This window comes from Streptococcus sp. NPS 308, from assembly GCF_002355895.1.
Classification (GTDB): Bacteria; Bacillota; Bacilli; order Lactobacillales; family Streptococcaceae; genus Streptococcus.
The window spans coordinates 1,440,448-1,555,790 of the sequence record NZ_AP017652.1; the positions used below are offsets into that span (position 1 = coordinate 1,440,448).

The following is a 115,343-nucleotide window of genomic DNA, read 5'->3' on the forward strand; positions in this document are numbered from 1 at the left end:
CTTCATAAGCATATGGATGATAGAGTTTGGCATATTCTGAACTTTCTTCGTTAGAAAGCACCACAGCCGCAATGCGACGGTCCAATTCCAATCGTTTCTCTAGTAAGTCTGTGATTTCCTCATCTGAAAAATCATAGGCTTTGAGTAGATTCGTAGTACTTTCCTTCCAAAGCGTCAAGAGTTCCTCACGTTGAGGATGGTCTTCAGCATAGTAGGTTGTATCTGGCAAAATCGTCCCTGGTGCACTGGCCCAGAGAACATTAGTTCTGGCATCCATAAAGTCTGGCGATACACCAAAAGGAAGGAAGTTTGGTTTACCAGCTAGTTCGAACTCTGCTTGTTTACTGGTGAAATCTGCAAAGCTCTCCAAATCTTGGTATTCCTTGAGCAGAGGAAGGACAGGCTTGAACCCTTCTGCTTCTCTCTTGTCAAAATCACGTACCATACGATGGTACTTAACAAAGTTTGCGAGGATTGCATCCTCTGGAACATCTTCGCCTTCCAACCACTTGTCCGTAGTCGCCAACATCAACTCTTCAATTTCCTCATCAAGGTCAATAAAGCCACCTGTTCGAGATTTATCAGCTGGAATGACAGCTGTCTTTTCCCATTCGCCATTGATTGCATCATAAAAATCGTCTTGATAACGTGTCATCTTGTTCTCGCTTTCATTTTTCACTTATTCTTAGCTTAGCAAAAAACACTTGGGAATGCAATTAAAAATGGTCACTCTTTTTTCTTCATTTTTCAGTTATTATTTTAAATTTTTCAAAAATTAACTTGACTTAATTTTTTTTTTAATGTATATTAAAAGTGTATATTAAAAGATAGGAGGAAAACAACTGTATGATACGTATCGAAAACCTCAGTGTCTCCTACAAAGAAACGTTGGCACTAAAGGATATTTCACTAGTGCTCCAAGGACCAACTATTACCGGAATTATTGGTCCAAACGGTGCTGGAAAATCAACTTTATTAAAAAGTATGTTGGGAATTATCCCACACGAAGGTCAGGCCTTTCTCGATGACAAAGAAGTCAAGAAATCTTTACATCGAGTTGCCTATGTCGAGCAAAAAATCCATATCGACTACAATTTCCCTATCAAGGTCAAGGAATGTGTCTCACTGGGACTCTATCCATCTATCCCGCTCTTCCACACTTTAAAGGCCCGCCACTGGAAAAAAGTGGCGGATGCACTTGAAATCGTTGGACTCTCAGACTATGCTGATCGCCAAATCAGTCAGCTCTCAGGAGGACAATTCCAACGTGTTTTGATTGCCCGCTGCTTAGTTCAGGAAGCTGACTACATCTTTTTAGATGAGCCTTTCGCTGGAATTGACTCGATCAGTGAAGAGATTATCATGAATACGCTGAGAGACCTTAAAAAAGCTGGTAAAACAGTTCTCATCGTCCATCATGACCTCAGCAAAGTCCCCCATTATTTCGACCAAGTTTTGCTTCTCAATCGAGAATTAATAGACCTTGGTCCAACTGAAGAAACCTTTACCGAAGCCAATCTTAAGAAGGCCTACGGTAGCAAACTCTTTTTCAATGGAGGTGACCTATGATAGCAGAATTTATCGATGGATTGCAACATTTCCATTTCCTACAAAACGCCTTGATAACAGCTATCGTCATCGGGGTGGTTGCTGGAGCTGTGGGATGTTTTATCATCCTACGTGGGATGTCTCTCATGGGGGATGCCATCTCTCACGCAGTTTTGCCCGGCGTAGCCCTTTCCTTTATCCTGGGAATTGATTTCTTTATTGGAGCGATCATCTTTGGTTTGATGGCTTCCATCATCATTACCTACATCAAGGGAAACTCCATCATCAAGAGTGACACTGCCATTGGTATTACCTTTTCATCTTTCTTAGCCTTAGGTGTCATCTTGATTAGTGTTGCCAAGAGTTCGACAGACCTCTTCCATATCCTTTTTGGGAATATCCTCGCTGTCCAAGATACGGACATGTGGATCACCATTGGTGTGGGTGCATTGATTCTCTTGATTATCGGGATTTTCTTTAAACAACTATTGATTACATCCTTTGACGAACTCCTGGCTAAAGCCATGGGAATGCCCGTCAATTTCTACCACTATCTGCTCATGGTGCTCTTGACCCTTGTGTCAGTCACTGCCATGCAAAGTGTTGGAACTATTCTTATCGTGGCCATGTTGATCACCCCAGCTGCGACGGCTTACCTTTATGCGAATAGCCTAAAGAGCATGATTTTTCTTTCATCAACCCTAGGGGCAACCGCTTCTGTTTTGGGACTCTTTATCGGCTATAGCTTCAACCTCGCAGCAGGATCCAGCATCGTGCTCACATCCGCCAGCTTCTTCTTAATCAGTTTCTTTATCTCTCCAAAGCAACGATACTTGAAACTAAAAAATAAAAAAATCAATAAATAAGGGGAAACCCTTCTGGAGGAATCTAATGAAAAAATTAGGTACATTGCTTGTTCTTTTTCTTGCTATCATTGGATTAGCTGCCTGTGCTAGCGGAAAAAAAGATACAGCATCTACAAATCAAAAACTAAAGGTTGTAGCAACTAACTCTATCATTGCTGATATTACTAAAAATATCGCTGGTGACAAGATTGATCTTCACAGTATCGTTCCTGTTGGTCAAGACCCACACGAATACGAACCACTTCCTGAAGACGTAAAGAAAACTTCTGAGGCTGACCTCATTTTCTATAACGGTATCAACCTTGAAACAGGTGGCAATGCTTGGTTTACCAAATTGGTTGAAAATGCCAAGAAAACTGAAAACAAAGACTACTATGCAGTTAGTGACGGCGTAGATATCATCTACCTTGAAGGTCAAAACGAGAAAGGCAAAGAAGACCCACACGCTTGGCTCAACCTTGAAAATGGGATAATTTATGCTAAGAATATCGCTAAACAATTGATTGCAAAAGACCCTAGCAACAAGGAATTCTACGAAAAAAATCTCAAAGACTATACTGAAAAGCTAGACAAACTGGACAAGGAAGCCAAAGAGAAATTTAACAATATCCCTGCTGAAAAGAAACTCATCGTAACCAGCGAAGGATGCTTCAAATACTTCTCTAAAGCTTACGGAGTTCCAAGTGCCTATATCTGGGAAATCAACACAGAAGAAGAAGGGACACCTGAACAAATCAAGACCTTGGTTGAAAAACTTCGCCAAACAAAAGTTCCATCACTCTTTGTTGAATCAAGTGTCGATGACCGTCCAATGAAGACTGTTTCACAAGACACAAATATCCCAATTTACGCACAAATCTTTACTGACTCAATTGCTGAAGAAGGCAAAGAAGGCGACAGCTACTACAGCATGATGAAATACAACCTTGACAAGATTGCTGAAGGTTTGTCTAAGTAATCCATTAAAAACGTCGTTCTCACATGAACAGGCGTTTTTTATCGCTTAATTTCCAGTCAAATCATTGGAAAAATCTGACAATTCTCGGTAAAATAAAAGAAAAAAGAATGGAGTAGTTTCATGACCACTTTTCTCGGAAATCCTGTAACCTTTACAGGTAAACAACTGCAAGTCGGAGACAAGGCACTTGACTTTTCTCTTACGACAACCGATCTCTCTAAAAAAACGCTAGCTGACTTTGATGGAAAGAAAAAAGTCTTGAGTGTTGTCCCTTCTATCGATACTGGTATCTGCTCAACGCAAACACGTCGATTCAACCAAGAACTAGCTAACCTCGACAATACCGTCGTTCTTACTGTTTCTATGGACCTACCATTTGCTCAAGGACGCTGGTGTGGGGCTGAAGGTCTTGACAATGCTATCATGCTTTCAGACTACTTTGACCATTCTTTCGGGCGCGATTATGCCCTCTTGATTAACGAATGGCATCTCCTTGCACGTGCTGTCTTTGTTCTCGATACTGACAATGTCATCCGTTACGTGGAATACGTTGACAACATCAACACAGAACCAGACTTTGAAGCTGCTATTGCTGCAGTGAAAGAACTGGACTAAAATCAAAGCCATTAGGGCAGAAGGCTAGAGAAATCTAGCTTTTTTTGATATACTAGATGGAGAGAAAAGACAAGAGGAAACGAATGACTCCAAATAAAGAAGACTACCTAAAATGTATTTATGAAATCGGTACGGAAATGCAAAAAATCACCAATAAGGAAATTGCTGCCCGTATGCAAGTCTCTCCACCTGCCGTAACAGAGATGATCAAACGCATGAAAAGTGAAAATCTCATCCTCAAGGATAAGGAGAATGGCTATCTATTGACAGATATTGGGCTCAAACTAGTCTCCGAGCTCTATCGCAAACACCGGTTGATTGAGGTCTTTCTAGTTCACCATCTCGACTATACCAGCGATCAAATCCACGAGGAAGCTGAAGTCCTAGAGCACACTGTATCCGACCTCTTCGTAGAGAGACTGGATAAACTGCTGGGCTTCCCTCAAACCTGCCCCCACGGAGGAACCATCCCAGCCAAGGGAGAGCTCTTGGTTGAAATCAACAACTTACCACTGGCAGACGTCCAAGAAGCTGGAACCTATCTCCTGACTCGCGTTCATGATAGTTTTGAACTACTCAAATATCTAGAAAAGCATGAAATCCATATCGGTGACCAAGTCAAAGTCAAGCAGTTTGATAATTTTTCCAATACTTTTACACTGGTCAACAAAGGTGAAGACCTCCAAGTTAGCATCGATATCGCCAAACAACTCTATGTCGAAAAAATCAACTAACCCCTTATTCCTGAAAGAAATTCCTTTCAGGGATTTTTTATTATTTTGCTTGTAAGTCCCATTCGTTTGGTGTAGAATGAAGCTAGATAAAAGAGGGAGGTCTTCCTATGAAAAAGCTCTTTAGAATCCATTTTGCAGCCATTGTACTCTGCGATTTGCTACTGTTGGTAACTTTCAGACCTCGATACGAACTTTCTTTGGAGAGAGGTCTGATTTTTTGCTTCATTTTCATCCTTGCTCAGGGACTACTGCTGTCTCGCTTAGTCTTCCGACTCAAAAAACAGTTCTCTGAGATTTATCCTCAGATGAACAAAAAAATTCGCCTCTACTATTTAGGAGTGCTCATCAGCGATTTTCTATTATTTGTCTTTTTATCCATCACTGGCCCTCAATATTTCTACTCTCTTACTCCAGTCTTTACTTCCTGTCATTCTACTTTATATTATATGACGGCTAGCCACCTAAGAGAAAACTATCCCGACTTTTACAACAAACACATCGCCTTCTGGGAGTATCTCTAAACAAAAACCAAGCCAACTGGGCTTGGTTTTCTTATCTATTTTTTGTATCAAGGATAATGGTGACCGGTCCGTCATTGACCAGCTCCACCTGCATATCCGCTCCAAAGATGCCTGTCTGAACAGGTACTTCCTGAGCCAGCTTTTGGTTGAAAGCCTCATAGAAGGCAGCTGCCATATCCGGCTTGGCTGCTCCTGTAAAGGCGGGACGATTGCCTTTCTTGGTATCCGCAAAGAGAGTAAACTGAGAAATAGAAAGGATTTCCCCCTCAATATCCTTGATAGACAGATTCATCTTGCCTTCTGCGTCTGAAAAAATCCGCATGTTAACGAGCTTTCTCACAGCATAGTCCAAATCTTCCTCTTGGTCCTCTGGACCAACACCAACCAGTAATAAGAGTCCCTGATTAATCCTTCCATGAACTTGACCTTCGATACTGACTTGGGCTTTTTTAACACGTTGGATAATAATTTTCATAATAGCCTTTCTAGTAACTGAAGGGAGAATTAGCCGTTGGTCCGTTTGACGGAGTAAACCTCTGGCACACTCTTGATCTTGTCCACGACTGTGGTCAGTGTAGAGAGGTTGGAAATACCAAAGGAGACATGGATATTGGCAAATTTCATATCCTTAGTTGGTTGAGCATTAACGGTTGAGATATTCTTTGTCGTGTTTGAGAGAACTTGCAGAACATCGTTCAAAAGCCCTGTACGGTTGAGACCATAGATATCGATGTGGGCAGTGTATTCCTTGCTTGAGAATTGATCTTCCCATTCCACATCAAGGAGACGTTGCTCATAGTTTTCTTGGGCACGGAGATTCATACAGTCCACACGGTGAATAGCCACTCCACGGCCCTTGGTGATATAGCCAACAATATCATCACCCGGCACTGGATTGCAACACTTGGCAATCCGAACGAGGAGTCCTGAGGCACCTTCAATCACCACACCACCCTCATGCTTGACCTTGAGGGTTTCTTTATTTTCAACCTTAACTTCGCCACCTTTGACAAGCTCTTCTGCTTCCGCCTTGGCCTTGGCGCGTTCTTCCTCACGACGTTCCTTTTCGGTCAAGCGGTTAAAGACCGTAATAGCGCCAATTTCTCCAAAACCAATGGCTGCGTAGAGAGCCTCTTCTGTCTTGTAGCTGGTCTTTTGAAGGACCTCGTCCATGTGACGCTTGTCCATGAACTTATTGGCTACATAGCCGTTTTCTTGGAACTGGGCCATCAACATTTCACGGCCCTTGTTAACGGATAATTCCTTGTCTTGATTTTTAAAGAACTGACGAATCTTGTTGCGCGCCTTGCTGGTCTTGACCATGTTGAGCCAGTCACGACTCGGACCAAAGGAGTTGGGGTTGGTGATAATTTCAACCTGATCCCCTGTCTTGAGCTTGGTTGTCAGTGGAACCATACGGCCATTGACCTTGGCACCTGTCGCTTTTTCACCGACTTTGGTATGGATTTCATAGGCAAAGTCAATCGGTCCTGAATCTTTTGGAAGGGAGCGAACCGCACCGTCTGGAGTAAAGACGTAAATCTCCTCCGCCAGATAGTTTTCTTTAACAGAGTCCACAAATTCCTTGGCATCATCAGCCTGGTCTTGGAGCTCCATCATCTCCTTTATCCAGTTCATTCCAATAGCTGATTCCTTGCTGTTGACCTGCCCTTTAATGCCTTTCTTATAAGCCCAGTGAGCCGCAACCCCGTACTCAGCCACCTCATGCATTTCCTTAGTCCGAATCTGGAATTCAATCGGCCCTTTTGGTCCATAGACAGTCGTATGGATAGACTGGTAACCGTTGGCCTTGCGATTGGCGATATAGTCTTTGAAGCGACCTGGCATAGGTTTCCAAAGTTCATGCACATAACCCAGCATAGCGTAAACATCACTCTGGGTATCTAAGATACAGCGAATGGCAATCAGGTCATAAATTTCCTCAAAGCGTTTCTTCTTATCCTGCATCTTGCGGTAGATCGAATAGATATGCTTAGGACGACCATAGATTTTCCCTTTGAGATTGCGTTCGGTAGCATAGTCCTCCAACTTGGTTACGACTTCGTCGACCAGAGCCTCACGTTCTCTGCGTTTTTCCTTCATCATGTGGGTGATCTTGTAAAACTCAGTTGGATTGAGATAACGGAAAGATAAATCTTCCAACTCCCACTTGACACTGGAAATCCCTAGACGATGAGCAAGTGGTGCGTAAATTTCCATGGTTTCTCTGGAGATACGTTCTTGCTTGTCCTTTCGCAGGTGTTTGAGAGTCCGCATATTGTGCAAACGGTCCGATAATTTAACCAAGATAACACGGATATCCTCTGACATGGCCATAAGCATCTTGCGGTGATTTTCAGCCAATTGTTCCTCGAGTGATTTGTACTCAACCTTACCAAGCTTGGTCACCCCATCAACGATAATCCGAACATCATGACCGAACTCTCTCTCCAGATCATCCAGTGTCGCATCTGTGTCTTCAACAACGTCATGCAAAAAACCACAGGCAACTGTTACAGCATCCAGCTTGAGCTTAGCTAGAATTCCTGCTACCTGAATGGGATGGATAATATAGGGCTCACCTGATTTCCGAAACTGCCCACTATGACAATCAACTGCGTAAATCAATGCTTTTTGTACAAAAGCAACGTCTTCCTTTGTTAAATATTCTTTCGTTAAAGCGACTACCTGATCGCCCGTCAAATTCACTTCTTTCGGCATCTATACTCTCCAATTCTTCCTACCATTTTATCACTTTTTTAAAGATATGAAAACTAGAAAAGCTCTGTTTTTATGCCAATACCAATCATTAAAAAAACACTGCCAGATTTCTCTAGCAGTGTTTTGACATTTCATTTGCTTAGTAGACTGTTTTTTCAGTTTCTACATCGAAGAAGTGTGCTTTGTTCAAGTCGAATCCAAGTTCAACTGTTGCACCTGTTTGCAAGTAGTCACGAGCATCCACTTTTGCAACAAATTCGTCTTTACCGACTTGGCAGTAAAGGTGAGATTCTGAACCAAGCAATTCTGATACAGAGATAGTTGCTTTAACAACTGATTCTGGGAATGTTTCAAGGAAAGCAGGTTCTGCATTCACATCTTCTGGACGGATACCGAAAATCAATTCTTTTCCTTCGTAGCCTTTGTCACGAAGAACTTTCAAAGCACCTTCTGGAACTTTCAAGCGGAAACCGTCAGAAACAATTTCGCTACCAACCAATTTTACATTGATGAAGTTCATAGCTGGGCTTCCGATAAATCCTGCTACAAATTTGTTAACTGGGTTTTTGTAAACTTCTTGAGGGGTACCGATTTGTTCAACACGTCCGATAGTACCTGTACCAGCAGGGTTCTTAGTTGCTGACATGATAACGATACGGTCTGCAAGTGTCATCGCTTCTGTTTGGTCGTGGGTTACGTAGATAGTTGTAGCTCCGATACGACGGTGGATTTTCGCAATTTCAGCACGCATGGATACACGAAGTTTGGCATCCAAGTTAGACAAAGGTTCATCCATCAAGAACACTTTTGCATCACGGACGATAGCACGACCCATAGCAACACGTTGACGTTGACCACCAGAAAGGTCAGCAGGTTTACGATCCAAGAACTCTTTCAAACCAAGGATTGCTGCCGCTTCTTGCACACGTTTGTCGATGTCTTCTTTGCTGTATTTGCGCAATTTCAAACCGAAAGCCATGTTGTCATATACAGTCATGTGTGGGTAAAGAGCGTAGTTTTGGAATACCATGGCGATGTCACGGTCTTTTGGAGCTACGTCGTTGACAACCACGCCATCGATAGATGCAGTACCTTCTGTGATATCTTCAAGACCAGCAATCATACGAAGAGTTGTTGATTTACCACATCCTGAAGGACCTACGAAAACGATAAATTCCTTATCTTTAATGTCCAAGTTGAAATCTTCAACTGAGTAGTGTTCGCTGTTTGGATATTTTTTGTAAATGTTTTTAAGATTTAATTCTACCATGGAAGGTGAACTCCTTTTATTTTTTTGATAGTTTTATTATAAATGAAAACGCTTTACTTTTCTATGGCAAGGTGACCAAAAAAATAAAAAAGTTCTGTGCAACTTGCACAAAACTTTAGAGAATATCTGGTAAAATCAACTGATAACAAAGGGTGAGATCCGTCAACTCCTTCAACTGAAGTCCTGTCAATTCTTCCCATTTATCAATCTTGTATTGGAGAGAATTGCGGTGCAGATAGAGTTGCTGGGCCGTTTTAGTTAAGACAGCACTGTTTTCCCAGAGAGAAAGAATGATCTCCTGAATCTGATCTTGGTCCAGAATCAACTGACGAAGGTAGTCTTTGATAAATCTATGGTCAACCAGCCCTTCCCCAAGACTCCAGAGATAGAGCTGTGAAAAAGTATGAACCCCTTGATGACCTTGACGCCACCATGCCTTAAACAAGTCCCGCTCTGCTTGGATTAAATCTGACAGAGCCTGATACCCAGTCTGTGACCAGACCTGCCCCAACATAATAGACAGACGAAGACCAAAGTCATACTCCACTGCCTCAATCGTATCGGATAAGATTGAGCGAACAGAGCTGTATTTATCTTGCTGGAGAATAAAAACATAGTCCTGAACTCCGACCTGCAACACTGTCTGGCAGTTGGGAAAGAGAGTCTGCATCATATCCAGCCAAGAGGCTAGATTTTCCTGTTGGTAATAGGATAGATGGCAATAAACCAGTTGTATCTTTTTAAAAGTTTGAGGCGCCTGCCCCTTTCCCTCGATCAGATAGGAATACCAAGGATTGAGCGAACTAGCCTGCTCCTGCTGGGTTAAAAGGGCAATTAACTGCTTTTCACGTTCAGTGAGATTGGTCTCCTCCAGTAAAATCCACTGTTGAGAAGTCAGAGGAAGTGTAAGATATCCTAGCTTCTCTATCGGCTGATCTGAAATCTGAGCCTCAGGAAACCAGTCTAGTAATTCTTTTGCAAGCATTTCTACGCCTCCACTTTTTGGATACACCACGAAATCAAGGTCTCTAGACGCTCCATATTATCAGTCAGATGAAGATAACCCATGACCGCTTCAAAGCCAGTCGACATCCGATAAGTTACGACATCTGCATTTTTAGCCTTTGTGTGGCTATTGGTATTGCGCCCACGTTTATAGATTTCTTCTTCTTTTTCCGTTAAAACTTGCTCCTCCAGCATCAGGGAAATCAGGCGAGCCTGAGCCTTGGCCGAGACATACTTGGTCGCCTCTTGGTGAAGTTTATTGGGCTTGGTCATGCCTTTTAGGATGAGGTGACGGCGAATATACATAGAATACACCGCATCTCCTTCAAAAGCTAGCGCAATCCCGTTAATGAGATTGACATCAATCACGTGTCCACCTCACTCCATCCTTGGTATCCAGTAGCTTAATTCCTTGAGCAGCTAATTGGTCACGGATTTGGTCTGCTGTTGCAAAGTCACGATTGGCACGCGCTTCTTGGCGTTTTTGAATCAAGGCTTCGATCTCTGCATTCAAAACTTCCTCGACAAAGACAATACCAAAGACCTCTAACATAGCCGCAAGAGCTTCCTTGACACTTGCATCATAGTTGCCTGAATTGATCCATTTGGCCATTTCAAAAACAACTGTGATACCATTGGCAGCGTTAAAGTCCTCATCCATAGCCGCTACAAACTTATCTTTAAAGTCTTGTAACTCTAGAGCATCTACATTTCCAGTAAATGGTTGCTCGTAAGTGTTCTTTAGATACTTGAGATTTGTCTCGGCATCACGCACTGCTTTTTCCGTAAAGTTGATTGGTTTACGGTAATGCTGAGTGGCAAAGAAGAAACGAAGCACTTGTCCATCAATGGTTTTGAGGGCATCATGGACAGTGATAAAGTTGCCCAAGGACTTGGACATCTTGACATTGTCGATATTGACAAAGCCATTGTGCATCCAGTAGTTGGCAAAAGTCTTACCTGTTTTAGCTTCTGACTGGGCAATTTCATTGGTATGATGCGGAAACTCCAGATCGGCTCCACCACCGTGGATATCAATGGTATCGCCCAAAATCTCTGTCGACATAACCGAACACTCGATATGCCAGCCTGGACGACCAGGTCCCCAAGGACTGTCCCAAGAAATCTCGCCTGATTTGGCAGATTTCCAGAGGGCAAAGTCTACAGGATTTTCCTTACGAGCTGTTTCTTCATCGGTACGACCTGAAGCACCTAGCTCCAAGTCTTCTAAGCTTTTATTAGCCAATTTAGCATAGTTGTGGGATTTTTCCACACGGAAGTAAACATCCCCTTGACTCTCGTAAGCATAACCTTTTTCAATCAAGTCAGCGACAAAACGAATGATGTCCTCCATAAACTCCACCACACGCGGATGGCGAGTCGCAGGTTTCACGCCCAAGGCCGTCACATCCTCACGAAAGGCCGCGATGTACTTGTCCGCAACCTCCTGAGGTGTGATGCCTTCTTCCTTGGCGCGATTGATAATCTTATCATCTACATCTGTAAAATTGGAAATATAATTGACCTCAAATCCCCGATACTCAAAATAGCGGCGAACAGTGTCAAAAGCTACTGTTGAGCGGGCATTGCCGACGTGGATATAGTTGTAGACCGTAGGCCCACAGACATACATCTTAACCTTACCGTCCTCGATTGGGACAAATTCTCGCAAATCACGAGACATGGTGTCGTAAATTTTAATCATGCGGTCCACTCCCTTCTTTATTTCTGACTTTTTCGGCTGAAAACCAGCTCTGCAAAAGGGCCAAATTGTCTGAGGCTATCCAGTTGGTAAAAGCTTTGCCCTTCCTCTTGGGTAAAGAGGGGAACCCCCTTTCCTAGGATAAGGGGCGCTATCTGAATAATGAGGTGGTCGAAAAGATCCGCATCCAAGAGCGGTCCTACCAAGGAATTACCACCAATCACAAAGACATTTTTACCTTTGTCAATCTGGTGAACAAAGTCCACCACATCCCCAGCTACTGGCTGGTAATTGCTGACAGGCAGGTGCCTATCATGCGTAAAGACATAGTTTTCCGTAGCTTGATAAAAACTTTCTACATCTTGCAAATCTTGGATTTCCTCAAAGGTACGCTTGCCCATGATGGTGATATCCATTTGCCTGTAAAAGTCATCATAGCCTGTATCCTCTACAGAACCAAGCTGATGCAGCCAGTCTATCCTGTGCTGGCTGTCTGCCAAGTAGCCATCCATGGTGATACAGCCGTAAAAATATACTGCCATGCTTGTAGTTTCCTTTCTAGTTCCTTTGCTATTGTCAAAGCGATAGTGAAAAAAGTCATGGCATCAGCTGTCCGCTCTTCATGGCGGGCATCCCAGGTTCGGTTATGATGATCCACATAGTCAGCTGTGTAGAAGAACTGATAGACTTTACTCTTGCGAAATTGACTCCAAGCCATGATAGCAGAAGCTTCCATATCCACCACTTTGGCTCCAGCAGCCAAGCGACGCTTGACCTTATCAGGCGTTTCCCGATAAAAGGCATCAGTCGTCCAAGACTTGGTGCGGATATGCTCGATATTGTGCTTATCAAAAATGGCTTCAAGCTTAATCAACAGGGATTCGTCATAGGCGACTTCATCAGCTGGTGGGGCATAGTGATAGCTAGTCCCTTCGTCTCGCAAAGCGGCCGCAGGCAGGATGATTTTATCAGCCTGAATATACTGATCTAGAACTCCACAAGAACCCAAAACAATAAAGTTCTTAAATCCTCTGGCCTTGAGTTCTTCTAAGAAACCTACAACCATTGGGGCTCCAATAGTAGCCATAGAAACTGCTACCTTACTACCATCTTTTTCATAGATATACCATGGAAATCTACCATTTAGATTAGTTAGATAGCCAGCTTCATAAACACCTTCAAACTGCATTACTTGTTCAACGATTTCTCCATTAAAAGATAAAATAATCGTGTCACAGACTTCTCCACCATCACGAATACTTCGATCAGTTGGTTCGATAACCGCAGGTACATTTTCGAATTCTTCTAATAGCATTTTTCTACTCTTTCTCATTCAGATAAACCACCTGTGTCTGTTTGACAAAGCCGATTTTTTCATACAAGCGCTTGGCACCTACGTTGCCATCTTCCACGGCAATCTGAAATTCCTTATCATTTTGCTCAATTAGTTGGTTGATGAGGGATTTTGCTAAGTAGCTTCCATAGCCTTTTCCACGTTCAGGTTCCGATATTACCAAACCATAGATGTAATTCGTATCGCTCGATAAATCAACCGTGCAAGTTCCAATAACCTGACCGTCTTTTAATAAAATATATAGGCGGCTTTCTGGATCTTTCAGAGCTTCAGCGACATATCTATCCACAACTTCTCTCGATTCATGTTCCTCTGAAAATGCCTGAAATTTTAACTGACTAATTTGATCTTGATACGAACTATCTGCTAACAAAACTTCAAGATTGGAAACATTTGCTAACGGATAAGGTCTTCTATCCTTACCTAACCAGGTTTCTGTATCCTCGTCCTCGACCAATCCCCAGTTGCTGACAAAATCAGGATAACGGTCTAGAAAAATACGTTCTGTCTGAAAAGTGACTGAACGAATAGGGAAAGAAGCCGTTTCTTTCTCAAAACTAGTAAACAATGCACGCGCAATCCCCTGACGGCGATGATCTGGATGAACCAGTATCGTCACTTCCACATCTTGGTCATCTGCATAGACAGTTAATAAACCAACAAGTTCGCCTTTTTCATAATAAAGGAAAAAGGCGGGCATGTTTGGGTCAAAATTAAGCATGTTAGAAAGATAGGGATCACGATAGGTACCGTCATAGTCTTGGCAACAGTTAATGAGTTTTTTCGCCTCAGATAACTCCTCTTGGCTTAACTTGTTTCTTGCTTGAATCATATAGGTATCCTCTACAACCCCGACGATCTGTGACTGGCTTCTCTAGCCTGCTCTAGTTTATTGACATAGTATTCTCGTTTTTCTTCGACTTCGTGGATCGTTGGTTCATCCTTCTGTCCATGAACACGGACGATCTTGGCCGGAATACCGACAACTGTCACATCACTAGGTACGTCTGCCACGACTACTGCAGCAGCACCGACCTTGGCATTTTCACCGATCTCTACCGGTCCGATGACTTGGGCATGGGCCGATATGAGAGCTCCTTTACGCACAGTCGGATGGCGTTTGCCAACATCCTTCCCTGTCCCACCAAGAGTAACCCCATGATAGAGAAGAACGCCTTTTTCAACAATCGCTGTCTCTCCAATCACCAGGCCTGAACCATGGTCGATAAAAACACCTGAGTCAATCTGAGCACCTGGATGGATCTCAATCTGAGTCCAGAAGCGCCAAAACTGACTGTGCATCCGAGCCAAGAGTTTAAAGCCATGCTTCCAGAGAAAATGTGAGAGACGGTGGGCAGCCAAGGCCTTGACACCTGGATAGGTCAGTAAAACCTCCAAAGTGGTGCGCGCCGCTGGATCATTTTCTTTTACGATATTAATGGTTTCGCGCCACCATCCCATACATTTCTCCTTTCTTATTCTGAATCTTTTGGTTTATGTGTAAATTCTTTCTTCGGTTTGTGGTCCTTGTGATGACGTGGACGGTGAGGACGTTCAGACTTTTCACCTTTTTCATCACGCTCTGGTTTTGGTGGACGAGGAAGAAGAGCCTTCATAGAAGCATCAACACGTCCTTTTTCATCAATCTTGATAACTTTGACATCGACTTCGTCTCCAATAGCCACCAAGTCTTCGACATTATTGGTACGCGTCCAAGCCATTTCCGAAATGTGAACGAGGGCGTCTGTCTTGTCAAAGAGGTTAACAAAGGCACCAAATTTCTCGATACGAACAACCTTAGCATGGTATACTTCATCGACTTTAGCTTCACGAACCAAGCCAGCAATGATTTCTTTGGCACGGTTAATGGCATCTTGGTCGCTAGAGTAGATAGAAACATTACCTTCTTCGTCGATATCAATCTTAACGCCTGTTTCAGCGATAATCTTGTCAATCGTTTCTCCACCTTTACCGATGACAATCTTAATCTTGTCCACATCAATCTTGATGGTATCAATTTTTGGAGCAGTTGGCGCCAATTCTGGACGAACTTCTGGAATGGTTGCTTCAATCACATCAAGGATTTCAAAACGGGCTTTCTTAGCTTGAGCAAGGGCTTCTGTCAAGATTTCTGCAGTAATCCCTTGGATTTTGATATCCATTTGAAGGGCTGTAATCCCGTCACGAGTACCTGCAACCTTAAAGTCCATATCTCCAAAGTGATCTTCCAAACCTTGGATATCGGTTAAGACTGTGTAGTTATTTCCATCTGAGATGAGCCCCATGGCAATCCCTGCTACTGGCGCCTTGATTGGCACACCACCAGCCATAAGGGCAAGAGTTCCCGCACAGATAGAGGCTTGAGAAGAAGAACCATTTGATTCCAAGACTTCTGCTACCAGACGGATAGCGTATGGGAATTCTTCCAAGCTTGGCAAGACTTGAGCAAGAGCACGCTCACCGAGAGCACCGTGACCGATTTCACGACGACCTGGCGCACCGTAACGACCTGTTTCCCCTACAGAGTATTGTGGGAAGTTATAGTGGTGCATAAAGCGTTTCTTGTACTCTGGATCCAAACCATCGATGATTTGAGTTTCTCCCATCGGAGCCAAAGTCAAGACTGAAAGGGCTTGAGTTTGTCCACGAGTGAAGAGACCGGAACCGTGCACACGAGGAAGGAAGTCAACAACCGCATCCAAAGGACGGATTTCATCGACCTTACGACCATCAGGACGAACCTTGTCTTCTGTGATCAAACGGCGCACTTCAGCATGTTCCATTTGTTCCAAGATTTCAGCCACATCACGCATGATACGGTCACATTCTTCATGGTCCGCATATTTTTCTTGGTAAACAGCAGTGACTTGGTCTTTGACTGCTTGAGTAGCAGCTTCACGAGCCAATTTTTCTTCTACTTGGACAGCTTTTTGGAGGTCGCTGTTGTAGGCTGCGATAATTTCAGCTTGCAAATCAGCATCTACATGAAGCAATTCTACTTCTGCTTTTTCCTTACCAACTGCAGCAACGATTTCTTCTTGGAAGGCAATCAATTCTTTAACGGCTTCATGTCCTTTAAGAAGGGCTTCCAACATGATTTCTTCTGACAATTCTTTGGCACCAGACTCAACCATATTAATAGCGTGTTTGGTACCAGCTACTGTCAATTCAAGAAGAGATTGCTCTGCTTGTTCTTGACTTGGGTTGATGATGATTTGGCCATCTACATAGCCCACTTGTACCCCAGCGATTGGTCCGTCAAATGGAATATCTGAGATAGAAAGCGCTAAAGATGAACCAAACATAGCCGCCATTGGTGCAGATGCATTTTCATCGTAAGAAAGGACAGTATTGATGACTTGCACTTCATTACGGAAACCTTCCGCAAACATTGGACGGATTGGACGGTCGATCAAACGCGCTGTCAAAGTCGCGTCTGTTGAAGGACGTCCTTCACGTTTCATAAAGCCACCAGGAAACTTCCCAGCTGCATACATTTTTTCTTCGTAGTTGACTTGAAGTGGGAAGAAATCCCCAGTTGCCATCTTCTTAGACATAACAGCAGCCGTCAAGACAGTTGACTCACCGTAACGCACCACAACAGAGCCATTTGCTTGCTTAGCAACCTGACCAGTCTCTACGATCAACTCACGACCCGCAAAAGTCGTTTGAAACACATGTTTTGTCATTTTAATCCCCTTTGGATTGATAAAATTATACGCCTTGCCTACAAAAATCAAGATATTTTGGACGGTTCGGCTTGCCGAACATTTCTGTAGAAAAATAGGAAGGTGACGTCGCACTCGATGAGTGCAAGGAAGCTTATCTTTTTTCCTAAGAAATGAGGCCAAAATTCAATTAAGAATTTTTTTGATATTTCACTGACACAGTGCGGACAGGAGCAACTTCCTTCGGAATTTCATCCCTAATTTTTAAGCCTGAAGTCTCAAAAATTCCGTCCTAGAAAATAACAGAGTTATTCTCTAGGATACCACTATAGCGTGAAATATCTTTTAAATACTCACTCCGTTCGTATTTTTTGAGACACCTATTATCATATTTTATTTAAAAAATAATCCACTTTAAACAAACTTCTACAACCTAAATACCCTCATCTTTGTATCAAGTACGTACAGAGTCTATTTTATCATATTTTTCTTAAAAAGTACGGTCTTTTCTATAAAAAAGGAACCATTCTGCTATGAAAAGAAGAATGGTTTGCTTTTGATTATTTTAAGGTTGGTGATTGAACAAGGCATGGGTTGCTTGGTGAATATATTGAGCAGTGTCTGCGTTGTTCATGGTGTAGAGATGCACGCCTGCTACATCTTGCGTTACCAAGTCCACGATTTGGTCTACTGCATAGGCAAGTCCTGCTGCTCTGAGTGACTCAGGGTCATTCTCATACTTGTCTAAGATGGCTTTAAACTTACGTGGGAGATGGATATTCTCACAAGTCTTCAAGAGACGAAGAGCTTGGTTACGATTGAGGATTGGCATGATACCTGCATGAATAGGAACATCAATCCCTGCCAAGGTACACTTGTCTTGGAAATCGTAGAAACGCTCATTGTCAAAGAATAGCTGAGTAACAAGACTTGAACAGCCTGCATCCACTTTTTTCTTGAGATTTTGGATATCTGAGATTTGGTTTGGCGAATCCGGGTGCCCTTCTGGGTAACAAGCTCCAACAATATCAAAATGCGGTGCCTGTTCAGTGATAAACTCAATCAAGTCAGTCGCGTAACGGAAATCCTTCTGTGGCTCAACACCTGGAATGATATCCCCACGAAGAGCCAAGATTTTCTGAACACCAACTTTATCCAAATCCGCAATGGTCTCAGCCACCTTATCCTTAGTCAAATAGATAGCTGGCAAGTGAGCAATGGTTGGGATCTCCAAATCATTTTGGATATAGTCTGCCAAACGAACCGTCGTCTCTTTGATATTAAATTTATTATTACTAGCAGTCACACTGATGAAGTGTGGTGCCAAGCCCTGCATGTCTTTCAGGGCTGCAATAATTTTGTCATTGCCTACTTCTGGGTTTGGAGGGAAAACTTCAAATGAGAGGGACGGTGTTTGACGTGACATATGTATGAACCTTTTCTAGTTGATTTCTTACTGATCAACCGTGTAGAGAGAACTGTCTTTTCTTACAATTTCTCACGCGCAGCTTTCGCAGCGTCTACAAGGCGGATCAAGCTTTCTTTAGTTTCTGGAATACCACGTGTTTTCAAACCACAGTCAGGGTTGATCCATACTTTCTTGCTTGGTACTTTAGCAAGGATGGCTTCGATGGTGTGGTCGATTTCGCCTTCGTTAGGCACACGAGGAGAGTGGATATCGTAAACTCCAGGACCCACTTCTGTCTGGAAGTTTTGATCTTTGAGTTCGTCCAAGATTTCAAGATTTGAACGGCTAGCTTCAAATGAGATAACGTCCGCATCCATGTTGTCGATAGCTGGGATGATATCTGTAAATTCTGAGTAACACATGTGAGTGTGGATTTGTGTGTCTGGTGCTACTGTTGAGTGTACCAAACGGAAGGCTGGAATAGCCCAGTCAAGGTAGTCTTCATACCAGTCGCTACGACGGAGTGGCAATTTCTCACGAAGAGCAGCCTCGTCGATTTGGATGATTTTCACGCCTGCAGCTTCAAGGTCAAGAACTTCATCCTTGATAGCAAGAGCGATTTGGAGAGTAGAATCCTTGATAGAGATGTCTTCACGTGGGAATGACCAGTTAAGAATTGTAACAGGTCCAGTCAACATACCTTTAACAGGTTTGTCTGTACGGCTTTGTGCGTAGCTAGACCATTTCACAGTGATTGGGTTGAGGCGAGTTACATCACCCCAGATGATTGGTGGTTTAACCCCACGCATACCGTATGATTGTACCCAACCGTTCTTAGAGAAGAGGTAACCTGACAAGTTTTGACCGAAGTACTCAACCATGTCATTACGCTCGAATTCACCGTGTACAAGCACGTCAAATCCAACTTCTTCTTGCCATTTGATCCATTCGTCGATGGTTTCAGCAAGGAAGGCATCGTATTCTTCTTGTGACAATTCACCTTTACGGTAAGCCAAACGTTTCGCACGAACTTCCTTAGTTTGAGGGAATGAACCGATTGTTGTTGTTGGAAGAGCTGGAAGTTTGAATGCTTCTTCTTGGATCGCTTCACGTTCTGCAAAGGCTGGCAAACGAGTGTAGTCTGCGTCTGTCAATCCAGCGATACGTGCACGAAGTTCAGCATTTTCACCAACACGTTCAGTCGCAAAGAGTTCTTTGTTTGCTGCAAGAGCTTCTGCACCTTGACCGTTGCGGATAGCATCCAAGTCACGGATCTCATCCAATTTTTCAACTGCAAATGCAAAGTGGTTCAAGATAGCTGGTTCAAATTCTTCGTTAGCTGTTGTAAATGGCACATGAAGAAGTGAACATGAGCTTGTCAAAACGATATTTTCAGCTGGGATTTCCTCAAGAATAGCCAAGCTCTTTTCGTAGTTGTTGCGCCAGATGTTCTTACCATTGACAATACCTGCATAGAGAGTCTTGTCAGCTGGGAATCCGCCTTTAACGAGTTCAAGAGTTTTCTTACCTTCAACGAAGTCAAGACCGATCGCATCTACTGGCAATTTCACAAGGTCAGCATAAACGTCACGGACGTCACCGAAGTAAGTTTGAAGCAAGACTTCAAGACCTTTTTTATCAGCCAACAATTTGTTGTAGATGTTCAAGAATAGGGCTTTTTCTTCTTCTGTCAAGTCTTTGACAAGAGCAGCTTCGTCGAGTTGGATACGAGTTGCACCAAGTTCAGCCAATTTCGCAAAAACATCTTGGTAAGCAGCTACTAAGCTATCCACGAAATCTTCTGCTTTCACACCTTCTTCAAAGTCTGACAATTGAAGGAACGTGAATGGACCTACAAGTACTGGACGAGTGTTAAGACCCAATTCTTTAGCTTCTTGGAACTCATCAAAGATTTTGTGACCAGCCAATTTTACTTGAGTGTCTTTTTCAAATTTAGGAACGATGTAGTGGTAGTTAGTGTTGAACCATTTCTTCATCGGAAGGGCACGAACATCCCCTTTTTCTCCTTGATAACCACGTCCCAAAGCAAAGTAGCGTTCAAGATCTGACAATTCCAAGTTTTGAACAGATGCAGGAACTACGTTGAAAAGGAAAGCAGCATCAAGGAAGTTGTCATAGTGAGAAAAGTCATTTGATGGGATTTCAGTGATGCCTTTTTCTTTGACGATGTTCCAGTGTTTTGCGCGCAAGTCTTTTGCTGCGGCAAGGAGTTCTTCTTCTGAGATTTCTTTTCTAAAGTATTTTTCAGTTGTAAATTTTAATTCGCGGAATTCGCCTAAACGAGGGAAACCGATAATTGTAGTTGACATGATGTGTCCTCCAAAATTTGTTGTTGAAACTATCTTAACAGAAAAGAAAGCGCCTGTATAATTGTAAAAAATTAGGCTTTGATATAGTTTGAAACTATATCACTCTTTTGGCCAAAAGAAAAAGACTTGAGACCAGTGCCTCAAATCCTTTGTATAGCTTGCTTTATGTTGTCTTTTAGTTAAAATTCTCAAACGAGCTATTGACTATTCTTATAAGTTCCTATGGCTTGTTATTAGAAAAGACTATAGATTGGTTTTCCTTTGGTATTTTTGATATTTCCCTTGAAAAGAAGACCTTAGAATCATTCTAAAGGTCTCATATTTATTATTCGAAAAAATTACGAGAAGAGTTATAAATTGGAGATAAACCTGACTCTTACTCCAGCTCAATGCCTTTCTCTCGGAGATTAGCCAGACACTCCTCATAGTATTCTGCATCATGCTCACTATAGATTGGGCTTTTCAGCTTCTCCTCTGCTAAATCTTGATAAGGAGGGCAGGTCTTGCCACGGTAGTTCTTGTCCAACCATTCTGGACTGACATTATAGCCACGTCCAGCCATCTCCTCCATGATCAAGCGATGATAGGCATAGAGACGATAGGGCGAGTGGGTAAAGACATAGTCCACCGTCGCATGCTTTCTACCCCAGCCATTGCCACGCAGGGCGCAGCACTCTCGATGTTGTCCCAAAAGTTGAGGACGGGGAAGCTGTGAAATCAAAGCCTCATGCCAAAGTCTCATGGGTGTCTCCTTTCAGTAAAGTCGAATGTTGCAAGTAGGTATTTGGATAGCGATCAAGCAAGTCTCGAGTCTTAGCGATTAAGTCTTCCTTAGAAGCCTGACCAAAGCGGTAGCGATCCAGCAAGAGCATGTAGTCCTTGCGTTCAGCATCTGTCGCTTTCTTTTTGAAATAGCCCCAAATATGCTGAAAAGCATTGCAAACTTGACCCCTGTGTTCTGGGATTTGACAAGCACGGTCGATCAGTTCTTGAACATGACTCACCTCCACTTCTTCATTCTTGAGATATTGGCGAATCTCATTGTAAATATTGCTCGAATGGCTCAAAACGAGATATTTATTTCTAGCCCAGAGTTGTTGGCATTGGGATTTTTGGTTAGTTTGTTCCATATTTCTCCTTACTTTCTATCAGTTTCCAGGAAATATGGAAACAAAGTTGTAAATTAATTTTTTAAGATAATGAGCATGCGCTAACTATTTCTTGAATTATAAAATTAACAATACCATGGCATACAATGAGGGATTCCCCCATTCTTATAGGGAGTAACTTTCTCTTTACAATAATGGTAAAATTCTGGGATTCTATTTTCATTTAAGTAGGATAATAATGTTTCTAAATCATCAAAAATTTCGCCATTAAAATAAAACATAGGTAGTAATAAAGCATCTTCGTTTTCATTACGTGTGAACAATTCCAATGCCGAAAAGCCATCAGAATACCCCAGATCATAGTAAGCTCGTAAATACTCATTTTCACTCATTCTTTTGTTATATAAATATAAATAACTATGAACAACGTCATGAGTATAATTTGGCATTAATACTCTTCCTGATTTTTCATCAGCTATACATCTTTGAAAAGCATGTATCATACCATCTTGGTATGCAACTGTCAATAATAGTTCGGGATACTCTTGCAAAATTTCATGAAACTTTGCATCATCCATCCAACTTACGTGTGCATTTATTAAAATTTCATTTGCTTCTTCTGCAAAACGATATACCGTACTGTCAATCAGAGTTCCTTGATGAATAAGTTCATTTTTCAAAGACTCAACAAAAAACGTTCCATCAGTAATAATCGGGATTATATTTTTAGGGTGCTTCTCCAACCACTTTTCATCAATTGTCACTAAATAAAATTGATTTGCAAACTGTCCCAAATCATCTGAGAGAATTTCAATAATTTTATTCAAATCTTCGTCACCGAAAGAAAAACCTACAAATACTACTGTTTTTGTTGATAAGATAGTTTTTAACCTATCCCCAATAGGTTTTGTTGACAATTTTTTATAGCAATTTTCATAGTCCTCCTCAGTTGCAATAATTGAACCTATATTTTTTATAGAACCATGAATTTTAAAAACCCTTTTATCAAATGCATCCCACAAAGCAACATCTTCATTATAAATAATTGGAAACATATCACAATTGTCCTCAAACAAAGTATCCCAATTAGTTGTTATTACAGTTCCAATCTGTGGAATTTTAGCAACTTCTTTGTGAAATTCTGAAGCAATACCATATAGTTCCGGAAAATTATCGATCATTTGAAATCTTCTATTTATCCTTTTAAATAGTTCTTTTCTACCATTTACGACATTTTCACAAAACAAACTCATCAACTTAGAAAAGGATAGATTATCATCTACTTCAATATGATTTTTATATTCCAACTCATCTTTTATATCCGTATAAAATGAAGTAGGCATAACTTTTTTTGACTCCGTACTTATACCTGCACCACAGAATAATACTAAATCTCCCTTAATTGCTGCCTGAATGACATCATCAGGTAACGTAAAACCATTATCATTGTTACATTCTCTACACCCTTCTACAGATTTTCCTTTAATTTTTACCATCATTTCTACTCCACAATTTTGTCAAAATAACATCATCACTATTCGGTCTAATTATTTTTTCTTTCTCAACCTTTACAAATACTGGAACTTGAATAGCATTACCAGTGATTATAACCTCTCCTTTACCTAAACTAGGAATTTTATTAAAAGAAGTTTTATCCAGCGTAGGCATAGTATTAACCAACATTCGTAAATCATTATCATTAACCAATCTATGAATGAAATAATTATGAACTTGTGAAAGAATAGTCGGTGAAATATCTGCTGGTCGTTGACTAGATAAAGTTAAGTAGAAACCAAATTTCCGTCCTTCCTTAATAATTTCCTCAAAAATATTCAATCTGTAGTCCTGCCAAGTATCTCCTACAGAATGATTTTGAGCATTTAAAATATTATGTGCTTCATCAATAATTAAATGACTAGTACATGTAACATCGTTTCCTGCTATTTTCGTTTTCTGTTGGTCATAGACCATCTTAGAGATAAGCATAGGAATTAATCTAGTAATCTCCTGATTAGCATGGACGAGATTAATAATATTTAAACTAGAAAAATCTCCTTCAATACTCTCTTTAACTTCAACAACCTTTTTCAAACTATTTAAAGCTGTATCAATTCTATGAAATAAAGGATTAATATGCTCAATGTTTGTTGATTTCCAAGTACTATAGTGAACTTTCTGAAAATCTAAAAAGAACTTTAATTTATCTATCAAGTCTAAAGTATCAAAACTTTTTGCAAGGTTTTGCCTTATTTCATCAATTTGTAACTTTTTTTCTTCTTGTTCAGTCAAATCAGACTTATCGTTAAAATAACCACGTTCTTCTCCCTGAATAGAATAAGACTTATATGTTGAATTGTACGTTAACGAAGAAACTTGATTAAATATTATCCATTTTTCTTTTGATATATATGACTTTGCAACTTTAATCCAATTATCTCTTGAATCAGATAATGCTGCATCCCCCGTTGTAAGAATTTTTTTCAACGTTCCAACCACAAATTTTGCAATAACTTCTCCCGTATGTTCTTTTTCATTCCACTCATTCATTGCTTTCCTAAGAAATGGAACTTGAGTTGCTGAAGAAGCTCCAAATAAAATTGAAAGGATATCTGGGTCAAAAAGGTATTCCTCAGTAATAGGGATTTTTTTTGATGTATTACTCCTAGTTTTGACATTAAATACTTTCTTATGGGCATTAGTTACACCAAAACTATCATCTTTTGTATATTCACCATTAAAATCAATAACATAGAATTTTGAATACTCTAAAATTTTTTCTCGATACTCTGACCGAAATAATTCTAGAAATAACTTATGCAATGTATTAGACTTACCACTACCGGTATTCCCAAAAACACCAATATGAGAAGCAAAAATTTGATTAATCGATAAAGGAACAACTTGACCTTCTAAGATTGATTTACCTATACAAATTGTCGGTTCAGTTTTATTAATCCCATATATTAATTCTAAGTCTTGCTTTGAAGTAATACAAACCTCATTACCAATCATAGGTACATATTGACTTGTTATCTGGAATTCACCATTTTCAATTACGCCTTTAGTTTTTAAATGAACGATTCGATTTATCGAATTTTTTGAAAAACGATTATCAAATTCTGTACTCCGAATTGTATTTTGCTGATCAGCAACTTTCTCAGTAACAACAGAAGCGATAATTTTTACATTATTCTGCAAAATTGTCAGATATGCTCCTATTTTTGCACCTTGTAACACATCACCATACCATAGATATTCAGCATCATTAGATAAATGATACATTCCAACTTGAGAAATATCGCCATCAACACCTACGATTACACCTAATTTTTTCACAACTCGATTCATTATACTTCTTCATCCTCAATGATAAATAACTTTGTAAGACTACTTATATCAAAATTCCCACTTGTACTCAAAGTGTTCTTATTTTCGACTTCCAAACCAGATGGTAACACTATCTGAAGATTCCTAGGAATATTATCAAGAGATAAATTCTTCTTAATAACATCAAAATCCCTATCAGCATAACAAAATATATAAATCATTAACTCTGGATTCTTTAAGGCTCTCCTTATCATCTTGGCAATATGATCATCTTGAAAAGAGAATCCTATAACAATTAATACTGATTGAGGTTTATCTAGCTCTAGTTGGAATACTCTCAACATATCATGAAAATGATTGTTAAGATATGTTTCCTGTCCTTCAAGTCCAGTGGGTCTAACAACAACTGGGTAATTGACCGTACACGGTCTTATTAAAATCTGATTATTTTCACCTTTTTCCCAATTCATAGACCCATGAGGTTTAATTAAAGAAATTGAAGGAAGTTCATTTAAATAATTTTCATTTAACCCTCTATATGCTACACTTTTGTTATAATTAGAACTATCTAACACTTTATAGAAATAACCATTAGACCCATCATTGAATATGAAGTTATTGTTTTTCATTAATAAATCCAAGGATCTCTCAATAAATAAATCATAATTTGTGGTAAAAATATTAACACTCTTTGAAACCGTTCTAGAATTTGAAATGTAAAGCAATGTAATTACTTTTTCTAAGAACCTTACATATCGTTCTAATACAAATTCAATACCAATCTCTAAAGCAGCAAAATTCTTTAGTTTAGTAAAATATTGCGCAGAATACAAAGTCTGTTTATCCATGTTTCCAACAAAGTACTTGATTCTATCATTATGATTAAAAGGTAAAAAAGAACTAACTTCCAATATATGTTTTTCTAAATTTTTATTCGCTATATCTTTAGAGATACTTATGCCATTTTTATCCTTAGCAAAGTGACTCATTAAAGGTATTGCTGGATAAGATACACCCGAGCCAATTAAAATATTCAGTTTCTTAGTAAGTATATTCTTTTTGAATTGTTCCACATTAAAAATTATATTTTCCATAATACTTCCTTTTATTAACCAACGCAAGAAATACAACTATCTATTTTCAACACAAAATGTAGACTAACATTATTTTTACACTTAGATTATATCATAAAACAGCAAAAAAACGCCTTTAGATAATAATATATCTAAAGACGTTTATTTTTATCCAGCTACTTGTGTAGTTTCTTCTGATTTCGCTTTCTTATCCTTCTTACCTGAACCAGTCAATCGTCGTTTACTATCTCGGATTGTATTCAGGTCTTTAAGGAGTTTGGTCAGGTGTTCTTTTTCAGGATAGGCTTCTGCGCTGGCTGCGGTATAGCGCATAAAGAGGTCGTAGATGCTGGTTAGTTCGGTACGGACTTGTCTGGTCTTGCCGACTTCCTTAGCAGACTTATGCGCACGCGCCTGACTTTCCACCTTATCATAGTCTTCCTGCGCACTAGTGACTGCAAGGAGCATAGGGGTCAGACCTAGACTGGTAACTGCTGTCTGGTAGGGTTCTTCGCTGAGGGTTTTGAGCAAGCTTTTGATTTCTGCCGTTTCCACATCATTGCTATGCTTGGTGATATCCTTGTACTTGGCAAAGACTGGTTTCAAAGTCTCATGGGCTTCTTTGAGTTTGCTTTCCTTGATCTTAGCAAATCCTCGATGAAGGGTAAAGAGACCAACTACGGCGCTATCACGATTGCGATCGACTTCGGTCAGGTTCGTCGCCTCTTTCTTTTATACGATAGCGAGTTGGGCTTGGAAGTCTGCTAGCTTGCTCCTGAAGGAATCGAGGTGCTTGCTATACATAGGCTCGTCCTTATGTGCCTTGGCAAAAACTTCTAGTAGTTGACCCGTATCTACCATGAGACTTTCAAACTCACGGTTGGTAAAGTTGGTGTAGCTTAGAGGACGGATAGTGAATGTTTTTGTCATGATGATAACCTTTCTATTTAACGAATCATTTAGTTTTTTCTTTATCAAATAAAGACTGGATTAGTTCTGGAAGATAGACCTGTTTTTGAACTGTTTTTACAATGCTTCCTTGTCTAGGAGGTTGAATCAAAGGCCTATCCTTTCTTACATAGACTTGAAGCAATACACAGACCAAAAATAGGAGGCCCCATAGAGGAAGGTCCGATAGGATACTCTCATCATTTTCTTTATCTTTCTTCATCAGATTTCTCCTTTAAGTTGATAAGACAATTCTAACAAATAGCAAAGAACTTAGGACACTCATCCGCTCAACTGTCTACTTTATCATCCCAACAGCAATTTTTTTGCCTATTTTTTACTTTTATAGAATAAATCCGTCATTTTAAAATAATACTCAATGAAAATCAAAGAGCAAACTAGGAAGCTAGCCGCAGGTTGTACTTGAGTACAGCAAGGCGACGCTGACGTGGTTTGAATTGGATTTTCGAAGAGTATTAAAAATCCCTATCTGACTGGAAATACACTCCGTCTGTCAGATAGAGACTCTTACTATTTTTAGATTTTAACTTTACTAACTTTAGAATACATCTAAACTTTAGGAAAGACGACTATTCGAAAGCTAGAAGACCCCAAAACTTTCTCAGATAGACTATTCGAAGCTTAGAATACTCATAAATTTATGTAGTCCTTATTATTCTAAGCTTAGAATACATGTAAACTTTAGGAAATTTATATCTTCGAAACTTCGAATAGCTACCTACCCTACTCGAATCGACTTTTAACCTTCTTCTTAGTCAAGGTACGGTCATTTTTATTGGAGAGAGCTTTGATACGAGCTTCGAAAAGGATTTGCCGTCCGGCCTCTGTTCGTGTGTAGACGAGGTGATAACGTCCGATAGTTGGTGTCAGAAAGTCGAGGAATTTCTGTGCTTCTTCCTTGCGCTTGTCAAAAAGACTTGGCACGACATAGTAAGGTGACTGACCTTGTTGGGCTTTCTCTGCCTTCAAGAGATAGCGCTGGTTATCCACTGGAGCAAAGAACTCTCCCACAGTCTGCGCAAACAGCTCCTTGTCCCTCATGCTTCCTCCCTTGAGATAGGCGAAAACCATATAATTTTCCTTGTCCTCCTCTACATGAACACGGGATTGATCGTCCGTTAGATGCCCCGAATCTAGCAGAGCCTTTCGTATCTGCTCACCCAGAGATTGCAAACGTTTATAGGGACTTTTATAACGGAGGTAGCGCCAAGATGCAAAGATCAAAAAGAGGAGACAGGCTGCTGTAAGCCACCAAACACCAATCAGTCTCAGTCTAAATAGCAAGACTAACAAATCCACTGCCAACAAGAGCAATGACATGCGAACCCATTTTAATGCATCAAGCAAGAGCATGACTGGGATCTTCTGTTTTTGAGTCGCGACTTCTGTAACTATCTCGAGCTGATCCGCTACGACAAGAGCATCTTTCCATTTTTTTCTCAAGCCTGCTCGATCCTTGGAGAGGCTCTTAACTCGCTCATTATACTCACTAATTTGCTTTTTCTTAAAAGGGGGCTTTGGAAAATCCAAACGATCCAAACCGGTCTCAATACTCTCCTGATTATAAGCCAATCCAAGAAAATGCTCCATCCGTCGCGACAAGGTCTGCAGATCTTGATTGCTCTCTGGTCTAGGCTCCTCACCAGGAAAAGTGATAAGTGCTTGCGCTTGAACGGCTACCAGATGCCAGATGTTGCTGGTCTTTTCTGGATGTCCCGGCCAGATACGAATGGCACGCCCGCGCATCTGGTTACTCAACATAAAGCTCCCCACAAAGCTTCCGAGGATTAGGGAATTAACACAAGGAGCATCCCAACCCTCTCCGAGGAGAGATTTGGTTCCGACTAGGACTTGAATCCGCCCTCGTTGAAAAAGCTCCGTCACTGCCGCCACGATTCCCTTAGCTGAGCTCGGAAAACCAACCTGCACATAATCTTTTGGATCCAAGTGACCAATAGATGAGAAACTAAGAGGAACCTGAGGCAAGAATTCCTTCAACTCTGCTGCCACATCGGTAGGCAAAATAACGACACTACCTGACAAGACAGCCAATGACACAGGTATTTCTTGCTCCTGAGCTTTTCGACGAATGCTTTCAAAATAAGGGAGAACCCCCAACTGAGAAATGGTTGCCTGATTATCTCCCAGATAGGTGGCAAAATCCTTGCGAATATAGTCAGCTAGTACTAACTGTCTCAGTTCCTGACCTAGACTCTCATACTCCGTCAAAAAGATATCGGCAATGGCAGACAACTTCCCTAGAGATTGGGTTAAAAGCTGGTCAGAAGCCTTAGACTTAACCAGATAAACCTGACGTTTTTCCACCAACCCACGCGCCTTCAAGTCAGCCTCTAACTTTTTCCTATATCCATCTGGATCCTCATACCAATCTGGTGTCTGATAGAGTATGCTCTGCAACAGCGTCTCCAACCAGTAGGAGGTCAATGTTGGAAGCCTCTGGGTTCCCAGTAAATTTTGCAAAGAGGGAGGAATCGTTAACCCCTGAGAATGCATATAAATCAACATAGCAGACAAGTACTTGGGATCTTCTAAAAGCAAATCAGATGAAATATCCCCTTTGAGGACCTTAGACCCTGCTACAAATGTTTGAAAATCAGGATCGACTATAAGGTGATGAATATAGTCCCACTTAGTCTCCTCAAACTGTTTGAGACGTTCCGCCTCTTCAGCTGTTGGTGAACACATATAGACAAAATCCTGATGAGGGCAAAGAGTGTCTTCCTTGACTAGTTCAGGTACCATGATTTCCTGATCGATCTCCCCACACATACGGATATAGCGTTCCCAAAGTTCAGGCTCACTGTCATAAGGTGGTGTCGCTGTCAGGGAGATGAGTTTCAGCGGTCCATACTGCTTGCGAAAGGCTTCCAGACTTTTCCACCATTCATTGCGCAGGTGGTGGCATTCGTCCAAACAAAGAGTCGCAACTTTCTGAGCTCTTAGGCTTGCAAACAAATCAAACCCCACAAAATCCTCTGCTTCTCCATCTTCTTGTGATTGAAGTTGGTTCATGGCACTATGAAAAGCCTGATAGGTCACAATCGTTAATGCCTTCATCTCCTTTAAGTTTTGGGAAACGAGGTCTGAAAGCCTCTGACCATCCTCTAGAAAAGTAGCTTGAATCCTATCTACCCATTGTTCACGAATGGTGACAGTCGGAACTAAGATGAGGGCTGGGTTGTCAAAACGAGCGATTAACTCGATACCTATGGTTGTCTTTCCAGACCCTGGAGCAGCCACTAGATGAACATGACCGTCTGCTTGATAGTCCTGAAAACGATCCAAGACCTGTTTTTGATATTGGCGCCAGCTTCCTTTAAAGTTTAAACCTAACATGATACCCCTCATTCTATACCGTCATTTTCTTATTCTCATTTTACCACACTTATTTCTCCAGTCAGATAATCCAGATAGTTTTTCTCCACAAAATATGGTATAGTAGAATTATACTATCTATGAGGAGTTTACATGTCACAGGATAAGCAAATGAAAGCTGTTTCTCCCCTTCTACAGCAAGTCATCAATATCTCATCTATCGTCGGGGGTGTCGGCACCTTGATTTTCTGTATTTGGGCCTATCAGGCGGGTGTTTTACAGTCCAAGGAAACCCTATCGGCCTTTATCCAGCAAGCTGGAGTTTGGGGGCCACCACTCTTTATTTTTTTACAGATCCTACAAACCGTTGTTCCGATCATTCCGGGAGCTTTGACCTCAGTGGCTGGGGTCTTTATTTACGGCCACATCATCGGAACCATCTATAACTATATCGGCATCGTAATTGGATGTGCCATTATCTTTTACCTCGTGCGCCTCTACGGAGCTGCCTTTGTCCAGTCCGTCGTCAGCAAGCGCACCTATGACAAATACATCGGCTGGCTAGATAAGGGCAATCGTTTCGAGCGCTTCTTTATCTTTATGATGATCTGGCCTGTCAGTCCAGCTGACTTTCTCTGTATGCTGGCTGCCCTCACCAAGATGACCTTCAAGCGCTACATGATTATCATCATTTTGACCAAGCCCTTTACCCTAGTGGTTTATACCTATGGTTTGACCTATATTATTGATTTCTTCTGGCAGATGTTTTGAAAATAAAAAAATCCGTTTGGTTGCCCAAGCGGATTTTTTGAACATAGACAGACTATCGCTTGATCCTAAATATGCTTTAGTAAGGAAATCATGACTATTTTCGCGAGTGAAGCGAGAACTTGCCTAGACTTTCCGCCGTGATAGAAACACCTGAAATCTAATGGTTTCAGGTGTGCGGAAACTTTGAGACTTTAGGCTCAAAGTTTAGGTATGGAATTTCGAAGAAAGTCGCTACCGTCCGTCATCACTTAAGGAAAGGCTCAAAAAAATTGTCTTCAAGCAAAACATCCGTTTGGTTGCCCAAGCGGATGTTTTCTTTGTTTTATTTTGCGACACTCTTAGCAAGGACAAAGTTTCCAAGTGTGGCAGAACCATTGCCTGCAACTGCTGGCGTCACAATATAGTCACGTACGTCTGGTACTGGTAGGTAGCCGTTGAGGAGAGCTGTAAATTTCTCACGTACACGGTCCAGCATGTGTTGCTGTGCCATGACGCCACCACCAAAGACGATCACATCTGGACGGAAAGTCACTGTTGCGTTGACCGCAGCTTGAGCGATATAGTAGGCTTGAACATCCCAAACAGAGCTATTAAGTTCGATGTTTTCACCACGAATACCTGTACGAGCTTCAAGGCTTGGTCCAGCCGCAAAGCCTTCCAAACAGCCCTTGTGGAAAGGACAAACACCGTTGAATTCTTTCTCCACATCCATTGGGTGTTTGGCTACATAGTAGTGCCCCATCTCAGGGTGACCTGCACCACCGATAAACTCGCCACGTTGGATGACACCTGCACCGATCCCTGTACCGATTGTGTAGTAAACCAAGTTTTCGATACGGCCGCCAGCATTGTTACGGGCAACTACTTCACCATAGGCAGAGCTGTTTACGTCTGTCGTGAAATACATGGGTACATTGAGGGCGCGACGGAGAGCCCCAAGCAAGTCCACATTTGCCCAGTTTGGTTTTGGAGTCGTTGTGATAAAGCCATAGGTTTTGGAGTTTTTGTCGATATCGATGGGACCAAATGAACCGACAGCAAGACCAGCAAGATTATCGAATTTTGAGAAGAACTCGATGGTTTTATCGATAGTCTCGATAGGAGTTGTTGTTGGAAATTGTGTTTTTTCCACAACATTAAAGTTTTCATCACCGACAGCACAGACAAACTTTGTACCGCCCGCTTCCAAGCTTCCATATAATTTTGTCATGATAAACCTCTTGTTTTTATTTTCTTTATTATAGCATATTTTGAAAGTCTAGATTTCTCTATATTTTAGATTTTCCTCTGTAAATCTTACCATTCAAGCAAAAACGAACAAACATGTCATTTGTTCGTTTTGTTTTTAGATTTGATTTTTAAAGAGGATTAGGCTTTCACTTCGATGATCGCGTCGCCCTTGACAACTGAACCACTTGCGACTGGTGTCACAGAAGCGTAGTCTGCTGTGTTGGTTACGATAACCATTGTTGTGTCGTCAAGACCTGCAGCAGCGATTTTGTTTGAGTCAAAGGTTCCGAGAATGTCACCTGCTTTGACCTTGTCGCCTTGAGCAACCTTTGCTTCAAAACCTTCACCATTCATAGATACAGTGTCAATACCAACGTGGATCAAAACTTCAGCACCATCAGTTGTTTTCAAACCAAAAGCGTGTCCTGTTGGAAAGGCAATTGAAATTTCAGCATCAGCTGGTGCATATACCACACCTTGGCTAGGTTTTACAGCGATTCCTTGTCCCATTGCCCCACTTGAAAAGACTGGGTCATTAACATTCTCAAGAGCAACCACGTCACCAACGATAGGAGTTTGGATTGTTTCGTTTTTGCTAGTTACAGTTTCTTCGGCATTTGCCTCTTCAACTTTAACTTCAGTGACTTCTGTAGTTGCTACTGCTGCAGCTTCATCAGCAAAGACACCTGCTGCTTTTGTTTTACCATAGAAATAAGTCAAGGTAAAGGCTGCAGCAAAGGAAATAAGTTCTGCAATCACATACATTGGAATTGATCCTGCTTTAATAGAAAGGAATCCGATAAAGCCAGCCGCTCCCAAAGAAACAGCAATGACATGAGTTAATCCTGCCACAAAGGCACCAACTGCTGAACCAGCAAGAGCACAGAAGAATGGGAATTTGTATTTCAAGTTTACCCCAAAGAGAGCAGGTTCAGTGATACCAAGGAAGGCTGAAACAGCTGCTGAGCTTGACAAACCTTTAGTCTTAGCATTTTTAGTCAAGAAGTAAATAGCAAGAGTGGCTGCACCTTGCGCAACGTTTGCCATTGAAGCAACAACAAAGATGTAGTCACCAAATCCAGTACCGTTATTATTGTATGCCGATAATAACTGAGTTTCAATAGCAGGGAATGATTGGTGAAGACCAGTCATAACAATCAGTGAGTAAGTGCCACCAAAGAGTCCCATACCAAATGCACCTGTAGTATTGTATAGCCATACAATAGCATTGGTAATCGCATCAGAAACCACTAACATCACAGGACCGATAACTGTAAAAGTTAGGAACCCTGTAATCATAACAGACAAGAGCGGTGTGAAAGTAAAGTCAACTGCAGATGGCAATTTCTTGTGGAAGAATTTTTCCAGAGTCGCCAATAACCAGACAGCCACAAGAACTGGGATAACTTGGTAAGCATAGTTTGTTTGTGTAACATGGTAACCTAAAATATCCCAAAAAGCTTCTTTACCACCCAAATCTGGAGTGGTCATAATCATACCGATAGCTGCACCAAGAAATTGGTTTGCCCCAAAGCGTTTAGCTGCTGAAATACCTACCAAAACAGGCAAGAACATAAATGGAGCTGCAGACATCAATTGAATCATCGCTGAAATACCTTTGATAGCAGGGTACATGTCTTCAATTGATTGAGGCCCAAATAAGTCTGGTGATGTCAAGAAGTTACGCAATGCCATCAAAAGACCACCTGCAACCAATGCAGGAATAATTGGAACGAAGATATCTGACAAAAGCTTAATCAAATCCATCAATGGATTAAATTTTTTGTTTTTATTCGCAATCTCTTTTAAATCATCTGTGGAAGCTTCTTTCAAACCTGTTTTTTTGATGATTTCTGCATATACAAAGTTAACGTCTCCGGGACCAATAATAATTTGGTATTGTCCGTTTGTGCTAAATGTACCTTTAACATCAGCATTGTTATCTAAAGCTGCTTGGTTTACTTTTGTTTCATCTTTTAATACCAGACGAAGGCGGGTCGCACAATGTGCTGCAGCTACAAGATTCTCTTTGCCGACAGCCTCAATGACCTCGGCAGCAACTTTACTATAATCCATAGCAAAAATCTCCTTATAAAATTTTGTTCTTGTTTGAAAGCGATTTTATTCGCCCTACGACTATTATTTTATCACGTTTCTAAAATATGTCAAGCGTTTTGCAGATATTTTTATTTTTCTCCTGCTCTTTATATTCATTTGTGATAGTTTTTGACTGAATTCTTCTATTTACTCATAAAAATATCCTTAAATTAGAGGGTTCAAAGCTTTTATTTTTCAATCTCTTTCATATTTTCGTGAAAATTAACCGAATCCTCTTCTTGTATTTTGTGGCAATCGTTTGACATATTTTTCTATTTTTTAACATAAAAGACTTGCTTTTTTGGTCGAAAACGTTTACTATTAAGATAGTAGAACTTTCGGAGGAATGATATAATGGAATGGACAACAGAGCGTCGCTACAGACGCTACGAGGATTGGACAGATGATGAAGTCAAGGAAATCAAGGAAAAGATGGCACAATCTCCATGGCACACTCATTACCATGTTGAGCCAAAAACAGGACTTCTCAACGACCCAAATGGCTTTTCTTATTTTGATGGCAAATGGATTCTCTTTTACCAGAACTTTCCTTTTGGAGCAGCTCATGGCTTGAAGTCTTGGGTGCAGCTTGAAAGTGATGATTTGGTGCACTTTTCAGAAACTAATGTCAAAGTCTTGCCTGATACAAAACTCGATAGTCACGGTGCCTACTCTGGCTCTGCCATGCAGTTTGGCGATAACTTGTTCCTATTCTATACTGGAAATGTCCGTGATGAAAACTGGATCCGTCACCCTTACCAAATTGGCGCTCTTTTGGACAAAGGTGGCAATATTTCTAAGATTGACAAGGTCTTGATTGACCAACCAGCAGACTCTACTGACCACTTCCGTGACCCACAAATTTTCAACTTTAAGGGTCAATATTATGCTATCGTCGGCGGACAGGACTTAGAGAAAAAAGGCTTCGTCCGTCTCTACAAGGCTGTAGACAATGATTATACAAACTGGCAAGCAGTTGGCGACCTTGACTTTGCTAACGATCGCACTGCCTACATGATGGAATGCCCAAATCTGGTCTTTGTAGGGGAGCAACCTGTCCTTCTCTACTGTCCACAAGGATTGGATAAAAAAGTTCTAGACTACGATAATATCTTTCCAAATATGTACAAAATCGGGGTTTCCTTTGATCCTGAAAATGCTAAAATGGTAGATGTGTCACCCCTTCACAACCTAGACTATGGTTTCGAAGCCTATGCGACTCAAGCCTTTAACGCTCCAGACGGACGTGCATTGTCTGTCAGCTGGCTTGGTTTACCAGATGTTTCCTACCCATCTGACCGTTTTGACTACCAAGGAACCTTCTCTTTGGTCAAAGAACTCACTATAAAAGATGGGAAACTCTACCAATACCCTGTCGCAACTATCAAAGAACTTCGTGCCTCTGAGGAACCCTTTTCAAATCGTGCTCAAACCAATAACACCTATGAACTGGAGCTCAACTTGGAGGCCAATAGCCAGAGCGAGATTGTCTTACTTGCTGATAAAGAAGGCAAGGGACTTTCAATCAACTTTGACCTTGTAAATGGTCAAGTTACAGTAGACCGTAGCCAGGCTGGAGAACAGTATGCCCAAGAATTTGGAAGCACTCGTTCATGCCCAATCGACAATCAAACTACTACTGCTAACATCTTCATCGACAATTCTGTCTTTGAAATTTTCATCAATAAAGGAGAAAAAGTATTTTCTGGTCGCGTCTTTCCGCATGTGGATCAAAACGGTATCCTGATCAAGTCTGGAAAGCCAACCGGAACCTACTATGAATTAGATTATGGTCGCAAAACTAACTGATGTCGCCAAACTTGCTGGCGTCAGTCCCACTACCGTCTCACGGGTTATCAATAAAAAAGGCTATCTGTCTGAAAAAACCATTCTCAAGGTCAATGAAGCCATGAGAGAATTGGGCTATAAGCCCAACAATTTAGCTCGTAGCCTCCAAGGAAAATCAGCTAAGTTAATCGGCTTGATTTTTCCTAACATTTCCAACATTTTCTACGCAGAATTGATTGATAAGTTGGAACACCAGCTCTTCAAGAATGGATACAAGACCATCATCTGTAACAGCGAGCACGACTCTGAGAAGGAACGAGAGTACATCGAAATGCTAGAGGCCAATCAGGTCGATGGTATCATTTCTGGAAGTCACAACTTGGGAATCGAAGACTACAATCGTGTGACAGCCCCAATCATTTCCTTTGACCGAAACTTGTCTCCAGACATTCCTGTTGTCTCCTCTGACAACTACGGTGGCGGGGTTCTCGCTGCCCAAACCTTGGTCAAGACAGGTGCCCAGTCTATCATCATGATTACAGGGAATGACAATTCCAACTCGCCTACTGGACTGCGTCATGCTGGCTTTGCTTCTGTTCTCCCAAAAGCTCCTATTATCAATGTTTCGAGTGACTTTTCTCCCGTTAGAAAGGAAATGGAAATCAAGAATATCTTGACTCATCAGAAACCAGATGCTATCTTTGCTTCAGATGATCTGACAGCAATTTTGATTATCAAAATTGCTCAGGAACTGGGAATCTCTGTTCCTGAAGAGCTCAAAGTCATCGGCTATGACGGGACTTACTTTATTGAGAACTACTACCCTCAACTCGCGACCATCAAGCAACCCTTGGAAGAGATTGCCCACCTCACTGTTGATCTTCTCTTGCAGAAGATCGAAGGCAAGGAAGTCGCGACAACTGGTTACTTCTTACCAGTCACATTATTACCAGGAAAAAGTATTTAAGTACAAAAAACTCAGACGAATGCGTCTGAGTTTTTTTATGATCGTAAATTTTCCAGATAGCGCTGGGCTGTCTCTAAGTTAAAGGTTTTATCTGCGATGAGGCGCTCAACGAGGGGAGCAACCTCGGACTCACTAGCACCAGCTAGGAGAGCTAGGGATTTGGCCTGTAGTTTCATGTGACCTTGCTGGATGCCCGTACTTACTAAGGCTTTGAGGGCCGCAAAGTTTTGGGCAAGACCGATGGACACGATAATCTGAGCTAATTCTTTAGCAGAAGGATTTCCTAGTAGTTCATGACTAAGGGCTACACGTGGGTTGAGACCGATAGAGCCACCCTTGGTCGCTACCGGCATGGGTAGGGTCATCTCACCGACCAATTCTTCTCTTTCCATGTCCAGCGTCCATTGACTAAGACCTTGATAGCGTCCGTCTCGACTGGCAAAGGCATGAGCCCCAGCTTCGATGGCACGCCAGTCATTACCCGTGGCAATCAAAATAGCATCAATACCATTAAAAATCCCTTTATTATGGGTAGTCGCTCGGTAGGGATCAGCCTGCGCAAACTGGCTGGCCAAGGCTATTTTCTCCGCAATTTCTCGTCCTTGGTCCCTTTGGGGACTCAAGTAGCGAAAGGCGATACGACAGCTTGCTGTCACCAGAGAATCGGTCGCGTAGTTGGACAAAATTCCCATAAGACTTTGTCCTTGACTGAGTTCTTCTAAGACTGGCTTCAAGGCTTCCAGCATGGTGTTGAGCATATTGGCTCCCATGGCTTCCTGGGTATCGATATGGAGATAGACGACGAGAAAGTCTGTTTCTCCCTTAATCTGTTCCACATGCAAATCACGCGCCCCTCCACCACGTTTAACGATAGAAGGATAGGCTTGATTGGCAAGTTCCAAGAGTTCGGCTTTCTTACTGGCAATCTTCGCTTGCGCTTGTTCAGGATCAGCAACTTGATAAAGGGCTACCTGACCAATCATCTGGCGCTGATGAACCTGAGCAGTAAAACCGCCTGCTCGCTTGATGATTTTGCTGGCATAGCTAGCTGCAGCAACCACTGACGGCTCTTCTGTCACATAAGGAACTGTATAATCCTGACCATTCACCAAAAGTTCTGTAATGATCGAATAAGGCAGAGAAAAAGTTCCTACCACGTTTTCACTCAGCTGGTCTGCAATAGCCAAGCTGACTTGTTCATCCTGCTCTAGACTGGTTTGCTTTTCAGGACTAAGGAGCGCCTGAGCTCGCAACAACTCAAGGCGCTCATGGTATGATTTTTTAGAAAATCCATTCCAACTTATCTTCATTATTTTTCAACCTTGCTATAACGGCGTTGGTGGTCGACAATCTCCACCAAGGCATAGTCTTGATGTTCATAAGCTGCAAATTGGGCTGAACCAGATTCATCCAACTGAACCTCTTCGAAGAAGACTTTTTCATAGTCTGCAACGGATAGGACTGTACGTTGTTGGAGTTTGCTCAAGCGCTCTTTGTCGAGATAAGCTTCATAGCCTTCGACCAATTCACCACTAAAGAACTCTGAAACAGCTCCACTTCCGTAACTGTAGAGGGCAATTTTATCGCCAGCCTTCAAAGTCTCTGCATTTTCTAAAAGGGAGAGGAGACCGAGGAAGAGGGAACCTGTATAGATATTCCCAATCATCTGACTGTAGAGAATGGACTTATCAAAGTTTTCTTGCAGACTATCCTGCTTCTCCTGAGAAAGAGTCTTGTCCATCATCTTGCGCAAGCCTTTTAGGGCCAGCTTAGGGTAAGGCAAGTGGAAACAAATGGCTGAAAAGTCACCCATGGTCCAATCATAGCGCTTCTTGTATTCATCCCAAGTCGTCCTGAGACTGTCCAGATATTGCTGGGTTGAATAAACGCCATTGACATAAGGAGTTGTTGAATAGTTTGGACGCCAGAAATCCATGATGTCGCGTGTTTGAGCCACATTGTCATTATTAAAGGCCATAATGCGTGGATTTTGCGTGATTAGCATGGCCACACTTCCAGCACCCTGGGTTGGTTCACCCGGAGTCGCCACACCATACTTGGCAATATCACTGGCAATGACCAATACCTTGGATTCTGGAGAAGTTTCCACATGTAACTTGGCATAATGAAGGGCAGCTGTTGCTCCATAGCAGGCTTCTTTGATTTCAAAGCTACGGGCGAAAGGCTGGATGCTTAACAGACCATGAACAAAGACTGCTGCCGCCTTACTCTGGTCAATTCCTGACTCGGTCGCCACGATGACCATGTCGATTTCTTCTTTATCTGTATCTGTGAGGATAGAGTTGCTGGCACTAGCAGCCAAGGTAACAATGTCCTCAGTCAGTGGTGCAATGCTAATTTCATTTAACAAGAGTCCCTTGCTAAATTTTTCGGGGTCAACTCCCCTTGCTTCTGCTAGGTCTTGTAATTTCAAGACATATTGACTGGTTGCAAAACCAATCTTATCAATACCGATTGTCATATTTACCTCTGTTTTTTCATTCATTGTAAAAAATCGTTTCATTCTATTTTATCACAAATAGGGGCAAAAGAGAGAAAAAAGACTTGATTCACCAAATCAAGCCTTTTCTTTGACTGCATTAGGAAGAGATTCCTCGTTGTTTTCGGATGTAGTAATAAAGCTTTAGAATTACCGTTCCACTTGCCATTCCAATAGAAATAACAAGGGCTAACATAACTACCAAAGTCGCGCTGGCAAGGGCATGACTGTAATCGCCTGTCACAAAGAAAGCTGTCGTCCGATAGGATAAATAACCTGGCACCAAGGGGGCAAGAATGGCCAAAACAAAAACCACTGCAGGTGTCTTATAGACAATACTTAAAATCTGACTGATACAAGAGCCAATTACTGCTGCGATAAAGGTTGCGACAATAACATTGGTTGGTTCTTTTAGAACAAGATAGAGGAGCCAAACGCCCATTCCCAAAATACCACCAGGTAGGAGCATGGAGCGTTGGACATTCAGTACGATTAAAAAGGTGATAATGGCGAGTAAACTCGCCACCGCTTGGAGTAAAATACTTGTTAGAGTCATCTTATGTCATCAAAACCAGGGCGACCGAAGTGCCGGCCCCTAAAGCGAGGGTAATGAGCAGAGATTCAAACATCTTGCTCATACCAGAGTTGATATGGTTAGTCATGATATCCCGAACCGCATTTGTCAGAGCAATCCCTGGAACAAAGGGCATGACTGCTCCTGCTATGATTAGGTCTGCTGTCGAAGGAAATCCAGTGTAGCGGGCCCAGAACTGGGCAATCAAGCCAAAAACAAAGGCTCCCGCAAAGGCTGTTACAAAAGGAATTCGGATAAACTTCTCGACGTAGAGAGAGAAGGCAAATCCAAATAAAGTCGCAATAGCTGCACCAAATGCGTCATAGACATTTCCCCCAAACATAATCGAGAAGAAGGGGGCACTAAGGGTCGCTGCGATGGTCACTTGGAACTTGCTATAAGGAAGGGGTTGATTGCCGATTTCTTTAAGCTTTGTAAAGGCTGTAGAGAGATCAATCTGGCCACCCACAAGTTCTCGAGATACTTGGTTGACATCACAAACTTTTTCGATGTTATAGGAGGATGACGTCACCCGCTTCATTCGAGAAATATTAGTATTTTCAATAGAAAAGAAAATAGCTGCGGGCATGGCAAGTACATTGCAATCCATAATCCCTTGTGAATGGGCAATACGAATCATGGTATCCTCTACCCGATGAATCTCCGAACCACTTTTCAAGAGAATGGTTCCAGCTAACATAATGACATCAATGACGGCATTCAACTCTCTCGATTCGTCCATTTTCTCCTCCTTTTTTCTACTCCCTATATTTTATCACAAAATCTTGTTAAAAAAAATCTTTGTCATGATTTCATGACAAAGATTCGTTTAATCTCGAGAACTTTCGCGGTTTCCTTCATTGTTTGGTTGATTCGTTGGAGGATTATTACCTTGTTGATTTCCTTGCTGGTTCCCTTGATTTGGTGTTGTTGTAGAACCTTGGTTCCCACGTTGGGCAGGATTAGAGGATGAAGTTGATGGTGGTGTTTTTGGTTTGTAGATGGAAAGTTTGATACGCGTGCTAGCAAGGTCAACCTTTTCACCAGCTTTTGGTGTTTGACTTACAACAGTTCCTTCTGCTGTTCCTTCAGGAGCAGTCGATACTTCAATAACCTCAATATTAGCCTCTTTTACTCCGACAATCTGAGTCAAGTTATTCTTTGTAAACTCGAGACTTGAACCGATGTAGTTCGGCATGCTGACACTAGTCACCTTCTTAGCCACTGTTAAGGTAATCGTAGTGGCTTTTGAGAGATCATAAGTCGAACCCGAAGCAGGGGTTTGTCTGAGGATGGTTCCGGGTTCGCTTTCGCTGGATTCTTCTTCTTCCATCTGGATTAGATTTTCTGGCACCTTTTTCTCCTTGAGTTCAGCCACGACTTCCGTATACTTGCGTCCGACGTAATTGCTCAATTGGAAAGATTGCTTCCCAGAAGAGACAACCAAATTGACCTTGGTTCCTTCTTTTCGGCCACTACCAGCTTCTGGATCGGTTCGAATAACGCGTCCTTCTGCTACTGTATCACTAGCCTCCGATTTCTCTTCGCCAGCTTCAAACTTGGATTTTTTGAGTGCTTCTTTGGCTTCTGCAACAGTTTGTCCAGCCACGTCAGGAATAGCAATCGTTGCAGGTGTTCTTGACAAAATCCAGATTAAAGAGGCTACAACCAATAGAAGGCTAGCTAAAAGAATCATATAGCGAGCTTTAAACTTCCGTTTTTTAGCTGGCTTTGGTGCAGGTGCTGGCTCAGCGACTGGTTGAGTAGCTTTCTTTGGCTGAGGACGCTCTTCCTGCGCAGGCGCTTTAGGAATAGACGTCAGTGTACTTTGTGGAACTTTAGGCAAGGTCTTGGTATCTGCCTTGCTGGCATCATCAAAGACCAATTTTGGTTCATTTCGGCGATTGTAGGACAAACTACTCGACAAATCTACATACATTTCCGAAACAGACTGATAGCGATCCGTCAATTTCTTGGCAGTTGCCTTGATGACAACATTTTCTAAAGCCTGAGGGACAGATGGGTTTTCAGCAATGACTGATGGAAGAGGCTTCTGGAAATGCTGGAGAGCAATCGTAACTGCACTATCCCCATCGTAAGGAATGTGACCAGTTAGCATCTCATAGAAGATAATCCCCATTGCATAGATATCGCTCTGGAAAGTCGCTTTAGAACCACGCGCTTGCTCAGGTGACAAGTAATGAACGGAGCCTAGCATCGAGTTTGTCTGAGTCAGACTGGTCTCCGCAAAGGCTACTGCAATTCCAAAGTCCGTGACCTTGGCTGTGCCATCAGGGGTCAGTAGGATATTTTGAGGTTTCAAATCCCGGTGAACGATTCCTCGAGTATGGGCTAAGCGCATTGCTAAGAGGATTTGTCCCATAATCCGAACTGCTTCTTCGTTTGAAAGAGGATAGTGTTCTTTGATATAACGCTTGAGGTCAAGACCTGCTACGTATTCCATAGCTAGGTACTGTTGACCATCTTCCTCACCAATATCTGTTATCCGAACGATATGAGGATGGTCCAGATCCGCCATGGCTCTCGCTTCACGTTGGAAACGTGCCACAGCAATAGGGTCTGTCTGGTAGTTGGTCCTCAGGACCTTCACTGCCACTTCTTCCCCGTCTAGGATCAAATCCTTGGCCAAGTAAACATCTGCCATGCCTCCTCGACCAATCTGCTTGACAATCCGATACCGCCCGGCAAAAATCTTGCCGATTTGGATCATTCTGCTGCCTCCTCGTTCATGTAAACAAGGGCAACCGTAATGTTGTCTAAACCTCCTGCATTGTTAGCGAAACGAATGAGGGTTGCCGCCTTGTCTGCTAGGGAAATATCGCTGGTTACGATATCATAAATCTCGCTGGCCGAAATCATATTGGTTAGGCCGTCACTGTTGAGCAGGAGATAATCCCCTGACTCCAGTGTAATCATTCCAAAATCTGGTTGAATCTCATCTTTTTGTCCGATGGACTGAGTGATGATATTTTTTTGGGGATGCGCTTCAGCTTCTTCTGGAGTCAACTGGCCAGCCTTGAGCAATTCATTGACCAAGGAATGGTCACTGGTCAACTGGTGGTACTCTTCTCCACGAATCAAACCGATACGAGAATCTCCAATATGAGCATAGATAGCTTGGTTGTCAATAATAGCCATAGCTTCTAGCGTAGTTCCCATACCTTTGTAGTCTTCGTCCTGACCTAGTTGATGAATTTTTTGATTTTCAATCTCTAGGTAGTGGGCAAACCACTCACGAACTTCATTGACTGAGTCGATTTGGGTATCCACCCAAGCCACGCCTAGGTCTGTTACCGCCATTTCACTAGCGATATTTCCTGCACGGTGCCCTCCCATCCCGTCAGCCAAGAGGATCATAGTGCGTCCTGCTCGGTTGACAAAGTGATTGACATAGTCTTGGTTATTTGTTCGTTTCTGACCAACATCTGTTAATAATGCTATTTCCATTGTGTCAGTTCCTTCCTAATCTGATATCTTACGAAATTGGCTAATGAAGAATCCATCACTTCCATACAATTCTGGAGTAATCAGGATACAGCCATCTTTCAGGATATCTTTACATTCGTGTTCTAGTTTAACCTGCTCGAACTCGGGATGACTTTCTAAAAACGCCTCAACGACTTGAAAGTTCTCCTCAGAGACAATAGTACAGGTACTATACGTTATTATACCACCTTTTCGTAGTGTTTGACAAACACTACCTAATATTTCCAGCTGAATTTCCTGTAGGGACGTGAAATCTGCCGTTTCTTTATTGTATTTGATATCTGGTTTGCGACGTAAGAGCCCAATACCAGAACAGGGAGCATCTACCAAAATCTTATCAAAAGAGTCCCGACCGAAAAACTCATGCACTTTTCTGGCATCCAATTTTTGCGTTTGCACTCGATCTGCCACACCCAGACGTTGGGCGTTTTCTTGGATCAAGTCCAACTTGTGATCATAAAGATCCAAAGCCGTCACCTTACCAGATGTGAGGAAAGAAGCCATATGGGCTGTTTTCCCACCCGGAGCTGCACAGGCATCTAGGACCTGCTCATGACCTTGCAGATCAAGAGTGGGAGCAACCAATTGACTGGACTCGTCTTGGATGGTAATAGCACCCTCTGAAAACAAATCATGTCCCGCAAAGTGTCCCTGCTCCTTGACCAAACCAGAAGCAGCCAAAGGTGAATCACTCGCCTCTAACACGGCTTTGATTTCCTCCTTTCGACTCAAGTCGGTCACTCGGATGCTGGCTTTGTTGCGCACCAAGAGGCTTTCAAAGATGGCTTGGGCTCGCTCTTCGCCGTATTCTTCCTTAAGTTTAGACACGAGCCAAACTGGGATAGAATAGGCAATGGAATCACGCTTATTTTTGCGTTTGATGCTGTCAATATCTGGCCAGCCTTCTCGCAAAATACGACGAAGGACGGCGTTGACCAATTTTTCACTGCCTTTTTTACGGGCTTTGGCTAGCTCTACCGCTTCATTGACTACAGCGTGATTAGGAATCTTATCCAGATACCGAAGTTGGTAGGCACTCATGAGAAGAAGAACATAGAGCCAGTTATCTAGCTTGTCTCGATCTTGGATAAAGTGGGACAGGTACCATTCTAAGGTGAGTTTGCGGGCTACCGTTCCGTAGACAATCTCAGTCACCAAACCCTTGTCTGCTGCTGAAAGTTGACTGCCCTTGAGGTGTTTATTTAAGGCAATATTTGAATATGCTTGGTTGACAAAAACATCCTCTAACACTGCTAGAGCTAGATTTCTAGCCGTTTCTACTTTAGTCACCAAATCGTTCTCCTACAGTCAATGTCCGTCCAACTCCGTTGAGGAAGGAAGCAATGTCCATCTTAGGCTTACCTGCTGGCTGGACTTGCTTGAGAGACAGAGCTCCTTCAGCCGTTGCGACGATCAAGTCCTTCTTGCCAATTGAGAGGATCTCACCTGGATTTCCCTGACCTTCTACTGGTAGGGCTTCATAAATCTTAAAGCGGTCACCCTTGAGAAAAGTGTGGGCAACAGGCCATGGGTTCATCCCTCTAATTTGGTTGAAGAGTTGGCGATTGGTTTTAGTCCAATCAAGTTTCTCTTCTTCTGGCTTAATATTTGGCGAGAAAGTGACTTGACTAGAATCTTGTGGTTCAGGTTGTATTTCTCCTGCTAGGTAGCCAGGTAGTGTATCCAAGAGTAAATCACGGCCAACGATTGCCAATTTCTCAAACAAGGTGCCGACATTGTCCTCATCTGTGATGGGAATACTGCGACGGGAAATCATATCACCTGCGTCCATCTCCTTGACCATTTCCATGATAGTCACACCAGCTTCCTCATCCCCTTGAATCAAGGCATAATGAATGGGGGCGCCACCACGGTGTTTGGGAAGAAGGGAGGCGTGAACATTGACCGCAAAGTCCATGCTATCAAGGAGTTTGCTTGGGAGAAACTGCCCAAAAGCAGCGGTCACAATCCCATCCGCTCCTAAATTCATAATAGCTTCCAGCTCTAAGCTTCCAGATAATTTTTCAGGTTGGTAGATAGGAAGATTTGCTTCTTTGGCAGCCTGCTTGACTGGGGTTTCTTGGATTACTTTTTTACGGCCGACAGCACGGTCTGGCTGGGTTACAACAGCTAGAATCTCGTAACGATCATCTGATAACAACCCCTTCAAAACTGTCGCTGAAAAATCGGGAGTTCCCATAAAGATTAGTTTTGTCATTTCTTCTCCTTCTTATAAAAATTGCTGCGGTTCGTGGTCAATGCTGAGACGAAGCTTGCTATTTTCCCGTTCTTGAGTCAAGGCCAAGACCTGGTTGAGGGTTGGTCCCAGCTCATCTTCTAAACGGTATTTAATCAAAATCTGGTAATGGTAAAGGTTGTGGGTGCGAGCAATGGGTTTTGGTGTCGGTCCAAGGATTTTACTAGTTTCCGATAAACCTGAGCGCAAAATTCCCATGACTTCATAGGCACGTTTGACAACCTCTTCTTCTTTCTTGTGAGAGAGGGTAATCCCAATAGTGAAATAATAAGGCGGATAGCCGAGTTGGCGCCTGATACTCATTTCATAGGCGTAAAAGCCTTCGTAGTCTTGGTCTTTGGCAAATCGAATGGCATAGTGATCAGGATTGTAAGACTGGATCAAGACCTGCCCAGCTTTTTCCGCACGACCTGCCCGACCAGCCACCTGAGTTAAGAGTTGGAAGGTTCTCTCGGAAGAACGAAAATCAGGCAGATTCAAGGCCGTATCCGCATTGAGCACTCCTACTAGGGTTACATTTGGAAAATCCAAGCCCTTGGCAATCATCTGCGTTCCCAGCAAGATGTCTGCTTCCCCTCGGCCAAACTGGTCAAGAAGAGCTTGGTGACTCCCCTTCCTGCGGGTCGTATCCACATCCATCCGCAGAATGCGAGCCTGAGGAAAGAGCTCTGCTAGCTCATCATAGGCTTTCTGAGTCCCCGTCCCATAGTAACGAATACTGCGGCTCTGACAGTTGGGACAGACATGAGGAATTCCCTTCGAAAAGCCACAGTAATGGCAGTTCATGGTCTTGGTATCCATGTGGAGAGTCAGAGAAATATCACAGTTGGGACAGCTATCTACCGTTCCACACTCCCGACACATAACAAAGCTAGAATAACCCCGACGGTTGAGCATGAGGACTACCTGTTCTTTTTTATCCAAACGGTCTTGGATGGCCTCTAGCAAAGGAGGCGTAAAGTTTGATGTCTCATTCTGCCCGATATAGTCACGAAAGTCAATCAATTGAACCTCAGGAATAGTGGCTAAAGGATTGGCCCGTTGGGTTAGACGTAAGTGTTGATAGACACCTTTTCCAGCACGCGCACGGCTCTCTAAGCTCGGTGTCGCTGAACCAAGGACCAGGGCTGCTTTATTGTACTGGGCCCGTAAGATGGCGACCTCTCTGGCATGATAACGGGGATTGCTGTCTTGTTTGTAACTAGCTTCATGCTCTTCATCGATAATGATGACACCCAGATTTTTTATAGGTGCAAAGATGGCCGATCTGGCTCCAACCACAACTTGAGCATCTCCACGCTCGACCTTGCGCCATTCATCGTACTTTTCACCATTGGAAAGGCCTGAGTGGAGGATAGCTACTTTCTCGCCAAAACGAGCAATGAAACGTTCCGTCATCTGTGGCGTCAGGGAAATCTCAGGCACCAGCAAAATGGCTGTCTTGCCCTTGTCCAAGGCTCCTTGGATGATTTGCAAGTAAACCTCTGTCTTCCCACTTCCTGTAATCCCTTGAAGGAGGAAAGGAGGTTGCTGACTGCCAATAGCTCTGATAACCGCATCGCGAGCTTGTCTTTGCTCTGGGTTCAGCTCCAAAGGTCTACTTGCTTCAATACCTTCGAAATAAGCAGCTGAACGTTGCACTTCCTTGTGGACTAGGGTTAGAGCACCTTGCTCCACAAAAAAGTTGACTTGCTCCCTCGAATAAGACTCTAACAAGCTAGCCAGAGGGGCACTTTCAGGATGAGCTAGCAAATAGTCTCTCAGCTCTGCCTTTTTCTTAGCACGCGCAGAAATCTCAATCTGCTCTAGTCGAGTAGCATCAACCTCATACCAAGACTGGGTCTTGACCTTCTTCTGATCGACTGCCTGATACTCTAAGCGGAGCAGACCTTTTCTCGTCAAACGCATCATTTCTGCCTGCTTGGCCAAATCTAGAGATGAAAAGGCTAGCGAATCTTCTGAACCAAACAAACGCTCTTTGTCTGCCTGGCTTAGGCCTTCTAAAGGATAGAGAATCTTATCATAACTGGAGTTTAAAAATCCCGGAAGCATGGCTTTTAGGATGGAGATTTTGTAAGAAAAGACAGACTTGCGTAACTCCTCAGCCAGCCAGAGTTGCTCCTGAGTCAAGACTGGAGAAAAGTCTAGGACTTCTGCAATCTCTTTCAAGTCCTGATCTGCAACTTCTTCATCCGACTGGGACTCCAAGGCCAACACAATCCCTTGGATTAAACGATTGCCCTTGCCGAAGGGTACATGGACCCGCATACCGACTTCCAGCATGTCTACAAATTCCTCAGGGACCTTGTAGCTATAGGGCTGGTCCGTCTGCATCAGGGGAACATCCACGATAATCTTTGCGATAGCCATCTTCTCACCTCCTTCTTGTCAGTACATTCTTGCAATAGAAAAAATAAGATTGAGTCCCCCCAACCTTAAATTTTTTCACCATCTTCTTTTTCTTTAGCAATTTGCTCTTTGATTTTCTTTTCTTCTTCTTCTTTGCGGCGTTTTTCTTCTTCGATACGGAGACGAACCGCTTCACGTTTTCCTTCTGGATCTGGGTGAATGGTTACATTTCCAGACTCGATTTCTTCCAAAGCACGAAGAGTTGATTTTTCAGATTTGAATTCTTGAGTTGCAGGTGCTCCAGCTTCTAATTCGTGGGCACGTTTTGCTAACAAGATTACGAGTGAATATTTTGATGGTACCTTGTCCAGCAAGGTATCGATAGAGGGTTTAAGCATCATTTGTTTGTACCTGTTTCCTATAGTTTATCGAGTAGTTGGAGATTTTGGCAACATTTCCTGATAGTGACCAATGACACGGTCCACACGGAAGTGTTCTGCTTCGATCACACGCTTGACACGTTCAGCAGCGAGGGGCACCTGATCGTTGACGATGGCATAATCATACTCACGCATGAGAGCAATTTCTTCCTTAGCTTTTTCGATTCGTTGGGCAATCACTTCAGCGCTATCTGTTCCACGACCTACCAAACGATCTTGTAATTCATCCAAATCTGGTGGTGTTAGAAAGATAAAGACAGCGTCTGGAACCTTTTTCTTAACCTGAAGGGCTCCTTGCACTTCAATCTCAAGAAAGACATCGATTCCCTTGTCCAAAGTTTCATTGACATAAGTCAGAGGAGTTCCATAATAGTTACCAACATATTCTGCATATTCCAACATCTGACCTTGACGGATCAACTCTTCAAATTCTTCACGAGTACGGAAGAAATAGTCCACTCCATCCACTTCACCAGGACGTTGCGCACGCGTCGTCATCGATACAGAGTATTGAAATTGATTCTCAGAACTCTCAAAAATCTCTCTTCTAACCGTTCCTTTCCCAACTCCTGAAGGACCAGAAAAAACGATTAGCAAGCCTCGGTCTGCCATTATGTCTCCTTTAGTTAGTCTGTGAAATAAAGTGAAATTTCTCTCGGATACTGATGATTGCGTCAGTTATCCTTCTACAGTCTTTCTATCTAGTGTAACAAAAAAGCAGTAATATTTCAACTGCTCTTTCTTATTTATTTAGCATAATCTACTGCACGAAGTTCGCGGATCACGGTTACCTTGATATTTCCTGGGTAATCGAGATTGTTTTCAATTTTCTCACGAACTTTGTGAGCCAAGATTGTGACTTTGTCGTCTTTGATTTGTCCTGGATTAACCATGATACGGATTTCACGTCCTGCTTGAAGGGCAAAGCTATTTTGCACCCCTTCAAAGCCATTAGCGATTTCTTCCAAATCATGGAGACGCTTGATATAGCTCTCAAGAGATTCACTACGAGCACCTGGACGCGCTGCACTCAAGGCATCTGCTGCAGCAACGATCACTGCAATGACACTTTCAGCTTCCACATCTCCGTGGTGGCTAGCAATGGTATTGACCACAACTGGGTGTTCCTTGTACTTACGAGCCAACTCCGTACCAATCTCAACGTGACTGCCTTCAACCTCGCGGTCAATAGCTTTCCCGATGTCATGAAGGAATCCAGCACGACGGGCAAGAGCCGCATTTTCACCAAGTTCACTCGCGATGATACCAGATAACTTAGCAACCTCAATCGAATGACGCAAGACATTTTGTCCATAAGAAGTACGGAACTGCAAGCGTCCCATGATCTTCATCAAGTCTGGATGGAGGTTTGGCGCACCAATCTCATAGGCAGCAGCCTCCCCATATTCACGGATTTTATTGTCAATCTCCTGACGGTTTTTCTCCACCAACTCCTCGATACGAGCTGGATGGATACGGCCATCCTTGAGCAACATTTCCATGGTCATACGAGCAATTTCACGACGAATCGGATCAAATCCTGACAAGGTCACCACTTCCGGTGTATCGTCGATAATCACATCGACCCCTGTCAAACTTTCAAAGGTACGAATATTGCGTCCTTCACGACCGATAATGCGGCCCTTCATGGTATCGTCTGGTAGGTGAACTGTCGAGTTTGTTGACTCTGCTACATACTCACCAGCGATACGTTGCATAGCCTGAACCAAGATATCTTTCGCAATCTTGTCTGAACGTTCCTTGACCTCTTGCTCTGCCTCACGAATGCGGCTAGCAATTTCCTTGGTCAAATTTTCCTCTGTCTGAGCCAAGATAATATCTCGAGCCTCAGTTTGGGAAAGGGAACCGATACGTTCAAGTTCAGCTTCTTTTTGTCTTTCGACTTCCTCTAATTGCTCTTCACGTGCATCAAGGTTTTTTGCTCTATCAGAAATACTTTGTTCTTTTTGTTCAAGTGTTTTTTCTTTGTTCGTCAAATTGTCGTCTTTGCGGTCAAGACTCGTTGCTCTCTCCGTCAAACGACTTTCGATTTGCTTGAGCTCCTGACGTTCTGACTTAAATTCAGCGTCCACTTCTTCACGGTATTTTCTGGCTTCCTCTTTGGCCTCCAATAGTGCTTCTTTTTTAAGAGACTTGCTTTCGCTCTTGGCTTCATTTAGCAATAAATCCGCTTCGCGCTCAGCTTGTCCTCGTAAATTAGTTGCTTCTTGTTCAGCATTTAGAAGCATCAACTCTGCAGCCTCTTGAGATGATTTCATCTTAGCTGAGATGCTGACATATCCAATGACTAAACCAATGATGACGGCAAAAACAGCAATCGCAAGTGTCATGATTTCCATGTTTTTACCTCATTAAATTTGTTTATCGAATGACATACATTCCTTAATATTCTATCACAAAAAACCGATTTTCACAAACCCAAATTGAAGAGTTTTGTGTGAATTTTAGGAGAAAGTTCTGAAATCACCAAACAAACTTTCTATCTCTTAAAAATGAGATTTTCATTAAAACATACAATAAAAAAGCCTACCTTTCAGTAGACTTAGTTTGTTTCTATTCTAATCGGGACTCTGCCGAAATTCTGCTCTACGATGCTTGGCTGTCCTAGTTGGTAAATCTGGTCTGCCTTTTGGGTCATGGCATCCCAAGGTTCTTTGCCAATTCGGCTGACTAGATGGACCTGCTCTTTCAGAGACTTGAGATGTTTTCTGCCTTTCTCGGTAAAGCCAAGGACATGGATGACTTCTGGCAAGTCGCTTTCTCTGGCCTGCACCAAGATATAGGTCAAGAGGCGTCTGACACGCGCCTTGGTATAACGCTTGGTCGCAACCGCCTCGACCAATTCGTCAACAGTCTGAGCTGTCTTTATGGCATCCTTGATGCGCACAGCCATTTCTTGATTGACCTGATAAATGGTGGTTAGGTCGGGATTTGACAAGATTTGATAGCGAAGCAAGGGAAAATGGTCATCCCAGCTCACCTTACAGGCGTGCTCAAAGAGGGTAACAGAGGGCATAAAGCGTTCTAAGAAATCTTGGTCTGATTGATGCTGGCGGAGGGCTGTCGCCGAGGCAAAGTCCACCTCCCTGTCCACAGAATGATAACCCGCTCCTTGACGCTGAATAGGATGCAGTTTGATGTTTCGCCCTGCTATCGCCTTGGCATAGGCAAGAGCAAGGACATGATTGGGCGTATTGCCTGAAAAATCTAGATCTGCAAATTCCTTCCACATGGCTTGGGTTTTCTGGGGATAAGATAGGGAATCAGGCAGATTTTCTATAAATTTCTCCATCTCACTACCTCGCTCTGTGTATAAGTCAGCAATTTTCTGGTAATCCAGAACTTCCTCTGTCCCAAAAGCTAGAGTATCAATCCCCAGCCGTGCCAAGATATCCACAGCTCCTTGACCGAAGAAATCAGCTGCCTGAACACTGACTAGAAAGGGCAATTCCACTACCAGATCCGCTCCATTTTCCAGTGCCATCTGAGCCCGTGTCCACTTGTCCACGATAGCAGGCTCCCCTCTCTGCATGAAGTTCCCTGACATGACAACGATTTTCAGTCCCTCCGCCTGCTCAAGCAGGTATTTGTGCCCATTATGAAAAGGATTGAACTCCGCGATAATACCTGTGATGGTCATGATGTTCTCCTACTTCTGCGCGACAAAAAACCAACGGGTAGTGGTTTCTGTAGGCTCTTTGTCCTCAAAGTCCGCATAGAGTTTGAAGGACTTAAATCCAGCCTGTTCCAGCAAAACATCATAGGTCAGGACCTCATAGGTCCGTTCCTCATGCACTTCATCATGGCGACTAAAAGAGCCGTCTGCTTCCTTGACGAAAAAGGTCAACTCATGCACGATAGAGTGAGGTGCTGCGTCCTCGTAGGTATCCCAGAGCATGGCAAAATCTTCTGCATTTTCATGGTAAGAATAGCCTGGAAAAATTTCATCTGTCTGGTAGGTCGAATGCACATCAAATATAAATACACCATCTTCGTTGAGGGCATTATATACTTCCTTAAAGACATCCCCTACTTCCACCTCATCCTGCATGTAGCAGATAGAGTCCGAATAACACGTGACAAAATCATATTTCCCTGCCTTGGACAAATCCAGCATGTTGCCTTCAATAAAATCAATCTTTTGCTTGGCTGAAGTCGCTCTCTTCTCCGCAATCTTCAACATATCAGCACTCAAATCAAGTCCAGTTACATCAAAACCAGCCTGAGAAAAGCGCACTGACTGGATACCTGTCCCACAAGCCAATTCCAAAAGCTTCTTTCTCTCCTTGGTCTTAGGCAAATGACGGAGGGAAAAATCCGTCCATTTATCGTATAAACTATCATCCATCACAGCATCGTAAACAGCCGCAAAAGTTTCATATGTCGCCATATTCATGATACCAAGTCCGCCCGTAATAGGAATGAAAATTAGGATCTTGGACTTAGGATCCTGATCCAAGCCAAAGCTATCTATTTTCCGACGATTACAGGACGGGTTCAAATCCTTTCTATCACTTTCCTTTTAAAATAAGCAAAGAAACCCAGTTGACTGCAACTGAGTTCATATCCTATGCTAAGGCTTCTGAAATATCTACAGAAGCCGCCTCATGCCAGAGTTTTTCAAGGTTATAGTGGGCACGCATTTCTTCTGAGAAGATATGCACGACGACACCACCGAGGTCTAGCAAGACCCAGCCTCCAGCTGCATCGCCTTCGACATGGCTGCCTTTAACACCAGCTTCGGCTACTTTTTCACGAATGTTATCAGCGATTGCGTCCAACTGACGGCTATTCATCGAGCTAGTGATAACAAAGTAGTCGGTCACACTGGTCAAATCTTGTACATCAAGTGCAAGGATATCCTCCGCACGTTTCTCATCAGCCGCTTTCACGACTAGTTCTAGTAATTCTTTTTCGTTCATTTAGTCTTCTTTCAAATAGTGCACATAGGCGTTATAGGTTTCAATGGTTTGGGGATAGATGGGGAATCCCTGATGAGCTAGATGCTCCACGGTACGAGCTGTTTCGTAGGCCACTGCCTTATTGAGTGACAAACTTGCAATCTCACGCGCCTGGTCCACTCCAGGGAAGGCACGATTGTGCTCGATGTAGTCTGCTACATAGATGACCTTGTCTAAGTCCGTCATCTGACCAGCCCCGACTGTATGGATTTCAATAGCTCGCAGGATTTCAGAGTTTTGCAAGTTCAAATCTTCCTTGATTTTGTAGATGCCGACCATGCCATGCCAGACATTATTGCCCCAGTTTTTGAGGTCAGGGTCTAGCTGGTAACGGTCAATCAAATCCAGAAATTCCTGATCTGACAACTTTTTAGCATAATCATGAAGAAGGCCTGCTAGACCAGCTTTCTCGGTATCGACTCCAAATCTCTCCGCTAGCTCTATAGCTGCACGCTCTACACCCAGACAATGGGTCAAACGTTTTTCAGGTAGAAGCTCTGCCATTCTTTCCAACAAAGCCTCTCGGGAGCAGTTGATATAGTCTTGATAGGCCATCAGTAGAGCCCCTCCTTCTCGATGTAGTCTAGCACTGGCTGAGGTAGGAGAAAGTTGGGTTTCCGACCTTGGGCAATGAAGTCACGTACCATGCTGGAGGAAATATCCATGAGAGGCACATCCACCCAGATGACTGGATAAGAAGTCCCTGCCTTGTAGCGTGGGCGCTGAACCCCCACAAACTGAACCATATCAACCAGTTCATCAATCCGATACCACTTGGGCAGGTAGTCCACCATATCAGCTCCGATAATAAAGTAATAATCCGTATCTGGATGTTGCTCTGTCAAAATCTTCATAGTGTCGTAGGTGTAGGAAATCCCCTTGCGCTCTAGCTCAATGGTTTCAATAGCTAGGCCTTCGATCCCCTCAATCGCCAATTCAAGCATCTTGAGACGGTGGTGTTCAGGGATGGTTTCTTTTTTGTCTACATGAGGTGGCTGATATTCAGGCATGAGTAGGACCTGGTCCAGTCCTAACTGTTGTCGTACTTGGTCCGCCACAACAAGATGGGCATGGTGAACAGGGTTAAAATTCCCCCCTAGAATCCCGACTTGTTTGCGCTTTTTCTCCTTGATTTCTGGCTCCAACTCTACCTTGGTAAAGGGAGTCAATAATTCGATTGCCATAGGCTCGTCTTCCTTTAATTCTCTGTAAAAACAGTTGTTTGGAGTAAGTGTTTAGATTTCTTTAACTTTCTTAGAAATCTTGCGATTTTCTTTCTTGCTGGATTGTTTAAACAAGATCAAGATGCGTCCGATTTTTTGGACAGTATCCACACCAATTTCTTCTTCCAAGATTTCAGCTACTTCATGGATGTTTTCATCTGTGTTTTGCAAGAGAGTAACCTTGATCAATTCACGTGCGTCAAGAGCTTGACGGACGCTGGTCTTGATTTGGTCGTTGAGACCATTTTTTCCAATTTGAATGATGGGTTTTAGGGTGTGTGCCTGGCTGTTGAGGTAGGCACGTTGTTTTGATGTTAATGACATAATTTCTTTAAAAGAGTTTCTTTTTATACTTTTCTAAAGTGGTGACGGACGTCAGCAAAGTCCTTCGGACTTTCATGACTAAAATTTGAGTCTAAGGTCTCAAATTTTCCGCAGTTGGTACAATCACTTGTACCAACTGACACCACAGCGAAAAGTATTCTCCATGGGGCTCGCAATGCTCGCCTTAATAAAGACAACCCTTTCCTTTCTGTGTTTAAATAATGGCTTTTCGTGTGACGACTGCGACGCCTTCTGGTGCCCAGACGGCGACTTTGGCGCTGCCTGTTACACGGATCCAGCCGAGTCCTGAGATAACTAGGTCAGTCTTGTCCTTGATGGTAAAGACATGCTGGACTAGTTTTGGAAAATCTTCTTTTTCCTTGCTATTTGGTGGTGTCAGAAGGGTTCCGAGGTGCTTGTCGTAGAAAGCACTAGCGCCTTCAAGCTTGGTACGGTGGAGTTTGAGTTCATTGTCAAAGAAGGCAGTAAAACCTTGCTTTTCTCCTGCAATAAAGTCAAAGCGTCCGAGGCCACCTAGAAACAGGGTTTGTTCAGGATTAAGCTGGTAGGTTTTAGGTTTGATTTCCTTTTTAGGACTGACATACTTGAGATTTTTAGCCGTCAAATAGTGGGCCATCTGGTGACGGTGGATAATTCCCGGTGTATCGTAAATATAAGATCCGTCATCAAGTGGGATTTCAATCTTGTCCAAGGTTGTCCCTGGAAAGCGTGAAGTCGTGATGACATTCTGATCACCCGTTATTTCTTGAATAATAGCGTTGATAAGGGTTGACTTTCCAACATTAGTCACACCAACCACATAGACATCGCGCCCCTTACGATACTGCTCGATTTTATCAATGACTTCCTTAATGGCATGCTTGTTTTGGGCTGAAGTCAGGACGACATCCACAGGGCGAAGACCTTCTTCGTGGGCACGTTCCATGAGCCATTGGCTAATCTTACCTGGTTTAACAGACTTAGGCAGGATATCTTTTTTATTTCCGACCAAGAGGACATCATTACCCGATACAAAGCGTGGCAAGCCTGGGATGACAGAACCATTAAAGTCAAAAATATCAATGACATTGACCACCAAGGCATCACTGTCTCCTACCTCGTGCAAGAGTTTGAGGAAATCATCGTCCGTCAACTGGACATCTGTAATTTCATTGTAATGACGGAGACGGAAACAGCGTTGGCAATAGACTTCGCCTGTCTCCAAGCCTTTTTCGAGTGCCGACTGGGGAGTAAATCCAAGACCAGCCTTGTCTGTCGTCTGAATGGTTGCTCCACAACCAATACAGAGAATTTCTTCCATAGTTAGATTCCTTTTTTATATGTAATCGGTCCGTACTTTTCCGTAATTCGCTTCATGACACGGCGCTCACGAGCTCGGTTAATCTGCGTCTTGATAGAGTCATGTTGGACCAAGGGTTTGACCAAGATCGAGCGAATACCTGCACGGTGCGCTGCCCGAATATCCGTCATGAGTTGGTCGCCGACCATGACCACTTCATTTTTCTCATAGTGAAATTCCTTCATGGCACGGTCTATTCCAAATGTGAAAGGCTTTAAAGCCCAATAAACGTAATCAATTCCAAATTTCTCAACTGCGCGTTGGACCCGTTTTTTGGTATTATTTGATACCACGATGATGCGAATACCTGCATCCCGAAGGTCATGTAGCCACTGTTTCATCTCTGGCGTTCCATCAGGGTTGTTCCAAGCAATGAGGGTATTGTCCAAATCGACCAAAACAGCCTTGATCCCCTGCGCCTGCAGGCTTGGGACTGTCAGATCATAGACTGCTTCCACAGCAAAATCTGGCATATAGTTTTCAATTGCCATCCTGGCTCCTTTTCTTAACTTTTTTTCGCAATTTTTCTCAAAATCAATGACAAGACCAACCATAAAACCGCACTAGCCAAGCTGATGTAGACCCAAGCATAGGGCTCGTCTGTAAAGGGGAGGGGAACATTCATCCCGAAAAATCCCGTCACTACTGCCAAGACTGCTAGTAAAACTGAAATAATGGTCAAGGTTGTCAAGTTATCATTCAAGTTATTATTCAAAATATTGTTGTAAGAGGCTGATAGTTGTTGCAGAACTTGAGAAATCAAATCGGTCATCGAAACCAGCTGGTGAGCCTCAATCATGGCATCATCAAACTGTTCTCTCTCAACTTCGTTAAATCTGCGATAAAGGGCATGTCCTTGGATATGTTCTAGCAACATGCGATTTTGCTTGGCAGCCGCTGTCAGATAAACCATACCAGTCTCCAAGTCGGAAAGAGCAAAGAGGTTTTTCTTAGTCGTTCGCTGACGCAAGAGGCCGTTGACCTCATCCTTACTCTTATCCATCTGTTCGATGACAGAATAGTAGGCATTGCTGATGATTTCCAGACTAGCAAAGAGAAATTTGTAAATAGAAAGCATATCATGACTCTCTAAATAACGTGTCATCTGTTCAATCACATAGGCATTTTTCTTATTACTAATCGTAATCAAGCGATGATGTTCCACGATAAAGGTCATGGGAAAGGCTTCATAGTATTCCTTGTCCTTTTTCAAATCCAATACATTGTAGATAAAGGTGACGGTTCCACTTTCGCGGTGGTAGTCCATGTGGGCACGCTCGTTTCTATCCAGTGCGTATTCAATGGTTTCCTTGTCCAATCCATAGATTTCAGAGAGATCTTCTAGTTTTTTCAATTTTCCCAAATCTAGGTTAATCCAAGTGCATCCATTGCCCAACTGCTTTTCTACAAACATATTTTCTCCTTTACCAAACTCTTTCTATTGTACCACAAATCTGCCAAAATAGCAGACCTACTCTGTGCGGGAAAAGTTGCTAACAACAGTGATATTTCGGTTAGGAACAAAGTGAAGGGCTTGATCGTCACCTCGCAGTTGCGTTGTACGGATCCCTACGCTAACGACCTTGCCAGAAACGGTAATCGGTCCATTTGTGAGAACCACTTCATCACCCACATCAAGCTGGCGTTCAAAGAGGATGAAAAAGCCATTGATGACATCGGATAGAAAACCTTGCGCCCCCATCCCAATGGCAACCCCAGCAATTCCTGCCCCAGCAAGGAGGCTGGAAACTGGCAAACCTAAAATGGACAGGATACAGTAGATTAAAAAGAAATAAAGGGTATAGTTAAAGATATTTTCAAGCAAACGAGAAATGGTCTTCTGTCTGCCAGCATCTCGATTTGAGAATTTAAGCGAGGGCTTGACAATCTTTCGGACAGTCGCATGGAGGATCTTTTTGGCTATATAAAATAGAAGGATAAGAATCAAAAGAGAGATCAACTTGGTCAAAAGATTCTCTAACATGGTTGTTAAATCAAGTTTATCAAAATAACGTTGAAAAAATTCTTGCATACAAAACTCCTTTTTCCTATTATACCATAACTTATCTGAAGACTATTCCCTATAAATATTCAAATTTCATTTGATTATTTAGTCAAATCTTGATTTTATGGCATATTTATACTATAATCAACAAAAGCGTGGGATTTGCTCCTTTCCGCTCTCTATTATCAACTTTTTAGGAAATTCTCATGTCTATCACCCAACGTACGACAAAACTGATCTTGGCAACCTGCCTTGCTTGTTTTCTTGCTTATTTTTTAGATTTATCATCAGCGGTTTCAGCTGGCATTATCGCCCTCTTAAGCCTTTCTGACACGCGCAGAAGTACGCTAAAATTGGCCCGTAACCGCCTCTTTTCCATGCTCCTAGCGCTCGCTATCGGCGTTCTAGCCTTTCAGCTGGCCGGCTTTCACATCTGGAGTCTAGGCCTCTATCTAGCTCTCTACGTGCCTCTTGCTTACAAAATGGGCTGGGAAATCGGCATCACACCTAGCAGTGTCTTGGTCGGTCATCTCTTGGTACAGGAGTCTACTTCTCCAGCTCTTTTGCTCAATGAAGTGCTCCTCTTTCTCATTGGGACAAGCTTTGCTCTGTTGGTCAACCTTTACATGCCCTCTCGGGAAAAGGCCATTCACAGCTATCACCTTCAGGTCGAAGAAAAGTTAAAAGACATCCTGCTTCGCTTTAAATACTATCTATCAAGAGGAGACGGGCGCAATCAAGCCCAACTCGTTGACGAGTTAGATAGCCTTCTTGATGAAGCCATCAAGCTTGTCTATTTGGACCACTCGGACCACCTCTTTCACCAGACGGACTACCACATCCACTACTTTGAGATGAGACAGCGACAAAGTCGTATCCTGCGAAATATGGCCCAGCAGATCAATACCTGTCATCTGGCTGCAAGTGAGAGTTTGATTTTGGCCCAGCTCTTTTCTAAGATCGCTGCCCAGCTAAGTCAGACCAATCCTGCTCATGACCTACTTGATGACATCGAACGCTATCTGAAAGTCTTCCGTAATCGGAGTCTCCCTAAAACACGCGAGGAGTTTGAGACCCGAGCCACCCTCCTGCAACTACTACGCGAAGCTGAAACCTTTATCCAGGTCAAGGTCGATTTTTACCAGAAATATGGAAACTAGAACGCAAAGAACCTCGGAGGAAGTCCTCTGAGGTTCTTTTGTTTTGCATTTGGAAGGACAGTTTATTCCCTCACACTGTTCTCAAAAAAGAAATAGCAACTAGTAACCGTCCATCACGCCACCTGTGAGTTGGTACATAAGGTAAATGTGCTCCAAGACTTTTACCTTATCCATATGGTCTACATCCTTTAAAACCTCCAGAAGCTAACAAAAAAATGTGATTTAATTGAAAATTTTATGATGCATCTTCATTATTCTACAAGTCCTTCAACTGGATGGCCGTAAAAATATTTCATACCTTCCGTCCAGTCTTTGTCTGACAACTCATCAATATAAGGAACCATCAAATCAATTTCATTTTTTGAAATAAGAGTATTGGTGTCCACTGGGACTTGCTTGCCTGTAAACATAGACAGAAGGGAAGCTTGAAGATAAAGATGGTATTTCTGTTCTTTTTGAGCAGCGATGTATAGAGCAGTCATAATTTCTTGTGTAAATAAACCAGGAAAAACCTGAAGAGTTTTGTAATAATAGCAATCTAAGTTCTTGTTCTTTATTACATCAAAATATAAGCTTCCAACTTCTTCTAAACTTGCATCTTCGTCTATAATTGAACGATAGTTGAGAAAGCTATCCAAAGCATCTTGAATAGCTTACTCCACTTCGGTTTCTGTATCTTCCCACTCCTCCCACAGAGTAAGAAGGTAAGGAACGACTTCATAGGACATTGTTTCCACAGCGCCAGCAGCAAAAGTAAATACCGCAAATTCTGAAGCGGAACTTAAAAAACGAAAATTCTCCACCTTTTTTAAATCATCATGTGTACACACTGGACAAAACAATCGAATACAAAGATTGAGCACTGCTTCATCTTTTGTCTGGTTCATCAAGTTAATCAGCAAGTTTTTTACTGTAAAATCTCCCCTTTTTAAGATTTCAGCAATCAGTAAAATACATTCTCTCTCATCATTTACTGAAAGTAAGCTCCTTTTTAAATCTTCAAGCGCTACTGAACTAACGTGACCGAACGACATTCCTGGTATTAACAATTTGTTCCCCATCCCCATTCTCCTTTTATCTATATACTTTATTTTGAAATTTGTTACTGGCTTTCTGACCGATGCTAAGTTATCACCAATTTTACTAGCTTTACAATCCCAGTATACCATAAACCATATGGATCAGCGTTTGATAAACCACAAAAGACCACCTCGAGGGTGGCCGTTTATCCATTCAAACAAAAAATCAACAAATCAAAAACATTCAAGGACTTTTCTTACGACGCATTTAAGTAAAATGCCATACTAATTAGTAGACACAAAGAGGCGAAAACGATTATTTTCGCTGATGAATTAGTAAGGCAGGTTGCTAGCCCTCTCACTACACGTTACGACGGAAAAATCCACGAATCGATAATATTCGTAAAACTTTACTAGTGGAGCGCCTAGCCAAGTTCCATAGAAACTTGGCGTTAGTTACTTAGATTGTTACACATTCAAATAAATTTACTGAATCACATTTTTTCTTCCAACTCTACGTCTGGATACTTGTCTGCAAACCAGCGAAGGGCAAAGTCATTTTCAAAGAGGAAGACAGGTTGGTCAAAACGATCTTTTGCCAAGATATTGCGGCTAGAAGACATGCGTTCGTCTAGGTCCTCAGGCTTGATCCAGCGAACGGTCTTTTTACCCATTGGGCTCATGACCACTTCGGCATTGTACTCGCCTTCCATACGGTGCTTAAAGACTTCAAACTGGAGTTGTCCGACAGCACCTAGCATGTACTCGCCTGTTTGGTAATTCTTATAAAGCTGAATGGCTCCTTCTTGCACCAATTGTTCGATACCCTTGTGGAAGGATTTTTGTTTCATAACGTTCTTAGCAGAAACTTTCATGAAAATCTCAGGTGTAAAGGTTGGAAGGGGTTCAAATTCAAACTTGTTTTTTCCAACCGTCAAGGTGTCTCCAACCTGATAAGTACCGGTATCGTAAACCCCGATGATATCACCTGCAACAGCATTGGTCACATTCTCACGACTTTCTGCCATAAACTGGGTGACATTAGAAAGCTTGGCAGTCTTCCCAGTACGAGGCAGATTGACACTCATCCCTCGCTCAAACTCACCTGATACGATACGGACAAAGGCAATGCGGTCACGGTGACGAGGGTCCATGTTGGCTTGGATTTTAAAGACAAATCCTGAGAAATCCTTATCATAAGGATCCACAATTTCGCCATCTGTTTTCTTGTGACCATGTGGTTCTGGAGCAAACTTAAGGAAGGTCTCAAGGAAGGTCTGCACCCCAAAGTTAGTGAGGGCTGAACCGAAGAAGACCGGAGTCAGTTCTCCTGCAAGAATAGCTTCTTCTGAAAATTCATTTCCTGCTTCTTGCAACAGTTCGATATCGTCCTTAACCTGAGCGTAGAAAGGATTGCTTCCAAATAGCTTATCCCCTTCTTCCAGACTGGCAAAACGCTCATCCCCTTTATAAAGTTCCAAACGTTGGTTATAGAGGTCGTACAAGCCTTCAAAGGCTTTCCCCATCCCGATTGGCCAGTTCATAGGATAGCTCGCAATACCTAGGACTTCTTCTAGCTCTTGCAAGAGGTCCAGTGGCTCACGACCGTCACGGTCCAGCTTGTTCATAAAGGTAAAGACGGGAATGCCACGGTGCTTCACAACCTCAAACAATTTCTTGGTTTGGGCCTCGATACCCTTGGCAGAGTCCACGACCATGACCGCAGCATCCACCGCCATCAAGGTACGATAGGTATCTTCTGAGAAGTCCTCGTGCCCTGGTGTGTCGAGGATGTTCACGCGCTTGCCATCATAGTCAAACTGCATAACAGATGACGTAACAGAAATCCCACGTTGTTTCTCAATATCCATCCAGTCAGACTTGGCAAAAGTCCCTGTTTTCTTTCCTTTAACCGTACCAGCCTCACGAATCTCGCCCCCAAAGTAGAGCAATTGCTCAGTGATAGTTGTTTTCCCGGCGTCCGGGTGGGAGATGATGGCAAAGGTACGGCGTTTCTTTATTTCTTCTTGAATAGTCATAAGTTCTCTTTCTTTGATTTTCTATTTTTAGTTGTTTCAGTAGCTAAGAATGATGTTTACATTGGATTTTACCATTCCTTTCAACTCTCCATTATATCGGATTTTGGGGAGTTTTTTAATTGCTCATCCGATGAAAAGGCGAGCTAGAGCACAGATTGCACCTGATTTCTCTTTTTCCACCGTTTTTTGAACAAGATATCAAAAAGAACCAGTGCTAGTGAGAGGATGACGGACACAAGAAGGTACTTTAGCCACAAGGGGGCATCCGGAATAAAAGGTGTCTTGTTTAACAAACCATAATTTCCACCCGTCACCTGATTTACCCCAACTAGAAAGAGGTTGAGAATGAAGGTATAGGCTACAATCATATACTTCTTAAGCAAGGTCTTGTCATAGTGATTCATCAAGTAAAGCAAGGAATTCACTAGAAGGGCATAGTGCCCAATCAAAAATGAAAAACTGGTGATATGGGGAAAATCATAGGGGTCAAAAACAGGGTAAACCAAAGCAAAGACCGCTCCACTTGCTCCTAAGAGGGCAAAATATTGCTTGCTCCGCCATTTATCGGGCAAGAAAACCACCGCAAACATAGCCAAACGGCAATGGTAAAATGGAAGGCTGTTAGAAAATGGAATCCCAAAACCAACATACCAACTATATAGGGCTAGCAACTGGAGGATCTGAATCCCCTTAAACCAGCGGACAAATTTCGGATTTTTGTGATAAACAAGCGCTCCATAAATACAAAGTACTAAAGTAAGCATCATGATCCCATACCAAAAGAGCGAAATGGGAGGAGGAACCGTTTGAGATCTGGTGATAAATTGATGGAACATATTTCTATCCTAACTCTTATTTTTTCTATTCTCTAGTTTAACCATTATAGCGAATTAAAAGCGATTTTTCAATTTCTATTTCTTTTCAGTTTGGCTCCCTTATTTATAGGAAATTATGGTAAAATAGAACAGACTAAAAATCATCATTTCACGAAAGGATGCAAGATGAAAATTACGCAAGAAGAGGTAACACACGTTGCCAATCTTTCAAAATTAAGATTCTCTGAAGAAGAAACTGCTGCCTTTGCGACAACCTTGTCTAAAATTGTTGATATGGTTGAATTGCTGGGCGAAGTCGACACAACTGGTATCGCACCTACTACAACTATGGCTGACCGCAAGACCGTACTCCGCCCTGATGTGGCCGAAGAAGGAACTGACCGTGATCGCTTGTTTAAAAACGTACCTGAAAAAGACAACTACTATATCAAGGTACCAGCTATCCTAGATGATGGAGGAGATGCCTAATGACTTTCAACAATAAAACCATTGAAGACTTGCACAATCTCCTTGTTTCTAAGGAGATTTCAGCAACTGAATTAACTCAAGCAACACTTGAAGATATCAAGTCTCGTGAGGAAGCTATCAATGCTTTTGTCTCTATCGCTGAAGAACAAGCCCTTGCTCAAGCTAAGGCTATTGATGAAGCGGGAATTGACGCGGACAATGTCCTTTCAGGAATTCCATTGGCTGTTAAGGATAATATCTCTACCGACGGTATCCTCACAACTGCTGCCTCTAAAATGCTCTACAACTACGAGCCTATCTTTGATGCGACAGCCGTTGCCAATGCCAAAGCTAAGGGTATGATTGTTGTCGGAAAAACCAACATGGACGAATTTGCCATGGGGGGTTCTGGTGAAACATCTCACTATGGTGCCACTAAAAACGCTTGGGACCACAGCAAGGTTCCTGGTGGTTCATCAAGTGGTTCTGCTGCAGCTGTAGCGTCAGGGCAAGTCCGCTTGTCACTCGGTTCTGATACTGGTGGTTCCATCCGCCAACCTGCCGCCTTCAACGGGATTGTTGGTCTCAAACCAACCTACGGAACAGTTTCACGTTTCGGTCTCATTGCTTTCGGTAGCTCACTAGATCAAATCGGACCTTTCGCACCAACTGTTAAGGAAAATGCTCTCTTGCTCAATGCTATTGCCAGCGAAGATGCAAAAGACTCTACTTCTGCTCCAGTCCGCATTGCCGACTTTACTTCAAAAATCGGTCAAGACATCAAGGGCATGAAAATTGCTTTGCCTAAAGAATACCTCGGTGAAGGAATTGACCCAGAAGTTAAAGAAACCATTATCAAGGCAGCCAAACACTTTGAGAAACTTGGCGCTATCGTCGAAGAAGTCAGCCTTCCTCACTCAAAATACGGTGTTGCCGTTTACTATATCATCGCTTCATCAGAAGCTTCCTCAAACTTGCAACGTTTTGACGGTATCCGTTACGGCTATCGTGCAGAGGATGCAAGCAACCTTGATGAAATCTATGTAAACAGCCGTAGCCAAGGTTTCGGTGAAGAGGTTAAACGCCGTATCATGCTGGGTACTTTCAGTCTCTCATCAGGGTACTACGATGCCTACTACAAGAAGGCTGGACAAGTCCGTACCCTCATCATCCAAGATTTCGAAAACGTCTTTGCGGATTATGACTTGATTTTGGGACCAACTGCTCCAAGTGTTGCTTATGACTTGGACTCACTCAACCACGACCCAGTTGCCATGTACTTGGCTGACCTCTTGACCATCCCAGTCAACTTGGCAGGCCTCCCAGGAATTTCAATTCCTGCTGGATTCTCTCAAGGTCTCCCAGTCGGTCTACAATTGATTGGTCCTAAGTATTCTGAGGAAACCATTTACCAAGTTGCTGCTGCTTTTGAAGCAACAACAGACTACCACAAACAACAACCCGTGATTTTTGGAGGTGACAACTAATGAACTTTGAAACAGTCATTGGACTTGAAGTCCACGTAGAGCTCAACACCAATTCAAAAATCTTCTCACCTACTTCTGCCCACTTTGGAAATGACCAAAATGCCAACACCAACGTGATTGACTGGTCTTTCCCAGGAGTTCTGCCAGTTCTCAATAAAGGGGTTGTCGATGCTGGTATCAAGGCAGCTCTTGCCCTCAACATGGACATCCACAAGCACATGCACTTCGATCGCAAGAATTACTTCTACCCTGATAATCCAAAAGCCTATCAAATTTCCCAGTTTGATGAGCCAATCGGTTATAACGGTTGGATTGAAGTGGAGCTAGAAGACGGTACGACCAAGAAAATCGGTATCGAACGCGCCCACTTGGAAGAAGACGCTGGTAAAAACACCCACGGTACAGATGGCTACTCTTATGTTGACCTCAACCGCCAAGGGGTGCCATTGATTGAGATTGTATCTGAAGCGGACATGCGTTCCCCAGAAGAAGCCTATGCTTATCTAACAGCCCTCAAGGAAGTCATCCAGTACGCTGGCATTTCTGACGTTAAGATGGAAGAAGGTTCGATGCGTGTGGATGCCAACATTTCCCTTCGTCCTTATGGTCAAGAAAAATTCGGTACCAAGACTGAGTTGAAGAACCTCAACTCCTTCTCAAACGTTCGTAAGGGTCTTGAATACGAAGTCCAACGCCAAGCTGAAATCCTTCGCTCAGGTGGTCAAATCCGCCAAGAAACACGCCGTTACGATGAAGCTAACAAGGCAACCATCCTCATGCGTGTTAAGGAAGGCGCTGCTGACTACCGCTACTTCCCAGAACCAGACCTACCACTCTTTGAAATCTCAGATGAGTGGATTGAGGAAATGCGTACAGAATTGCCAGAGTTTCCAAAAGAACGCCGTGCGCGCTACGTATCTGACCTTGGCTTGTCAGACTACGATGCCAGCCAGTTGACGGCAAACAAAGTCACTTCTGACTTCTTTGAAAAAGCTGTTGCCCTCGGTGGCGATGCCAAACAAGTCTCTAACTGGCTCCAAGGTGAAGTCGCTCAGTTCTTGAACGCCGAAGGTAAAACACTGGAACAAATCGAATTGACACCAGAAAACTTGGTAGAAATGATTGCCATCATCGAAGACGGTACTATCTCTTCTAAGATCGCCAAGAAAGTCTTTGTCCACCTAGCTAAAAATGGCGGTGGCGCGCGTGAATACGTGGAAAAAGCAGGCTTGGTTCAAATCTCTGATCCAGATGTTCTGATTCCAATTATCCACCAAGTCTTTGCTGATAACGAAGCTGCTGTTGCCGACTTCAAGTCAGGCAAACGAAACGCAGACAAGGCCTTCACAGGATTCCTTATGAAGGCAACCAAAGGCCAAGCCAACCCACAAGTTGCTCTTAAACTCCTTGCACAAGAATTGGCCAAGTTGAAAGAAAGTGAGTAATTTACTCTTTAAACACTTTTTTCTACTTTTAAAACGAGAATGAGACAAGGAGAATAAATGAACAAATTTTTACGATTGCTATTTGTCTTAGTCATCATCGCTATGTTAGGCGCTTCTATACTACAAATTTTCTTTCCATCATACATGGGAAGCCACTCCGGGTACGGAATATCTGCTGGTTGGCAACGAGAAATTGGAATATGGAATTTAGCTGTATTGATTATTATTCTCGCTATCAATATTAAATACGATTGGTTCTATCTACGAATCGCACTTCTTGCTCTCATTATTGGCGGAATTGGAATAGGAACAAATCACTTACTCAATTATATGGAGTATCACTCTCCTGTAAATGCTATCGGTGCTTTTGAAAATTACTTGCTAGCAATAGGGTGGTTTGTGGGATGGCTCATCGAGCGCCATTCCATAAAGAAGCCAAATGCTAGTAAATAACGCCTAGTATATCTTAGATTATTTTAAAGGTTATTAGTTATTAATAGTTTAATAATCATTCGAATTCAGAATTCTACCTTTCCAATCATATAGTTAGGAGACACATGAAAAAGTTTTATGCTCTTTTAATGACCTGTTTATTACTTGTTTTTCTATCCGTGCCTCAAATCGTTGATGCAGGTGTCGGACATTCCAGAAGTGGTAGCAGCAGTCGCAGTAGCTCCAGAAGTAGTAGCCGCTCAAGTGGAGGAGGAAGTCGTTCTGGCGGCTCATCCTACCACTACTACCGCTCTGGATACGGGTCATCCTCTAGTAGTTCTACTAGCTCTCCCTATCTAGGATTTATGTTCATATTAGTCGGAGGAATCATACTAGTTGTTATCGTTGAATCCTTAAAAAATAAAGCAAATAATTCAAGCACAAGCCACAGTAATACCAACTATCAACCAATCCACCGACGAATTGAACATAACACTTTGGCCATTAGTCGTGTAAAATATGGGGAACCAAACTTTGACGCTGATGCCTTCATTTCTTGGGTTAAGGAAGTCTACCTTAAATTACAGGTCGCCTGGACTGAGAAAAATTGGAACTCTGTCCGAGCTTTAGAAAGTACTAGTCTCTATTCACAGCACAGCACGCAATTAGAAGATCACATCCGAGCTAAGACAACCAATGTTTTAGAGAAAGTTTGTATCGAAAATGTTCGCATCAAGGAGTTCATTGAAAATCCTGACGGAAACGATACCTTAGTCGTAATCCTATCGTCTACCTTGCGGGACTATGTCATTGACGATGAGACTCGCCGTGTCCTTGAAGGAGATCCTAAAAAAGATCTCTTCACCGTGTATCAATTGAACTTTATCCGTCAACACGGTAGCCAAACGCAAGCAGTCAATCCAGACCAAGTTGTGAGTGACCACTGTCCAAACTGTGGCGCCCCATTGAAAATCTCTGCAGTTAGCGAGTGCGACTACTGTGGTGCCAATCTCTCTCGCAGTCCAAACCAATGGGTACTGGATACCTATGATGTTGTGGATGAAGACGAGCTTTATAATTAGGAGGAATTATGGGATTTATACGTGCAGCCTTATCAGCAGGCTTAAATAGTTTTAATGATAGTAAATTCAAGGAAGTCATTGTCCTTCCAGACAATGTCTCTGGCGATGCCTTGGCCATCAAGGGACAACTACTCACAAAAGACCCAGATGGACGTTCTCGTCACAGCAATCAAAACACAGGCCTCTTGTCAGATGGCAGTGTAGTTATCGTTCCTCAAGGCTATAGCGCTGTTTTGGTAAACAACGGTACCTTCCTTGGTGAAGTTCTCGAAGCTGGTAGCCACGAATGGCAAGCTGGTGATAACGCCTGGCTCCTTGAAAAAGGTGGTTTAAAAGGCACTTGGGAAAACTTTAAAAACCGTTTCTCTTTTGGTGGACAAGTCATCACCCAACAGGAAATTATCTTTATCCGCATGCAACCCATGGCGGGCAATAAGTTCGGCACACAAAATGCGGTCGAATACTTCAGCGAACGTTACCAACAACTGCTCAACATCCGTTTCTATGGCTTGTTTGATGTAAAAATCGCTGATCCAGTCCTCTTCTATGTGAGCTCTGTTAGCCGTCAAATTACTGACGGACAGCCATTCACTCTCCAGGATGTAGCTCAAGGAACGCTCCGTCAAAATATTGCACCGAAAATTGCGATTGCCATTGCCAAATACACCAACGAAAACAAGGTTGATATCTATAGCCTCAATGCCAACCAAGATACCTTTAACGAACTCGCTAAACAAGAAGTCAACAAGGTTTGGACAGGTCTCTACGGGATTGAAGCAACTAATATCTTGCTTGAAGACCTCAGCTACGACCAAGAAAGTCTTGATATCGTTCGCAAGCTCGACAGTGAGCTCGTGGCAATGAAGTACAACACGATTGAGATTGAAGAACGCCGCGCTCGTAACGAAGCGCTTATTGCTGCAGCTGCCAACGAAGGGAATGGCAATGGGATGAACATGTTTATGGGAATGAATCTTGGCCAAACTCTCGGTGGTCAACTAAGCCAACAAGCCCAAAATCAAGCGCCTGCTCAAAATACTGGGCAAGCTACTAGCAAGAATTTTTATATCGAAGTTGATGGGAAATACGTTCTCGTCACCAAAGACGAAGATGGAAATATCGTACCAGTCAACTAATTAAGCCCCTTCTGACATTTGAGTAATGTCGTCTTTTATGGTACAATAAAGAGTAAATTATTTTATTAAAGAGGTAAAAACATGATTGAAGCAAGTAAATTAAAGGCTGGTATGACCTTTGAAACAGCTGACGGAAAATTGATCCGCGTTTTGGAAGCTAGCCACCACAAACCAGGTAAAGGAAACACCATCATGCGTATGAAATTGCGTGATGTCCGTACTGGTTCTACATTTGACACAAGCTACCGTCCAGAGGAAAAATTTGAACAAGCCATCATCGAGACTGTTCCAGCTCAATACTTGTACAAAATGGATGACACAGCCTACTTCATGAACACAGAAACTTACGACCAATACGAAATCCCTGTAGTCAACGTTGAAAACGAATTGCTTTACATCCTTGAAAACTCAGATGTGAAGATTCAATTCTACGGAACTGAAGTAATCGGTGTTACCGTTCCTACTACTGTTGAATTGACAGTTGCAGAAACTCAACCATCTATCAAAGGTGCTACTGTTACAGGTTCTGGTAAACCAGCAACGATGGAAACTGGACTTGTCGTAAACGTTCCAGACTTCATCGAAGCAGGACAAAAACTCGTTATCAACACTGCAGAAGGAACTTACGTTTCTCGTGCCTAATCTCTAGAAAGAGGTCATTCTATGGGAATTGAAGAACAACTTGGCGAAATCGTTATCGCCCCACGTGTACTTGAAAAAATCATTGCTATTGCTACTGCAAAAGTAGAGGGTGTACACTCTTTTTCAAACAAATCAGTATCTGACACCCTTTCAAAACTTTCTCTCGGCCGCGGCGTTTATCTTAAAAACGTGAACGAAGAACTCACAACTGATATCTATCTCTACCTTGAGTACGGAGTAAAAGTTCCTAAGGTAGCTGTTGCTATCCAAAAAGCTGTCAAAGATGCTGTCCGCAACATGGCTGATGTAGAACTAACTGCTATCAATATCCACGTTGCAGGTATCGTTCCAGATAAAACACCAAAACCTGAATTGAAAGATCTATTTGACGAGGACTTCCTCAATGACTAGTCCACTATTAGAATCTAGACGCCAACTCCGTAAATGTGCTTTTCAAGCTCTCATGAGTCTTGAGTTCGGTACGGATGTCGAAACTGCTTGTCGTTTCGCCTATACTCATGATCGTGAAGATACTGATGTGCAACTTCCAGCCTTTTTGACAGAGCTAGTTTCTGGTGTTCAAGCTAAAAAGGAAGAACTAGACAAGCAAATCACACAGCATTTAAAATCAGGTTGGACCATCGAGCGTTTAACACTCGTGGAGAGAAACCTTCTTCGCTTGGGAGTCTTTGAAATCACTTCATTTGACACCCCTCAGTTGGTTGCTGTTAATGAAGCTATAGAGCTTGCTAAGAGTTTTGCAGATCAAAAATCTGCCCGTTTTATCAACGGACTCCTTAGCCAATTTGTAACAGAAAAAAATTAAATACAAGAAAAAGTGTTTGACGAATGTCAAACACTTTTTCTTTGCTTCACTCTATCTAAAAAAACGATCATAGATTAAATTAGAAAGCAACAACCAGATGAAATCTGCATGAATGAGAAAGTTAATAAAAATATGGCACAGGATTGTGATTTTTAGATTCTTTGTCCAACGGTAGACTAAAGCAAAGAAAAGACCGAAAAAACAATAAATCATCAAACTGATGGGGTCGCGATGGGACAATACCAAATGACTGAGCCCAAATATAAGAGCTGATAAGATGACATCCAAGTAGTATTTGGACTTAGGGAAAAAGGTATTCATAAAATAGCCTCTATGAACAATCTCCTCCAATATAGGCCCCAAAATGACAACTGAGATAAAAGAGAAGCAAGTCGTTAAAATAGTAGATTGCTCACTGAAGGATAGGACCGAAAGAAGGTCTTCAAAGATATAGTGATTATTAATGAAGTGACTAAATTGTAAGTAAAAAGCACTTAACAACTGACGGACAAAATAAGCAGCCACTAGACTAACTAGAAGGTAAAAGAATCTGGATTTCTTCGAGCCCTTTTTCTCAAAAATATAGAGCATTTTTTTCCTTTTAAGCCAATAGATAACTAGTACTAAAAGAGCTAATTGCTCTACTGCTACAATAATAGAATAGCCATCCATACCCCAGACAAATAGCTTAGCCAGATAGAGACTACTGTAGTCTAGTAGATAAATTGATAGAAATACCAGTAATGTATAGATTCCCAAATGGCCTAGTTTTTTCATACTTACTCCTAAAAATCTTTGTCGACTTATTTTTATAGCATAAATATCTTTTATTATATTAACAACTATTTTTAAAAAAGTCAATTTTTCATCCTGAATGGTTGCTTTACCCATTGAAAAACAAGAAATTGATAAAAAAGATTTCTCTATCTTCCTATCAAATTAGAAAAAGTGTTTGCCTTCCACTATCTAAAAAAATGATAATAGATATAATTGTAAACAAAAATCCAGATGGGTTTTGCATAAATGAGAAAGTTGAAAAAACTATGACACAGAATGGTGATTTTTAGATTCTTTGTCCAACGGTAGACAAGGGCATAGAAGAGACCGCCTAAACTATAAATAATCAAACTGATAGGATCTCGGTGAGTTAGGATCAAATGACTAAGTCCAAAGATAAGAGCAGATAGGATAACATCCAGATAGTACTTGGACTGGGGGAAAAAGGTATTCATAAAGTACCCTCTATGAATCAGTTCCTCTAATATAGGTCCGACGACTACTGTTAAATTAAAACTGAGAACAGTTGATAGAAAAGTTGGTTGACCATTGGAGTATAGAGTCGAAAGAAGGTCCTGAAAGATATACTTGTTATCAATTAGGTGATGAAACTGTAACTGAAAAGCATCCACCAATTGACGATCAAAATAAGTAGCCACTAGACCAACTACAAGGTAAAAGAATCTTGACTTCTTTGAACCCTTTTTCTCAAAAATATAGAGCATCTCTTTCTTTTTGAGCCAGTAGATAAATAATAGCAAAAGAGCTATTACTTCAACTGTTAAAAAGATAGAATAGCCATCTATCCCCCATCCTAAAAACTTAGTTAGATGCATAATCCCTAACTCTGGTAGATAAACCGATAAAAATACCAGTAAGATAAAGACTCCCAAATGCCCTAGTTTTTTCATTTTTACAAACTTCCTTAACTTCTTGTTCCTCTATTCAACTTTTTCCCGTAATTTAGATTTCTAATTTCCTTTCGAGTTTGAAAATCATTTAAACATTACAAACTTCTATATCTAGTATAAATCATTTTTGACCAGTGTGCCATCCATCTCCTAAACTGTCAATTTTTCGTCCTGAATTGCATTTTTCCATAAAAAATGAGACCTTGCTAGTCTCATTTAGTCATTCTTAGTATTTTCTAAACCGTTGGTAACGTTCTTCGAGGAGCTGTTCCAAGGCTAAGCCTTGCAAGCGGTCAAGTTCTGCACGCAATTCATTTTTAACACGAGCTTGCAGTTCCTTACTGGAAAGCCCTGCTTCTGAGATTACCTTGTCAACGATACCCATTTCTAGGAGTTCGTGTGAAGTGATTTTCATCAACTCTGCTGCCTCCATGGCACGGCTTCCATCCTTCCAAAGGATAGAGGCAAAACCTTCTGGGCTGAGTACGGCATAGATCGAATTTTCCAGCATCCAGACACGGTCAGCAACGGCTAGTGCTAATGCACCTCCAGACCCTCCTTCACCGATAATAATCGCGATGATTGGAACCTTGAGGTCGCTCATTTCCATCAGGTTTCGAGCGATTGCTTCCCCTTGTCCACGTTCCTCAGCTCCAACACCTGGGTAAGCTCCAGCAGTGTTGATGAAGGTTACAACTGGACGACCAAATTTTTCTGCCTGTTTCATCAAGCGAAGAGCCTTGCGATAGCCTTCTGGATGGGGTTGCCCAAAGTTCCGTTTGAGGTTGTCATGAAGACTTTTTCCCTTTTGGATACCAACAACTGTGACTGCTTGGTCACCTAACCAGCCAATCCCACCGATGACCGCACCATCATCACGAAAAGAGCGGTCTCCATGCAATTCGATAAACTCATCAAAGATTCCATTGGCAAAATCAAGTGCGGTCAAGCGACTCTGCTCGCGTGCCTCTCTGACTATTTTTGCAATATTCATCCGCGACTTCCTCCATGCAATCTCACTAATTTAGCAATTGTATCTGGCAATTCTCTCCGTTTGACAATTGCATCCACAAATCCATGTTCAAGCAAAAATTCTGCCTTTTGGAAATCATCCGGCAAGGTCTCACGAACTGTATTTTCGATAACACGACGCCCTGCAAAACCAACCAAACTCTGGGGCTCTGCTAGGATAATGTCACCTTCCATAGCAAAAGAAGCTGTCACTCCGCCTGTTGTCGGATCCGTCAAAATAGTCAGGTAAAAAAGTCCTGCCTTGGAATGGCGTTGAACTGCCGCAGAAATCTTAGCCATCTGCATCAAGCTCATAATCCCTTCTTGCATACGTGCACCGCCAGAAGCCGTAAAAAGTACAACTGGCAACTTTTCAACTGTCGCATATTCAAACAAGCGCGTGATTTTTTCACCCACAACGGTTCCCATCGACGCCATGATAAAGTTTGAATCCATGATCCCAAGGGCAACTTTTTGTCCCTTGATGCTAGCTGTACCAGTCAGGACAGCTTCATCCAGTCCTGTTTTTTCACGCATGCTAGCCAGTTTTTTCTGGTAACCAGGAAAGTTCAAGGGATCTTGAGTTTCAATTCCTGTAAACATCTCCACAAAGCTATCAGAATCAACTGTTAGAGCCAAGCGCTCTTGGGCTGAAATACGGAAAGTATAGCTACAATGGGGACAAATGCGCTCACTCCCAAGGTCCTTTTGATAAATGGTGTGCTTACATCCAGGACACTTGGAGAAGAGTTCATCAGGCACCTCCGGCTTGGCTTGTGGTGCCTGCCTTACGGATCGATTAGGATTGATCCGAATATACTTATCCTTTTTACTAAATAGAGCCATAAATCCCCCTTTTAGTTCTCATACTCTTTGAAAGTCTATTCTTTTTCTTGGTAATGTGGCAAGAAAGTTTCCATCAGGAAGGAAGTATCGTAGTCCCCAGCGATAACCCGACGGTCTGAAATCAGATCCAACTGGAAGTCTGCATTGGTTTGCACTCCTTCAATCTCAAGCTCATAAAGTGCCCGTTGCATCTTCATTAAGGCATCAAAACGATTCTCCCCATGAACAATGATTTTGGCAATCATACTATCATAGTAAGGGGGAATGGTATAACCTGGATAAACTGCTGAGTCCACACGCAAGCCAACTCCACCACTTGGTAGATAGAGATTGGTAATTTTCCCCGGGCTTGGAGCAAAGTTAAATGCTGGATTTTCTGCATTGATCCGACACTCGATAGCATGACCACGCAGGACGATGTCTTCTTGCTTAACAGACAAGTGTTGTCCAGCCGCAATACGAATCTGCTCCTTGACGATATCCACACCTGAAACAAACTCTGTGACTGGGTGTTCAACTTGCACACGAGTATTCATTTCCATGAAGTAGAAATTACCACTCGCTTCATCGAGAAGAAATTCAATCGTCCCTGCATTTTCATAGCCAACAGACTCCGCTGCACGAACGGCCGCAGAACCAATTTCATGACGAAGGGTTTTGCCAATCGCGATGGACGGGCTTTCTTCTAAGACCTTTTGGTTATTTCGTTGAAGAGAACAATCCCGTTCTCCTAGATGGATGACGTGTCCCTCTTGGTCAGCAAGGATTTGGACCTCGATATGACGAGCTGGATAAATCACACGCTCAAGGTACATAGCACCATTCCCAAAATTTGCCTTGGCTTCACTGGATGCTGTCTCAAAGGCTGCGACCAAGTCTTCTGCCTTTTCAACCTTACGAATCCCTTTTCCACCACCACCTGCCGATGCCTTAAGCATGACTGGATAGCCAATCTTTTCTGCAACTGCCAGGGCCTCTTCAGCAGTATGAACTTCACCATCAGAGCCAGGGATAACAGGAACTCCAGCCTTGATCATTTGCTCACGCGCATTGATCTTATCTCCCATGGTATCCATTACAGCGCCAGAAGGGCCGATAAACTTAATCCCCACTTCATCACACATCGTGGCAAACTTGGAGTTTTCGCTAAGAAAACCAAAACCTGGGTGGATGGCTTCTGCTTCTGTCAAAACTGCAGCAGATAAAATCGCATTGATATTGAGATAAGATTCTGTCGCCTTACCAGGTCCGATGCAGATAGCTTCATCCGCTAGGAGTGTGTGAAGAGCTTCCTTATCAGCAGTTGAATAAACTGCTACGGTTGCAATGCCCAATTCACGCGCAGCTCGGATAATGCGAACCGCAATCTCACCACGGTTGGCAATCAAAATTTTACGAAACATGGAGAACCTCCTTAGTTTCCAATTGCAAAGGTAAGAGTACCACTCGCTGCAAGCTTGCCATCCACTTCAGCCTTTGCTTCAACCACGGCAATCGTACCACGACGTTTGACAAAAGTAGCCGTCATGACTAATTGATCACCTGGTACAACTTGCTTCTTAAACTTGACCTTGTCCATGCCAGCGTAAAAGACTAACTTTCCCTTGTTTTCAGGCTTGGACAATTCCAAGACACCCGCAGTCTGTGCCAATGCTTCCATGATAAGGACACCTGGCATAACTGGGTATTGAGGAAAATGACCATTGAAGAACGGTTCGTTTATCGTGACATTTTTAATGGCAACAATAGTATCTTCACTCACTTCCAAGACACGGTCCACTAGGAGCATAGGGTAGCGATGGGGTAGAGCTTCTTTAATTCCTTGAATATCGATCATTTGATACGTACCAATCCTTTACCGAACTCAACCATTTCTTCATTTGAAATGAGAATTTCTGTCACCACACCATCCTTAGGTGCAGGAATTTCATTCATGACCTTCATGGCTTCGATGATCACCAAAGTTTGACCTTTTTTAACACTGTCTCCGACTGTGACAAAGGCAGGTTTATCTGGTCCAGCAGCCAAGTAAGCCACCCCTACAAGTGGACTCTCAACGACATCACCCTCTGGAGCAACAGTCGTTTCAGCTGGTGCTAGAGCTTCTTCCACTGCACTCTCTACTGGAGTTGAAGGGGCAGAAACTACTGGACTAGGAGCCACTGCAGCTGGCACTGAAGGAACTGGAGCTGGTGCTTCAGAAACTATTCTTGCTTCATTCTTGCTGAACTGCAATTCGTCCTGTCCGTTTTTATAAGAAAATTCTCTCAAACTTGATTGGTCGAATTGAGCCATCAAGTCCTTGATCTCATTTAAATTCATAATTATTTATTCTCCCAACGTTTGAAAGCAAGAACCGCGTTGTGTCCGCCAAAACCAAATGTATTTGAAATAGCATAAGGAATTTCTTGCTCCAAGCCTTGTCCATAAACGACATTGGCTTCGATATAGTCTGACAACTCACTTGTTCCAGCCGTCATTGGTACATAGTTATGACGCATGGCTTCAATAGTAGCAATGGCTTCTACTGCTCCTGCAGCTCCAAGCAAGTGTCCTGTAAAGGACTTGGTTGAAGATACAGGTACTTCTTTACCAAAAACAGCTACGATAGCACCACTTTCTCCTTTTTCATTAGCAGGAGTTGACGTTCCGTGGGCGTTGACGTAAGCCACTTGCTCTGGAGAAATTTCTGCCTCTTCCAAAGCCAGTTTCATAGCCTTAATTGCACCTTGACCTTCTGGATGAGGTGAAGTCATATGGTAAGCATCACAGGTATTTCCATAACCAACTACTTCAGCCAAGATGGTCGCCCCACGTTTTTCAGCGTGTTCAAGGCTTTCAAGAATCAACATCCCTGAACCTTCTCCCATGACAAAACCATTACGGTCTTTGTCAAACGGAATAGAAGCACGAGCTGGATCTTCTGTTGTTGATAGGGCTGTCAAAGCTTGGAACCCAGCAATGGCAAAAGGAGTGATTGATGATTCTGATCCACCAACTAACATGACATCTTGGAAATCAAACTTGATAGAACGGAAGGCATCCCCAATGGCATCGTTTGATGAGGCACAGGCTGTATTGATTGATTTACAGATACCGTTTGCTCCGAAACGCATCGCAACATTTCCTGAAGCCATATTTGGCAAGGCTTTTGGAAGTGTCATTGGTTTAACACGTTTTGGGCCTTTGTCATGAAGACGGATAACCTGATCTTCGATTTCTTTGATACCTCCGATACCGGAAGCAACGATGACACCAAAACGATCTTTATCAACCGTTTCTACATCAAGGTTGGCATGTGTCACTGCCTCTTGCGCTGCATACAAGGCATACAAAGAATAATCATCAAAACGGTTGGTATCTTTTTTGACAAAGTATTTATCAAACGGGAAATCTTGAATTTCAGCCGCATTGTGTACGGCAAATTCACTATGATCAAACTTAGTGATTTCTCCAATTCCGATTTTTCCAGTTTGCAAACTGTTCCAAAATTCTTCTGGGGTATTTCCGATAGGAGAGGTCAATCCGTAACCTGTTACTACAACTCGATTTAGTTTCATCTGTCTTACCTATATCTTTCTTTTTTTACATGCTAAGTCCGCCATCAACAGCGAGAACTTGTCCAGTCAAATAATCTTGTTGAGCTAAGAAGACCGTGGCATCCGCGATATGGTCCGCCAGGCCAAACTGTTTCATAGGGATTTGCGCTAGTGTTGCTTCCTTGACCTTATCAGATAAAACAGCAGTCATATCTGACTCAATCATTCCTGGTGCAAGAGCATTTACGCGCACATTGCGATTGGCAACTTCACGTGCTACTGACTTGGTAAACCCAATCAATCCAGCCTTGGAAGCCGCATAGTTGGCTTGTCCGATATTTCCCATCAGACCAACCACACTGGACATGTTGATAATCGCACCTTCACGCGCCTTAATCATCTGTTTCAAGACAGCTTGGGTCATGTTAAAGGCACCTGTCAGATTAATCTTAAGCACTTTTTCAAAGTCTTCTTCGGTCATCTTGAGCATAAGCATATCTTGAGTGATCCCAGCATTGTTGACCAAGACATCGACCGAACCAAGGTCTGCGATTGCTTGTTCCACCATGCGTTTTGCATCTGCAAAGTCTGAAACATCACCTGAGATTGGCACCACCTTGACACCGTAGTTTGAAAACTCAGCCAGCAATTCTTCTGAGATTTCTCCACGACTATTCAAAACCACATTGGCTCCTAGTTGAGCAAATTTGTGAGCAATAGCAAGTCCGATACCCCGACTTGAACCTGTAACAAAGATATTTTTATTTTTTAGTTGCATTCTGTTCTCCTGTTTCCTGTTGTATTTGTGGGAGAAGGGATTACTAGTTTCCTAGCAAAGCATCCAAACTTGCCAAATCTTCGACATTGGCTAACTTAGCTGATTTATCAATCTTTTTGACAAAGCCTGACAAGACTTTTCCTGGACCAATTTCAATGAAGTTGGTCACGCCAGCATCCTGCATCACTGCGATACTTTCGTAGAAACGCACCGGTTCCTTCACCTGACGCGTCAAAAGCTCTTGGATTCGATTTTTTTCCATGATTGTAGCTTCAGTATTACCTACTAGAGGGCAAATAAAGTCTGAGAAACTAATCCCCTCAAGAGCCCCAGCTAGCTGTTGGCTAGCTGGCTTTAGAAGGGCTGTGTGGAAAGGACCCGACACATTTAGGGGAATCAATCGTTTGGCTCCTGCTTCCTGCAAGAGTTGGACCGCACGGTCAACTGCAGCCACCTCACCACCGATAACGATTTGGCTTGGAGTATTGTAGTTAGCTGGAGTGACTATACCGACTTCAGATGCTGTTTTACAAGCTTCCTCTATCACATCTACTGGAGTATTGAGGACGGCTACCATCTTCCCAGAGCCAGCGGGTGCTGCCTCTTCCATATAAGCTCCACGCTTGGCAACCAAGGCTACTGCCTCTTCAAAGTCCAAGGCTCCGCTAGCTACTAAAGCAGAATATTCACCAAGGGATAAACCTGCAACCATATCTGGCAGATAGCCCTTTTCTTTCAATAAACGGTAGATGGCAACCGAAGTCGCTAAAATAGCAGGTTGCGTATAGCGGGTCTGGTTTAACTTAGTTTCGTCCGTATCGATCAAGTCACGAAGATCATAACCCAGTACTTGACTGGCTTGATCAATGGTTTCCTTGACGATAGGATAGTGGTCATAGAGGTCTCGTCCCATCCCTAGATACTGAGCACCTTGACCTGCAAATAGAAAGGCTGTTTTAGTCATTTCTTACAACTCCTGCCCAACGAGAGGCTTCTTCCTGAATTTTCTTGGCAGCGCCATAGTATAGATCTTTTAGGATTTCTTCGACGGTTTCTTCTTTAGAGACCAAACCAGCGATCTGACCTGCCATGACGGATCCACCTTCTACATCTCCATGAACAACGGCTTTGGCAAGAGCACCAGCTCCCATTTGCTCAAAGATTTCTAAATCTGGGTTTTCTTGTTTAAAAGCGTCTTTTTCAGCCTGCTCAAAGTCACGTGTCAACTGGTTTTTAATGGCACGAACAGCATGACCAAAATGTTGAGCTGAGATGGTTGTATCAATATCGCGCGCTTTGAGGATTTTTTCCTTGTAGTTTGGATGAGCGTTTGATTCCTTAGCTACTACAAATCGTGTACCAATCTGAATAGCATCTGCACCTAACATAAAGGCTGCTGCCGCACCTTCACCATCAGCAATTCCTCCAGCAACAATAACTGGAATCGAAACAGCTGCAGCAACTTGACGAGCTAAGGTCATGGTTGTCAACTTACCGATGTGTCCACCAGCTTCCATTCCTTCTGCAATGACCGCATCCGCACCGATTTTTTCCATCCGTTTTGCCAAAGCAACACTTGGAACAACAGGGATGACAGTGATACCTGCTTCGTGGAAACGAGACATATATTTACTTGGATTTCCAGCTCCTGTTGTTACTACCTTGACTCCTTCTTCAATCACAAGATCGACAATGTCATCTACAAATGGAGACAGGAGCATGATGTTGACACCAAAAGGTTTATCAGTCAGTGCTTTAATCTTATCAATATTTGCCTTCACGACCTCTTTCGGTGCATTTCCACCACCGATAATTCCTAAACCGCCAGCTTTAGAAACAGCTCCGGCCAAGTCGCCATCAGCGACCCAGGCCATCCCTCCTTGGAAAATTGGATATTTAATGTTTAATAATTCTGTAATACGTGTTTTCATAGTGCCTCCATCAGTCCTTGCTTACGTAATAGTTCGATTAGTATATTATTTGAGTCTCAAACTATTACCTAAACAAGAGGGAGTGGGTTTCCCCTACTCCTTCTATATCTTATTCGCTCTTATTTTGTTTTCTCTTCAACGTAGGCAACCAAGTCACCAACAGTCTTCAAGTTATCTTCTGCTTCGATTTGGATATCAAAAGCATCTTCAATTTCAGAGATTACTTGGAACAAGTCCAATGAATCTGCATCCAAATCATCAAAAGTAGATTCAAGTGTTACTTCTGATGCATCTTTCCCAAGTTCTTCAACGATAATTTCTTGTACTTTTTCAAATACTGCCATGATAGGACTCCTTTAAAATATAAAAATTTATAACAATGTGTTCACCACATGATTACCTAGATTGTAAGAATGAGCGTGCCCCAGGTCAAGCCTCCACCGAAGCCTGATAAAAGAATCGTTTGGCTGCCGTCTACACGGATCAACCCCTGATCCACACACTCTGATAGTAAAATCGGGATGCTAGCCGCACTGGTATTCCCATACTCCATCATATTGGCTGGAAGTTTGTCTCGGTCAACACCGATTTTTTTAGCCATCTTATCCAATATGCGGATATTGGCCTGATGAAGCAAGAGATAGTCCAAATCAGATGCCCCTACTGGACCTTCGTCAATGGTCTGCTTGATTGACCTAGCAACATCTCGAATCGCAAAATCAAAAACTGCTCGCCCGTCCATCTTCAAAAATGCAGGAACTGCTTCTTGATTAGAGAAGGGGGAAGTCAAGGTCGTTTGCCCATAAGTTAAGCACTCGCTTCGAGTACCATCACTGTGTATACTCTCTGCAAGGAAGTGGCGGTTGTCACTTATTTCCAAGAGAACTCCACCAGCACCGTCTCCAAAGAGTACAGCAGTCGATCGATCTGACCAGTCAACCGCCTTGGACAAGGTTTCAGCACCGATAACAATCCCTTTTTTGAACTGTCCAGATGTCAGAAACTTCTCAGCAGTTGAAAGTGCAAAAATAAAGCCACTGCAGGCAGCTGTGAGATCAAAAGCAAAGGCTCTGTTAGCACCAATATTGGCCTGAACTCGCGCTGCTGTAGAGGGCATCATTGAGTCAGGTGTGATCGTTGCTACAATGATAAAATCAATCTGCTCAGCTTTTATGCTCGCCTTAGCCAGTAAGCTTTTGGCAACTTCTGTCGCCAAATCACTCGTTGACTCCGTTTTTGAAATATGTCTTTGTTTAATTCCTGTACGACTTGAAATCCACTCATCGCTTGTATCCATGATTTGAGCCAAGTCTTGATTGGTGACCACTTGCTCTGGTACATAATGAGCAACCTGGCTTATTTTAGCAAAAGCCATTATTTCAAATCCTCCAAAAATTGGTAAAGGTTAGTCAATCCTTTGCCCATAACATCCATCTCCTCAGGACTCATCCCGTCGATAATTTTTTCAACCATGGCCTTGTGGAAACGTTTATGAAGGCGGTGGAGCAAACGACCTTTCTTTGTCAAATGTAGATAAACCACACGACGATCCTGTTCGGAACGAATTCGCTCAATATAACCTTTTCTTTCCAGGTTATTCAAGCTCGTTGTAACCGTTCCAAGAGTTACCATCAGTTCCTTTGAAACCTTGCTTGGTGTTGCCTCCGGGAACTTCCCAATCACATCGATCGTGTGCATTTCTTTGATGGAGATGTCTTTGAATCGACTACCTCGTAAGCTAACCTCCTCGATCACAAGGACATTATTAAAAATGGATGTTAAATAATCATTTACTTGTTGGTAGTCCAAATCCTTTCCCTCCTCTTCAAAAAAACTTTTACAATCAAAACATTTGATAGAGAAAGTATATCAAACTTCAAAAGATAGTGCAAGTATTTTTTTACTTTCCTGAAAATTTTGGTCGTCTTCTTTCTGAATGAGCGCGAACTCCTTCTTTGAAATCTTCGGTTTGAGCCAAGGATTCCTGCAACTTCAACTCTAATTCAGCATAATTTTGCCAATCCTTAAATTGGCTTTCCCAAACCAACTTTTTAATCGCTGCATAGGAATTAGCTGAACCGCGTCTGAGTTTTTTTAGAACCTGGTCTCGTGTTTTTTCTAGCTTATCTGCCTCACAGACTCGATAAACCACACCCCACTCCAGAGCTTTTTCTGCTGTTAAGGCTTCTCCTGTCATGGCAAGCTGGGCTGCTCGTGTTACTCCTATACTACGACTTAGGAGATGAATACCTCCTGCATCAGGAGCCAAGCCAACCCCGACAAAGGCTTGAATGAACTTGGCCTTGTCTGTTGCTATACAAAAATCAACCGCTACTGCCATATTGGCTGCAGCTCCTGCAACGGCTCCATCTACTTCCATCAAAACTGGTTTGGGTATTTGCTTGATTTTATAGGAAATTGTATTAACTAACTCAGCGATTTTTGTCAGTGAAGGAATATCATCCTCATCCACCGCCCGCTTCATCTCGACCAGGTCTCCCCCCACTGAGAAAACTTTTCCGTTCGCGTTAATCAAGATATACTGCACTGCTTGGTCCTGCTCTGCCAAGGTCAAAGCTTCTAAGATTTCCTCACACATTGGGATGTGAAAACCATTTGCCACTTCAGGACGATTCAGAGTAATAATAGCTAGATCATCTACGATCTGGTATAGGATATGATTCATAGCTTCTCCTTTTGTATGGTGATAAAATTATTTTATTATCAAAGTATACCTTTTTTGGGATAAAGGAACAAGAAAAAATCAATTAAAAGTGTCTCAGCCGATTATTTTACCTTCATTTATGAATTTGAGGAAAATTGACTTTCTTACTTTTTATCTATTTATCGATTCCCAGAATAAATTAACATTTGCTTCTATTAAAATAGGAAGATATTTTCTTCATTGAAAAAAGCCCCTCTTTCTGCTATAATCGTATAAAATACTTACTTGAGGAGTCCCTATGAAGGTTGTAAAATTTGGTGGAAGCTCTCTTGCCTCTGCTAGTCAGTTAGAAAAAGTTTTAAACATCGTTAAAAGTGATAAAGAACGTCGTTTTGTAGTCGTTTCTGCACCCGGTAAACGCAATGCTGAAGATACCAAGGTAACTGATGCCTTGATCAAATACTATCGCGACTATGTAGCTGGAAATGACATCAGTGCTAGCCAAAGCTGGATCATTGACCGTTATGCGGCTATGGTGAGCGAACTAGGCTTAAAACCAACTGTTTTAGAGAAAATTTCTAAAAGTATCCGCGCCTTAGCGACTCTTCCTATTGAAGAAAATGACTTTCTCTATGACGCCTTCCTAGCAGCTGGAGAAAACAACAACGCCAAATTGATCGCAGCCTACTTTAACCAAAACGGCATTGATGCGCGCTATGTCCATCCTAGAGAAGCTGGAATTGTTGTCACAAGTGAACCAGGAAACGCACGTATCATTCCATCTAGTTATGACAAGATTGAAGGCTTGGCAGATAGCAACGAAGTCCTTGTCATCCCTGGTTTCTTTGGTGTGACTAAGGAGAATCAAATCTGTACTTTTTCACGTGGAGGTTCAGATATCACAGGTTCTATCATTGCAGCAGGTGTTAAGGCTGATCTCTATGAGAACTTTACAGACGTAGATGGTATCTTTGCTGCTCATCCTGGTATTATCCACCAACCACACTCCATTCCTGAATTAACCTACCGTGAAATGCGTGAGTTGGCTTACGCTGGATTTTCAGTTCTTCATGACGAAGCCCTTCTTCCTGCCTACCGAGGAAAAATTCCTCTTGTCATCAAGAATACCAACAACCCTGACCACCCAGGAACACGCATTGTTTTAGAACACAGTAGTGATAAATTCCCAGTAGTAGGGATTGCAGGTGACTCAGGATTCGTCAGCATAAACATGTCTAAATACCTCATGAACCGCGAAGTCGGATTTGGTCGCAAGGCTCTACAAATCCTAGAAGATCTTAACATCGGATGGGAACACATGCCAACTGGTATCGATGATCTTTCAATCATTCTCCGCGGTCGTGAACTCACTCCTATCAAGGAAGAAGAAATTCTACGTCAACTCGTTCAAAAGGCTGAAGTAGATCATGCTGAAATTGAACATGACCTTTCCATCATTATGATTGTTGGAGAAAAGATGAAGAGTCATATCGGGGTAACTGCTACTGCAACACGTGCTTTGTCTGAGAATAAAATCAACATCCAGATGATGTCCCAAGGTTCAAGTGAAGTTTCCATCATGTTTGTTGTCAATAAAGACCAAGAAAAAGCAGCTATCAAGGCTCTCTATCATGCCTTTTTCGATGAAAGTAAGGAAGACTAATCATGGCCCAATCTCTCAATAAAGTCATTGACCTGCAAACCACTGGGACATCTTACCTCTCTATCTCGGGAAAGGTTGGAAAATTTCTAGTCGGAGACCAAGCCTTGGAGTTTTATCCTGATGTCAATGTCGAACAATATATCCAAATTCCCTGGTCCAGTATTCAGCAAATTGGAGCCAACGTAAGTGGTCGCAAGATCAGCCGCCACTTTGAAGTCTTCACTGATCAAGGAAAATTCCTCTTTGCTTCAAAAGACTCTGGAGCTATCCTCAAAATCGCTCGAGAAAAATTAGGAAACGACAAGGTCGTGAAACTTCCGACTCTACTCCAGACCATTGGACAAAAACTTAAAAATCTATTTGCAAAAAAGTAAAAACTTTAGTATAATCATAGCAACGGATAAGTAGGTTATCTCCTTCTTTCAGAAAGTCTGCGGGTGCTGCGAGCAGATAGGAGGGATAGGTGAAATTCTACCGTTAGTAACAATTACATATACAATCAAGTGCACACCTGTGAAGTTGGATGGAACCGTGGCCCTGCCACTCCAACACTTTGTCAGGTGTGCTTTTTTCATAAAGGAGTTCTTATGTTAGATATTAAACGTATTCGCACAGATTTTGATGCTGTCGCAGAAAAATTGGCTACACGTGGTGTAGATGCTGCTGTCTTAAATGAAATGAAAGAAATCGATGCTAAACGTCGTGACATCTTGGTCAAGGTTGAAACGCTCAAAGCAGAACGTAACACAGTTTCTGCTGAGATTGCCCAAGCCAAGCGAAACAAGGAAAATGCAGATGACAAGATTGCTGCGATGCAAACCCTATCTACTGAAGTCAAAGCCTTGGATGCTGAATTGGCGGACATCGATGCTAAATTGACAGAATTTACCACTACTCTTCCAAACATCCCTGCCGACAGCGTTCCTGTTGGGGCTGATGAAGATGACAATGTGGAAGTTCGCCGTTGGGGTACTCCGCGCGAGTTTGACTTTGAACCAAAAGCTCACTGGGATCTTGGTGAAGACTTGGGTATCCTTGACTGGGAACGTGGTGGAAAAGTAACGGGCGCTCGTTTTCTCTTCTATAAAGGCCTCGGTGCTCGTTTAGAACGTGCTATCTACAACTTCATGTTGGATGAGCATGGTAAAGAAGGCTATACGGAAGTTATCACACCTTACATAGTTAACCATGACTCAATGTTTGGTACTGGTCAATATCCAAAATTTAAGGAAGACACTTTTGAATTGAAAGACACTAATTATGTCCTCATTCCTACAGCTGAAGTGCCCCTCACAAACTACTACCGTGATGAAATCCTCGACGGAAAAGACTTACCAATCTACTTTACCGCTATGAGTCCATCATTCCGTTCTGAGGCTGGTTCAGCTGGTCGTGATACACGTGGCTTGATTCGTCTGCACCAATTCCACAAGGTTGAAATGGTCAAATTTGCCAAACCAGAAGAATCTTACGAAGAATTGGAAAAAATGACTGCCAACGCTGAGAACATCCTTCAAAAACTCAATCTTCCGTACCGTGTCGTTGCCCTCTCTACTGGGGACATGGGCTTCTCAGCTGCTAAGACTTACGACTTGGAAGTTTGGATTCCAGCCCAAAATACCTACCGTGAAATCTCAAGCTGTTCAAATACAGAAGATTTCCAAGCCCGTCGTGCTCAAATTCGCTACCGTGATGAAGCCGATGGCAAGGTGAAACTCCTTCACACCTTGAACGGTTCTGGACTTGCAGTTGGACGTACAGTGGCTGCAATTCTTGAAAACTACCAAAACGCAGATGGTTCTGTGACCATTCCAGAAGCTCTTCGTCCATACATGGGTGGATCTGAAGTTATCAAACCATAAAAAAATAAGGCCTAGCTATTTCTAGCTAGACCTTTTTTCGTAACCAAATCAGATAAGCACCCAAGACAAAGAATAAAATAGTGAGGCAAATAACGGTTTCAGCCAATACCAGATAATCCAGAAATGGAAGTTTCAAGATCCCCTGAGCCATCTTGAGCGAAGTAGCTGTGATAATGGTTGGGAAGCTTAGGGCTGAGAAGGCTGGTTGAAATCCTTGTTTTAAAATATTGGGTAGGCGAGTTAAAACAAAGAAAAAGAAGGATTGAGATGCCAAAATCATGACAATCAAGAGCCAAGTCGGTAGGCTTGCTCCTCCAACTCGAACTAGAGAAGCCAAGAGTAGGGAAAAGGGAGCACAGTAGATTCCTTCCTGTCCAAGCAAGGCTAGTGGGAGTGGAGATTTCTTTAAATCGCTATAAATAAGCGGATAGAGATAGAAGGTCAAGACAAAACCAAAACTCAAGGTTGCATAGGCAATCTCGATAATGCCTACCAGAGGATAGGTCAAGGCTGCCACAGCTATCCCCACATAGAGCACCGTCCAGCTAGGAGTCGCATTGACCCTCCGACCCGGACAGGCAAATTTGATGGTAAAAGTAGCAATCAAAGCTAAATCCAAGAGAAATGAAAACCACCAGATTCCTTGTGCTACCAAAGGAAGAGCAGGGAATACGCGAAAGACATAGGTCGATAAAATCATCCCAGCCATGGGAAAAGTTGCCATTCCAGATAGAAGAGGGGGCTTGGTCAATTCTTGCTTGGTTTCTTCCCAATTAAAAAGATGAAGAATCAGAAAGAAAATCCACAACACTAGACCAATCAGACTCAATAAATGCGACAAAACTGGCCAAGTATCTGCAATTAGGTTTCCTGCACCTGCCAAACCTAACAAACAACCAGAAAATACCAAGGGGAGTTTTTTCATGGCAACCTCCGTTAATCATATTATTATCAGTATAACATAAAAACCCTTAAAATAGCATAGAAAAATGAAGACTGGTTTACTCAGCCTTCATTTTTTCTTTATTGTTCCAACTAGGCATAGGGTTGCAATTCGGGGTTAATGGGCGTATTGGCTAGGTTATTAGCATAGTTACAAAGGCTTGCTAGGCTGACACCGAGAACCACGTCCAAGGCATTTTGTTGCGTATAGCCGACTTCTAAAAATTCACTAAGCGCTTCATCGCCTACACGACCCTTGGTATTGATGACTGCCAAGGTAAACTTGGCTAGGGTGTCTAGTTTTGGATCTGACTCGATTGGAGTGCGATTGCGAAGGGCTTGGAGGAGATCATCATTCATCTGGATTTGTTTGATCGAAAAGGCGGTGTGACCTGCGACGCAGAAAGCACATCCATTGGTTACGGCTGCTGTGATTTACACCACTTCACGCTCTACTGGTGTTAAGCTATTACGGCGGTTGATGGCTCCGACAGTTCGGTAGGCTTCTAGAGCAGTCGGTGCATTGGCCAAGAGACCGATCAGATTGGGAATATAGCCATTGTTATCTTTTTGTACTGTTTCCAGAACTTCTTTTACTTCTGCTGGTGCTGATTCTACTGTATGGATGGTAAATCTTGTCATAAGGAACCTCTTTTCATTTTATTGTCATTTAGTCTATCATAGAATTTCTTCTTTGGATAATATATATTTTCAATTACCATGATAGGAAATGTTTATGAAATGAAAAAATCACACTAAAAGTGTGATTGGGTTAGTATTTAAAATATTTTTTGGTTTCGGCAATAACGACTGGTGATAAAACCAAAAGGGCAATCAAGTTCGGTAGAGCCATCAAGGCATTGACAATATCAGCAATAATCCAGACCATGTCCAACTCGATAAAACCTCCCAACAAGACCATGAGCACAAAGACCACTCGATAGAGCCAGATAAAGCGAACGCCAAAGAGAAACTCGAAACAGCGCTCTCCGTAGTAATTCCAGCCGAGAATTGTCGTAAAGGCAAAGAGAACCAAAAATATGGTCAAAAGAGCAGGGCCAAAATGCGAAAAAATTGTTGAGAAGGCTGACTGGGTAAGGGCTACTCCATTTAAATCACCACTCCAAACACCAGTTACCAAGATTGTTAAACCAGTCAACGTACAGATAATGAGAGTATCAATAAAGGTTCCTGTCATAGAAATCAAGCCTTGCTCGACAGGCTCATTTGTCTTAGCTGCTGCAGCTGCAATCGGAGCTGAACCAAGACCAGATTCGTTAGAGAAGACTCCCCGCGCCACACCATTTTGAATCGCAGTACGGATAGTCGCACCTGCAAATCCTCCTACTGCAGCTACAGGGCTGAAAGCAGAGGTAAAGATGAGGGCAAGCGTGGCTGGGATTTTCTCGATATTAAGGAAAATCACAATCAAGGTTCCTAGAATATAGACGATGGCCATAAAAGGAACAACTGCTGTTGAAACCTTGGAAATGGATTTGAGTCCACCAAAGACTGCAATCGCTACAAAAATAGACAAAACGAGAGCTGTGATAGTTGGATCAATTTGAGCTGTATTTTGGATAGATTCTGTAATCGAATTGACTTGGGTAAAGGTACCAATCCCCAGAAGGGCTACCAATACACCAGCTAGGGCAAAGAAGATAGCAAGGGGACGCCACTTTTCTCCCATTCCCAAAAGGATGTAGTGCATGGAGCCTCCAGCTACAGCGCCGTTTGCATCCTTGGTGCGGTACTTGATAGCCAGCAAGCCTTCAGCATACTTGGTTGCCATCCCAAAGAAGGCTGCCATCCACATCCAAAAGAGGGCCCCTGGTCCCCCAACCTTAATGGCTGTCGCGACCCCGATGATATTTCCCGTACCAACGGTGGCTGCTAGAGCCGTACATAGAGCAGCAAAGCTCGACACATCGCCATGCCCCTTATCCTTGGTAAAGATCAACTGAAAGGCCTTTGGGATACGAGCTACCTGCAAAAGTCCTAGTCGGATGGTCAAATAGATACCCGTTCCAACCAATAAGATCAAGAGGGGAGGTCCCCAAACGAAAGCATCAAGCGCTTTTAGCAATTCTAACATGTCCTTCTCCTATCTTTTCAACCCCAAAAGAAAGAGCACATGCAAGATACATGTACTCTGGAATGCCTAGATAAATGCCAAAAAACGGTCTATCCTAGCTCTGTCCTTTTACCTGAGAGTTTGAGCAGTTTCCTGCCTTGCCCCTTCGGTGCCTTTACGGTCTCTCCAGAGTTCCGTCCATTTACAGTCATGGAAAACAAACCTTTCTCCACTTCTATTAAACTTCATTCGGTGTTGGTATTTAATTTTTTATTATTTTACAAGAAAAGTTAGCTTTTGTCAATATATCATTTGAAAAAAGATGGATTTTCACTTCTTTTTCAAAAAAAGAGAAGCACTCTTTTTTTCTAACCTTTAAAGGTCACAATGGTTGCGCCACTGCCCCCAGCATTCTGAGGAGCATAGCCGAAACTCTTGACATGCTTGTTTCTTTGCAGGTATTTGGTAACTCCTTCACGGATGACTCCCGTTCCGATACCGTGGATGATGTCTACCTGAGCCATATTATTAAGCAGGGCTTGGTCAATAAAGGCGTCCAGCTCATTCATGGCTTCTTCATAACGTTTGCCTCGGAGATCCAGTCTTGCTTGCGGACCACGTCCAGAAGCACGTTTCACGACATTGACTTGTTTTTTCTTGACTGGGGCTTCTTGTTGAGTCTGAACAAGATCAAATTCTTTCTCTTCCAAGGTCATCTTGATCAAACCGACTTGGGCTTCCCAACGGCCATCCTTGAGCTGATTAGTCAAGGTTCCACGTTGGCCATAACTGAGAACCACGATATCATCTCCCACCTTCGGAGCTCGTTTTTTCTTGGCTTTTTGAAGGACCTTGTTTTTAGACAAGTCGACTTTTTCAGGAGCCAGTTTTTTCAGCTCAGCCTTGGCCTCAATGATTTCGTGGGGTTTGAGTTGAGACTTACTGTGGAGGTTTTTCAGGATTTGGTCACTCTCACTTAGCGCTAGTTCCACAATCTCTGCAGCTTGTTCACGCGCCTTGTTGAGCTCAGTTTCCTTTTCACGATTAAGCTCATTGTAGAGTTTTTTGAGTGCTCGGTTCATCTTGAGGTTTTCTTGCTCCACCTCTCGGATATTGTCCAAGCGTTTGCGACTTTCAAGCGTTTGCTCTTCCAATTGCTCAATTATACGGTTGACATCATTATCTTGATTGACCTGCTGGCTGGCATCCCCGACAATGACATCTGACAAGCCAAGGCGTTTAGCAATTTCAAAGGCATTGCTTCGGCCAGGAACTCCCTGCATAAAGCGATAGGTTGGACGCAGAGTGGCTGTATCAAACTCCATGCTGGCATTTTGCACAAAGGCTGTCTCAATACCGTAGGTCTTGAGTTCTGGATAGTGGGTCGTCGCCATGGTCTTAACCTGACGTAAACGAAGATCCTCCAAAATAGCCATGGCAAGGGCTGCACCTTCCTGCGGATCGGTCCCTGCCCCAAGCTCATCTAGCAATAAAAGCGAGTGTTGGTTGACCTTGCTAAGAATATCTACTATATTGGTCATGTGGCTGGAAAAGGTAGACAAACTTTGTTCAATAGACTGCTCATCTCCGATATCTGCGAAGATTTCTTCAAAAATACCGACACGGCTCCCCTTATCAGCTAAAATGGGCAAGCCTGACTGGGCCATGAGTTGCGTCAAACCCAGAGTTTTGAGCATGATGGTCTTCCCACCAGTATTGGGACCTGTAATGACAATGGCCGTTAATTCCTTACCAAAGTGTACATCGTTTGCGACAGCATTTTTGACCAAAGGATGGCGAACATGAAGGAGTTGAATCTCTTGATTCTCTGAAAGTTGAGGAACAACTGCTTGTCTTTCTTGGATGAAACGCACCTTGGCACGAATCAGATCCAGATGTCCGATAATCCAAGCGTCATTAGCAATCTCAGTAGCATGAGGACGAACCCGTTCCGAGAGTTCCTGCAAGATGCGAATCATCTCGTAGCGCTCATCAGCTCGAAGACTCGCTATTTCTTCGCTCAGTTTCACGACCTCACGGGGTTCGATATAGACCGTATTCCCACTGGCAGAGATGTCATGAACAACACCCGCAATCTTGTTACGGTAGGTGTTTTTGACAGGTAAAACCTGACGGCCATTTCTGCTAGCGATTATGCTTTCCGTCAACATCTGCGCTTTTTGCTTGAGCAAGTCTTGCAAGACATCTCGAACTTGACTCTCGCTATCATGGATTTTCCGACGGATGCGTGCTAGTTCTTCGCTGGCGAAATTTTCGATAAATCCTGCGTCATTTAGGGCTTGAAGATTCCCCTGCAAGTGTGGAAAATCATGCAGTTTTTCAAACCATCTCGCCAACTGTTCCAAGCGTACGTTTTCGAGATTGGCATAAAAACCTTGCAACTCTCTGCTAGCAAGCAAGACCCGTTTGATGAGTAAAAATTCCTCAATATTGAGGTCCGCCCCCATCTCCAGACGCTTGCAAACAGCTGATATCTCACGCGTCGCTAGGATGGTAAAGTGAGGTTGCTCCACAAATAGGGCTTGCATTTCCTCCATCTCTGTAAAGGCTTGTTTGATTTTATCCACCTTGGCAGTTGGAGCTAAGCCTTTTAGCTCCTCTAAGCCTTGTTCAGTCAGGAGATGGGGTTCAAACAAGGCTTTGATTTTATTAAATTCTAAGGTTTCTAGTATTTTTGTATTCATATTCTTTCCTTGTATGCTTGTTTATAAGATTATAGCAACTAGAGGTTTTGACCTAGTCCCCAAATCTGTAAACAAAGGGCTAGGAAAAATCCCGCCCTTTTTATCCGATTAAATTTGTCACCCAGAGTTGTTTGATAAAGTTTGTCGTAAAAGGGACACTTTGGATGATGTTTTTGGCTACTATACTTTTTTCGAGTGAATTTTGAATGATTGCCAGAGGCACTGTTGCAAGAATGGTCAGAGCCATTTGCAAGACAAATAAGGTTACTAATAGCGACAATAGGGCTGCTCCGATACGAAACCATTTGACATCGAGCTTTTTAGTTGGAATCAAGTGTAGGAACAAACCGATAAAACGTCCGATACTGTAACAAATTCCGAAAACTAAAAGGTAGGCTAGGCCTGCATAAAAGACCTTGTCTAGGTGAAACAGCTGGTCTGAAGGGAAGAAAAAGGTTCCCTGTCCTTCCTGAGGATTGGCATAAGGGACAAGCAAGTGGAAGTGGTCACCCAGTGATTTATAAAACTGTCCCGCAACAAAGGCTGAAACCACTGCAAGGAGGAAATAATAAACTTGCAACACCAAACCTCTACGGTAGCCGATGTAAAAGCCCCAAGCAAGAACCAATAAGAGTAGGATTGAAATCATAGGGAATCCTCAATCTTGCTCTGTTCTTGTTTAACAGCAATCAACTTGTGACGGAGTTCTAACAACTCTTGCTCCTTGTCATCAAATTCAATTTCACGATTGAGCTGTGTAGACAGACAGTTGACCGCCAAAAGAAGCGCAATGGTTTCATCATCCGCCCCAGGCATTTGTTCTTTAATTGCTTGGTATTTTTCAGTCGCAACCTTGGCAATTTCCTCCATAAAGAGGTTGTCATGCTCGGTTGTTAAGGTTAATGTCTTTTTTCCGAATGTAAACTTATATCGATTTAGATTTGCCATAAAATTCACCTCACGATATTATACCAAATTTCGCTAACTTTGTCAGTTTTTACCAATTCTCCTGCTTTTGTGGTACAATAGAGACTATGGCAAGTATCACACTCACACCAAGTGAACAGGAAATTCAGAGCTTTTTAAGTCAATATCAGAAGGCTCTCAGTCCTAGTAAAAATCCCTATATCCGCTATTTTTTGCGCTTCCCTCAGGCAACAGTTTCCATCTATACTTCTGGAAAAGTCCTCCTACAGGGAGAAGCTGCTGAGCAATACGCCAGTTTCTTTGGCTATGAGGTTCAACAAGAAAACAGTGGACAAGATTTTCCTATGATCGGGACTGATGAGGTGGGAAATGGTTCCTACTTTGGTGGACTAGCTGTCGTGGCTTCCTTCGTGACACCTGACCAGCATGACTTCTTGCGAAAACTCGGCGTGGGGGATTCAAAAACTCTGACAGACCAAAAGATTCGTCAGATTGCCCCTATCCTCAAGGAAAAGATACCACATCAAGCGCTCCTTCTTTCACCGAGCAAGTATAATGAAGTTATCGGAGAGCGTTACAATGCTGTTTCTGTAAAGGTTGCTCTTCACAACCAGGCTATCTTTCTCCTGCTTCAAAAAGGGGTCCAGCCAGAGAAAATCGTGATTGATGCTTTTACAAGTCCAAAAAACTATGATAAGTACTTGGCGCAAGAAGCCAACCGTTTTCCAAACAAGGTTAGTTTGGAAGAAAAAGCCGAGGGCAAATACCTGGCTGTTGCGGTTAGCTCCATCATCGCGCGTGATCTCTTTCTTGAAAACTTGGAAAATCTGGGACGAGAACTGGGCTATCAACTGCCAAGTGGCGCTGGAACTGCATCTGATAAGGTTGCTAGTAAAATCCTTCAGGCCTATGGAATGAAAGGACTTCATTTCTGTGCCAAACTGCATTTTAAAAACACTGAAAAAGTCAAAGCACTTCTAGAAAGGTAAATTATGAATTCGTTTAAAACATTTCTAAAAGAATGGGGAGTTTTCTTCCTGATTATCGCACTGGTAGGTCTTAGCCGTATCTTTCTTTGGAGCAATGTCCGTGTAGAAGGACACTCGATGGACCCTACCCTAGCTGACGGAGAAGTTCTCTTCGTTGTTAAACACCTCCCAATTGACCGCTTCGACATAGTGGTTGCGCATGAGGAAGATGGAAATAAAGACATTGTCAAAAGGGTTATCGGTATGCCTGGAGATACCATCCGCTACGAAAATGACAAACTCTTTATCAACGGTGAAGAAACGAATGAACCCTACCTAGCTGAATACCTCAACTTGTTCAAAACAGAAAAGTTGCAAAACACCTATACTGGAAAGGGATTCGAAGGAAACAAAGGAGTTTACTTTAGAGAACTTGCTCAAAAAGCACAAGCCTTTACGGTCGATGTCAATTCCAATACCAGCTTCAGCTTTACTGTCCCTCAAGGTGAGTACCTTCTCCTTGGTGACGATCGTCTAGTCTCTAGCGACAGCCGCCATGTTGGTACCTTCAAGGCCAGCGAAATCAAAGGCGAAGCAAAATTCCGTTTCTGGCCACTTAACCGTATCGGAACATTTTAAGATAAGGAAGAGGCCGAGAATGCTAAGTCTCAGTCTCTTTTTCTATTGTGAGAAAAAACCTTTTAGTCATCTAATTTTTTCAAAATTGCTAAGAACCAACTCTCACGAACTTATGTAAAGGAAACCTATGGAAGTTTATTTTTCAGGCACCATTGAACGCATTATTTTTGAAAATATCAGTAATTTCTATCGCATCCTCCTCCTAGATATCGAAGATACCAATGCGGAGGACTTTGACGATTTTGAAATCATCGTTACAGGAACCATGGCGGACGTGATTGAGGGCGAAGACTATACTTTTTGGGGGCAAATCGTTCAGCACTCCAAGTATGGGGAACAGCTACAAATCAGTCGTTATGAGCGAGCAAAACCCACTAGTAAGGGTCTAGTCAAGTACTTTTCTAGCAGCCATTTCAAGGGAATCGGTCTCAAGACTGCCCAGAAAATTGTTGATACCTATGGTGAAAACACTATCGACGAAATTCTGGAGCATCCTGAAAAGCTGGAAAGTATTGCTGGACTCTCTGCAAAAAACCGTGAGGCTTTTGTTTCCACCCTCCGTCTCAACTATGGGACAGAAATGGTCTTGGCTAAACTTGCCAACTACGGCATTCCCAATAAACTGGCCTTTCAGATTCAAGACTTTTACAAGGAAGAAACGCTGGATATTGTCGAAAACTATCCCTACCAACTGGTTGAAGATATCAAGGGCTTGGGTTTTACCATTGCTGACCAATTAGCCGCCGAACTAGGCATCGAAAGTCAAGCCCCTGAACGCTTCCGTGCTGGCCTTGTCCATAGTCTCTTTCAAGGTTGTATGGATACGGGCAATACCTATATGGAGGCCCGTGATTTACTGGAACAGACACTTACCCTCCTCGAGTCTTCCCGTCCCGTGGAACTGAACCCCAGCCAAGTCGCTCAGGAATTATCTCATCTGATTGAAGAAGACAAGGTTCAGCAGATTGATACCAAAATCTTTGATAACAGCCTCTTTTTTGCTGAGGAAGGTATTCGCAGTCACTTGGTTCGTATCCTTGAAAAAGGAAAACAGAAGAGCCAAGATCTAGAAAGCATTCACAAGCATATCTCTACTGTCGAGCAAGAACTGGGGATTCAGTACGATAGCATTCAAAAGCAGGCTATCTGTGACGCTATCCAGAACAAGGTCTTTATCCTGACAGGTGGACCTGGTACTGGTAAGACGACTGTTATCAATGGTATTATCGCTGTTTATGCCCTCTTAGAAGGACTCGATTTCAAGAAGAAAAGTAACTTACCTATTCTTCTCGCTGCCCCAACTGGTCGAGCGGCTCGGCGCATGAATGAATTGACAGGATTGCCAAGCGCGACCATACACCGCCATTTGGGAATGACGGGAGACGATGATACCAGCCATCTGGAAGATTATCTAGATGCCGACTTTATCATTGTAGATGAGTTTTCCATGGTGGATACTTGGTTAGCCAACCAGCTCTTCTCCAACATTTCTTCTAACAGTAAAATCCTCATTGTGGGTGATAGCGACCAGCTACCTTCTGTCAGTCCTGGCCAAGTTCTGGCCGACCTGCTCCAGATTGCACTGATTCCCCAGACTCGCTTAGAACGGATTTATCGTCAGAGCGAAGAATCAACCATCGTCACATTGGCAAGTCAGATTCGACAAGGCATCTTGCCAGCCGACTTTACCCAGAAAAAAGCAGACCGCTCCTACTTTGAAATCGCTAGTGGCCATATCCCAGCTACCATTGAGAAAATTCTTGGCGCTGCCCTCAGAAGTGGTATTTTGGCTCGCGATATTCAGGTGCTAGCGCCTATGTATCGAGGAACTGCTGGTATCGACGCCATCAACCAACTCATGCAAGACCTGCTCAATCCTCAGCAAAAGGGGCAAGTGAGCTTTGAAGCAACTCAGTGTCACTATCGAACAGGGGACAAGGTTATTCACCTAGTCAACGACGCTGAAGTCAATGTCTTTAATGGAGACCTAGGCTACATCACAGACCTGATTCCTGGAAAATACACCGAGTCCAAACAAGACGAGATTGTCATTGATTTTGATGGCAACGAGGTCATCTATCCACGCAATGAATGGTACAAGATCCGCCTGGCTTATGCCATGAGTATTCATAAGTCGCAGGGGAGTGAGTTTCCCGTTGTCATCCTGCCCATCACCAGTGCTAGCAAGCGCATGCTGGAGCGGAATCTCATCTACACAGCTATCACACGGGCCAAGAGCAAGCTCATCCTTCTTGGCGAGTTACAGGCCTTTGACTATGCAGTCAAGCATATCGGGACTGCTCGCAAGACCTATCTGATTGAACGCTTCAGTGATTTAATTGAAACTAATATTGAAGAAAGTAAACAAGCCTTCTCTGAAACTGCCACAGCAAGTGACTCTGAACAATCCTGCATCCTCACCGAGGAAAACTGGTCTAGCATCCCAGCCATGATTGGGATTACAGATGCAGACTTAAAAGAGATTTTTGGAAAATAGACCAGCAGAAAACCCACCTAGTCAGGTGGGCTTTTTCTCTTTTAAGATTATTTTACAGTTGCTGTGCTTGTGATCAATTCAACAGCTTTTTTGATAGTGATATCGTGTTTCAACATGTCAGCTGAAAGCAAGTTTTGAACTTGGGCCACTTCCATGTTGTAGTCTGCTGCCAATTGCTCGATTTCTTTTTGGATTTCTTCTTCTGAAGCGTCAAATCCTTCAGCTTTGGCAACTGCTTCGATAACAAGGTTAGTCTTGGTACGTGACTCAGCTTCTGCTTCGTATTGTTTGTGAAGGTCTTCTTGAGTAGTTCCAGTGATTTGGAAGTACATGTCAGGGTTGATCCCTTGGCGTTGCAAGTTTCCAAGGAATTCATTTACTGAACGGTGAACTTCTTCGTGGATCATTTCTTCTGGAAGTTCTACGATTTCAGCGTTTTCTACAGCTTTATCGATTGCTGCACCTTCTACTGCATCTTTGTATGCTTCTTCTTTTGCAGCAGTCAATTCTTTGCGGTATTTTTCTTTCAATTCGTCAAGAGTTTCCACTTCTTCGTCGATGTCTTTTGCAAGTTCATCGTCAAGAGCTGGAACTTCTTTAGCTTTAACTTCGTGGATAGTTGTTACGAATTTAGCTTCTTTACCTGCAAGGTCTTCTGCTTGGTAATCTTCTGGGAATGTTACGATAACATCAACAGTTTCACCAGCTGAATGACCTACCAATTGGTCTTCAAATCCAGGAATGAATTGACCTGAACCAAGTCCAAGTGAGAAGTTTTCACCTTTTCCGCCGTCGAACTCAACACCGTCGATAGAACCAACAAATTCAATGACAACAGTGTCACCATTTTCAGCAGCAGCTTCCTTGATAACCAATTCAGCCAAGTTGTTGCGTTCGCGTTCGATACGCTCTTCAACGTCAGCGTCTGTTACTTCTTTTTCTACATCTACTGATACTTCAAGGTTTTTGTAGTCACCCAATTTAACTTCAGGTTTTGTCACGACTTCAGCTGTGATAACCCAGTCTTGACCTTTTTCCATTGAAGTTACGTCAATTTTTGGTTGTGCAACGACTTCAAGACCAGCTTCTTTTACTGCAGCTTCATAAGCGTTTGGCAAAAGAGCGTTCATAACGTCTTGGTAAAGTGACTCTTCACCAAATTTTTGGTCGAAGATAGGACGTGGAAGGTGACCTTTACGGAAACCTGGAACGTTAAGAGATTTCTTTACTGAGTTGAAGACACGGTCCAATTCTGGTTTGATTTGGTCTTGAGAGATAGTGAAAGTCAAGACACCACGGTTTGTTTCTTTGTTTTCAAATGATACAGACATTCTGTCATTTCTCCTTAAAATTTTTTAAATACAGTCTATTATAGCATAAACCACGGTTAATTTTCAAGTAATGAATGCGCTTTTCAATGATGCTAAAGGTACTTGCTTGCTTCCCTGATACTGAGTTCAGCCATTCTTTCCCTGTTTTTTTCGATGAAGCTTGCTACCCATTCCGGATTGGTTTTAGAGTAGTCTCTTAGAGCCCAGCCGATGGCTTTGTTGATAAAAAATTCTGTCTGGTCCAGATTGTTGAGCAGGATTTTTTCCATCAGTTGGACATTTGTTTTCTCTTTCCTTAACAACTGGTGGTTAATAGCGACTCGTCTCAGCCAGATATTATCTGATAAACTCCATTGGAGGATGATTTCTCCCAGTTCTGGCTTGTCATATACCAAACTTCCTACTACTCGGTCTAGAATATCTACCGTATCCCACCATGACTTGGTCACAACCAGGCGCTCAAGCTTAGGCAAATCGTCCTTCGTTAGATAAGACTGCATGGCTTTCAAATAGTTGGCAGCCACATATTGGTATTCTCTAGGCTCCTTTTCCCAGCAAGTGTCTACAAAATCCCAATCGATAATCTTTGTTTTTTTCGCTTCTGGAAAATACTTTTTATAGAGTGAATTTCTTTCAGGACCTGCAATGCCTAGAAAGGGAAATTGATGGCGCATATAGGCTTCCATTGGGCCTGCTTTCTCAGGGTCTTTTCCCGCTTCTAGCTCCACAAGTAAATCTGTAAGATTCATCTAAAAATCCTCCTGCCCTACCAAGTGGTGCTGAAAGGCATAGACTGCAGCCTGAGTGCGATCGCTGACCTCAAGCTTGGCTAGGATGTTGGATACATGGGTCTTCACCGTCTTTAGGGAGATAAAGAGTTCATCTGCAATGCGCTGATTTTCGTAGCCCTTGGCGATGAGTTGGAGCACATCTCGCTCACGCGCAGTCAGATCCTCATGAAGCTCTATATGATTGCGGTGGTATTCGACCTTTTTGCTGACCTCTTGTTCAATAGCAAGCTCTCCAGAAGCAACCTTTCGAACAGCGTGGAGCAGTTCGTCTGCACTTGAAGTCTTGAGCATATAGCCTTTAGCACCCGCGTTCAAGACCGGCATGATTTTTTCATTGTCTAGGTAAGAGGTCACAATCAAAATCTTGGCTTCAGGCCATTCTTTGAGGATGGCCAAGGTAGCATCAATCCCATTCATCTCAGGCATGACAATATCCATGACAATGACATCTGGACGCAATTTCAAGGCCAAGTCAATGCCTTGAGACCCATTGGCAGCCTCGCCCACAACTTCCACATCGTCTTGGAGATCAAAATAGCTTTTCAAGCCCAATCGAACCATTTCATGGTCATCTACCAGTAAAATTTTCATCTCTACTCCTTTATGATTCCTTGTCTAGCAGGGGAATACGGATATCGACCGCTAGTCCTTGCTTTGGAGCTGTCAAGAGTTGAACCGTTCCTGCCATATCTTCGACCCGCTCCTTAATATTTCGCAGTCCATAACTCAAGTCGTCTAAACTCCCCAACTGGAAACCAATCCCATTATCCACCACCTTCAGCTGCAATTCAACATCTGTCTGATAGAGATAGACATCTAGGCAAGATGCCTGGGCATGGCGGAGGGTATTGCTAATCAACTCCTGCAAAATACGGAAGATATGTTCTTCGATTTTCTTAGGCAATTTAGACACATTCTGCTTGAAACTGACCTTGAGATCGCTCTTGTCCTCAAGCTCTTTTAAGAGGATTTGAATCCCCTCAACCAAACTCTTCTCTTCCAACTCAACTGGTCGCAAATGTAGGAGCAAGACCCGTAGATCTTTCTGAGCAGTCTCTAGGATGGCCGCAACACTTTGCAACTGGGTCTGCATCTTTTCTCTATCCAGCTTCAAAGCCTGCTGGCTGACACCTGATAAAATCATATGGGCTGCAAACAACTCCTGACTAACTGTATCGTGCAAGTCACGTGCAATCCGCTTCCGTTCTTTCTCGATAAGTGCTTCTTCCTTGACCAGGCTTTGATTTTCAGCCTTTTGAACAGCTTCTGTCAAGAGATTGAGCTTGCCAGATAAGGACTTGAAACTGGCATCCAAGTCTGGATCTGCAAAAGAAACCACCTCTTTTCCTGCTAGCAGTCGCTTGAGATTGATCTGCATTTTTCTGCGAGAAATTTCTTCCATCACGCGCCAAAAGAGGACAAAAAAGAAGGACATGGAAAGGCTAAAGACCAAGACTAAGAAGATTAACTTTTCTGTTTTCTCGATATCCTGTAGCAAATAGGACCAGTCTAGTTCAAAAATATCAAGCAGACTATTGGTTAAAAAGAGGATAAAAAGGAGAGAAGTCAGTCCGATTAATAGATAGGATTGCTTTTTCATCCTCTGACCACCTCCACATCTCCAATCATACTGGTTAGGAAAATTTTGACGCTCTTGTTACTCTTGAGGTAGTCTCTGGTTTCCTGATGATAGTGTTCATTGCGAAGGGATCTCTTAGGTTGATGAAGGAAGGTAAGATCTCCATAAAGACAGTTAACACTAAGACTAATTTCCACATCTACAGGTACGATAATCCTAGTCGTTCCGACCATTTTTCTAAGGATAATGACATTGTCATGATTGGTTAGGATAACTCTTTCTAAATGAATGGTGTCCTTACCCATGAGACGAAAGAGATTGATATCATCAAACTGGCAGGTCTGGTGACTAGAAAAATGATGAAGATTGCCAAACCAGGGATTGCGTTCATTTTTTACTGTCACCACCTCTTCAAAAACCAGGTCAGTCTCCTCTTTTTCTTGGTTCATCATTGGGTAAAGAAGAAAGAGACTGTAGATCACCGCTACAAAGATGGCTAAAATCACAAAGGGATTAAGCATGACGATGAAAAAGAAAAGAATAGTCGCCACAAGGAGGAATACGTTGTTGCCTTCTTTACCTGTATAATAACGGAGCAATAGTAAAAAGAGGAATAGAATCAGCAGAAAACGCGAAAAATGCTCTGATACCATCAAAATCAGAGCTCCCGTCAACAGACAGGCTTCAATAAATAAAAAGATTTGAAATTTTTTCATAGCTGCATCCTCTCCCTTCTATTTTATCACAATTCAAAAAAGTCACCTCGGTCTGAGGATGGAAAAAGGAGATAGGACAGAAATCGCTCGTACAAACTAGGTTCTTTCAGACCACTACAGTTTTATCTTAGTTGAAATAAGTTATAATATATAAGTGAGTATCAGATATACCAAGACATCGTCAACATCTAAGATATATTCAAAATACAAAAGTTGACCAAAGGTTGACCAACTAGATTTCTGGATATCCTTTATATTCATTCTCAAAAATGGTTTAAATAGCGTATCTTTTAAACTAGTTTTGAGAAGCCAAAAAATCTTCCTACATATGTAAGAAGATTTTTTAGCATGGTAAAAAGTGCTTATTTTACCCATTCACCATTATAATTTACCTTATAACCTTCTGGTGTAGTTGTATTGACTGCTAAAGCGCCTGAACGGTATGCATAATACCATTTTCCTGAGACTGTGAACCATCCAGTTTGCATTGCTCCTGAACCATTCAAATAGTACCATGAATTGCCTGATTTTGCCCATCCAGTTTGCATAGCGCCTGAACCACTGAGATAATACCATGAACTACCTGATTTCATCCATCCAGTCTGCATAGATCCTGAACCACTGAGATAATACCATGAATTACCTGATTTCATCCATCCAGTCTGCATTTCTCCTGAATTATTAAGATAGTACCATGAACCACTTGATTTCAACCAACCTGTCTGCATCCAACCTGAGCGATCAAAATGATACCATTTTCCGTTAATTTGTTCCCATCCATTAGTTGTATATGAACCATTGTTATGTTTGTACCACCAACGACCAGAAGATTGAATCCAACTACCTTTAGAGACTTCTTTATTGTTTGATTCAGTTTGTAAAAGTTTCTTGTACTGTTCTTTCAGTTTTGAAAGTTTTTCTTTTTCTGTAGCTAATTTCGAAACACTTTTTTTAAGTTTTTCTTTAGCTGAAGTTACATTATTTTTTGCTTTAGCTTCACGGTTCTTAGCGTTTTCAAGTGCAATGTTTGCCAAACGTAGGTTGTTTTCAGCAACTTGAGCTTGAAGTGGTGTAGCCATTGCGTCTGCAAGGACTTTTTCAGCTTCAGTTTTCAAGCTAAGTGCACTTGCATAATCAGTTGAAGCTTTGGTCAAAGCTTTCTTAGCATTTTCTGATGCAGTAGTTGCTTGTTCAACATTTGATTTAGCTGTTGCGACAGCTTTTTCGAGGGATGTGATGTCTTTTTCGTCTTTGATGACGTTTCCGCCAGCTAAGTCAAGAGTTGAGATGATGTGTAAACGTCCGTCAACGTTAGCTGTTGCAATTCCGACTGTGTTGTTAACAAAGTTGTTATATGAATGTCCCCATTTTGATGGTGCGTCTGCAAATGTTTGTCCCATGATTGCGTCGTACACTCTTTGTTTGAGTTCGTACATAGTCATAGATTTTGTTTCATTTGCAAGTGAAATGTTTTCACCATGGTAAGCACCATTGAGGTGACCAGCTTTTTCTGCTGAGATTCCACGCGCTACATATTTTTTAGATTGTTCACGTGCAATTCGAAGATCAGAGTCTGTAACAGTAACTTCATTCAATCCAAATTGTTTATGGATTGCAGTTAACACTTTTGCAGCATATAGGCTGACTTCTTTTTGTTGCTCTTCAGTCAAGTTATCCAATTCAACAGTTTTTTTCTTATCAGCTTCACTGATTTTTGTTGAAGAGTTTTCAATAACAGTTGCGCCAGAGTCAGTCATGAAATCTGAGTCGCCTTCGGCTTTATCTTTCTTGAACTGAGTCAAGTCTGCGATTGTTACTGTATCAACACCAGTATTTGCCAATTTATCTTGAGCAGATTTTAGTTCAGCTTGAGCTGATTGCAATTTGCTTTCAACTGTTTCAGCATGTTGGTTAGCGCCTGCCAATTTTTCTTTAGCCAATTTGACAGCATCATTTTTAGTATTAACATTGGTTTGAGCTGATTTAATAGCTTGTTCACGGTTGGCATCTGCTTTAGAAGCATTTTTCAAGATTTGTTTATTTTTTGCTTCTGTATCTTTAACTGTTTGAGTGGCTTTCACTACAGCTTCTTGAGCATCTTTAACAGATTTTTCTTTTAAAGCCAGTTCAGACTGATTGTTTTTAACTTCTGTCTCTGTTTTTTTAGTAACAGCTTCTTGAGCATCAAGCTGTGGTTTTAAATCAGATGATTTCTTTGCTTCATTTTGTAAAACCCGATACGCAGGTTCATTTACTGCAGTAGTTTTTACTCTTGTTTCTTGTGCCAAAGCTGTTGTCCCGATAGATGCAATCGCTAACGCAACACCAGTTGTTAAAACTTGAAGATTCTTTTTCTTTGACATCCTATCCTCCAATTATACACCTTTAAAAAGGCTTCTTCCTTTAACTATATCAAAATACCTGAATGATGTAAAGGTTTACATATTATATGCATAAATTAAATTTTAACTAGATAACAATCGCTAAGAAAAAAATCTTAGCGGTTTGTTTTTATACCAAAATTATCCTCTAAATTGCTTAGAAAATCATTTCTCCAAAAAGAGTCACTTATATTCTTGTAAAATTCGACTAAATACCGTTTAAACGAAATTTCAATTATAACTCTATTTTTATTTTGTTCTTCAATCTTTTCTTTATACTTCTTAATCTGATACTTTTCAAATTCATATATTTTATTGGCAAGAGAAGAAATCACGTTCTTATTTGCTTGCTCCATATAAAATTCCTTAAACTTATTGAAGGATTTTTCAAGATTAAAAGGTGGTATAAATTCTTGATTCTTTAACTTATTATAAAATTCTTCTACTTCTTCTAATCTACTATTGTAACCATCCAATGACAATTCTGGTGCTACAGACTGTAATATTTCTGTCCGTCCCCTAACATCCTCTAATAATTCACCTACTTTTTCAGCTTGTTCAATGTATAATTTCTGATTTTCAAACCAATCTTCTTTTAATCTTTGTTCAAATTCTTCTAATAAAGTATTTATAGTTGGCAAAAGGCTACAAAAAGGGCGGGATTCTTGTCCCGGCCTCTTTAGATCTGATCCTTTGCTTCTTTGAGTTTACCATAAAGAATATAGTCTACGTTTTGCAGATCCGCTATGGTGGCACAGTTAAGGGAACACATGATCAAGCGTAAATCTGCTTTCCAACCTTGGATGATGCTAATCACTTCCTCGACCGAGTAGGTTTCAACCAAGTCCAGAACGGTTCGTGATAATCCCACAGCCTTGGCACCAAAGACCAGGCACTTAATCATATCAAGTGGGTTCCGAACGCCTCCGCTGACCAAGAGTTCGACCTTGTCTTTCCAGCCTTGGGCATTGAGAAGGGCTTGCATGGTGGATTGTCCCCATTGATTGAGGTAATCACGCTGACCACTGCGACGGTTTTCGATATAGGCAAAACTGGTACCACCACGACCTGACAGGTCAACGGTTCGAACACCCAGTTCATAGGCTCTCTCTATGGTCTTGGCATCCATGCCAAAGCCCACTTCCTTGAGAATAATAGGAACAGGTATTTGCTTGCTATAGTCTGCCAGATGCGAATACCAGCTTCTGAACTTCCTTTCTCCCTCAGGCATGAGCAATTCCTGCATGACATTGACATGCACTTGCAAGAGGAGAGGATTCATCGCTTGCACAGTCTGAAGTCCTAACTCGACAGGCTTGTCCAAGCCAATATTGGTCCCAAGGAGGAGCTTCGGATGGCTAGACTTGACAGAAAATGAGTCATCTGTTGGATCCTTGAGGGCTGCGCTATAAGAGCCCGTCACAAACAAAATCCCACAGGCTTCTGCCACCTGAGCCAGCTTTTGATTGATTTCTCTCCCCTTATCGCTCCCACCTGTCATGGCATTGATATAAAAAGGAAAGTCCCATTTTCGACCAGCAAATTCTGTAGACAAATCAATCTCATCCAGATCGTAAAGAGGCAGGGAAGAATGAATCAACTCCACCTCATCAAAGCTATTATAGGAACTTTTCTGCTCAAGGGCATAGCGGATGTGCTCGTCCTTACGATTTGTCGTCATGTCCTATCCTTTCTTGGTATAAAAGCTCAATCCCCAGATTGGCCCAACGATTTTTTAGGGTTTCGGTCGATTGCACATCAAAACTCAAGGCAATCCCACAGTCACCACCACCAGCTCCACTGCTCTTGGCAACGGCTTGCAAATCTTGACTGGCTTCTTTCAGCTGTCTGAGCGAAGGAGTGTAAATATCTGGGCTCAACCCTTCTAAAAGCTGACTGGCTGTTTCTACCTGCTTGATGATTTCTTCTGCATTCCCCTGCTCCAAGGCTTCTACCAAAGCAGATACCGTTGCTTTTGAGGAAGTTAAAAAATTCGGATTGATATTTTGTTTGATTTGTTGGACCATGTCACTAGACACAGCCACTTCCTTGGTCCATCCCACTAGAAAATCACATTCTAGAGCTGGTTGCACTTGTGAGATAGAAAAGCCCCAATCACGCTCCAAAACTGTCGCCAAGTTTTCTTCTTCCAACCACGCAGCTATCTTCTTTCGATCAAAAGACTGGTAGAGAACCAAATCCTCTGCAACGATACAGGCAAGGTCTCCCATAGAACCATTGTCTCCTCGCTTGAGTAAGACCGCGCTAGCCAGCTTGAATAAGAGATCCTGATCAATCGAAAGATTATACAGAGCAAGCAGAGCCTTGACAACCAAGACAACGACACTACCACTAGAGCCTAGACCAAACTTTTTGCCTTCCCGTTCCATTTTCCCTCGGATTTCCAAGGAAAAAGGACGCAAGGTTTGCCCACGATCAGCGAGGAAATCATTCATCAAAGCAATTGTTTCTTGAATCAAACTGTAGGCAGGATTTGGCGTCAAGTCCACTGCAAAATCAAACATATCTGAATAGATACGGTAGCTATCAGAAAAGGCAATCTCTCCTTTCATATAGATAGGTATCGCCTTTATCAAGGCCAACTGTCCTGGCTCTAAAATAGCATACTCACCCGCCCAATAGAGTTTTCCGCAAGTTTTAACAGCAATCATCTTGGCTCAAATCCTTTGTTTTTGACACAATCAAGCGATAACGTTGACCGAAAATTTCTGATAAATGCTCCAAGTCTTTCTCCTGACAGAGGACCTTGACATTGGGACCCGCATCCATGGTAAAGTAGCAGGATTCCCCTTGCTCACGAAGCTGGCGGACAAAGTCCATGGCCTCATAAGTCGCATCCGTCAGATAAGAAAAGGCTGGTGATGCTGTTTTTGTCGTAGCGTGCATAGCGAGGGCATTTTTCTCCGTTAATTCCCCAACTTTGGTAAAGTCATTTTCCTTGAGATAAAGCAGCATCTCCTGATAGTCCTTTTCAGACTGACGCACCCAGTCATCAAAAGTCGTCGAAGTTTCCACACAAAGTTTCATCCCATCACGGCTAGAGATTGGTTTTTTCTTGTCTTCTAGCACCAACATAATCATAGCTAGTTTCAAGTCTGTCTCTACAGGGTAGATTTCCCCACTATCCTTATCCCAGGCACCGAGTGGCCCATAAAAACTACGAGAGGAAGAACCCGAAGCAAACTTAGCCTCCTGTGCCAACTGACTTCTATCCAATCCAAGCTGGAAATAAGCATTGCATGCCTTGACCAAGGCGGACAAACCACTGGAACTGGAGGACAAACCCGCTGCAGTTGGCATGTTGTTTTGGGTATCGATACGGACAAAGCCCTCACCTGCTGGACGATAGCGGTCGATGATTTTGCTCATCTTGGCATGCTCCGCCTCATTTTGGAGCTGATCATTGATATAAAAGGCATCAGCAGTCGCATCTGTCGGTAGAGGCGATAAGGTCGTCTCTGTGTACATATTTTCCAAAGTCAGAGAGATACTGCTAGTAGCAGGAACCATCTCTTTTTCTTTTTTCTTTCCCCAGTATTTGATAATGGCAATATTTGCGTAGGAACGTACTGTTACAGGCTTTCGATCCATGTCTGAACAGCTCCTTTCTCTTCTAATCGTTTTGCTAGTTCTTGTGCTTGATCCAGATTGAATGCCAAGGCTATGATACAGCCTCCTAGCCCGCCACCGCTCATCTTGGCACCCAGAGCACCATTGCTAAGAGCCGTTTCAACCAGTGAGTCAGCCTCAGGGCTGCTGACACCAATTTCTTTTAAATGTAAATGTGCCTGACTGAATATTTGTCCCAGTCCTTCAGCATCTTTTCGTCTAATCGCATCTTCTGCTTGCTGGGTCAATTCTCCCAAGGCATGCAAAAACGGTAGGGCATCCTTCCCCTTGCTTTGAACCACTTGGATGGCTTCACGAGTGCGACCATACACGCCCGTATCAGCAATCACCAAATAGGCAGATAGGTTCATCTCAAGTTCTGTAAAACCAACATTCTTGATAAAGCGAATAGGCTGGTCACTGAGACAGGTCTTGGCATCCAAACCACTCGGATTCATATGGGCAATCATCTCAGCCCGATTAACCAAGATTTCTAGTATATCATGAGGCAGGTCAGCTTGATAGTAGTCAAAAACAGCTCGAATGGCCGCTATACTGATAGCCGCTGACGAACCCATCCCTCGTTTTTCAGGAATAGCCGAATCAATCACACAGCGAATGCAGGCATCCTTGATATTTAGATGTTCAAGTGAAGCATACACCGCCATAGACAAGGTATCCTCCTCATAAAGACGCCATGGACTTTCAGCTGGGACCACCTTACAAGTCACCTCCACCTCCAAAAGAGGCAGGGAGATAGCAGGATAACCGTAAACAACAGCATGCTCTCCTATTAAAATAATCTTACTATGTGCCTGACCGACACCAACTTTTTTTGTCATTTTTTCCTTTTGCTAGACGAAAAAGCCGTCTCATTTTTCATACAAGTATTTATTCTTTCCTATCTATTTTATTATATTTTCACAAAAAAAGCGATTGTTTCCTTCACAATCGCCTCTTTCATTATTGAACCCATTCGCCATTATAATTGACAGAATAGCCTTCTACGGTAGTATTCACCGCCAAAGCACCTGAGCTATAAGCATAGTACCATTTGCCATTGACCTGGAACCAGCCTGTCTTCATATCTCCATTACTTGCATGTAGATAATACCAAGTCGAACCTTCTTGATACCAACCAGTTGCCATAGCTCCTGATGAACGGAGATAGTACCACTTGTTCCCAAGGTTTTGCCAACCAGTTTTCATATCGCCATTTGGTTGGTCTAAATAATACCAAGTGGTACCTTCCTGATACCAGCCAGTCGCCATTGCTCCTGATGAACGGAGATAGTACCATTTATTACCAAGATGTTGCCAACCTGTTTGCATGATGCCAGTTGTTGGATCTAAGTAGTACCATGGAGCAGGTTTGCTTCTATCAATGCCAAAAGTAACATGGAAATCTTGAGTCCAACCCTTAGCAACTTCACCAATTGGTAGTGGATTGTAAGAATCATCGCCAGAAATTCCTAGCTTATTTAAATAATACCAATTGCCGTCTTCATAAGTCCAGCCTGTCTTTACAGCATAATTATTATCAAAATAATAAGTTCTCTTTTCAGCAGATGGAGTATATTGTTCACCGTATACTTTTCCTGTATTTTCAGACGTTTTTGCCTCTAGTACTTGTTTATCTGTTTGTTCTAGCAAAGCACCATCTTGTCCAAAATAGTACCACTTCTGTTGAAGCCCAATTTCTAAGACTGGACGATTATTAAATAAATTATCACGATAACCTGTTCCATGAATTTCTACGTATTGCCAACCGACAACCATCTCTCCTCTATCACCAAAATAGTAAGTTTTACCGTCTATTTTATGCCAATAGATTGCTTTATGATCATCTTTTACATAATATTTTCTATTATCCTTATCAACAAATTGGCCACCTGTGGTATCCGCAAATACAGCATTTGTAGCTAGCAAACCAAAGAAAAATGTTGCTAGTGCGACTTGCATCATTTTTTTCAAAAGCTTCATTTGTATCTCCTCCAAGATTAAATCCACTCACCAGATGAAGCAAAGTTATAAACTTTACCATCGATAGTTTGGCTACCTGTAACCATTGCTCCATTTGAATTGAGATAATACCAGTTTCCATTGACTTGGAACCAACCTGTCTTCATATCGCCATTACTTGCATTGAGGTAGTACCAAGTTGAGCCGTCTTTCACCCAACCAGTTGCCATAGCTCCTGATGAACGGAGATAGTACCACTTGTTACCAAGATATTGCCAGCCTGTTTTCATATCGCCATTTTCAGCATCTAAATAGTACCAAGTTGAGCCTTCCTGATACCAGCCAGTTGTCATAGCTCCTGATGAACGGAGGTAGTACCACTTATTGCCAATTTGCTTCCAACCAGTTTGCATGATACCAGTTTCTGAATCTAGATAGTACCAAGTGGAAGCATCTTGAATCCAACCAGAACGTTTCTCACCACCAAGATTCTTATTCCCAGAATTTCCTGTTTTTGCTAGGTAATACCAGTTAGATTGATCATAAAGCCAACCTGTCTTTAAAGAATGATCTTGATCAAAGTAGTAGTATGCTAATTTAAGAACTTCGGGACCTTCCCAGCCTTCACCATGTTTTTTCCCAACGGTTAAGGAATCTTTTAGCTCTAATTGTTGCCAACCAACAAACTCTTGTAGCACTCCATTTTTGTCAAAGTAGTACCATTCTGGCATTGGGGAACCTTCTAATCTGATACCATTTGGGTAAGGACCAATTGTACTACCTTTAGATGGAAACGGAATATATTGCCAGCCGACCACCATCTCTCCAGATAGAGGATCAAAATAATAGTACTTCCCATCAATCACTCGCCAGTAGGTTTCTTTGAGTTCCCCCTTCTTGTAGTAGGTTCTACCATTTTCTTGGACAAATTGCCAGCCTTCTGAATCAGCATCATTCGCCAATACGGTATTAGTCGCTAGCAAAGCAAAGAAAAAGACTGCTAGTAGAACTTGCAACATTTTTTTCAAAAATTTCATTAGATCTTCCTCCATAACTGATTGTAGCAAAGACCCGACTGTATGTCAATATATAGAAGCCCCTCAAAAAAAGCAGTTACACAACTGCAACTGCTTTTCTATTCTTGCATGGTGTAACCAACACCACGCACGGTTTTAATGTAGCTTTTTTGACCTTTTACATCAAGCTTGCTACGTAGATAACGGATATAAACATCCACGATATTGGTTTCTGTCGCACTTTCGTACTTCCAAACACTTTCCAATAACTGCTCACGAGTCAAGACTTTCTTGCTTCCCATGAGAGTAGCCAAGAGGTCATACTCACGGCGCGTCAGAGCAATCATCTCCTCGCCACGATAAACGGTATGATGTTCTACATCCATACGTAGGTTGCGGTATGACGTTGGAACCTTCATCTGACTACAGTGTTGGTCAATGAAGTCCCGACCTCGGAAAATCGCTGAAATACGAGCTACCAGATTATCAATAATCACTGGCTTATAGATGTAAGAAACGGCGAAGCGCTGGATTGTCTCAATCTGGTCTTGCAATTCTTCGCGATGGTCCAAGACCATAATCACTGAGGCTGGTTTTGTCCGACTCAGCTTGTCTGCAAAATCCTGGGCCGTCATATCCTCCAGATGAGCATTCAGTAAAATCAAGTCATAGTCCGTCTGGAGAGCCATGGAGAGGGCTTTTTGCCCCTCCTCTACCAAATCGACTCGGTATTGCTCTTTTTGGAGTTCCAGACTGAGAAAATGAGCTAGATTTCGTTCTTTCTCAAGTAATAAAATCCGTTTCCCCATGGCAGACCTACTTATTTTTCGTCATACCAAGAGTAGTGGAATGTTCCTTCTTTGTCTTTACGTTGGTAAGTGTGGGCACCAAAGTAATCACGTTGCGCTTGGATCAAGTTAGCTGGAAGGTCAGCTGAACGGTAACTATCAAAGTAAGTAATGGCTGCTGAGAAGGTTGGTACTGGTACACCAGCTTGAACAGCAAGTGCTACGATATCACGCACTGCTTGTTGGTACTGAGCAGTGACATCCAAGAAGTACTCATCCAAGAGAAGGTTAGCAAGATCTGCATCACGGTTGTAAGCATCTGTGATCTTTTGCAAGAAACGTGAACGGATGATACAGCCATCACGCCAGATAGAGGCGATGTCCGCAAATGGCAAGTTCCAGTTGTTTTCTTTAGAAGCTACACGCAATTGGGCAAAACCTTGTGCGTAAGAAATGATTTTTGAGAAGTAAAGGGCTTGACGGATCTTTTCGATCAACTCAGCCTTGTCACCTTCAAATTTGAAGGCAGCTGGTTTTGGAAGGACCTTGCTAGCATGTACACGCTCTTCTTTGTATGTAGAAATGTAGCGGGCAAATACTGACTCAGTGATAAGTGACAATGGCACACCAAGGTCAAGAGCTGATTGGCTAGTCCATTTACCAGTTCCCTTATTACCTGCGGCATCAAGGATGTAGTCTACGATTGGGCCATCTTGACCTTCATCGTCTTTGCGTCCAAGAATATCAGCTGTGATTTCAATCAAGTAGCTATCCAATTCACCCTTGTTCCACTCAGTAAAGATTTCAGCCATATCTTCTGCAGAAAGACCGAGCAAGTGTTGCATCAAGTCATAGCTTTCTGCGATCAATTGCATGTCACCATACTCGATACCGTTGTGGACCATTTTCACATAGTGACCAGCTCCATCAGGACCGATGTAAGTCACACATGGTTTACCGTCTTCTGGTGCTTTGGCTGAGATTTCTTCGAGAACATCAGCAACCAATTCGTAGGCTTCTTTTTGTCCACCAGGCATGATAGAAGGACCTTCAAGGGCACCTTTTTCACCACCAGAAACCCCAGTACCGATAAAGTTGATGCCTGAGTTAGCCAACTCTTCGTTACGACGGATGGTATCTTTGTAGAAAGTGTTTCCTCCGTCGATCAAGATATCACCCTTGTCAAGGTGTGGAAGAAGGGCTTGGATAGTTGCGTCTGTACCAGGTCCAGCTTGAACCATGAGCATGATACGACGAGGTTTTTCGATTGAGTTTACAAAGCTTTCCACGTCATAGCTTGGCACAAAGTTCTTTTCAGGATGGCAAGCAATCACATCTTCTGTTTTTTCTTTACTACGGTTGTAAATGGCAACTGTATAGCCACGAGATTCGATATTTAGGGCAAGGTTACGACCCATTACGGCCATACCTACGACACCAAAGTTAGCTTTTGTCATGTGACACTCCTCTTGTTTAATATGTTTTATTTTATCATTTTTACCTATGAAAGGAAAGAATTTTGTAACGGTCTCCTAGTAGTCCAAGTCATCAGCGTGACCAGAACCGTTCCCTACAAAGTAACCCGTCTTACAGTTGAGGGTGAAGAGATAGGTTCCATCTGGTTTGTAAAGGTTGTAATAACCATTTCCGTTTACGATATTGACCCGTTCTAGGATATATTGGTTGCCAGTGATATAACCGCGAGCACGTGATGTTGCTAGGATTTGTTCCAAAACACCATCTGCAAAAGTCCAAGCAGGGTTGTTGCTATCGTCTACAGCTGTTTGGTTGTAGGGTACACGACTAGCACTTCTTTGAAGGTTAACACCATCACTCGACAAACCACCATTGGTATCTCTAGCTGGTGCGGTGGTACTTGTTGAAGGTGTCGTGCTGCTCACATTGCTTTCTGTAGCTGAACTTGAACTTGCTTGACTAGAGCTTGAACTTGAACTAGAAGCGCTGGTTTGTTGGCTCTTACCGAGGCTAATGGCCTTATCCAAGAGCTTGTCTAATTCTGTGTTACCTGTTTTGATTTCTGTAAACTTAGCGTCTGCTTTAGCTTTCGCATTGGTATCCAAGACACCGTCAGTGATTGCCGGACTTTCAAAGAGGGCATTGACATCTTGGATGGCCTTGATTTGAGTTGCTAAACTATCGTATTTTGACTTAGCTAATGTATGATTACGACTACCTTCTAACTTATCTAGCAAGGTTTTCAGTTGACTCAACTTATCGAACTGGCTATTTTTCAAAGCTGTCTTATTGGCATCTGTATAAAAGGCATCATAGAGCGTATTAAACTCTTGCAAGTCGGTTTGCGATTCCTGATTGCTTGAAGATGATTGAGAAGCCTGAATTTCTTGGTTTGAGCGAGATACTTGTCGGTAGACATAATACGTTCCAGCAAGAACAAGAATTGCAGCCACCACTGAGGCAATGATGATCATTCCCTTTTTCTTAGAGTCTTTCTCAGGCTCCGCCTGAGCCGAGCGTGATAGAGGAACAATCACTTCTTCCTCTTCTGGACTTTCTGTCTCTTCTTCTGTTGCTGTGTTGGTTAATACAAGTGGTTCCAGTTCTTCATTTTCTTCATCTAGAGGAGACAGCACAACACTAGCAGCCTCCGTTTCCTCTGTATCGCCAGAAACTTCCTCCGTAAAAAGATGTGTTTCTTCGACTTCTTCAGAAGTCTCGCTAGATTCTCGCACTTCTTGAATCATATCTTCTAGACTTTGAGTGGAAGCTAGTTCTTCTTTTTTAAACTGACGAGTTTCAAACTTGTCGGCTTCGATTTCTTCTCGGTGCTGTTTGATGTATTTGTCTAAGATATTGTCCTCGGGCAATACTCCAGCCTCCACCTCTTCATTCTTACGAATCACTTGACCAACAGTCAAATCTTTTGCTTCATCAAAGTCAAATTTGGGTTCTTGATGTCCTTTTTTATGATGATCACGTCTTTTCTTACTCATGAG

The 115,343-nt window shown here is 42.5% G+C and carries 107 protein-coding genes, 5 pseudogenes and 1 riboswitch (1 of these 113 running past the window's edge); of the genes and pseudogenes, 25 read left to right on the forward strand and 87 right to left on the reverse strand.

Annotation, left to right across the window (positions count from 1 at the left end; translation table 11 throughout):
- A protein-coding gene (locus tag SNAG_RS07500) for a M13 family metallopeptidase (RefSeq protein WP_096408068.1) crosses the window boundary here: on the reverse strand, positions 1-655 show its beginning. It extends 1,238 nt beyond the left edge of the window; 655 of the gene's 1,893 nt are visible here — the first part of the coding sequence; its start codon is at positions 653-655; its stop codon lies off the left edge, out of view.
- A 191-nt stretch (positions 656-846) separates the two neighbouring features.
- On the opposite strand from SNAG_RS07500, the gene SNAG_RS07505 reads away from it, so the two are divergent.
- The 6 genes from SNAG_RS07505 (at position 847) to SNAG_RS09915 (ending at position 5,242) form a co-directional block, all read left to right on the forward strand.
- On the forward strand, positions 847-1,569 hold the full coding sequence (locus SNAG_RS07505; RefSeq protein WP_096408070.1) for a metal ABC transporter ATP-binding protein: 723 nt from the start codon (positions 847-849) through the stop codon (positions 1,567-1,569).
- The gene (locus SNAG_RS07510) at positions 1,566-2,414 is read left to right on the forward strand and encodes a metal ABC transporter permease (protein WP_000559774.1); all 849 of its coding nucleotides are present in this window, start codon (positions 1,566-1,568) and stop codon (positions 2,412-2,414) included. Before SNAG_RS07505 ends, SNAG_RS07510 begins: the two co-directional genes overlap by 4 nt.
- Positions 2,415-2,439: 25 nt before the next feature.
- A complete protein-coding gene (locus SNAG_RS07515) occupies positions 2,440-3,372 on the forward strand; it encodes a metal ABC transporter substrate-binding protein (RefSeq protein WP_096408073.1) in 933 nt (310 codons plus the stop codon).
- A 120-nt stretch (positions 3,373-3,492) separates the two neighbouring features.
- Complete coding sequence (gene tpx, locus SNAG_RS07520) at positions 3,493-3,987, forward strand: thiol peroxidase (RefSeq protein ID WP_000206539.1); 495 nt, start codon at positions 3,493-3,495, stop codon at positions 3,985-3,987.
- An 83-nt stretch (positions 3,988-4,070) separates the two neighbouring features.
- Entirely contained in the window at positions 4,071-4,721 is a 651-nt protein-coding gene (locus SNAG_RS07525) for a metal-dependent transcriptional regulator (protein ID WP_096408075.1), read from the forward strand.
- A gap of 107 nt (positions 4,722-4,828) precedes the next feature.
- A complete protein-coding gene (locus SNAG_RS09915) occupies positions 4,829-5,242 on the forward strand; it encodes a hypothetical protein (protein WP_096408078.1) in 414 nt (137 codons plus the stop codon).
- Positions 5,243-5,273: 31 nt separating this feature from the next.
- On the opposite strand, the gene dtd is transcribed toward SNAG_RS09915, so the two are convergent.
- The 21 genes and pseudogenes from dtd to SNAG_RS07640 all read right to left on the reverse strand — a co-directional run bounded on the left by dtd (position 5,274) and on the right by SNAG_RS07640 (position 30,535).
- Complete coding sequence (gene dtd, locus SNAG_RS07535; protein ID WP_096408080.1) at positions 5,274-5,717, reverse strand: D-aminoacyl-tRNA deacylase; 444 nt, start codon at positions 5,715-5,717, stop codon at positions 5,274-5,276.
- Positions 5,718-5,746: 29 nt separating this feature from the next.
- Positions 5,747-7,963 (reverse strand): RelA/SpoT family protein, encoded by a 2,217-nt coding sequence (locus tag SNAG_RS07540; protein ID WP_001123775.1) that lies wholly within the window; start codon positions 7,961-7,963, stop codon positions 5,747-5,749.
- A gap of 139 nt (positions 7,964-8,102) precedes the next feature.
- Positions 8,103-9,233: an ABC transporter ATP-binding protein gene (locus SNAG_RS07545; RefSeq protein WP_000229944.1), complete on the reverse strand. Its 1,131-nt coding sequence runs from the start codon at positions 9,231-9,233 to the stop codon at positions 8,103-8,105.
- Between the two features lie 115 nt (positions 9,234-9,348).
- Positions 9,349-10,218, reverse strand: coding sequence for a helix-turn-helix domain-containing protein (locus SNAG_RS07550; RefSeq protein WP_096408083.1), 870 nt, complete (start codon positions 10,216-10,218; stop codon positions 9,349-9,351).
- Positions 10,219-10,220: 2 nt separating this feature from the next.
- A complete protein-coding gene (locus tag SNAG_RS07555) occupies positions 10,221-10,607 on the reverse strand; it encodes a Mini-ribonuclease 3 (protein ID WP_000567922.1) in 387 nt (128 codons plus the stop codon).
- The gene (gene cysS, locus SNAG_RS07560; RefSeq protein ID WP_096408086.1) at positions 10,600-11,943 is read right to left on the reverse strand and encodes a cysteine--tRNA ligase; all 1,344 of its coding nucleotides are present in this window, start codon (positions 11,941-11,943) and stop codon (positions 10,600-10,602) included. Before cysS ends, SNAG_RS07555 begins: the two co-directional genes overlap by 8 nt.
- Positions 11,944-11,960: 17 nt before the next feature.
- On the reverse strand, positions 11,961-12,482 hold the full coding sequence (locus tag SNAG_RS07565; protein WP_096408088.1) for a dihydrofolate reductase family protein: 522 nt from the start codon (positions 12,480-12,482) through the stop codon (positions 11,961-11,963).
- A gap of 11 nt (positions 12,483-12,493) precedes the next feature.
- Positions 12,494-13,255: pseudogene (locus tag SNAG_RS07570) on the reverse strand (nucleoside phosphorylase); the annotation flags it as partial.
- Positions 13,256-13,259: 4 nt separating this feature from the next.
- Positions 13,260-14,126 carry a GNAT family N-acetyltransferase gene (locus SNAG_RS07575; protein ID WP_096408093.1) on the reverse strand — a complete coding sequence of 289 codons (867 nt, stop codon included), beginning with the start codon at positions 14,124-14,126 and terminating at the stop codon, positions 13,260-13,262.
- An 11-nt stretch (positions 14,127-14,137) separates the two neighbouring features.
- Complete coding sequence (gene cysE, locus SNAG_RS07580; protein WP_096408096.1) at positions 14,138-14,755, reverse strand: serine O-acetyltransferase; 618 nt, start codon at positions 14,753-14,755, stop codon at positions 14,138-14,140.
- 14 nt (positions 14,756-14,769) lie between these two features.
- Positions 14,770-16,983, reverse strand: coding sequence for a polyribonucleotide nucleotidyltransferase (gene pnp / locus SNAG_RS07585; protein WP_096408098.1), 2,214 nt, complete (start codon positions 16,981-16,983; stop codon positions 14,770-14,772).
- 544 nt (positions 16,984-17,527) lie between these two features.
- Entirely contained in the window at positions 17,528-18,388 is an 861-nt protein-coding gene (gene metF / locus SNAG_RS07590) for a methylenetetrahydrofolate reductase [NAD(P)H] (RefSeq protein ID WP_096408101.1), read from the reverse strand.
- A 62-nt stretch (positions 18,389-18,450) separates the two neighbouring features.
- Positions 18,451-20,700: a 5-methyltetrahydropteroyltriglutamate--homocysteine S-methyltransferase gene (metE, locus tag SNAG_RS07595; RefSeq protein WP_096408105.1), complete on the reverse strand. Its 2,250-nt coding sequence runs from the start codon at positions 20,698-20,700 to the stop codon at positions 18,451-18,453.
- A gap of 376 nt (positions 20,701-21,076) precedes the next feature.
- Complete coding sequence (locus SNAG_RS07600) at positions 21,077-21,442, reverse strand: TIGR02328 family protein (protein ID WP_096408107.1); 366 nt, start codon at positions 21,440-21,442, stop codon at positions 21,077-21,079.
- A complete protein-coding gene (locus tag SNAG_RS07605; protein ID WP_096408110.1) occupies positions 21,426-21,830 on the reverse strand; it encodes a YbgA family protein in 405 nt (134 codons plus the stop codon). The genes SNAG_RS07600 and SNAG_RS07605 overlap by 17 nt, the downstream gene beginning before the upstream one ends.
- Positions 21,831-21,934: 104 nt before the next feature.
- Positions 21,935-23,308 carry an SIR2 family protein gene (locus SNAG_RS07610; protein ID WP_231906665.1) on the reverse strand — a complete coding sequence of 458 codons (1,374 nt, stop codon included), beginning with the start codon at positions 23,306-23,308 and terminating at the stop codon, positions 21,935-21,937.
- Positions 23,292-25,157, reverse strand: a complete 1,866-nt coding sequence (locus SNAG_RS07615; RefSeq protein ID WP_096408112.1) for an ATP-binding protein — start codon at positions 25,155-25,157, stop codon at positions 23,292-23,294. The genes SNAG_RS07610 and SNAG_RS07615 overlap by 17 nt, the downstream gene beginning before the upstream one ends.
- Positions 25,157-26,230 carry an SIR2 family protein gene (locus SNAG_RS07620; RefSeq protein ID WP_096408115.1) on the reverse strand — a complete coding sequence of 358 codons (1,074 nt, stop codon included), beginning with the start codon at positions 26,228-26,230 and terminating at the stop codon, positions 25,157-25,159. The genes SNAG_RS07615 and SNAG_RS07620 overlap by 1 nt, the downstream gene beginning before the upstream one ends.
- Before the next feature lie 147 nt (positions 26,231-26,377).
- Positions 26,378-27,139: pseudogene (locus SNAG_RS09820) on the reverse strand (DUF6261 family protein).
- 25 nt (positions 27,140-27,164) lie between these two features.
- Complete coding sequence (locus tag SNAG_RS07635; protein ID WP_096408120.1) at positions 27,165-27,380, reverse strand: hypothetical protein; 216 nt, start codon at positions 27,378-27,380, stop codon at positions 27,165-27,167.
- A gap of 521 nt (positions 27,381-27,901) precedes the next feature.
- Positions 27,902-30,535 carry a DEAD/DEAH box helicase family protein gene (locus SNAG_RS07640; protein WP_096408122.1) on the reverse strand — a complete coding sequence of 878 codons (2,634 nt, stop codon included), beginning with the start codon at positions 30,533-30,535 and terminating at the stop codon, positions 27,902-27,904.
- Positions 30,536-30,667: 132 nt separating this feature from the next.
- On the opposite strand from SNAG_RS07640, the gene SNAG_RS07645 reads away from it, so the two are divergent.
- Positions 30,668-31,285, forward strand: a complete 618-nt coding sequence (locus tag SNAG_RS07645; RefSeq protein ID WP_000076176.1) for a TVP38/TMEM64 family protein — start codon at positions 30,668-30,670, stop codon at positions 31,283-31,285.
- A 322-nt stretch (positions 31,286-31,607) separates the two neighbouring features.
- On the opposite strand, the gene scrK is transcribed toward SNAG_RS07645, so the two are convergent.
- Together scrK and SNAG_RS07655 are read right to left on the reverse strand one after the other, a co-directional pair.
- The gene (scrK, locus tag SNAG_RS07650) at positions 31,608-32,495 is read right to left on the reverse strand and encodes a fructokinase ScrK (RefSeq protein WP_096408125.1); all 888 of its coding nucleotides are present in this window, start codon (positions 32,493-32,495) and stop codon (positions 31,608-31,610) included.
- Between the two features lie 158 nt (positions 32,496-32,653).
- Entirely contained in the window at positions 32,654-34,591 is a 1,938-nt protein-coding gene (locus SNAG_RS07655) for a sucrose-specific PTS transporter subunit IIBC (RefSeq protein WP_096408127.1), read from the reverse strand.
- Between the two features lie 375 nt (positions 34,592-34,966).
- On the opposite strand from SNAG_RS07655, the gene SNAG_RS07660 reads away from it, so the two are divergent.
- Both SNAG_RS07660 and SNAG_RS07665 read left to right on the forward strand, forming a co-directional pair.
- Entirely contained in the window at positions 34,967-36,421 is a 1,455-nt protein-coding gene (locus SNAG_RS07660) for a sucrose-6-phosphate hydrolase (RefSeq protein ID WP_096408130.1), read from the forward strand.
- Complete coding sequence (locus tag SNAG_RS07665) at positions 36,402-37,367, forward strand: LacI family DNA-binding transcriptional regulator (protein ID WP_096408132.1); 966 nt, start codon at positions 36,402-36,404, stop codon at positions 37,365-37,367. Before SNAG_RS07660 ends, SNAG_RS07665 begins: the two co-directional genes overlap by 20 nt.
- A gap of 35 nt (positions 37,368-37,402) precedes the next feature.
- Here SNAG_RS07665 and SNAG_RS07670 read toward each other — a convergent pair whose 3' ends face one another.
- The 22 genes from SNAG_RS07670 to SNAG_RS07775 all read right to left on the reverse strand — a co-directional run bounded on the left by SNAG_RS07670 (position 37,403) and on the right by SNAG_RS07775 (position 58,915).
- Positions 37,403-38,677 carry a hydroxymethylglutaryl-CoA reductase, degradative gene (locus tag SNAG_RS07670; protein ID WP_096408135.1) on the reverse strand — a complete coding sequence of 425 codons (1,275 nt, stop codon included), beginning with the start codon at positions 38,675-38,677 and terminating at the stop codon, positions 37,403-37,405.
- Positions 38,677-39,849 carry a hydroxymethylglutaryl-CoA synthase gene (locus SNAG_RS07675; protein ID WP_096408887.1) on the reverse strand — a complete coding sequence of 391 codons (1,173 nt, stop codon included), beginning with the start codon at positions 39,847-39,849 and terminating at the stop codon, positions 38,677-38,679. Before SNAG_RS07675 ends, SNAG_RS07670 begins: the two co-directional genes overlap by 1 nt.
- Before the next feature lie 118 nt (positions 39,850-39,967).
- Positions 39,968-40,423, reverse strand: coding sequence for a threonine/serine exporter family protein (locus tag SNAG_RS07680; RefSeq protein ID WP_000176905.1), 456 nt, complete (start codon positions 40,421-40,423; stop codon positions 39,968-39,970).
- Between the two features lies 1 nt (position 40,424).
- Positions 40,425-41,183, reverse strand: a complete 759-nt coding sequence (locus tag SNAG_RS07685) for a threonine/serine exporter family protein (RefSeq protein ID WP_096408137.1) — start codon at positions 41,181-41,183, stop codon at positions 40,425-40,427.
- A gap of 87 nt (positions 41,184-41,270) precedes the next feature.
- The gene (gene pknB, locus SNAG_RS07690) at positions 41,271-43,172 is read right to left on the reverse strand and encodes a Stk1 family PASTA domain-containing Ser/Thr kinase (RefSeq protein WP_096408140.1); all 1,902 of its coding nucleotides are present in this window, start codon (positions 43,170-43,172) and stop codon (positions 41,271-41,273) included.
- Positions 43,169-43,909 carry a Stp1/IreP family PP2C-type Ser/Thr phosphatase gene (locus SNAG_RS07695; RefSeq protein WP_096408142.1) on the reverse strand — a complete coding sequence of 247 codons (741 nt, stop codon included), beginning with the start codon at positions 43,907-43,909 and terminating at the stop codon, positions 43,169-43,171. Before SNAG_RS07695 ends, pknB begins: the two co-directional genes overlap by 4 nt.
- Positions 43,910-43,924: 15 nt before the next feature.
- Complete coding sequence (gene rsmB / locus SNAG_RS07700) at positions 43,925-45,238, reverse strand: 16S rRNA (cytosine(967)-C(5))-methyltransferase RsmB (protein WP_172842403.1); 1,314 nt, start codon at positions 45,236-45,238, stop codon at positions 43,925-43,927.
- Entirely contained in the window at positions 45,231-46,166 is a 936-nt protein-coding gene (fmt, locus tag SNAG_RS07705; RefSeq protein WP_096408147.1) for a methionyl-tRNA formyltransferase, read from the reverse strand. Before fmt ends, rsmB begins: the two co-directional genes overlap by 8 nt.
- Positions 46,167-46,178: 12 nt before the next feature.
- Positions 46,179-48,575, reverse strand: coding sequence for a primosomal protein N' (locus SNAG_RS07710; RefSeq protein WP_096408150.1), 2,397 nt, complete (start codon positions 48,573-48,575; stop codon positions 46,179-46,181).
- 65 nt (positions 48,576-48,640) lie between these two features.
- Positions 48,641-48,955: a DNA-directed RNA polymerase subunit omega gene (rpoZ, locus tag SNAG_RS07715; RefSeq protein WP_096408152.1), complete on the reverse strand. Its 315-nt coding sequence runs from the start codon at positions 48,953-48,955 to the stop codon at positions 48,641-48,643.
- 24 nt (positions 48,956-48,979) lie between these two features.
- On the reverse strand, positions 48,980-49,606 hold the full coding sequence (gmk, locus tag SNAG_RS07720) for a guanylate kinase (protein ID WP_000775041.1): 627 nt from the start codon (positions 49,604-49,606) through the stop codon (positions 48,980-48,982).
- A gap of 134 nt (positions 49,607-49,740) precedes the next feature.
- Positions 49,741-51,354 (reverse strand): ribonuclease Y, encoded by a 1,614-nt coding sequence (locus SNAG_RS07725; RefSeq protein ID WP_033606008.1) that lies wholly within the window; start codon positions 51,352-51,354, stop codon positions 49,741-49,743.
- Between the two features lie 203 nt (positions 51,355-51,557).
- A complete protein-coding gene (locus SNAG_RS07730; RefSeq protein ID WP_096408155.1) occupies positions 51,558-52,655 on the reverse strand; it encodes a nucleotidyltransferase in 1,098 nt (365 codons plus the stop codon).
- A gap of 9 nt (positions 52,656-52,664) precedes the next feature.
- Positions 52,665-53,405: a class I SAM-dependent DNA methyltransferase gene (locus tag SNAG_RS07735; RefSeq protein ID WP_331712111.1), complete on the reverse strand. Its 741-nt coding sequence runs from the start codon at positions 53,403-53,405 to the stop codon at positions 52,665-52,667.
- Positions 53,406-53,583: 178 nt separating this feature from the next.
- Positions 53,584-53,937 (reverse strand): ribosome silencing factor, encoded by a 354-nt coding sequence (rsfS, locus tag SNAG_RS07740; RefSeq protein WP_084856928.1) that lies wholly within the window; start codon positions 53,935-53,937, stop codon positions 53,584-53,586.
- The gene (gene yqeK, locus SNAG_RS07745) at positions 53,938-54,531 is read right to left on the reverse strand and encodes a bis(5'-nucleosyl)-tetraphosphatase (symmetrical) YqeK (protein WP_096408158.1); all 594 of its coding nucleotides are present in this window, start codon (positions 54,529-54,531) and stop codon (positions 53,938-53,940) included.
- Positions 54,531-55,160 (reverse strand): nicotinate-nucleotide adenylyltransferase, encoded by a 630-nt coding sequence (locus tag SNAG_RS07750; RefSeq protein ID WP_000963695.1) that lies wholly within the window; start codon positions 55,158-55,160, stop codon positions 54,531-54,533. The genes yqeK and SNAG_RS07750 overlap by 1 nt, the downstream gene beginning before the upstream one ends.
- A gap of 51 nt (positions 55,161-55,211) precedes the next feature.
- Positions 55,212-55,523, reverse strand: a complete 312-nt coding sequence (gene yhbY, locus SNAG_RS07755) for a ribosome assembly RNA-binding protein YhbY (RefSeq protein WP_096408160.1) — start codon at positions 55,521-55,523, stop codon at positions 55,212-55,214.
- Between the two features lie 214 nt (positions 55,524-55,737).
- Positions 55,738-56,844, reverse strand: coding sequence for a ribosome biogenesis GTPase YqeH (gene yqeH, locus SNAG_RS07760; protein WP_096408163.1), 1,107 nt, complete (start codon positions 56,842-56,844; stop codon positions 55,738-55,740).
- 2 nt (positions 56,845-56,846) lie between these two features.
- Positions 56,847-57,374, reverse strand: coding sequence for a YqeG family HAD IIIA-type phosphatase (locus SNAG_RS07765; RefSeq protein WP_096408165.1), 528 nt, complete (start codon positions 57,372-57,374; stop codon positions 56,847-56,849).
- A gap of 14 nt (positions 57,375-57,388) precedes the next feature.
- Positions 57,389-58,297, reverse strand: coding sequence for a magnesium transporter CorA family protein (locus SNAG_RS07770; protein WP_096408167.1), 909 nt, complete (start codon positions 58,295-58,297; stop codon positions 57,389-57,391).
- A gap of 57 nt (positions 58,298-58,354) precedes the next feature.
- Positions 58,355-58,915, reverse strand: a complete 561-nt coding sequence (locus SNAG_RS07775) for a mechanosensitive ion channel family protein (protein WP_096408169.1) — start codon at positions 58,913-58,915, stop codon at positions 58,355-58,357.
- Between the two features lie 179 nt (positions 58,916-59,094).
- Here SNAG_RS07775 and SNAG_RS07780 point away from each other — a divergent pair, with 179 nt between their 5' ends.
- Complete coding sequence (locus SNAG_RS07780) at positions 59,095-60,048, forward strand: aromatic acid exporter family protein (protein ID WP_096408172.1); 954 nt, start codon at positions 59,095-59,097, stop codon at positions 60,046-60,048.
- A gap of 99 nt (positions 60,049-60,147) precedes the next feature.
- Here the strand turns inward: SNAG_RS07780 and SNAG_RS10050 are convergent.
- From SNAG_RS10050 to SNAG_RS07795, 4 genes and pseudogenes are all read right to left on the reverse strand, one after another.
- Positions 60,148-60,259, reverse strand: a pseudogene (locus tag SNAG_RS10050) (T6SS immunity protein Tdi1 domain-containing protein); the annotation flags it as partial.
- Between the two features lie 40 nt (positions 60,260-60,299).
- Positions 60,300-61,217: pseudogene (gene imm47, locus SNAG_RS07785) on the reverse strand (Imm47 family immunity protein).
- 344 nt (positions 61,218-61,561) lie between these two features.
- Positions 61,562-63,106 (reverse strand): peptide chain release factor 3, encoded by a 1,545-nt coding sequence (locus SNAG_RS07790; protein WP_000155105.1) that lies wholly within the window; start codon positions 63,104-63,106, stop codon positions 61,562-61,564.
- Between the two features lie 143 nt (positions 63,107-63,249).
- A complete protein-coding gene (locus SNAG_RS07795) occupies positions 63,250-63,942 on the reverse strand; it encodes a YwaF family protein (RefSeq protein WP_096408175.1) in 693 nt (230 codons plus the stop codon).
- Between the two features lie 165 nt (positions 63,943-64,107).
- Between SNAG_RS07795 and gatC the strand changes: the two genes are divergently transcribed.
- From gatC to nusB, 9 genes are all read left to right on the forward strand, one after another.
- Positions 64,108-64,410 carry an Asp-tRNA(Asn)/Glu-tRNA(Gln) amidotransferase subunit GatC gene (gene gatC, locus SNAG_RS07800; protein WP_045617614.1) on the forward strand — a complete coding sequence of 101 codons (303 nt, stop codon included), beginning with the start codon at positions 64,108-64,110 and terminating at the stop codon, positions 64,408-64,410.
- Positions 64,410-65,876, forward strand: a complete 1,467-nt coding sequence (gene gatA / locus SNAG_RS07805) for an Asp-tRNA(Asn)/Glu-tRNA(Gln) amidotransferase subunit GatA (protein ID WP_096408177.1) — start codon at positions 64,410-64,412, stop codon at positions 65,874-65,876. The genes gatC and gatA overlap by 1 nt, the downstream gene beginning before the upstream one ends.
- Positions 65,876-67,321 carry an Asp-tRNA(Asn)/Glu-tRNA(Gln) amidotransferase subunit GatB gene (gene gatB, locus SNAG_RS07810; protein WP_001008635.1) on the forward strand — a complete coding sequence of 482 codons (1,446 nt, stop codon included), beginning with the start codon at positions 65,876-65,878 and terminating at the stop codon, positions 67,319-67,321. The genes gatA and gatB overlap by 1 nt, the downstream gene beginning before the upstream one ends.
- 57 nt (positions 67,322-67,378) lie before the next feature.
- The gene (locus SNAG_RS07815) at positions 67,379-67,774 is read left to right on the forward strand and encodes a hypothetical protein (protein WP_096408180.1); all 396 of its coding nucleotides are present in this window, start codon (positions 67,379-67,381) and stop codon (positions 67,772-67,774) included.
- A 104-nt stretch (positions 67,775-67,878) separates the two neighbouring features.
- On the forward strand, positions 67,879-68,835 hold the full coding sequence (locus SNAG_RS07820) for a zinc-ribbon domain-containing transport protein (protein ID WP_096408182.1): 957 nt from the start codon (positions 67,879-67,881) through the stop codon (positions 68,833-68,835).
- Positions 68,836-68,843: 8 nt separating this feature from the next.
- A complete protein-coding gene (locus SNAG_RS07825) occupies positions 68,844-69,971 on the forward strand; it encodes an SPFH domain-containing protein (protein WP_096408185.1) in 1,128 nt (375 codons plus the stop codon).
- Positions 69,972-70,052: 81 nt separating this feature from the next.
- Positions 70,053-70,613, forward strand: coding sequence for an elongation factor P (gene efp / locus SNAG_RS07830; protein ID WP_000568640.1), 561 nt, complete (start codon positions 70,053-70,055; stop codon positions 70,611-70,613).
- A gap of 21 nt (positions 70,614-70,634) precedes the next feature.
- Entirely contained in the window at positions 70,635-71,024 is a 390-nt protein-coding gene (locus tag SNAG_RS07835; protein ID WP_096408187.1) for an Asp23/Gls24 family envelope stress response protein, read from the forward strand.
- Positions 71,017-71,439 (forward strand): transcription antitermination factor NusB, encoded by a 423-nt coding sequence (nusB, locus tag SNAG_RS07840; protein WP_096408190.1) that lies wholly within the window; start codon positions 71,017-71,019, stop codon positions 71,437-71,439. Before SNAG_RS07835 ends, nusB begins: the two co-directional genes overlap by 8 nt.
- 51 nt (positions 71,440-71,490) lie before the next feature.
- On the opposite strand, the gene SNAG_RS07845 is transcribed toward nusB, so the two are convergent.
- The 15 genes from SNAG_RS07845 to SNAG_RS07915 all read right to left on the reverse strand — a co-directional run bounded on the left by SNAG_RS07845 (position 71,491) and on the right by SNAG_RS07915 (position 83,918).
- A complete protein-coding gene (locus tag SNAG_RS07845) occupies positions 71,491-72,216 on the reverse strand; it encodes a CPBP family intramembrane glutamic endopeptidase (protein WP_096408192.1) in 726 nt (241 codons plus the stop codon).
- Positions 72,217-72,401: 185 nt separating this feature from the next.
- Complete coding sequence (locus tag SNAG_RS07850) at positions 72,402-73,127, reverse strand: CPBP family intramembrane glutamic endopeptidase (protein WP_096408195.1); 726 nt, start codon at positions 73,125-73,127, stop codon at positions 72,402-72,404.
- A 226-nt stretch (positions 73,128-73,353) separates the two neighbouring features.
- Complete coding sequence (locus SNAG_RS07855; RefSeq protein ID WP_084946969.1) at positions 73,354-74,121, reverse strand: acetyl-CoA carboxylase carboxyl transferase subunit alpha; 768 nt, start codon at positions 74,119-74,121, stop codon at positions 73,354-73,356.
- Positions 74,118-74,984 carry an acetyl-CoA carboxylase, carboxyltransferase subunit beta gene (accD, locus tag SNAG_RS07860; protein WP_096408198.1) on the reverse strand — a complete coding sequence of 289 codons (867 nt, stop codon included), beginning with the start codon at positions 74,982-74,984 and terminating at the stop codon, positions 74,118-74,120. The genes SNAG_RS07855 and accD overlap by 4 nt, the downstream gene beginning before the upstream one ends.
- 35 nt (positions 74,985-75,019) lie before the next feature.
- Entirely contained in the window at positions 75,020-76,387 is a 1,368-nt protein-coding gene (gene accC, locus SNAG_RS07865; RefSeq protein ID WP_096408200.1) for an acetyl-CoA carboxylase biotin carboxylase subunit, read from the reverse strand.
- 11 nt (positions 76,388-76,398) lie between these two features.
- On the reverse strand, positions 76,399-76,821 hold the full coding sequence (gene fabZ / locus SNAG_RS07870; protein ID WP_000565515.1) for a 3-hydroxyacyl-ACP dehydratase FabZ: 423 nt from the start codon (positions 76,819-76,821) through the stop codon (positions 76,399-76,401).
- The gene (accB, locus tag SNAG_RS07875) at positions 76,818-77,306 is read right to left on the reverse strand and encodes an acetyl-CoA carboxylase biotin carboxyl carrier protein (protein WP_096408203.1); all 489 of its coding nucleotides are present in this window, start codon (positions 77,304-77,306) and stop codon (positions 76,818-76,820) included. The genes fabZ and accB overlap by 4 nt, the downstream gene beginning before the upstream one ends.
- A gap of 2 nt (positions 77,307-77,308) precedes the next feature.
- Positions 77,309-78,544 carry a beta-ketoacyl-ACP synthase II gene (gene fabF, locus SNAG_RS07880; RefSeq protein ID WP_096408206.1) on the reverse strand — a complete coding sequence of 412 codons (1,236 nt, stop codon included), beginning with the start codon at positions 78,542-78,544 and terminating at the stop codon, positions 77,309-77,311.
- A 25-nt stretch (positions 78,545-78,569) separates the two neighbouring features.
- Entirely contained in the window at positions 78,570-79,301 is a 732-nt protein-coding gene (gene fabG / locus SNAG_RS07885) for a 3-oxoacyl-[acyl-carrier-protein] reductase (RefSeq protein WP_096408208.1), read from the reverse strand.
- 43 nt (positions 79,302-79,344) lie between these two features.
- Positions 79,345-80,265 carry an ACP S-malonyltransferase gene (gene fabD / locus SNAG_RS07890; protein WP_096408211.1) on the reverse strand — a complete coding sequence of 307 codons (921 nt, stop codon included), beginning with the start codon at positions 80,263-80,265 and terminating at the stop codon, positions 79,345-79,347.
- The gene (fabK, locus tag SNAG_RS07895) at positions 80,258-81,232 is read right to left on the reverse strand and encodes an enoyl-[acyl-carrier-protein] reductase FabK (RefSeq protein WP_096408213.1); all 975 of its coding nucleotides are present in this window, start codon (positions 81,230-81,232) and stop codon (positions 80,258-80,260) included. The genes fabD and fabK overlap by 8 nt, the downstream gene beginning before the upstream one ends.
- A gap of 119 nt (positions 81,233-81,351) precedes the next feature.
- On the reverse strand, positions 81,352-81,576 hold the full coding sequence (locus SNAG_RS07900; protein WP_000257839.1) for an acyl carrier protein: 225 nt from the start codon (positions 81,574-81,576) through the stop codon (positions 81,352-81,354).
- A gap of 56 nt (positions 81,577-81,632) precedes the next feature.
- Positions 81,633-82,607 (reverse strand): beta-ketoacyl-ACP synthase III, encoded by a 975-nt coding sequence (locus tag SNAG_RS07905; RefSeq protein ID WP_096408216.1) that lies wholly within the window; start codon positions 82,605-82,607, stop codon positions 81,633-81,635.
- Positions 82,607-83,041, reverse strand: coding sequence for a fatty acid biosynthesis transcriptional regulator FabT (fabT, locus tag SNAG_RS07910; protein WP_096408218.1), 435 nt, complete (start codon positions 83,039-83,041; stop codon positions 82,607-82,609). Before fabT ends, SNAG_RS07905 begins: the two co-directional genes overlap by 1 nt.
- 91 nt (positions 83,042-83,132) lie before the next feature.
- Positions 83,133-83,918 carry an enoyl-CoA hydratase gene (locus tag SNAG_RS07915; protein ID WP_061408189.1) on the reverse strand — a complete coding sequence of 262 codons (786 nt, stop codon included), beginning with the start codon at positions 83,916-83,918 and terminating at the stop codon, positions 83,133-83,135.
- A gap of 277 nt (positions 83,919-84,195) precedes the next feature.
- On the opposite strand from SNAG_RS07915, the gene SNAG_RS07920 reads away from it, so the two are divergent.
- From SNAG_RS07920 to serS, 3 genes are all read left to right on the forward strand, one after another.
- Positions 84,196-85,560 (forward strand): aspartate kinase, encoded by a 1,365-nt coding sequence (locus tag SNAG_RS07920; protein WP_096408220.1) that lies wholly within the window; start codon positions 84,196-84,198, stop codon positions 85,558-85,560.
- A 2-nt stretch (positions 85,561-85,562) separates the two neighbouring features.
- Positions 85,563-85,934: a DUF956 family protein gene (locus SNAG_RS07925; protein WP_045593221.1), complete on the forward strand. Its 372-nt coding sequence runs from the start codon at positions 85,563-85,565 to the stop codon at positions 85,932-85,934.
- 213 nt (positions 85,935-86,147) lie between these two features.
- Positions 86,148-87,422: a serine--tRNA ligase gene (serS, locus tag SNAG_RS07930; protein ID WP_096408223.1), complete on the forward strand. Its 1,275-nt coding sequence runs from the start codon at positions 86,148-86,150 to the stop codon at positions 87,420-87,422.
- 25 nt (positions 87,423-87,447) lie between these two features.
- Here serS and SNAG_RS07935 read toward each other — a convergent pair whose 3' ends face one another.
- From SNAG_RS07935 to zapA, 6 genes and pseudogenes are all read right to left on the reverse strand, one after another.
- A complete protein-coding gene (locus tag SNAG_RS07935; protein WP_096408225.1) occupies positions 87,448-88,347 on the reverse strand; it encodes a TDT family transporter in 900 nt (299 codons plus the stop codon).
- A gap of 110 nt (positions 88,348-88,457) precedes the next feature.
- A pseudogene (locus SNAG_RS07940) lies at positions 88,458-89,006 on the reverse strand (carboxymuconolactone decarboxylase family protein).
- 130 nt (positions 89,007-89,136) lie between these two features.
- Positions 89,137-90,459: an alanine/glycine:cation symporter family protein gene (locus SNAG_RS07945; RefSeq protein ID WP_096408228.1), complete on the reverse strand. Its 1,323-nt coding sequence runs from the start codon at positions 90,457-90,459 to the stop codon at positions 89,137-89,139.
- Positions 90,460-90,549: 90 nt separating this feature from the next.
- A riboswitch (glycine riboswitch) is annotated at positions 90,550-90,638 on the reverse strand.
- Positions 90,639-90,806: 168 nt separating this feature from the next.
- Entirely contained in the window at positions 90,807-93,143 is a 2,337-nt protein-coding gene (locus tag SNAG_RS07950; protein WP_096408230.1) for an endonuclease MutS2, read from the reverse strand.
- Positions 93,144-93,243: 100 nt separating this feature from the next.
- A complete protein-coding gene (locus SNAG_RS07955; protein WP_096408233.1) occupies positions 93,244-93,792 on the reverse strand; it encodes a CvpA family protein in 549 nt (182 codons plus the stop codon).
- The gene (zapA, locus tag SNAG_RS07960) at positions 93,789-94,091 is read right to left on the reverse strand and encodes a cell division protein ZapA (RefSeq protein ID WP_000002028.1); all 303 of its coding nucleotides are present in this window, start codon (positions 94,089-94,091) and stop codon (positions 93,789-93,791) included. The genes SNAG_RS07955 and zapA overlap by 4 nt, the downstream gene beginning before the upstream one ends.
- An 86-nt stretch (positions 94,092-94,177) precedes the next feature.
- Here zapA and rnhC point away from each other — a divergent pair, with 86 nt between their 5' ends.
- The 3 genes from rnhC (at position 94,178) to recD2 (ending at position 98,174) form a co-directional block, all read left to right on the forward strand.
- Positions 94,178-95,059 (forward strand): ribonuclease HIII, encoded by an 882-nt coding sequence (rnhC, locus tag SNAG_RS07965; protein WP_096408235.1) that lies wholly within the window; start codon positions 94,178-94,180, stop codon positions 95,057-95,059.
- Between the two features lie 3 nt (positions 95,060-95,062).
- A complete protein-coding gene (lepB, locus tag SNAG_RS07970; RefSeq protein WP_001083993.1) occupies positions 95,063-95,677 on the forward strand; it encodes a signal peptidase I in 615 nt (204 codons plus the stop codon).
- Positions 95,678-95,804: 127 nt separating this feature from the next.
- Entirely contained in the window at positions 95,805-98,174 is a 2,370-nt protein-coding gene (recD2, locus tag SNAG_RS07975; protein ID WP_096408238.1) for an SF1B family DNA helicase RecD2, read from the forward strand.
- A gap of 47 nt (positions 98,175-98,221) precedes the next feature.
- Here the strand turns inward: recD2 and tig are convergent, their stop codons facing one another.
- From tig to mapZ, 16 genes are all read right to left on the reverse strand, one after another.
- Positions 98,222-99,505, reverse strand: a complete 1,284-nt coding sequence (gene tig / locus SNAG_RS07980; protein WP_096408240.1) for a trigger factor — start codon at positions 99,503-99,505, stop codon at positions 98,222-98,224.
- A gap of 92 nt (positions 99,506-99,597) precedes the next feature.
- Entirely contained in the window at positions 99,598-100,254 is a 657-nt protein-coding gene (locus SNAG_RS07985) for a DNA alkylation repair protein (RefSeq protein ID WP_096408243.1), read from the reverse strand.
- Positions 100,255-100,887 (reverse strand): response regulator transcription factor, encoded by a 633-nt coding sequence (locus SNAG_RS07990; protein WP_096408245.1) that lies wholly within the window; start codon positions 100,885-100,887, stop codon positions 100,255-100,257.
- A gap of 10 nt (positions 100,888-100,897) precedes the next feature.
- Positions 100,898-101,896, reverse strand: coding sequence for a sensor histidine kinase (locus SNAG_RS07995; RefSeq protein WP_096408248.1), 999 nt, complete (start codon positions 101,894-101,896; stop codon positions 100,898-100,900).
- Complete coding sequence (gene liaF, locus SNAG_RS08000; RefSeq protein ID WP_000714482.1) at positions 101,893-102,591, reverse strand: cell wall-active antibiotics response protein LiaF; 699 nt, start codon at positions 102,589-102,591, stop codon at positions 101,893-101,895. The genes SNAG_RS07995 and liaF overlap by 4 nt, the downstream gene beginning before the upstream one ends.
- A 362-nt stretch (positions 102,592-102,953) precedes the next feature.
- On the reverse strand, positions 102,954-104,954 hold the full coding sequence (locus SNAG_RS08010; RefSeq protein WP_269456853.1) for an SEC10/PgrA surface exclusion domain-containing protein: 2,001 nt from the start codon (positions 104,952-104,954) through the stop codon (positions 102,954-102,956).
- A 134-nt stretch (positions 104,955-105,088) separates the two neighbouring features.
- Positions 105,089-105,613 carry a hypothetical protein gene (locus tag SNAG_RS08015; RefSeq protein WP_096408253.1) on the reverse strand — a complete coding sequence of 175 codons (525 nt, stop codon included), beginning with the start codon at positions 105,611-105,613 and terminating at the stop codon, positions 105,089-105,091.
- A gap of 38 nt (positions 105,614-105,651) precedes the next feature.
- The gene (gene fni / locus SNAG_RS08020) at positions 105,652-106,653 is read right to left on the reverse strand and encodes a type 2 isopentenyl-diphosphate Delta-isomerase (RefSeq protein WP_096408257.1); all 1,002 of its coding nucleotides are present in this window, start codon (positions 106,651-106,653) and stop codon (positions 105,652-105,654) included.
- A complete protein-coding gene (locus tag SNAG_RS08025; protein WP_096408260.1) occupies positions 106,637-107,644 on the reverse strand; it encodes a phosphomevalonate kinase in 1,008 nt (335 codons plus the stop codon). Before SNAG_RS08025 ends, fni begins: the two co-directional genes overlap by 17 nt.
- Entirely contained in the window at positions 107,631-108,584 is a 954-nt protein-coding gene (gene mvaD, locus SNAG_RS08030) for a diphosphomevalonate decarboxylase (RefSeq protein ID WP_096408262.1), read from the reverse strand. The genes SNAG_RS08025 and mvaD overlap by 14 nt, the downstream gene beginning before the upstream one ends.
- On the reverse strand, positions 108,566-109,444 hold the full coding sequence (gene mvk, locus SNAG_RS08035; RefSeq protein WP_096408265.1) for a mevalonate kinase: 879 nt from the start codon (positions 109,442-109,444) through the stop codon (positions 108,566-108,568). Before mvk ends, mvaD begins: the two co-directional genes overlap by 19 nt.
- 121 nt (positions 109,445-109,565) lie before the next feature.
- Positions 109,566-110,585, reverse strand: a complete 1,020-nt coding sequence (gene cbpC, locus SNAG_RS08040; RefSeq protein ID WP_096408268.1) for a choline-binding protein CbpC — start codon at positions 110,583-110,585, stop codon at positions 109,566-109,568.
- A 17-nt stretch (positions 110,586-110,602) separates the two neighbouring features.
- Positions 110,603-111,601, reverse strand: a complete 999-nt coding sequence (gene cbpJ / locus SNAG_RS10055; RefSeq protein WP_096408270.1) for a choline-binding protein CbpJ — start codon at positions 111,599-111,601, stop codon at positions 110,603-110,605.
- Between the two features lie 98 nt (positions 111,602-111,699).
- Positions 111,700-112,389, reverse strand: coding sequence for a response regulator transcription factor (locus tag SNAG_RS08050; RefSeq protein ID WP_096408273.1), 690 nt, complete (start codon positions 112,387-112,389; stop codon positions 111,700-111,702).
- An 11-nt stretch (positions 112,390-112,400) separates the two neighbouring features.
- A complete protein-coding gene (gene gndA / locus SNAG_RS08055; RefSeq protein WP_000158765.1) occupies positions 112,401-113,825 on the reverse strand; it encodes an NADP-dependent phosphogluconate dehydrogenase in 1,425 nt (474 codons plus the stop codon).
- Between the two features lie 75 nt (positions 113,826-113,900).
- A complete protein-coding gene (mapZ, locus tag SNAG_RS08060) occupies positions 113,901-115,340 on the reverse strand; it encodes a cell division site-positioning protein MapZ (RefSeq protein WP_096408275.1) in 1,440 nt (479 codons plus the stop codon).
- Positions 115,341-115,343 lie beyond the last annotated feature (3 nt).

Bases quoted from the DNA above. Each gene is read 5' to 3' on its own strand.
- SNAG_RS07505 (WP_096408070.1), top strand. From the start codon at position 847: ATGATACGTATCGAAAACCTCAGTGTCTCCTACAAAGAAACGTTGGCA.
- SNAG_RS07510 (WP_000559774.1), top strand. From the start codon at position 1,566: ATGATAGCAGAATTTATCGATGGATTGCAACATTTCCATTTCCTACAA.
- SNAG_RS07515 (WP_096408073.1), top strand. From the start codon at position 2,440: ATGAAAAAATTAGGTACATTGCTTGTTCTTTTTCTTGCTATCATTGGA.
- tpx (WP_000206539.1), top strand. From the start codon at position 3,493: ATGACCACTTTTCTCGGAAATCCTGTAACCTTTACAGGTAAACAACTG.
- SNAG_RS07525 (WP_096408075.1), top strand. From the start codon at position 4,071: ATGACTCCAAATAAAGAAGACTACCTAAAATGTATTTATGAAATCGGT.
- SNAG_RS09915 (WP_096408078.1), top strand. From the start codon at position 4,829: ATGAAAAAGCTCTTTAGAATCCATTTTGCAGCCATTGTACTCTGCGAT.
- dtd (WP_096408080.1), bottom strand. From the start codon at position 5,717: ATGAAAATTATTATCCAACGTGTTAAAAAAGCCCAAGTCAGTATCGAA.
- SNAG_RS07540 (WP_001123775.1), bottom strand. From the start codon at position 7,963: ATGCCGAAAGAAGTGAATTTGACGGGCGATCAGGTAGTCGCTTTAACG.
- SNAG_RS07545 (WP_000229944.1), bottom strand. From the start codon at position 9,233: ATGGTAGAATTAAATCTTAAAAACATTTACAAAAAATATCCAAACAGC.
- SNAG_RS07550 (WP_096408083.1), bottom strand. From the start codon at position 10,218: ATGCTTGCAAAAGAATTACTAGACTGGTTTCCTGAGGCTCAGATTTCA.
- cysS (WP_096408086.1), bottom strand. From the start codon at position 11,943: ATGATTAAAATTTACGACACCATGTCTCGTGATTTGCGAGAATTTGTC.
- SNAG_RS07565 (WP_096408088.1), bottom strand. From the start codon at position 12,482: ATGGCAGTATATTTTTACGGCTGTATCACCATGGATGGCTACTTGGCA.
- SNAG_RS07575 (WP_096408093.1), bottom strand. From the start codon at position 14,126: ATGATTCAAGCAAGAAACAAGTTAAGCCAAGAGGAGTTATCTGAGGCG.
- cysE (WP_096408096.1), bottom strand. From the start codon at position 14,755: ATGGGATGGTGGCGCGAAACCATTAATATCGTAAAAGAAAATGATCCA.
- pnp (WP_096408098.1), bottom strand. From the start codon at position 16,983: ATGACAAAACATGTGTTTCAAACGACTTTTGCGGGTCGTGAGTTGATC.
- metF (WP_096408101.1), bottom strand. From the start codon at position 18,388: ATGTCACGTCAAACACCGTCCCTCTCATTTGAAGTTTTCCCTCCAAAC.
- metE (WP_096408105.1), bottom strand. From the start codon at position 20,700: ATGTCAACTACAATTATCGGTTTCCCTCGTTTAGGCGAATTCCGCGAA.
- SNAG_RS07600 (WP_096408107.1), bottom strand. From the start codon at position 21,442: ATGAGACTTTGGCATGAGGCTTTGATTTCACAGCTTCCCCGTCCTCAA.
- SNAG_RS07605 (WP_096408110.1), bottom strand. From the start codon at position 21,830: ATGGAACAAACTAACCAAAAATCCCAATGCCAACAACTCTGGGCTAGA.
- SNAG_RS07610 (WP_231906665.1), bottom strand. From the start codon at position 23,308: ATGATGGTAAAAATTAAAGGAAAATCTGTAGAAGGGTGTAGAGAATGT.
- SNAG_RS07615 (WP_096408112.1), bottom strand. From the start codon at position 25,157: ATGAATCGAGTTGTGAAAAAATTAGGTGTAATCGTAGGTGTTGATGGC.
- SNAG_RS07620 (WP_096408115.1), bottom strand. From the start codon at position 26,230: ATGGAAAATATAATTTTTAATGTGGAACAATTCAAAAAGAATATACTT.
- SNAG_RS07635 (WP_096408120.1), bottom strand. From the start codon at position 27,380: ATGAAGAAAGATAAAGAAAATGATGAGAGTATCCTATCGGACCTTCCT.
- SNAG_RS07640 (WP_096408122.1), bottom strand. From the start codon at position 30,535: ATGTTAGGTTTAAACTTTAAAGGAAGCTGGCGCCAATATCAAAAACAG.
- SNAG_RS07645 (WP_000076176.1), top strand. From the start codon at position 30,668: ATGTCACAGGATAAGCAAATGAAAGCTGTTTCTCCCCTTCTACAGCAA.
- scrK (WP_096408125.1), bottom strand. From the start codon at position 32,495: ATGACAAAATTATATGGAAGCTTGGAAGCGGGCGGTACAAAGTTTGTC.
- SNAG_RS07655 (WP_096408127.1), bottom strand. From the start codon at position 34,591: ATGGATTATAGTAAAGTTGCTGCCGAGGTCATTGAGGCTGTCGGCAAA.
- SNAG_RS07660 (WP_096408130.1), top strand. From the start codon at position 34,967: ATGGAATGGACAACAGAGCGTCGCTACAGACGCTACGAGGATTGGACA.
- SNAG_RS07665 (WP_096408132.1), top strand. From the start codon at position 36,402: ATGGTCGCAAAACTAACTGATGTCGCCAAACTTGCTGGCGTCAGTCCC.
- SNAG_RS07670 (WP_096408135.1), bottom strand. From the start codon at position 38,677: ATGAAGATAAGTTGGAATGGATTTTCTAAAAAATCATACCATGAGCGC.
- SNAG_RS07675 (WP_096408887.1), bottom strand. From the start codon at position 39,849: ATGACAATCGGTATTGATAAGATTGGTTTTGCAACCAGTCAATATGTC.
- SNAG_RS07680 (WP_000176905.1), bottom strand. From the start codon at position 40,423: ATGACTCTAACAAGTATTTTACTCCAAGCGGTGGCGAGTTTACTCGCC.
- SNAG_RS07685 (WP_096408137.1), bottom strand. From the start codon at position 41,183: ATGGACGAATCGAGAGAGTTGAATGCCGTCATTGATGTCATTATGTTA.
- pknB (WP_096408140.1), bottom strand. From the start codon at position 43,172: ATGATCCAAATCGGCAAGATTTTTGCCGGGCGGTATCGGATTGTCAAG.
- SNAG_RS07695 (WP_096408142.1), bottom strand. From the start codon at position 43,909: ATGGAAATAGCATTATTAACAGATGTTGGTCAGAAACGAACAAATAAC.
- fmt (WP_096408147.1), bottom strand. From the start codon at position 46,166: ATGACAAAACTAATCTTTATGGGAACTCCCGATTTTTCAGCGACAGTT.
- SNAG_RS07710 (WP_096408150.1), bottom strand. From the start codon at position 48,575: ATGGCTATCGCAAAGATTATCGTGGATGTTCCCCTGATGCAGACGGAC.
- rpoZ (WP_096408152.1), bottom strand. From the start codon at position 48,955: ATGATGCTTAAACCCTCTATCGATACCTTGCTGGACAAGGTACCATCA.
- gmk (WP_000775041.1), bottom strand. From the start codon at position 49,606: ATGGCAGACCGAGGCTTGCTAATCGTTTTTTCTGGTCCTTCAGGAGTT.
- SNAG_RS07725 (WP_033606008.1), bottom strand. From the start codon at position 51,354: ATGGAAATCATGACACTTGCGATTGCTGTTTTTGCCGTCATCATTGGT.
- SNAG_RS07730 (WP_096408155.1), bottom strand. From the start codon at position 52,655: ATGACCATCACAGGTATTATCGCGGAGTTCAATCCTTTTCATAATGGG.
- SNAG_RS07735 (WP_331712111.1), bottom strand. From the start codon at position 53,405: ATGGCGACATATGAAACTTTTGCGGCTGTTTACGATGCTGTGATGGAT.
- rsfS (WP_084856928.1), bottom strand. From the start codon at position 53,937: ATGAACGAAAAAGAATTACTAGAACTAGTCGTGAAAGCGGCTGATGAG.
- yqeK (WP_096408158.1), bottom strand. From the start codon at position 54,531: ATGGCCTATCAAGACTATATCAACTGCTCCCGAGAGGCTTTGTTGGAA.
- SNAG_RS07750 (WP_000963695.1), bottom strand. From the start codon at position 55,160: ATGGCAATCGAATTATTGACTCCCTTTACCAAGGTAGAGTTGGAGCCA.
- yhbY (WP_096408160.1), bottom strand. From the start codon at position 55,523: ATGTCATTAACATCAAAACAACGTGCCTACCTCAACAGCCAGGCACAC.
- yqeH (WP_096408163.1), bottom strand. From the start codon at position 56,844: ATGGAAGAAATTCTCTGTATTGGTTGTGGAGCAACCATTCAGACGACA.
- SNAG_RS07765 (WP_096408165.1), bottom strand. From the start codon at position 57,374: ATGGCAATTGAAAACTATATGCCAGATTTTGCTGTGGAAGCAGTCTAT.
- SNAG_RS07770 (WP_096408167.1), bottom strand. From the start codon at position 58,297: ATGTTTGTAGAAAAGCAGTTGGGCAATGGATGCACTTGGATTAACCTA.
- SNAG_RS07775 (WP_096408169.1), bottom strand. From the start codon at position 58,915: ATGCAAGAATTTTTTCAACGTTATTTTGATAAACTTGATTTAACAACC.
- SNAG_RS07780 (WP_096408172.1), top strand. From the start codon at position 59,095: ATGTCTATCACCCAACGTACGACAAAACTGATCTTGGCAACCTGCCTT.
- SNAG_RS07790 (WP_000155105.1), bottom strand. From the start codon at position 63,106: ATGACTATTCAAGAAGAAATAAAGAAACGCCGTACCTTTGCCATCATC.
- SNAG_RS07795 (WP_096408175.1), bottom strand. From the start codon at position 63,942: ATGTTCCATCAATTTATCACCAGATCTCAAACGGTTCCTCCTCCCATT.
- gatC (WP_045617614.1), top strand. From the start codon at position 64,108: ATGAAAATTACGCAAGAAGAGGTAACACACGTTGCCAATCTTTCAAAA.
- gatA (WP_096408177.1), top strand. From the start codon at position 64,410: ATGACTTTCAACAATAAAACCATTGAAGACTTGCACAATCTCCTTGTT.
- gatB (WP_001008635.1), top strand. From the start codon at position 65,876: ATGAACTTTGAAACAGTCATTGGACTTGAAGTCCACGTAGAGCTCAAC.
- SNAG_RS07815 (WP_096408180.1), top strand. From the start codon at position 67,379: ATGAACAAATTTTTACGATTGCTATTTGTCTTAGTCATCATCGCTATG.
- SNAG_RS07820 (WP_096408182.1), top strand. From the start codon at position 67,879: ATGAAAAAGTTTTATGCTCTTTTAATGACCTGTTTATTACTTGTTTTT.
- SNAG_RS07825 (WP_096408185.1), top strand. From the start codon at position 68,844: ATGGGATTTATACGTGCAGCCTTATCAGCAGGCTTAAATAGTTTTAAT.
- efp (WP_000568640.1), top strand. From the start codon at position 70,053: ATGATTGAAGCAAGTAAATTAAAGGCTGGTATGACCTTTGAAACAGCT.
- SNAG_RS07835 (WP_096408187.1), top strand. From the start codon at position 70,635: ATGGGAATTGAAGAACAACTTGGCGAAATCGTTATCGCCCCACGTGTA.
- nusB (WP_096408190.1), top strand. From the start codon at position 71,017: ATGACTAGTCCACTATTAGAATCTAGACGCCAACTCCGTAAATGTGCT.
- SNAG_RS07845 (WP_096408192.1), bottom strand. From the start codon at position 72,216: ATGAAAAAACTAGGCCATTTGGGAATCTATACATTACTGGTATTTCTA.
- SNAG_RS07850 (WP_096408195.1), bottom strand. From the start codon at position 73,127: ATGAAAAAACTAGGGCATTTGGGAGTCTTTATCTTACTGGTATTTTTA.
- SNAG_RS07855 (WP_084946969.1), bottom strand. From the start codon at position 74,121: ATGAATATTGCAAAAATAGTCAGAGAGGCACGCGAGCAGAGTCGCTTG.
- accD (WP_096408198.1), bottom strand. From the start codon at position 74,984: ATGGCTCTATTTAGTAAAAAGGATAAGTATATTCGGATCAATCCTAAT.
- accC (WP_096408200.1), bottom strand. From the start codon at position 76,387: ATGTTTCGTAAAATTTTGATTGCCAACCGTGGTGAGATTGCGGTTCGC.
- fabZ (WP_000565515.1), bottom strand. From the start codon at position 76,821: ATGATCGATATTCAAGGAATTAAAGAAGCTCTACCCCATCGCTACCCT.
- accB (WP_096408203.1), bottom strand. From the start codon at position 77,306: ATGAATTTAAATGAGATCAAGGACTTGATGGCTCAATTCGACCAATCA.
- fabF (WP_096408206.1), bottom strand. From the start codon at position 78,544: ATGAAACTAAATCGAGTTGTAGTAACAGGTTACGGATTGACCTCTCCT.
- fabG (WP_096408208.1), bottom strand. From the start codon at position 79,301: ATGCAACTAAAAAATAAAAATATCTTTGTTACAGGTTCAAGTCGGGGT.
- fabD (WP_096408211.1), bottom strand. From the start codon at position 80,265: ATGACTAAAACAGCCTTTCTATTTGCAGGTCAAGGTGCTCAGTATCTA.
- fabK (WP_096408213.1), bottom strand. From the start codon at position 81,232: ATGAAAACACGTATTACAGAATTATTAAACATTAAATATCCAATTTTC.
- SNAG_RS07900 (WP_000257839.1), bottom strand. From the start codon at position 81,576: ATGGCAGTATTTGAAAAAGTACAAGAAATTATCGTTGAAGAACTTGGG.
- SNAG_RS07905 (WP_096408216.1), bottom strand. From the start codon at position 82,607: ATGGCTTTTGCTAAAATAAGCCAGGTTGCTCATTATGTACCAGAGCAA.
- SNAG_RS07915 (WP_061408189.1), bottom strand. From the start codon at position 83,918: ATGAATCATATCCTATACCAGATCGTAGATGATCTAGCTATTATTACT.
- SNAG_RS07920 (WP_096408220.1), top strand. From the start codon at position 84,196: ATGAAGGTTGTAAAATTTGGTGGAAGCTCTCTTGCCTCTGCTAGTCAG.
- SNAG_RS07925 (WP_045593221.1), top strand. From the start codon at position 85,563: ATGGCCCAATCTCTCAATAAAGTCATTGACCTGCAAACCACTGGGACA.
- serS (WP_096408223.1), top strand. From the start codon at position 86,148: ATGTTAGATATTAAACGTATTCGCACAGATTTTGATGCTGTCGCAGAA.
- SNAG_RS07935 (WP_096408225.1), bottom strand. From the start codon at position 88,347: ATGAAAAAACTCCCCTTGGTATTTTCTGGTTGTTTGTTAGGTTTGGCA.
- SNAG_RS07945 (WP_096408228.1), bottom strand. From the start codon at position 90,459: ATGTTAGAATTGCTAAAAGCGCTTGATGCTTTCGTTTGGGGACCTCCC.
- SNAG_RS07950 (WP_096408230.1), bottom strand. From the start codon at position 93,143: ATGAATACAAAAATACTAGAAACCTTAGAATTTAATAAAATCAAAGCC.
- SNAG_RS07955 (WP_096408233.1), bottom strand. From the start codon at position 93,792: ATGATTTCAATCCTACTCTTATTGGTTCTTGCTTGGGGCTTTTACATC.
- zapA (WP_000002028.1), bottom strand. From the start codon at position 94,091: ATGGCAAATCTAAATCGATATAAGTTTACATTCGGAAAAAAGACATTA.
- rnhC (WP_096408235.1), top strand. From the start codon at position 94,178: ATGGCAAGTATCACACTCACACCAAGTGAACAGGAAATTCAGAGCTTT.
- lepB (WP_001083993.1), top strand. From the start codon at position 95,063: ATGAATTCGTTTAAAACATTTCTAAAAGAATGGGGAGTTTTCTTCCTG.
- recD2 (WP_096408238.1), top strand. From the start codon at position 95,805: ATGGAAGTTTATTTTTCAGGCACCATTGAACGCATTATTTTTGAAAAT.
- tig (WP_096408240.1), bottom strand. From the start codon at position 99,505: ATGTCTGTATCATTTGAAAACAAAGAAACAAACCGTGGTGTCTTGACT.
- SNAG_RS07985 (WP_096408243.1), bottom strand. From the start codon at position 100,254: ATGAATCTTACAGATTTACTTGTGGAGCTAGAAGCGGGAAAAGACCCT.
- SNAG_RS07990 (WP_096408245.1), bottom strand. From the start codon at position 100,887: ATGAAAATTTTACTGGTAGATGACCATGAAATGGTTCGATTGGGCTTG.
- SNAG_RS07995 (WP_096408248.1), bottom strand. From the start codon at position 101,896: ATGAAAAAGCAATCCTATCTATTAATCGGACTGACTTCTCTCCTTTTT.
- liaF (WP_000714482.1), bottom strand. From the start codon at position 102,591: ATGAAAAAATTTCAAATCTTTTTATTTATTGAAGCCTGTCTGTTGACG.
- SNAG_RS08010 (WP_269456853.1), bottom strand. From the start codon at position 104,954: ATGTCAAAGAAAAAGAATCTTCAAGTTTTAACAACTGGTGTTGCGTTA.
- fni (WP_096408257.1), bottom strand. From the start codon at position 106,653: ATGACGACAAATCGTAAGGACGAGCACATCCGCTATGCCCTTGAGCAG.
- SNAG_RS08025 (WP_096408260.1), bottom strand. From the start codon at position 107,644: ATGATTGCTGTTAAAACTTGCGGAAAACTCTATTGGGCGGGTGAGTAT.
- mvaD (WP_096408262.1), bottom strand. From the start codon at position 108,584: ATGGATCGAAAGCCTGTAACAGTACGTTCCTACGCAAATATTGCCATT.
- mvk (WP_096408265.1), bottom strand. From the start codon at position 109,444: ATGACAAAAAAAGTTGGTGTCGGTCAGGCACATAGTAAGATTATTTTA.
- cbpC (WP_096408268.1), bottom strand. From the start codon at position 110,585: ATGAAGCTTTTGAAAAAAATGATGCAAGTCGCACTAGCAACATTTTTC.
- cbpJ (WP_096408270.1), bottom strand. From the start codon at position 111,601: ATGAAATTTTTGAAAAAAATGTTGCAAGTTCTACTAGCAGTCTTTTTC.
- SNAG_RS08050 (WP_096408273.1), bottom strand. From the start codon at position 112,389: ATGGGGAAACGGATTTTATTACTTGAGAAAGAACGAAATCTAGCTCAT.
- gndA (WP_000158765.1), bottom strand. From the start codon at position 113,825: ATGACAAAAGCTAACTTTGGTGTCGTAGGTATGGCCGTAATGGGTCGT.
- mapZ (WP_096408275.1), bottom strand. From the start codon at position 115,340: ATGAGTAAGAAAAGACGTGATCATCATAAAAAAGGACATCAAGAACCC.